At 68.2% G+C, this 86,447-nt stretch carries 73 protein-coding genes and 1 tRNA gene (1 of these 74 only partly in view); 28 read left to right on the top strand and 46 right to left on the bottom strand.

The annotated features are described in order from the left end of the window. Positions 1-297: 297 nt before the first annotated feature. Positions 298-1,266 carry an IS30 family transposase gene (locus ACZK4S_RS12795; protein ID WP_386086559.1) on the top strand — a complete coding sequence of 323 codons (969 nt, stop codon included), beginning with the start codon at positions 298-300 and terminating at the stop codon, positions 1,264-1,266. 118 nt (positions 1,267-1,384) lie between these two features. On the opposite strand, the gene trxA is transcribed toward ACZK4S_RS12795, so the two are convergent. The 4 genes from trxA to ACZK4S_RS12775 form a co-directional block, all read right to left on the bottom strand. Then, positions 1,385-1,741, bottom strand: coding sequence for a thioredoxin (gene trxA, locus ACZK4S_RS12790; protein ID WP_076063888.1), 357 nt, complete (start codon positions 1,739-1,741; stop codon positions 1,385-1,387). Between the two features lie 134 nt (positions 1,742-1,875). After that, on the bottom strand, positions 1,876-2,628 hold the full coding sequence (locus ACZK4S_RS12785) for a class I SAM-dependent methyltransferase (protein WP_076063885.1): 753 nt from the start codon (positions 2,626-2,628) through the stop codon (positions 1,876-1,878). Beyond that, positions 2,625-3,311 carry an iron-dependent transcriptional repressor DtxR gene (locus ACZK4S_RS12780; RefSeq protein WP_076063882.1) on the bottom strand — a complete coding sequence of 229 codons (687 nt, stop codon included), beginning with the start codon at positions 3,309-3,311 and terminating at the stop codon, positions 2,625-2,627. Before ACZK4S_RS12780 ends, ACZK4S_RS12785 begins: the two co-directional genes overlap by 4 nt. 72 nt (positions 3,312-3,383) lie before the next feature. After that, positions 3,384-4,526 carry an N-acetylglucosamine-6-phosphate deacetylase gene (locus ACZK4S_RS12775; RefSeq protein WP_463644516.1) on the bottom strand — a complete coding sequence of 381 codons (1,143 nt, stop codon included), beginning with the start codon at positions 4,524-4,526 and terminating at the stop codon, positions 3,384-3,386. Between the two features lie 85 nt (positions 4,527-4,611). Here ACZK4S_RS12775 and serC point away from each other — a divergent pair, with 85 nt between their 5' ends. Then, a complete protein-coding gene (gene serC / locus ACZK4S_RS12770) occupies positions 4,612-5,709 on the top strand; it encodes a phosphoserine transaminase (RefSeq protein WP_463644515.1) in 1,098 nt (365 codons plus the stop codon). A 1-nt stretch (position 5,710) separates the two neighbouring features. Here serC and ACZK4S_RS12765 read toward each other — a convergent pair whose 3' ends face one another. After that, the gene (locus tag ACZK4S_RS12765; RefSeq protein ID WP_463644514.1) at positions 5,711-6,676 is read right to left on the bottom strand and encodes a hypothetical protein; all 966 of its coding nucleotides are present in this window, start codon (positions 6,674-6,676) and stop codon (positions 5,711-5,713) included. Between the two features lie 161 nt (positions 6,677-6,837). On the opposite strand from ACZK4S_RS12765, the gene ACZK4S_RS12760 reads away from it, so the two are divergent. After that, on the top strand, positions 6,838-7,458 hold the full coding sequence (locus tag ACZK4S_RS12760) for a DUF7691 family protein (RefSeq protein ID WP_463644513.1): 621 nt from the start codon (positions 6,838-6,840) through the stop codon (positions 7,456-7,458). 432 nt (positions 7,459-7,890) lie between these two features. Here ACZK4S_RS12760 and ACZK4S_RS12755 read toward each other — a convergent pair whose 3' ends face one another. The 7 genes from ACZK4S_RS12755 to ACZK4S_RS12725 form a co-directional block, all read right to left on the bottom strand. After that, on the bottom strand, positions 7,891-11,292 hold the full coding sequence (locus tag ACZK4S_RS12755) for a pyruvate carboxylase (protein WP_463644512.1): 3,402 nt from the start codon (positions 11,290-11,292) through the stop codon (positions 7,891-7,893). Between the two features lie 17 nt (positions 11,293-11,309). Continuing rightward, complete coding sequence (locus ACZK4S_RS12750) at positions 11,310-12,656, bottom strand: alpha-L-fucosidase (RefSeq protein WP_463644511.1); 1,347 nt, start codon at positions 12,654-12,656, stop codon at positions 11,310-11,312. Continuing rightward, a complete protein-coding gene (locus ACZK4S_RS12745; protein ID WP_463644510.1) occupies positions 12,656-14,197 on the bottom strand; it encodes a M81 family metallopeptidase in 1,542 nt (513 codons plus the stop codon). Before ACZK4S_RS12745 ends, ACZK4S_RS12750 begins: the two co-directional genes overlap by 1 nt. After that, complete coding sequence (locus ACZK4S_RS12740) at positions 14,178-15,086, bottom strand: ROK family protein (RefSeq protein WP_076063859.1); 909 nt, start codon at positions 15,084-15,086, stop codon at positions 14,178-14,180. The genes ACZK4S_RS12745 and ACZK4S_RS12740 overlap by 20 nt, the downstream gene beginning before the upstream one ends. Continuing rightward, positions 15,086-15,967 carry a carbohydrate ABC transporter permease gene (locus ACZK4S_RS12735; RefSeq protein ID WP_083665681.1) on the bottom strand — a complete coding sequence of 294 codons (882 nt, stop codon included), beginning with the start codon at positions 15,965-15,967 and terminating at the stop codon, positions 15,086-15,088. The genes ACZK4S_RS12740 and ACZK4S_RS12735 overlap by 1 nt, the downstream gene beginning before the upstream one ends. After that, positions 15,957-16,781 carry a carbohydrate ABC transporter permease gene (locus tag ACZK4S_RS12730; RefSeq protein WP_463644509.1) on the bottom strand — a complete coding sequence of 275 codons (825 nt, stop codon included), beginning with the start codon at positions 16,779-16,781 and terminating at the stop codon, positions 15,957-15,959. The genes ACZK4S_RS12735 and ACZK4S_RS12730 overlap by 11 nt, the downstream gene beginning before the upstream one ends. Before the next feature lie 93 nt (positions 16,782-16,874). Beyond that, entirely contained in the window at positions 16,875-18,137 is a 1,263-nt protein-coding gene (locus tag ACZK4S_RS12725) for an ABC transporter substrate-binding protein (protein WP_076063854.1), read from the bottom strand. 165 nt (positions 18,138-18,302) lie between these two features. On the opposite strand from ACZK4S_RS12725, the gene ACZK4S_RS12720 reads away from it, so the two are divergent. After that, a complete protein-coding gene (locus tag ACZK4S_RS12720; RefSeq protein ID WP_076063852.1) occupies positions 18,303-19,424 on the top strand; it encodes an ROK family transcriptional regulator in 1,122 nt (373 codons plus the stop codon). 6 nt (positions 19,425-19,430) lie between these two features. Here ACZK4S_RS12720 and ACZK4S_RS12715 read toward each other — a convergent pair whose 3' ends face one another. Both ACZK4S_RS12715 and ACZK4S_RS12710 read right to left on the bottom strand, forming a co-directional pair. Next, complete coding sequence (locus ACZK4S_RS12715; protein WP_463644508.1) at positions 19,431-22,001, bottom strand: PEP/pyruvate-binding domain-containing protein; 2,571 nt, start codon at positions 21,999-22,001, stop codon at positions 19,431-19,433. A 94-nt stretch (positions 22,002-22,095) separates the two neighbouring features. Beyond that, positions 22,096-23,640 carry an NCS2 family permease gene (locus ACZK4S_RS12710; RefSeq protein WP_463644507.1) on the bottom strand — a complete coding sequence of 515 codons (1,545 nt, stop codon included), beginning with the start codon at positions 23,638-23,640 and terminating at the stop codon, positions 22,096-22,098. Between the two features lie 129 nt (positions 23,641-23,769). Here ACZK4S_RS12710 and ACZK4S_RS12705 point away from each other — a divergent pair, with 129 nt between their 5' ends. Beyond that, the gene (locus ACZK4S_RS12705; RefSeq protein WP_255436361.1) at positions 23,770-24,294 is read left to right on the top strand and encodes a lipoprotein LpqH; all 525 of its coding nucleotides are present in this window, start codon (positions 23,770-23,772) and stop codon (positions 24,292-24,294) included. 65 nt (positions 24,295-24,359) lie between these two features. On the opposite strand, the gene ACZK4S_RS12700 is transcribed toward ACZK4S_RS12705, so the two are convergent. The 3 genes from ACZK4S_RS12700 to nagB form a co-directional block, all read right to left on the bottom strand. Beyond that, the gene (locus ACZK4S_RS12700; RefSeq protein ID WP_463644506.1) at positions 24,360-25,133 is read right to left on the bottom strand and encodes a DUF3027 domain-containing protein; all 774 of its coding nucleotides are present in this window, start codon (positions 25,131-25,133) and stop codon (positions 24,360-24,362) included. Further along, a complete protein-coding gene (locus ACZK4S_RS12695) occupies positions 25,134-25,517 on the bottom strand; it encodes a cold-shock protein (RefSeq protein ID WP_076063845.1) in 384 nt (127 codons plus the stop codon). It abuts the gene before it with no gap. Between the two features lie 88 nt (positions 25,518-25,605). Further along, a complete protein-coding gene (gene nagB, locus ACZK4S_RS12690; RefSeq protein WP_076063843.1) occupies positions 25,606-26,391 on the bottom strand; it encodes a glucosamine-6-phosphate deaminase in 786 nt (261 codons plus the stop codon). Between the two features lie 216 nt (positions 26,392-26,607). On the opposite strand from nagB, the gene ACZK4S_RS12685 reads away from it, so the two are divergent. Further along, positions 26,608-27,366, top strand: a complete 759-nt coding sequence (locus tag ACZK4S_RS12685) for a hypothetical protein (protein WP_459397036.1) — start codon at positions 26,608-26,610, stop codon at positions 27,364-27,366. Positions 27,367-27,371: 5 nt separating this feature from the next. On the opposite strand, the gene ACZK4S_RS12680 is transcribed toward ACZK4S_RS12685, so the two are convergent. Further along, the gene (locus ACZK4S_RS12680) at positions 27,372-27,893 is read right to left on the bottom strand and encodes an NUDIX hydrolase (RefSeq protein ID WP_459397035.1); all 522 of its coding nucleotides are present in this window, start codon (positions 27,891-27,893) and stop codon (positions 27,372-27,374) included. After that, positions 27,874-28,581 (bottom strand): copper homeostasis protein CutC, encoded by a 708-nt coding sequence (locus ACZK4S_RS12675; RefSeq protein ID WP_076063770.1) that lies wholly within the window; start codon positions 28,579-28,581, stop codon positions 27,874-27,876. The genes ACZK4S_RS12680 and ACZK4S_RS12675 overlap by 20 nt, the downstream gene beginning before the upstream one ends. A gap of 48 nt (positions 28,582-28,629) precedes the next feature. Between ACZK4S_RS12675 and ACZK4S_RS12670 the strand changes: the two genes are divergently transcribed. Continuing rightward, entirely contained in the window at positions 28,630-29,160 is a 531-nt protein-coding gene (locus ACZK4S_RS12670) for a GNAT family N-acetyltransferase (protein ID WP_463644505.1), read from the top strand. A gap of 62 nt (positions 29,161-29,222) precedes the next feature. Here the strand turns inward: ACZK4S_RS12670 and pulA are convergent, their stop codons facing one another. The 7 genes from pulA to groL all read right to left on the bottom strand — a co-directional run bounded on the left by pulA (position 29,223) and on the right by groL (position 44,255). Continuing rightward, the gene (pulA, locus tag ACZK4S_RS12665; protein ID WP_463644504.1) at positions 29,223-35,537 is read right to left on the bottom strand and encodes a pullulanase-type alpha-1,6-glucosidase; all 6,315 of its coding nucleotides are present in this window, start codon (positions 35,535-35,537) and stop codon (positions 29,223-29,225) included. A gap of 124 nt (positions 35,538-35,661) precedes the next feature. Next, positions 35,662-36,765, bottom strand: a complete 1,104-nt coding sequence (locus ACZK4S_RS12660) for a Wadjet anti-phage system protein JetD domain-containing protein (RefSeq protein WP_463644503.1) — start codon at positions 36,763-36,765, stop codon at positions 35,662-35,664. Next, positions 36,762-40,097 carry an ATP-binding protein gene (locus ACZK4S_RS12655; RefSeq protein WP_463644502.1) on the bottom strand — a complete coding sequence of 1,112 codons (3,336 nt, stop codon included), beginning with the start codon at positions 40,095-40,097 and terminating at the stop codon, positions 36,762-36,764. The genes ACZK4S_RS12660 and ACZK4S_RS12655 overlap by 4 nt, the downstream gene beginning before the upstream one ends. Then, a complete protein-coding gene (locus ACZK4S_RS12650) occupies positions 40,094-40,735 on the bottom strand; it encodes a DUF4194 domain-containing protein (protein ID WP_463644501.1) in 642 nt (213 codons plus the stop codon). Before ACZK4S_RS12650 ends, ACZK4S_RS12655 begins: the two co-directional genes overlap by 4 nt. Continuing rightward, complete coding sequence (locus ACZK4S_RS12645; protein WP_463644500.1) at positions 40,701-42,191, bottom strand: DUF3375 domain-containing protein; 1,491 nt, start codon at positions 42,189-42,191, stop codon at positions 40,701-40,703. The genes ACZK4S_RS12650 and ACZK4S_RS12645 overlap by 35 nt, the downstream gene beginning before the upstream one ends. A gap of 38 nt (positions 42,192-42,229) precedes the next feature. After that, the gene (locus ACZK4S_RS12640) at positions 42,230-42,385 is read right to left on the bottom strand and encodes a hypothetical protein (RefSeq protein WP_459397029.1); all 156 of its coding nucleotides are present in this window, start codon (positions 42,383-42,385) and stop codon (positions 42,230-42,232) included. A gap of 244 nt (positions 42,386-42,629) precedes the next feature. Next, positions 42,630-44,255 (bottom strand): chaperonin GroEL, encoded by a 1,626-nt coding sequence (gene groL, locus ACZK4S_RS12635; protein ID WP_076063776.1) that lies wholly within the window; start codon positions 44,253-44,255, stop codon positions 42,630-42,632. Between the two features lie 207 nt (positions 44,256-44,462). Between groL and ACZK4S_RS12630 the strand changes: the two genes are divergently transcribed. Continuing rightward, positions 44,463-44,915, top strand: a complete 453-nt coding sequence (locus tag ACZK4S_RS12630) for a hypothetical protein (RefSeq protein ID WP_459397028.1) — start codon at positions 44,463-44,465, stop codon at positions 44,913-44,915. Positions 44,916-44,919: 4 nt separating this feature from the next. On the opposite strand, the gene ACZK4S_RS12625 is transcribed toward ACZK4S_RS12630, so the two are convergent. Beyond that, a complete protein-coding gene (locus ACZK4S_RS12625; protein WP_463644499.1) occupies positions 44,920-45,192 on the bottom strand; it encodes a DUF3263 domain-containing protein in 273 nt (90 codons plus the stop codon). 116 nt (positions 45,193-45,308) lie between these two features. On the opposite strand from ACZK4S_RS12625, the gene manA reads away from it, so the two are divergent. The 3 genes from manA (at position 45,309) to ACZK4S_RS12610 (ending at position 47,226) form a co-directional block, all read left to right on the top strand. After that, the gene (manA, locus tag ACZK4S_RS12620) at positions 45,309-46,487 is read left to right on the top strand and encodes a mannose-6-phosphate isomerase, class I (protein ID WP_463644498.1); all 1,179 of its coding nucleotides are present in this window, start codon (positions 45,309-45,311) and stop codon (positions 46,485-46,487) included. 40 nt (positions 46,488-46,527) lie between these two features. Then, a tRNA-Thr gene (locus ACZK4S_RS12615) sits at positions 46,528-46,600 on the top strand. A gap of 17 nt (positions 46,601-46,617) precedes the next feature. Beyond that, the gene (locus ACZK4S_RS12610) at positions 46,618-47,226 is read left to right on the top strand and encodes a class I SAM-dependent methyltransferase (protein WP_182762404.1); all 609 of its coding nucleotides are present in this window, start codon (positions 46,618-46,620) and stop codon (positions 47,224-47,226) included. Positions 47,227-47,319: 93 nt separating this feature from the next. Here the strand turns inward: ACZK4S_RS12610 and ACZK4S_RS12605 are convergent, their stop codons facing one another. After that, positions 47,320-48,057, bottom strand: a complete 738-nt coding sequence (locus tag ACZK4S_RS12605) for a DedA family protein (protein WP_463644497.1) — start codon at positions 48,055-48,057, stop codon at positions 47,320-47,322. A gap of 229 nt (positions 48,058-48,286) precedes the next feature. Between ACZK4S_RS12605 and ACZK4S_RS12600 the strand changes: the two genes are divergently transcribed. The 4 genes from ACZK4S_RS12600 to ACZK4S_RS12585 all read left to right on the top strand — a co-directional run bounded on the left by ACZK4S_RS12600 (position 48,287) and on the right by ACZK4S_RS12585 (position 52,520). Then, positions 48,287-49,378 carry an ABC transporter ATP-binding protein gene (locus ACZK4S_RS12600; protein ID WP_459397025.1) on the top strand — a complete coding sequence of 364 codons (1,092 nt, stop codon included), beginning with the start codon at positions 48,287-48,289 and terminating at the stop codon, positions 49,376-49,378. A 153-nt stretch (positions 49,379-49,531) separates the two neighbouring features. Next, positions 49,532-50,689, top strand: coding sequence for a cystathionine gamma-synthase (metB, locus tag ACZK4S_RS12595; protein ID WP_463644496.1), 1,158 nt, complete (start codon positions 49,532-49,534; stop codon positions 50,687-50,689). After that, complete coding sequence (locus ACZK4S_RS12590) at positions 50,686-51,072, top strand: pilus assembly protein CpaE (RefSeq protein WP_463644495.1); 387 nt, start codon at positions 50,686-50,688, stop codon at positions 51,070-51,072. The genes metB and ACZK4S_RS12590 overlap by 4 nt, the downstream gene beginning before the upstream one ends. Positions 51,073-51,143: 71 nt before the next feature. Further along, positions 51,144-52,520: a DUF4032 domain-containing protein gene (locus ACZK4S_RS12585; protein ID WP_459397022.1), complete on the top strand. Its 1,377-nt coding sequence runs from the start codon at positions 51,144-51,146 to the stop codon at positions 52,518-52,520. A gap of 38 nt (positions 52,521-52,558) precedes the next feature. Here the strand turns inward: ACZK4S_RS12585 and ACZK4S_RS12580 are convergent, their stop codons facing one another. After that, positions 52,559-53,686 (bottom strand): DUF305 domain-containing protein, encoded by a 1,128-nt coding sequence (locus ACZK4S_RS12580; RefSeq protein ID WP_463644494.1) that lies wholly within the window; start codon positions 53,684-53,686, stop codon positions 52,559-52,561. A gap of 189 nt (positions 53,687-53,875) precedes the next feature. Between ACZK4S_RS12580 and ACZK4S_RS12575 the strand changes: the two genes are divergently transcribed. Both ACZK4S_RS12575 and ACZK4S_RS12570 read left to right on the top strand, forming a co-directional pair. Further along, a complete protein-coding gene (locus tag ACZK4S_RS12575; protein ID WP_463644493.1) occupies positions 53,876-54,751 on the top strand; it encodes a hypothetical protein in 876 nt (291 codons plus the stop codon). Between the two features lie 146 nt (positions 54,752-54,897). Beyond that, positions 54,898-55,776: a hypothetical protein gene (locus tag ACZK4S_RS12570; protein ID WP_463644492.1), complete on the top strand. Its 879-nt coding sequence runs from the start codon at positions 54,898-54,900 to the stop codon at positions 55,774-55,776. Positions 55,777-55,804: 28 nt separating this feature from the next. Here the strand turns inward: ACZK4S_RS12570 and ACZK4S_RS12565 are convergent, their stop codons facing one another. Continuing rightward, entirely contained in the window at positions 55,805-56,425 is a 621-nt protein-coding gene (locus ACZK4S_RS12565; protein WP_463644491.1) for a class I SAM-dependent methyltransferase, read from the bottom strand. Positions 56,426-56,471: 46 nt separating this feature from the next. Next, on the bottom strand, positions 56,472-57,191 hold the full coding sequence (locus tag ACZK4S_RS12560) for a DsbA family oxidoreductase (RefSeq protein ID WP_463644490.1): 720 nt from the start codon (positions 57,189-57,191) through the stop codon (positions 56,472-56,474). Positions 57,192-57,281: 90 nt separating this feature from the next. Here ACZK4S_RS12560 and cysS point away from each other — a divergent pair, with 90 nt between their 5' ends. Continuing rightward, positions 57,282-58,727, top strand: coding sequence for a cysteine--tRNA ligase (gene cysS / locus ACZK4S_RS12555; RefSeq protein WP_463644489.1), 1,446 nt, complete (start codon positions 57,282-57,284; stop codon positions 58,725-58,727). A gap of 12 nt (positions 58,728-58,739) precedes the next feature. Beyond that, positions 58,740-59,702, top strand: coding sequence for a 23S rRNA (guanosine(2251)-2'-O)-methyltransferase RlmB (gene rlmB, locus ACZK4S_RS12550; protein WP_076063807.1), 963 nt, complete (start codon positions 58,740-58,742; stop codon positions 59,700-59,702). Here rlmB and ACZK4S_RS12545 read toward each other — a convergent pair. Beyond that, positions 59,677-60,825 (bottom strand): hypothetical protein, encoded by a 1,149-nt coding sequence (locus tag ACZK4S_RS12545; protein WP_463644488.1) that lies wholly within the window; start codon positions 60,823-60,825, stop codon positions 59,677-59,679. The two genes, rlmB and ACZK4S_RS12545, sit on opposite strands and share 26 nt — an antisense overlap. 87 nt (positions 60,826-60,912) lie before the next feature. Between ACZK4S_RS12545 and ACZK4S_RS12540 the strand changes: the two genes are divergently transcribed. Then, positions 60,913-62,349 (top strand): glycine hydroxymethyltransferase, encoded by a 1,437-nt coding sequence (locus ACZK4S_RS12540; RefSeq protein WP_463644487.1) that lies wholly within the window; start codon positions 60,913-60,915, stop codon positions 62,347-62,349. A gap of 92 nt (positions 62,350-62,441) precedes the next feature. Here ACZK4S_RS12540 and ACZK4S_RS12535 read toward each other — a convergent pair whose 3' ends face one another. Genes ACZK4S_RS12535 through ACZK4S_RS12520 form a run of 4 tightly spaced genes read right to left on the bottom strand, consistent with a single transcriptional unit; the run spans position 62,442 to position 64,718 of the window. After that, positions 62,442-63,011 (bottom strand): hypothetical protein, encoded by a 570-nt coding sequence (locus ACZK4S_RS12535; RefSeq protein ID WP_076063814.1) that lies wholly within the window; start codon positions 63,009-63,011, stop codon positions 62,442-62,444. 47 nt (positions 63,012-63,058) lie between these two features. Then, a complete protein-coding gene (ispF, locus tag ACZK4S_RS12530) occupies positions 63,059-63,520 on the bottom strand; it encodes a 2-C-methyl-D-erythritol 2,4-cyclodiphosphate synthase (RefSeq protein ID WP_076063816.1) in 462 nt (153 codons plus the stop codon). Next, complete coding sequence (ispD, locus tag ACZK4S_RS12525; RefSeq protein WP_463644486.1) at positions 63,520-64,218, bottom strand: 2-C-methyl-D-erythritol 4-phosphate cytidylyltransferase; 699 nt, start codon at positions 64,216-64,218, stop codon at positions 63,520-63,522. Before ispD ends, ispF begins: the two co-directional genes overlap by 1 nt. Positions 64,219-64,232: 14 nt before the next feature. Next, positions 64,233-64,718, bottom strand: coding sequence for a CarD family transcriptional regulator (locus ACZK4S_RS12520; RefSeq protein WP_076063820.1), 486 nt, complete (start codon positions 64,716-64,718; stop codon positions 64,233-64,235). A 159-nt stretch (positions 64,719-64,877) separates the two neighbouring features. Here ACZK4S_RS12520 and ACZK4S_RS12515 point away from each other — a divergent pair, with 159 nt between their 5' ends. After that, positions 64,878-65,366 (top strand): hypothetical protein, encoded by a 489-nt coding sequence (locus ACZK4S_RS12515; RefSeq protein WP_463644485.1) that lies wholly within the window; start codon positions 64,878-64,880, stop codon positions 65,364-65,366. Positions 65,367-65,495: 129 nt separating this feature from the next. On the opposite strand, the gene ACZK4S_RS12510 is transcribed toward ACZK4S_RS12515, so the two are convergent. Then, the gene (locus tag ACZK4S_RS12510; RefSeq protein WP_076063824.1) at positions 65,496-66,173 is read right to left on the bottom strand and encodes a response regulator; all 678 of its coding nucleotides are present in this window, start codon (positions 66,171-66,173) and stop codon (positions 65,496-65,498) included. Continuing rightward, the gene (locus tag ACZK4S_RS12505; RefSeq protein ID WP_463644484.1) at positions 66,170-67,345 is read right to left on the bottom strand and encodes a sensor histidine kinase; all 1,176 of its coding nucleotides are present in this window, start codon (positions 67,343-67,345) and stop codon (positions 66,170-66,172) included. Before ACZK4S_RS12505 ends, ACZK4S_RS12510 begins: the two co-directional genes overlap by 4 nt. A 206-nt stretch (positions 67,346-67,551) precedes the next feature. On the opposite strand from ACZK4S_RS12505, the gene phoU reads away from it, so the two are divergent. Genes phoU through ACZK4S_RS12485 form a run of 4 tightly spaced genes read left to right on the top strand, consistent with a single transcriptional unit; the run spans position 67,552 to position 70,683 of the window. Further along, the gene (phoU, locus tag ACZK4S_RS12500; RefSeq protein ID WP_076063825.1) at positions 67,552-68,217 is read left to right on the top strand and encodes a phosphate signaling complex protein PhoU; all 666 of its coding nucleotides are present in this window, start codon (positions 67,552-67,554) and stop codon (positions 68,215-68,217) included. Between the two features lie 43 nt (positions 68,218-68,260). Further along, positions 68,261-69,010 carry a phosphoglyceromutase gene (locus ACZK4S_RS12495; RefSeq protein ID WP_463644483.1) on the top strand — a complete coding sequence of 250 codons (750 nt, stop codon included), beginning with the start codon at positions 68,261-68,263 and terminating at the stop codon, positions 69,008-69,010. A gap of 50 nt (positions 69,011-69,060) precedes the next feature. Continuing rightward, positions 69,061-69,903: a sunset domain-containing protein gene (locus tag ACZK4S_RS12490; protein WP_463644482.1), complete on the top strand. Its 843-nt coding sequence runs from the start codon at positions 69,061-69,063 to the stop codon at positions 69,901-69,903. A 45-nt stretch (positions 69,904-69,948) separates the two neighbouring features. Further along, complete coding sequence (locus ACZK4S_RS12485; RefSeq protein WP_463644481.1) at positions 69,949-70,683, top strand: SDR family NAD(P)-dependent oxidoreductase; 735 nt, start codon at positions 69,949-69,951, stop codon at positions 70,681-70,683. 349 nt (positions 70,684-71,032) lie between these two features. Here ACZK4S_RS12485 and ACZK4S_RS12480 read toward each other — a convergent pair whose 3' ends face one another. The 7 genes from ACZK4S_RS12480 to ACZK4S_RS12450 all read right to left on the bottom strand — a co-directional run bounded on the left by ACZK4S_RS12480 (position 71,033) and on the right by ACZK4S_RS12450 (position 81,197). Continuing rightward, positions 71,033-75,424, bottom strand: a complete 4,392-nt coding sequence (locus ACZK4S_RS12480; RefSeq protein ID WP_463644480.1) for an NPCBM/NEW2 domain-containing protein — start codon at positions 75,422-75,424, stop codon at positions 71,033-71,035. 107 nt (positions 75,425-75,531) lie between these two features. Further along, a complete protein-coding gene (locus ACZK4S_RS12475) occupies positions 75,532-76,980 on the bottom strand; it encodes an AI-2E family transporter (RefSeq protein WP_463644479.1) in 1,449 nt (482 codons plus the stop codon). Positions 76,981-77,075: 95 nt separating this feature from the next. Further along, positions 77,076-77,435, bottom strand: coding sequence for a biotin/lipoyl-containing protein (locus ACZK4S_RS12470; RefSeq protein WP_076062722.1), 360 nt, complete (start codon positions 77,433-77,435; stop codon positions 77,076-77,078). A gap of 12 nt (positions 77,436-77,447) precedes the next feature. Next, entirely contained in the window at positions 77,448-77,708 is a 261-nt protein-coding gene (locus ACZK4S_RS12465; RefSeq protein ID WP_076062734.1) for a hypothetical protein, read from the bottom strand. An 11-nt stretch (positions 77,709-77,719) separates the two neighbouring features. Continuing rightward, positions 77,720-79,276, bottom strand: a complete 1,557-nt coding sequence (locus tag ACZK4S_RS12460) for an acyl-CoA carboxylase subunit beta (protein WP_076062719.1) — start codon at positions 79,274-79,276, stop codon at positions 77,720-77,722. Between the two features lie 11 nt (positions 79,277-79,287). Continuing rightward, a complete protein-coding gene (locus ACZK4S_RS12455) occupies positions 79,288-80,787 on the bottom strand; it encodes a methylmalonyl-CoA carboxytransferase subunit 5S (RefSeq protein WP_076062717.1) in 1,500 nt (499 codons plus the stop codon). A gap of 182 nt (positions 80,788-80,969) precedes the next feature. Continuing rightward, positions 80,970-81,197 carry a CsbD family protein gene (locus ACZK4S_RS12450; protein ID WP_076062715.1) on the bottom strand — a complete coding sequence of 76 codons (228 nt, stop codon included), beginning with the start codon at positions 81,195-81,197 and terminating at the stop codon, positions 80,970-80,972. 306 nt (positions 81,198-81,503) lie between these two features. Here ACZK4S_RS12450 and ACZK4S_RS12445 point away from each other — a divergent pair, with 306 nt between their 5' ends. Genes ACZK4S_RS12445 through ACZK4S_RS12435 form a run of 3 tightly spaced genes read left to right on the top strand, consistent with a single transcriptional unit; the run spans position 81,504 to position 85,553 of the window. Further along, on the top strand, positions 81,504-83,894 hold the full coding sequence (locus ACZK4S_RS12445; protein ID WP_463644478.1) for a glycoside hydrolase family 3 C-terminal domain-containing protein: 2,391 nt from the start codon (positions 81,504-81,506) through the stop codon (positions 83,892-83,894). A 24-nt stretch (positions 83,895-83,918) separates the two neighbouring features. Then, positions 83,919-84,539 (top strand): hypothetical protein, encoded by a 621-nt coding sequence (locus ACZK4S_RS12440; protein WP_076062710.1) that lies wholly within the window; start codon positions 83,919-83,921, stop codon positions 84,537-84,539. A 9-nt stretch (positions 84,540-84,548) separates the two neighbouring features. Then, entirely contained in the window at positions 84,549-85,553 is a 1,005-nt protein-coding gene (locus ACZK4S_RS12435) for a glycosyltransferase family 2 protein (RefSeq protein ID WP_076062708.1), read from the top strand. Here the strand turns inward: ACZK4S_RS12435 and ACZK4S_RS12430 are convergent. Then, positions 85,546-86,447, bottom strand: the 3' portion of a protein-coding gene (locus ACZK4S_RS12430) for an ATP-binding protein (RefSeq protein ID WP_076062705.1). Its footprint extends 400 nt past the window's final position; the window shows 902 of its 1,302 coding nt (coding positions 401-1,302); the start codon falls outside the window, past its right edge — the gene reads right to left on this strand; its stop codon occupies positions 85,546-85,548. The two genes, ACZK4S_RS12435 and ACZK4S_RS12430, sit on opposite strands and share 8 nt — an antisense overlap.

Genomic DNA, 86,447 nt, shown 5'->3' with positions numbered 1-86,447 from the left:
CGCGAGTTCAGGGGGTGAGTGCAACAGATCTGAAGGGGATGTGTTGTGTCGGTCGCGGAGAAGCGTGGGGTTGCCCTTGCCGGGTTGGCTGAGGGGCTCAGTGCGCGAGAAGTCGCACGGGGGTTGGGTATCTCGCCTGGGATGGTGTGGAGGTGGGCCAAACTCGAGGGTGTGAAGTTGCAGCATGGGCGGCTCGGGGGTGTGCCCGAGCTGCGGCCGCGGGCGGCGCGGGAGCCGCGTCGGGTGCCCGAGGGGGACTGGGTCGATTGCAATGGCAGGCTGACTCAGGCGGGTCGGATGGTGATCGCGATCCGGCTGAGCGAGGGACGTGGTGACACGTGGATCGCTGCCGAGTTGGGGGTGGCCCGTTCGACGGTGTGGCGGGAGCGTCAACGCGGATCCGTTGAGGGTAAGTACCGGTGGCGTCCCGCGCAGACACGTGCCGACCAGGCCCGGAAACGGCCGAAGCCTGGGAAACTGGCCCCTGGTAGCGCGGTGCGTGCTGAGGTGGTCGAGCGGTTGAAGCGGCGTGATTCTCCCGAGCAGATCTCGGGCCGGTTGAAACTCGAATTCCCTGACCGGGAGGACATGTGGGTGAGTCACGAGACGATCTACCAGGCGCTCTACATCCAGACCGCCGGGTCACTGCGTCACGAATTGACGGTTGACAAGGCGTTACGTCAGGGCCGCAGCAAACGTCGACCGAGATCGAAGCTGCCTGCTAAACCCCGGGGCTGGATCGGGGAGGACGCGGTCCTGGCGAAACGTCCCGAGGAGGCTGACGACAAGCGGGTGCCAGGCCACTGGGAAGGTGACCTGATCATCGGGTCGGATCTACGCTCCGCGCTGGTCACCCTCGATGAGCGTCACACGAAGTACACGATGATGCGGCGGGTCTGTGTCCATGACACCTTCACCGTCACCGACATCCTCACGATCATGGCCCGAGAGTTACCCGCTTCGCTGTGGCGCTCGTTGACCTGGGACCAGGGCGTAGAGATGGCCGCCCATCACCGATTCACCGACGAGACCTCCTGCAAGGTGTACTTCTGTGATCCCCACTCCCCGTGGCAGCGTCCCACCAACGAAAACAGCAACGGACTCAAGCGTCAGTACTTCCCCAAGGGCACCGACTTCACCCGTGTCACCGACGCAGAAGTCGCCGCGGCCGAGTACGAACTCAACACCCGCCCCCGGAAGGGCTTGGATTACGAGACCCCTGCTGAGAAACTGGCCAAACTAGTTGGTGTTGCACCCACCGATTGAATCCGCCCGCCGACCAACAGGGTTACAGAACCGGTGACCCCATCCAGGTGCTCACCCACGACGACGGCGGCCCGCCCCCGGAGTGGGGACGGGCCGCCGTTCGTTGGTGGTCTGCGGGTTACTTCTTCTGCTGATCGGCGAGCGCGGCCTCGATGTCGAGGTCGCGGATCTGCTCGATCACCGAGTCGAGCTGCTTGCCGCTGAGCATGCCGGCCTGGCGGAACACCAGCTGGCCGGACTTGAAGCCCATCAACGTGGGGATGGACTGGATCTCCAGCGCAGCCGCAAGGTCGCGAGCGTCTTCGGTGTCGACCTTCGCGAACACGACGTCGTCGTGCCGCACGGAGGCGTCATCGTAGATCGGCGCAAAACGCTTACACGGTCCGCACCAGTCGGCCCAGAAGTCGACCAGCACGATCTCGTTGTCCTTGACCGTGCTCTCGAAATCAACAGCAGTCAGGTCAGTGGTCGCCATGGGTGACACCTTTCGTCGTCGTTTCCACGTAGTGCAACGCGGTGGGATTACGGGATATTCCGCCCGACACTTCGACCATACCCCGGCTCGCTGCCACTTCCTATGGACCGACAGGGTCCCAGCCCGGCAGGAAATTACTTGATCGCGATGATGCGGCGCATCGGCAGCGGCACCTTGACGGGGCCGATCCGGAGCCGCTGGCGGAGGAAATCGAGCGTGGCGGCCGTGCGGCTGGCGTCGACGGGGGCGCGGAGCCCGGCGAGGAAGTGTTCCGCGTCCTCCTCGCTGGCCAGTTCGTAGTAGTACTTCGCCCGCTTGTCCTCGGCCTTCGTGAGGCCCACCTCACCCAGGGCACGCTTGGCCGTGAACTCGGTGACGCCCGGGAGGTGCGGGGTGGTGCGCAGGTAGCCGCCCAGACGGCTGACGATCTTCAGGTCCTCGATGTTCGCGGGACGCAGCGACGGCGTGAGCGCGGCGAACACACCACCCGGCCTCAGCACGCGGGCGGCCTCCGCCAGGAACCGTGGACGGTCCGCCACGACGGAGATGCCGATCGAGCTGACCACCGCGTCGAAGCTGTTGTCGGCGAACGGCAGGTAGGAGGCGTGCGCCTGCACCAGCGGGCCGCGGCCGCGGCGCTGCGCCTCGCGCAGCTCCGCCTCTGAACGGTCGAGGCCGATGACGGTGCGGCCCGGCCGCTGCAGCCGCTCGATCATCGCCCCGGCGCCGCAGGCCAGGTCGAGCACGGTCACGGCCGACGACGACACTGCCCGCGCCAGCCACTCGTAGGGGGTGCGGTCGCCTCCGTAGGAGCGGGACAGCACCTCCTCCATGGCGCCGGGCTTGCGGGTGCCGAACCACCTCAGCACGCCGTCGATGTCGCTCACTCGGGGCTCACGAACAGCAGTTCCGCAGTGTGCACGGGCACGTCGACGGCGGCCTCGCCGACGGTGATGTGCACCATGTTGCCGATCCTCACCGCCTCGAAGGGGGTGTCAGGTCCGAAGCCGGTGCGCGCCAGGAGCCCCAGCGAGTGCGCGTCGGCCTGGAGGTTCTCGCTCATGCGTTGCAGCACGAACCGCTGCGGTTCCTCGGTCACCATGTCGGTGAGCGGGTCCGCGCCTTCGCGGAACGGTTGGTGGTCCACGTCGATGCCGAGTTCGTGCAGCCCGGGAATGGGGTTGCCGTAGGGCGAGTGGGTGGGGGAATCGAGGATCGCGACGAGGCGCTTCTCCACGTCCAGGGAAATGACGTGCTCCCAACGGCAGGCCTCGTCGTGCACCTTCTCCCACTCGAGGCCGATGACCTCCGTGAGCAGGCATTCAGCGAGGCGGTGCTTGCGCATGACGTCGCGCGCCAGCTTGGCGCCGGTGCGCGTCAGCTTGATGGTGCGGTCCTCGTCGACGACGAGGAGTCCGTCTCGTTCCATCCGCCCCACGGTCTGCGAGACGGTGGGACCGGACTGGTGGAGTCTCTCAGCGATGCGGGCCCGAAGCGGCGGTATCCCCTCTTCGAGCAGCTCATACACCGTGCGGAGATACATCTCCGTGGTGTCGATCAGGTCACTCATCGCCACCCCCTTTCCCCGGCCATCCTAGCCCCGGCGTGGTTGCGAGAAGCCTGGAGCCGCGGCTTGGGCCCCTCAACCGGCGTGGGGGGCGACGATCCACTCGCCTCGGCGCAGCACGCCCCTCAGCACGCCGTCGTCGTCCACGAGGCACACGTCCGCGAACTTCCCGGGAACGAGTTCGCCGACGTCCGGCACGCCGTGCCACTTCGCCGGGGTGGTCGACGCCATGAGCGCCGCGTCGGGGATCGAGACGCCGACCTCCTGCACGACGAACTCGAAGGCGCGGGCCATGGTCAGGGTGGAGCCAGCGATGGCGCCCTGGCTGCCATCGGTGGTCACGAGGCGGGCGGTGCCGTCCTTGACCTCCACCTCGAGCTCGCCGAGGAGGTAGTTTCCGTCGCCGATGCCGGTGGCGCTCATGGCGTCGGTCACCAGCGCGACGCGGCCCGGTCCGGCGGCGTCGATGGACATGGCGGCGATCACCGGGGCGTGGTGGATGCCGTCGCAAATCAGCTCCACCATCACGCGCTCGTCGGAGAGCAGCACCGGCACGGGGCCGGGCTCGCGGTGGTGGATAGAGCGCATGGCGGAGAACAGGTGGGTGGCGATGTCGGCGCCCCACTCGATGGATTCCGCAGTGGTCACGTCATCGGCATCCGAGTGGCCGAAGGCCACATGGACCCCGGCCTCGACGAAGCGGCGGGTGGCTTCCTCGCCGTGGTCGCGTTCGACGGCGAGCGTGATCATCTTCAGGGCGTCGCCGCCGGCGGCGATGAGGCGCTCGACGGATTCCGGATCAGGGTCGCGCAACAGCGCGGGGTCGTGGGCGCCCTTCTTGGCCTCGGCCAGGAAAGGACCCTCCAGGTGGATGCCGCCCAGTTCGCCGGCCTCGACCAGTTCCTTCAGGACGGCCAACTGCGCCTCGAGCTTCTCGATGGGTTCGGTCACCGTGGAGGCGAACACCGTGGTGGAGCCCTGCTTGCGGTGGTAGTCGACTGCCCGCAGGTTGGCCTCTCGGTCGGGGTTGCCGAAGGCGACACCGACGGCCCCGTGGCAGTGCGAGTCGACGAATCCCGGGACTGCCCAGAGGGTGCCCTCTCCCCCGCCACCGGATTCGACGGAGACGATACGGTCACCGTCGACGGTGAGGACCGCGTCGTCGACGACGCCTTCGGGAGTGACTGCGTGGGCAACCTTGATCTGCGTAACGGCCATGGTTCCATCCAACACCACTCGTTTCGCGGCCCTGAACATGGATCCCCGAAATGTGCAGGTCGGGTGAGATGAGAAGATTGCCCCCATGATGATCCCCGACGCTCTGCTCCCGCTCGACGGCCGGTTCGGCTCCGGCCCGGCGAAGGTTCGCCCCGAGGCCCTCGACTACCTGGGCCTGCGCTCCGACATCATGGGCACCTCGCATCGTCAGGCCCCGGTCCGCGAACTGGTCGCCACCATTCAGGCGGGCCTGTCCGAGCTGTACCGCCTGCCCGACGGCTACGAGGTGGTGCTCGGCAACGGCGGTTCCACCCTGTTCTGGGACATGGCCGTCTTCTCGCTGATCGAGCAGCGCTCGGCCCACGGCGTCTTCGGCGAGTTCACCCGCAAGTTCGCCCGCGCCGCCTCGCGCGCCCCGCACCTCGACGACCCGGCGATCTTCGAGGCCCCGGCGGGCGGCGTCGCGCTGCCCGATAGCCGCGACTCGGACGTCCACGCCTGGGCGCAGAACGAGACTTCAACCGGCGCGGCGGCCCCCGTCGTGCGCCGTGGCGACCCGGATTCCATCGTGCTGATCGACGCCACCTCTGCCGCCGGCGGCATCGATGCCGACATCTCGGAGACGGACGTCTACTACTTCGCCCCGCAGAAGAACTTCTCCTCCGACGGCGGGCTCTGGCTCGCGTTCGCCTCGCCCGCTGCCGTCGAGCGGGCGGAGCGGATCAAGGCCGGGGGGCGCTACATCCCCGAAATCCTGGATTTCAGCACCGCGGTCAGCAACTCGCGGAAGAACCAGACGCTCAACACCCCCGCGCTGGCCACGCTGCTGCTGCTCGAGGACCAGATCCAATGGATGCTGGACCTCGGCGGGATGGCGGAGGTCGCGGCGCGCTGCCGCCGCTCCAGCCAGACGCTGTATGACTGGGCCGAAGCGCGCAGCTTCGCGTCGCCGTTCGTGACGGACCCGGCGCACCGCTCCCCCGTCGTCGCCACGATCGACCTGGACGAGAGCGTCAACGCGGCCACGGTCATCGCGGCGTTGCGGGACAACGGCATCCGCGACGTGGATCCGTACCGGGCGCTGAACCGCAACCAGTTGCGCGTCGGCTGTTACGCGTCAGTTGATCCCGACGACGTGGAGGCGCTCACCGCGTGCCTCGACTACGTGATCGAGCGGCTGTAAGTCAGTTGCGCCAGAGGTAGGTGACGACGCCGGCGGCGAGCGCCACGGCCGCAGCCAGTGCCAACGCCGTGATGGTGCCGGCCCTTGCCGGGCCTTCTTCGGCGGCAGGTTCGGGGGCGGCGGGTTCCTCGCTCCCCGTGGCTGTCGGTGCCGTCGTGGACGGCTCTGCTGACGGCGACTCCGCCACCTCCGGCGCCACGGTGGTCGTCACGTCCTCGCCGGGCACCTCGCTGACGCGGACGGCGGGGTTGCCGCCGACGAAGAGTTCGTCGTCGGCACCCCTCGCGATGGATTCGCCCTCCGGGGCCCCGACGATGGTGTCGGTGACGAGCGGTTCCCACCGCAGGGCGTCGATGTACTCGATGCCGGCGGTGGTGCGCAGCGCCATGGTGGAGCCGTCGCTGAGGAAGACGCCGTCGGTCACGCCCTCAGGCGCGTCGTAGACCCGCACGAGGGTGTTCATGTCCTCGCGACTGATGTCGCCGCGCACACGGTAGACGCCCGGGGATTCGCCGCCGGTGACGATGTAGATGTTGCCGCGTCCGGAGATGAGCATCGCCTGGGCGTCCTGCGGCTGGTCCTCGTACTGGAAGTCGTAGGCGTGGTACGTGGTGCGCCCGCCGTCGGTGGAGCCGAGGCGGTAGACGACGATGGTGTCGCGGGTGTTTCTGGGGTCACCGATGTCGCCGACCCAGAGCCTGTCGCCGGACCAGGACAGTGCCTGCACCGAGACGAGGTCTGCGGTGAACGTGACTTCCTTCTCGCCCGTGGCGTCCACCAGCGTGCCCTGGTCCGCGTCTGCGCCGGCGAGCCAGAGTTCCTCGTTGCCGGGGTCGTAGGCCATGCCCACCAGCGGCGCTGCACTCTCGGGGATGGGGACGTCCTCTGCGAATGCCGGCAGCACGGCCGTGGCAAGTGCCAGGCCGCCGACCAGCGAGGCTGCTGCGCTACGGACGAGGATGTTCATCAGACCGCCCAGCATAGGGCGTCACCGGTGATCACAGCTGGCCGCCCCACACGGCGCTGGCGACAGCAAGCAACACGAGGGCCACCAGGACCCCCGTGACTATCAGGCGACGACTTCTCGGATTCACTGCGTTGATACTACGCGCGGGATAACGTGGAAGCATGCACCGGCTCGTCGTCTACGCGATCTCGATCGATGAGGTGCGCGACATCTTCCGCGCTCCGGCGCCTCTCGCCGAGCGCCTGCGCGCGGTCGCCGCCGAGCGTTTCGCGGCCCCCCAGCCGTCGCGTCGGCACTGGTTCGGCCCCCTGATGCGGCGTGATCCGGCCAACGAGGTCGACCCGTCGCTGCCGCAGCGCACGGATGTCGACGCGCTGCTCACCGGTGCCTACATTCCGCCGGACCGCATGGCCCCCAGCTGGCACCTGTTCCAGGCCTGGCTCGACGAGTTGTCGGCCGCGCGCCGCGACATCCCGTGGGACGCGGAGACCTTCGACAGGGTCGAATGGGACCTCGCCCGCGGCGGCCTGAACAGCGACTACTCGCTGCGTTCGTTGGCGGACCGCCAGTTGGCCGTGCCGCTGCGGCCGCTCCCCGGCCAGGTGGTGGGCTACGCGAAGCGGGTGCACGCCGTCGAGGCTCTGGAGGACTACCGACGCGTGCTGACCAACCCGGAACTCAGCGACGAGGCGCGCTCCTGGCTGCAGCCCGTCGTCGAGGTGCTCGAGGCTGTGGCCTCGGACGAGCGGCTGGATGTCGCCGTCGTGGGCACCGACTCGTAGCCGCACCCCAAGGGCACCGACTCCTAGCGTCGCCCTAGGCCTCCAGACCGAACTCGGTCCGACCACCGGCAGCCGTCAGCTCACAGCAGGTGATGGGAGGGGCCCCGACGGGTTAGGTGGGCGTTGTCGGAGTCCCGTCGCCCACCCCCCGCAAACAAACAGCCACGCGCGCCGGGACTACGGCATGGGCGGGAGGACCCCTCCCATCACCTGCGGAACCGGCCGCAAGCCCCACCATCGGCAGCCCTCAGCCCACAGCAGGTGACGGGAGGGGCCCGACGGGTTAGGTGGGCGTTGTCGGAGTCCCGTCGCCCACCGCCCGCAAACAAACAGCCACGCGCGCCGGGACTACGGCATGGGCGGGAGGGCCCCTCCCATCACCTGCGGAACCGGCCGCAAGTGACCACCCCCACAGCCAGTCCCCAGCGGCAACTAGCTCGGGTCGATCACCAGGACGAGGTCGCCGCCCTCGAGTTGAGTGGCGCCCGGTAGCACGACGCGACGGACGGTACCGCTCACCGGCGCGTTGATGGAGGCCTCCATCTTCATCGCCTCGATCGTGGCCACCGGCGCCCCCGCCTCAACCACGTCGCCCTCAACCACCGACGGCGTCACGACGCCGCTGAAGGGTGCGGCCACATGGCCCTTGTTCGACGTGTCCGCCTTCTCCGCCGCCGCGACCTCCGACTTGATCGAGAGGTCACGCACCCGCACCGGCCGGATCTGGCCGTTGAGCAGCGTCATGACGGTGCGCTTGCCGCGCTTGTCGGGCTCTGAGATGGCCTCCAGTCCGGCCAGCAGCGTGACGCCCTTCTCCAGCGTGATGGCGTATTCCTTGCCGCGTTCCATGCCGTAGAGGTACGGCACGGTGGGCAGCACGGAGATGTCGCCGAAGTCTTCGCGGGCCTGGATGAAGGCCTTCGTGGGGCCGGGGAACAGCAGCCGGTTGAGCGTCTCCTGACGCTCACGCCCCTCGTTCTCCAGCAGTGCCAGGTCCTCCTCGGACACCTCGGTGACGCGGACGGGGACCTTGCGGCCTCCCAGTGCCTTGGTGCGGAAAGGCTCAGGCCAGCCGCCGGCGGGTTCGCCGAGTTCGCCGCCGAGGAAGCCGATCACGGAATCCGGGATGTCGAAGTTCTGCGGGTCCTCTTCGAACGCCTTCGGGTCTGCACCGACGGCGACGAGGTGCAGCGCGAGGTCGCCCACCACCTTCGACGACGGGGTGACCTTGGTGGGCCGGCCGAGGATCTTGTCTGCGGCCTCGTACATGTTCTCGATCTGCTCGAACTTCTCGCCGAGGCCGAGCGCGATGGCCTGCTGGCGCAGGTTCGACAGCTGGCCGCCGGGGATCTCGTGCGAGTAGACGCGGCCAGTGGGCGCGGGAAGGCCGGACTCGAACGGCTTGTACAGGTTGCGCACGGCTTCCCAGTAGGGCTCGAGGTTCAGCACGGCCTGCGCGTCGAGTTCGGTCTGGCGCTCCGTCTGGTCCAGCGCCATCAGAAGGGCCGACATCGGCGGCTGCGAGGTGGTGGAGCTGAGCGCCGAGTTCGCCACGTCGACGGCGTCGACCCCCGCGTCGATAGCCGCCATGAGCGTGGCCATCTGGCCGCCCGTGGTGTCGTGGGTGTGCAGGTGCACGGGCTGGTCGAAACGCTCCCGGAGCGCGGTGACCAGACGGCGGGCCGCCTCGGGGCGCAGCAGCCCGGCCATGTCCTTGATGGCCAGGATGTGCGCACCCGCGTCGACGATCTTCTCCGCCAGGCGGAGGTAGTAGTCCAGCGTGTAGATCTTCTCGTTGGGGTCCAGCAGGTTCGAGGTGTAACACAGCGCCACCTCGGCCACAGAGTTGGTGGTGTGCACCGCTTCGATCGCGGGGCGCATCTGCTCCACGTCGTTGAGTGCGTCGAAGATGCGGAAGATGTCGATGCCGGTGGCGGCGGCCTCGGCGACGAACGCCTGCGTCACCTCCGTGGGGTACGGGGTGTAGCCGACGGTGTTGCGGCCGCGCAGCAGCATCTGCAGGTTCTGGTTCGGCATCGCTTCGCGCAGCGTGGCGAGCCGCTCCCACGGGTCTTCGCCCAGGAAGCGCAGGGCCACGTCGTAGGTGGCACCACCCCAGCATTCGATGGAGAACATCTCGGGCAGCAGGCGGGCCTGCGTCGGGGCGATGCGCAGCAGGTCGCGCGTGCGGACGCGGGTGGCCAGGAGCGACTGGTGCGCGTCGCGGTAGGTGGTGTCGGTGACCCGCACCGGCACCGCGTCGCGCAGTTCCTTGGCGAACCCGGCGGCGCCGAGCGCCAGCAACCGCTGACGGGAGCCGTCGGGCACTCCCCCGTTGAGGTCCACCTTCGGCAGCTTGTCGCCCGGGTCCAGCGTGGTGGGCGCGTCGCCGTGCGGCTTGTTGACCGTGACCTCGGCGATGTGGCGCAGCAGTTTGGTGGCCCGGTCTGCCGGGGTGCGGGCGTTGAGCAGGTAGGGGCGCTCGTCGATGAAGTTGGTGGTGACCGGCCCCGCGAGGAAGTCGGCGTCCTCCAGCACTGCCCGCAGGAACGGGATGTTGGTGGCCACGCCGCGGACGCGGAACTCGGCCAGCGCGCGCTGGGCGCGGGCGATGGCCATCTTCAGGTCGCGGCCGCGGGCGGTCAGCTTGACCAGCAGCGAGTCGAAGTGGGGGCTGATCTCGACGCCGGTGCCGGTGGTGCCGCCGTCGAGGCGGATGCCCGCGCCGGAGGCCGAGCGGTACGCCGTGATGAGGCCGGTGTCCGGGCGGAAGGAGTTGAGCGGGTCCTCCGTCGTGATGCGGCACTGGAGGGCGGCACCGCGGATCTGCAGCTCGTCCTGACGGATGCCGATCTGCTCGAGCGTTTCACCATTGGCGATGCGCATCTGCGCCTGCACCAGGTCCACGTCGGTGATCTCTTCGGTGACGGTGTGCTCCACCTGGATGCGCGGGTTCATCTCGATGAACACGTGCTCACCGGCGCGGGGGCCGTCGGTCTCGACGAGGAACTCGACGGTGCCGGCGCAGAAGTAGTTGATGGATTCGGCGAACTTCACGGCGTCGCTGCACAGCGCCTGGCGCAGTTCCTCTGAGATGAACGGCGCCGGGGCCATCTCGATGACCTTCTGGTGGCGGCGCTGGATGGAGCAGTCCCGCTCGAAGAGGTGGACGATGTTGCCCTCGCCGTCGGCGAGGATCTGCACCTCGATGTGACGCGGGGCGGCGACCGCCTGCTCGATGTAGACGGTGGGGTCACCGAACGCGGCCTCGGCCTCGCGCATGGCGGCGGCCACCTCGTCGGCGATCTTGCTGGGGTCGTCGACGCGGCGCATGCCGCGGCCACCGCCGCCGGCGACAGCCTTCACGAACACCGGGAAGCCGATCTCGTCTGCCGCCTTCTTCAGCACCTCGACGTCTGTGGAGGGAGGGCAGGAGTTGAGGACCGGCACGCCGGCCTTCTTGGCGGCCTCGATGGCGCGCACCTTGTTGCCGGCCATGGCGAGCACGTCGGACGAGGGCCCGATGAAGGTGATCCCGTTCTCCTCGCAGGCCTTGGCGAAGTCAGGGCTCTCCGACATGAAGCCGTAGCCGGGGTAGATCGCGTCCGAGCCGGATTCCTTGGCCGCCCGGATGATCTCGTCGATGCTCAGGTAGGCGCGGACCGGGTGGCCCTCCTCCCCGATGAGGTACGACTCCGACGCCTTCACGCGGTGATCGGCGTTGCGGTCCTCGTAGGGGAACACTGCGACGGTGCGGTAGCCGAGTTCGTAGGCTGCACGGAATGCGCGCACTGCGATCTCGCCGCGGTTGGCGACCAATACCTTTTGGAACATGGGCGTCAGCCTAACGGCTAGCCCGCCCGCACCGGAATGCCTTCCATGGCCGCGACCACCACCGGCTCGTCCCTGATCACGTGGGGAACCGACACCCAGTCGCCCGCTGAGACGGTGACTTCACCGTCGGCGCCGAGCCACCTGAGTCGCGATCCGGCGAGCTCGTGGGGGATGTGGAGTTCGCCGGGCGACGGGTCCAGCAGCGCGTAGACCGTGTCCGCTTTTTGCGTGTAGCGAACATCCCCGTCGCCGAAACGCACCCAGGGGCGGGTGCCGTAGATGGCGTCGCCGTAGCTCCGCAGCCAGCCGCCGAGGGCCGCCATCGACGCCGCCTGCAGCTCAGGGATGGTGCCGTCCGCGCGGGGCCCGACGTTGATCAGGAGGTTGCCGTTCTTGGCCACCACGTCGACGAGCAGCCTGATGAGGTCGGCACCGCTGAGCGTGTGCTCCGAGCCCTCGGCCTGGTTGTAGCCGAACGAGAACCCGAGGCCGCGGGTGGCTTCCCAGGGGACCTCGACGGTGTGGTTGATCTCCATGTATTCGCGGGTGATGAAGCCGTGATAGGGCACCCCCCAGCGGTCGTTGACAACGCCGTCGGGCACCTGGTCCAGGTACCGCTTGAGGAGCGTGGCGACGGCGTATTCCTCATGCCCCTTGCCCCCGTCGGGCCATTCGATGTCGTTCCAGAGCACGTCCGGGGCGAACCGCTCCACGAGCTCGTCCACCTGGGCGGCGGCGTAGCGGCAGAACAGTTCGTCGTGGCGGCGGAAGCGGAACAGGTCGGTGTCGGATTCGATGGGTGGGAAGTCTGAGACGTGCCAGTCCAGCGCCCCGGAGTAGTAGAGCCCGAAACGGGCGCCGGCGCGGCGGGTGGCGTCGTGCAGTTCGGCGATCAGGTCGCGGCGGGGGCCCCGCTGCACGGCGTTGAAACCGGTCGTGCCCGTGCCCCAGAGGCAGAAGCCCTCGTGATGCTTGGAGGTGGGGATGATGTAGCGGGCGCCGGCGTCGACGAGGCGGCCGACGAAGTCGTCGGCGTCGAACTGGTCGGCGCGCCAGTGGTCCGCCAGGTCCTCGTAGCTGGTGCCAGTGCCGTAGACCGCCTGGTGGTGGAGCCAGGTGGGGCTGCCGGCGATGCGCACCGTGTTGCCGTACCACTCCGCGTACTGGTGGTGGGTGTAGGCGTCCTCGACGGGCACTCCCCCGGGCCCGTGCGCGGTCGCCCAGGCCGGCACCGAGTAGAGGCCCCAGTGGATGAAGAAGCCCAGCTTCGCGTCGCGGTACCAGTCCGGCACGCGGCCGGTCTCGGGATATGCGGGCGGGTTGTCGCCGAACTCCGGCCCGGTGCGGATCTCAAAACGAAGCATCAGTTCCTCCTGGTGACGGTGGCGGTCAGTTCCGGTTCGACGCCCTGCTCGAAGGGGAACACCCCTGGAGCCAATCGGTGATGGCCCAGGCGCAGGAGGTCCTGATCCACACCCCCGGGCGTCAGCGACAGGATCCAGCCGGCGGCCAACCCGAAGAGCTCGGGCTCCAGGTAACCGATCTTAACGACGACCACGTCGGCGCGGGACGGATCGAGGCCGAGCTGCGTGAAGTCGGCTAGGTGGTGGAAAGGCTTGCGGCGTTCGGTGATGATGGCGAACACAGATCCGGCTCGCACCACCGCCTGTCGACCGGCCACGGGATCACCATCCGTCAGGGAGAACACCTCGCCGCGCAGCTGGGCCGGCGGCGCGGTGCGGGAGTCCACCTTCCCGCCGACGGAGAGGTCAACGACGGCGCCAACCCCGGCCTCCCAGGCCTGCGCCACCGCGACCTCGTCGAAGATTGAGGCGTGGATGATTGTGCGCCCGGGCGTGGTCAGCTCTGGCCTCTCCAGCAGTTGCGCCAGGGACCAGGCGACGTCTCCGGCTCCGCCGGCCGTGGGGTTGTCGCCCGAGTCGGACACCACGAAGGGACGCGGCGCGTCCTCCTGCACCGCAGTGTCCATCGCCTGGGTGAAGTCGGCCGTCGGGCCCACGAAGATGAAATCTCCACGTGCGTCCCAGTAGCTGCGGGCCAATTCGTGGGCCGCGGACGCGATGGCATCAGGGTCGTCACCCGTCACGACGACGGCTGCCTGGCACCGCGGCTCGTCGGCCCAGGCGTACCCCACCCAGATCGACGCGTCGAGCACGCCGTCGCGCGCCTCGATCTGAGGAAGGCGGTCATACAGCGCCTTCGCCGGGTCCAACCGGGTGCTGGTCTTCTCCCCCGGCAGCAGAACCGGCACCTGCAGCCAGGCCTTCAGCGGGCGGCGTTCCACCACATCGGTGGTGCCCCTCAGGCGGACCAGCAGGTTGTGGACGGCTCGCTGCTTCGTGTTCCACGCATCCTCATGCGGGGCCATCCGGTAGCAGGTCAGCAGGTCGACCTGGTCGAGGAGCGTCCGCGACACGTTGCCGTGGAGGTCCATGGAGGTCGACACCAGCGTGTCTGGGCCAAGTGCCTCCCGAACAGCGGTGGCCAGGTCGGCCTCGGCGTCCTCCATGCCGACGACGCTCATCGCGCCGTGGATGTCGAAGAAGAAGCCGTCGAACGGGCCCTGCTCCCTGATGCCGGCGACGATAGCCTGCTTCATCCGTTCATAGGTGTCGGGTGCGACGGCGCCACCGGGCAGTGACCGACCGTGGTAGATCGGCACCCAGTCGGCGGCCCGGCGAAGATCCTCGCCTTCCGCCAGGAAGGGATAGTAGGCAAGGAGGTCGGCACCGGCGCGGATCCGGAAGGCATCATCGCCGCTGATGTGCGGCGAAAAGGTGCTCGACTCGATCGAGATCCCACCGATCCCGATCCGTGGTCTGGTCAGCCCACCACCGAGGGGCGGTAGCGGCCCCTTCCACACCTCAGAGGCCAACGGGTTCACGGGACTCCTCTTCCATCGCTGCTGCGGCGGCGCCCAACGCGACACCGTGCTTACCCAAGCTCGACGGCGACACCCGCACCGTCACTCCCGACACGGAGGGCAGCCGTGCCAGCCATTGTTCCAGCGGCCTGCTCAAGACATCCCATGCCTGTCGGACACCCCCACCCACGACGACGTGCAGCAGGTCGAAGAGATTGGCTGCTGTCACCGCCGCCTGGGCCACGGCCTGCGCTGCTCCGTCGTACACGGCGAGCGCCGACGGATCTCCCACTCGGGCGCGGTCTGCAATCTCCGTGCCTGGCGTTGCCCGGCCTGTCAGGGCGAGGAACGCCGCCTCAATCGCTCGCCCCGAGGCGCGGGTCTCAAGGTGTCCGCTCTGGCCGCAGGTGCACAGGAGGTCTCCGTACCCGGGGGTGTGCCCGATCTCCCCGGCCATTCCACCGCGGCCCACCCAGACGCGTCCATTGAGCGCGACTGCGCCCCCCACCCCGGTGCCCAGAGTGAGACCAAACAGGTCGGACTCCCCCCGCCCAACGCCCCAGGTCAACTCCCCGGCGAGGAAGGCGTTGACGTCGTTGAGGGCATACACCGGGACGCGGAACCGGTCTCGGAGTCGTCGGTCGATTGCGACGCCCACCCAGTCGACGAACGTGTCTGAGGCTGCCACCACGGTTCCACCTGAGATGACGCCCGCGGCACCGACGCCGATGGCCGCGATCGGTTCGTCACCAAGGCTCTCAATCCCGTGCTTGACGGCAGCGATCATCGCATCGCCTCCGGCTTGAGCCGGCGCCGGTACGGTCGTCGACGACAGCACCTCCCCGTCGGCGTTGCAGCGCACGACTGCGATCTTGGTGCCGCCAATGTCGACACCGATGTAGTCCTTCATCAACGGCCACCCAGCCCCGCCATGGCGATGCCCTTGATGAGGTGCTTCTGAAGAATGATGACCAGCAAGGTCGTCGGAATCATGGAGATGATGGTGGCCGCCATCTGGAGGTCCCAACGGGTTCCGTGCTGTGTGGAGAAGGTGGCCAGGCCGACGGGCAGTGTGCCGTGCGCGTTGTAGTCAACCGTCACGATGAGCGGCCAGAGGTAGCTGTTCCAAAAGCCGAGGAAGGTGAACACGGCGAGGACAGCGAGTGCGGACTTCGCCAACGGCAGGATGATCGTGGCAAAGATCCTCACCGTCCCGGCACCGTCCACTCTCGCCGCCTCTTCCAACTCGAAGGGGATCCCACGGAAGAACTGACGCATCAGGAAGGTACCGAAGGCGCCGAACGCGAACGGGAAGATCAGGGACCGGAAGGTATCGACCCATCCGAACCACTGCATCATCTGGAACATGGGGATGACCAACACCTCGGCAGGCACCATGAGCGTCGCGAGGAACGCAATGAACACCACGTCCCGGCCCGGCCACCGCATGCGACCGAACGCATAGCCAGCCGTCGCGGAGACAAACAGCACCACGAGTGTGCCTACCACCGCGACGAAGAACGAGTTGCCGATGTAGGTGAGGAAGGGGCCGAACCGGAACACTTCCGCGAAGTTGGACCACTTCAGCTGGGAGCCGATCAGCCTCGGCGGCATCGCAAACATCTCGGTGTTGGGCTTCAGAGCCGAGAAGAATGCGTAGATCAGGGGAAGGACAAAGATGGCGGCGGCCAGGTAGATCGTCACGTGCCGCAGGATGAGCCCGCCTCGTGACTTCTTCTCAGGGCCGGCCTGGGTCTCAGCCTTCTCGGGTGTCAGGGTCTCAGTGCTCATAATGCACCCATCGCTTCTGTGCTTTGAACTGCAGTGCGGTGATGCCGATGATCACTGCGAACAGAATCCAGGCAGCCGCGGCGGCCAGTCCGAGGTTCTGAAACTTGAAGCCCTGGTTGTAGATGAACTGGACGAGTGGCTGCGTTGCGTTGCCGGGGCCTCCACCCGTGAGCAGCTGCGGCTGCGCGAAGACCTGCAGCGCGGTGATCATCGTCATGACGGTGGCGAAGAACAGGGCGGGAGAGATCATCGGCAGGATCACGTTCCACGTCATCTTGAATCCCTGCGCGCCATCGATCAGCGCCGCTTCAACGACGGACTCGGGCAGCTGTTCCAGTGCAGCCGAGAAGATCAGCATGTTGTAGCCCAGCCCCTGCCACACGCTCATGACGACCACCATGATCATTGCCCATTGGGGGTCGGCCAGGAAGTTGGGCAGCTCGTAACCGAACAGGGACACTGAAACGCCATTGAAGAGTCCCTGCGGCTGAAGCATCATCTTCCACACCAGGACATTGGCGACGATCGGTGTGACCACGGGAATGAAGAAGAGCACCCGGAGCGCCCCGCGCCCACGGATACGCGGCCCCAGGCCCATGGCCAGAGCCAGCGCCAACACCACATTCGCAGGTACGTACAGAAGGGCGTAGACGAACGAGTTCCGCAACGCCGGCCAGAAGTCCGGGCTGTTGGTGAACAAGCGGATGTAATTGTCGACCCCGTTGAAGTACCGGTCACCGAACGTCGGCCAATGGAAGAAGCTCATCACGATGGAGAGGCACACCGGCACGATGGTGAAGGCAGCGAGGCCCACCAGGGCTGGGGATGCGAAGCCCAGCGCCTGGCGCGCCTCCTTCCGGGTGAGTGCCCCACGTCGGGGGGCGGTGTGAGGGGAACGGAACATGATCTAGCTGAACTGCCCCTGGGCAGTGGCGAGGATGTCAGACAGTTCGGCACGCCCGGAATAGGCGTTGACCAGTTCCGGAGTCAGGTACGCAGAAACCTGGGCCCACTCGTCGCTGACCCGCTGACCCTGCACGTTGGCGAAACCAGCCTCAAAGGCTTCCTTCACCTCGTCGCGGTAGGCCTCGTCAAGGGAGTCGAAGTACTTCGGCTGGGATGAGGTGCGCGCAGGGTAGCTGCGACCGGACGAGGCGACGTAGTCCTGCGCCTCTTCGCTCAGGAGTGCACCCATCACCTTCAGGGCCGCCTCCTTGTTCTCGCAGTTCTTTGCGATACCGAAGCCCGAGCCGAGGACGAGGCCGAGCGGTTCACGGCCATCCGCGGAGGGCAGCGGCGCAAGGCCGACGTTGAAGCCCGATTCGTTGGTCAGGTAGCTGACCGCGTTCCAGGTTCCATCCACCGCCATCGCAGCGTTGCCGTTCGAGAACTGGTCCTCTCCCCACCCAAGTTCGGACGCGGACGCCACCTCGGCAGCAACCTGCTGCTCGGACACCAGGCCGGCGTACCAGTCGGCGGCTGCGGCAAATTTCTCATTGGTCAGATCGAGGGTGCCGTCCTCCGTCACGGGCTGGAGACCCGCCTTGGAGATGGGCAGAGCCATCCACTGAAAGTCACCCATACCTACCGCGAAGCCGTCCTTGCCGTTGGCCGTGGCGGACTTGGCGGTCGCTTCAAAATCGTCGAAGTTCCATCCGGCCTCAGGGAGAGGGGCACCTGCAGCTTCGAGTTGGTCCTCGTTGTAATAGACCAACATCGTCGCCACGTCGAAGGGGATGCCGTAGAGCTTGCCCTTGTTCATGAGCACTTCCTCGGCGCCGGGAGCCAGGTCGCCCCTGCTGAGCCCTGCAGTCTCGAGGTCGGCGTCGGTCAACTCATGGAACCCATCGACGTAGCTCGAGAGCCGTCCTGAGTTCATGCCGGTGACGCAGGCCATGTTCCCTGACGCCATGTTGGTGGTGAGCTTCGTGAAGAAGTCTCCCCAGGGGGCGGTGCGTAGTTCGATGTTGTACTCCGGCAGCATCTTCTTCGCGATGTCGACTTGGGCCTCGATGGCCTCTTGGTCGCTTTCGCCCCCGGCCCACATCTCGATGACGATGTCCTTGCTGTCGGAGGAACCGGATGCGGAGCCCCCCGCGTCGGTGCCGCAGGCGGTCAACGCAAGGGGAATCAACGCTGCAGTAGCGATGGCTCGACGGATGTTCTTCATGGTCGCCTTTCGTGAGACTTAGTTCGTCATCGAACTAACTTTCTTCAACCTTGGTGAGATGAGCATGCCACAGCGCAGACTGAGATGTGAAGAGGTCTGTGAGATACATCTTCGGAGATCATAGAGACAGTGGTATCTTCTTTCGACATCGAAGGAAGAGGCGCCATGGGACTGCCCGAACAGATCACCGAACTTGTCGCCCGCGGCCACGCTGTCTCCCGCAGCGACTTGGCCAGGGCGCTCGGCGTCTCCCCTTCCACCGTGACGGTGCACGTGCAGGCGATGCTCGCCGACGGCACGCTTGAGGAGGCAGGTTCGGGAGTCTCACAAGGTGGCCGTCGGCCGCGAGTGCTTAAGCTCGCTGGGGGTGACGCTGGCGTCGTGTTGGCCGCAGACCTCGGCGGCACGCACGCACGGGTCGGAGCTGTCGGTCTGACGGGGGAATTGCTGACGGCCACCAACCTGCTGCTCCAGATCACCGACGGTCCCGAAGACACGCTGGCCCGCGTCGCTGCTGCCCTTCAGCGCGTGGCGCCTGAGGGTCGTGAGGTGAAGGCGGTCTCCGTCGCATTGCCTGGCCCAGTCAACTTCGAGGCCGGCAGGGTGGAACTACCCTCGCGGATGCCAGGGTGGTCTGGGTTCCCGGTGCGCGATTGGCTGGCAGACCACATGGGGGTTCCCGCGGTGGTGGAGAACGACGCAAACGTCATGGCTCTGGGCGAACACCATGCCCGGATGGGCGCATCGGGTCACAGCATCACCGTCAAGATCGGCACAGCGATCGGCAGCGGCATCATCGTCGACGGCAGGCTGCACCGAGGTGCGACCTGGGCCGCCGGCGACATCACCCACACGAGGATTGAAGAGGCTGGCGACACCCCATGCACCTGCGGCAATCTGGGCTGCCTCGAAACGGTCGCCAGCGGCGCCGGGCTGGCGCGGTTGCTTCGGGAGAAGGGGTACCTGACCCACACCACGGCTGACGTGCTGCGGCTGACCCGCGAAGCGGATCCCATCGCCACCTCGCTCGTTCGCCGCGCCGGTGGTTATCTCGGACGTGCTCTGTCGATGGTGGTCAACTTCTTCAACCCCCACGCGGTCTTCCTCACCGGTGGCGCCTCGTCGAGCGAGCCGTTCGTTGCGGCCGTGCGCTCCACGATCTATGAGAGCTGCCACCCACTGGTGACACAGAGCCTCACGATCACCCCGGCGGAAACCGCAGAGAACGCGGGACTGCTCGGCGCCGGCCGCTTGGCCCTGGAGACCAGCGTCTTCACTAGGAGCTAGAACCACCTAACAGCAGAAGACCCGCTGGTTCACGACGTCGGAGTACAGCACGAGGGACTCCGTGCACACCACGTGCACCACCTCGGCGATGGCCGGGTCCGCGTTGGGCACGACGGTGAGGATCTCGTTGGGTCTGGACGTCAGCTGCTCGTGGTTGAACACGTAGCCGGGCCGCCCGTCGAAGATGGCCGCGTAGAACGTCTCCCCCTCGACGATGTCCTGGAAGAAGTGGCTGCCGTAGCTGAGGTCGGGATGGAAGTCTGCGTCCGGGTAGGTGTACTCGATGAGCGCGTCGGCTGCGGCGATCTCCGAGAAGGACACCGGCACCCCCAGCGACGGCGTGGTGGTCCCCCACCGCCCGGGGCCGATGGCCATCACCCCCTTCCCCTTCAGCGCCCGGGTTGCCTCACCGACCAACCGTGCCACCGCGTAGCGGTCCTGGTGTCCCAGGCTGAGGTAACGCTTGGGCCGGACGTAGACCACGGCACCGATCGGGAGCCGCACATTGCCGCCCATGAACGTGCCGTTCGAGCTGAACAGGCAGTCCCCGCTGTTGGCCAGCTCCGGCATCCGCACCGCCTTGCCCAGCCCACGGGTCTGGAGCGGCCGGCACTGCACGAGGTTGAAGCGGTAGTCGCCGTCCGGGCCGAAGTTGAGGGTGAACTCGATGTCCACCGGGTAGTCGTAGGCCTCCGCCAGGGTGGCGAGCGCCTCCCGCATCAACGCGCCGAAGTCCGTGGTGGTGAGGAGCCCCTGCAGGTCACAGATCATCTGTGGTTGGGCGGCGGAACGCCCCAGCTCCTGCAGGCGCCTGAGCGCCCCCCGGTCCGGCGTGAGGAACAGCGACCAGTCGGCCCCGATCCGCCCGTCGGGGTCCCCGGCTGCGCCGCTCATCACGTTGAGCAGCGGCTCTGTCACCAGCTCGTTGGCGCTCAGCGAGAGCACGTCGACGTACCGCTGGGAGTAGCGTCGCTCCATCCCCTCCTCGACGATGGGCCTGCGGCTGGGCACGTCGAGCGTGACGATCCGGGCGTAGTCCTCGTGGGTGCGGTCCACGGCCCGGGTGCCCAGGCCGAACACGACGCGCAACATCCCGGCCTCCACGTCGATCCCCGGTTCCCAGACGTAGAGGTTCGACGAGTTGCCCACACCGCCGGCGTGGGGGAAGAACAGGTCGCCGTGGTGGTCGCCGGAGACCCGCTGCACCAGGACGGCCATCTGCTCATCGAGGTGCGAGAGGCCCCGGTCGCGCCGGTACTCGAGCGCTTCGGCGCTCATGACGCTGGCATACACCGAGCGCACGGCGTCCTCGAAGCGCTGGTAACGGTCCTCCGGCGAGCCCTGGCCCGCGCAGAAGACCGACTCGTACTTTCCGGCGAAGGCGTTGCCGAAGTTGTCCTCCAGCAGCGAGGAACTGCGCACGATGATCGGCGACTGACCGAAATACTCCAGCATCCGCATGAAGTGGTCCCGCACCGACGGCGGGAAGCGGCCGGTGGCGAGCTTCTGGTGAAGTTCCGCACCGGCGCTGAAGTAGCCCTCGGGGGTCTTCTGCTCCATCCACAGCCGCCACCACCCGTTGGCGACCACGTAGGTGTACCAGAGGTCCGCGCCCAGGAAGAAGGAGTCGTGGGCCTCCATCTTCGCCCGGAACTGCGGTTGCCGCGCCAGGATCGCCCTGGCCACGAGCATGCCCAGCGCCTTGCCGCCGATGGCGCCGGTACCGATCTCCCGGGAGGCGGTGGCCACCAGGTCGTCGAGCGTGAGGTAGCTCTCGGCCAACTCGACCATCCGCCCCTCACCACCGACGAGCATCTGGAGCAGCAGGCCTTTCGCGCCTGCGACCTCGCCCTCGTCCCCGGAGCGCAACGCGTTGCGGCCGGTCTGCACCAGCGACTGCCAGTGGTCCGGCGGGTCGAAGGTGTCGCTCATCCGGGCGAAGAGCCTGGCGGAGGCTTCCGACGACGTGATGGGCCGCGCGTCGTCGCCCTGCAGCGCGTGGGGGAAGAACATCGTGGGTGAGTGCCGCCCGAAGACCTTGAGGGGGTGCACGTACAGCTCCTCGTCGACGCCATAGAGGTCCAGCAGGAGCTGGGTGGTGGAGCGGATGGCGGCGACCGTCGCGTACGTGTGCTCGCCGCGCACCAACGGGAAGTAGGCGACGGTGTCCAACTCGTAGAGGAAGGGGCAGGTGACCTGGAAGAAGTTGGCCACGGCGAGGTCCGAGTGCCACCCGCTCAGGAGATCCGTGAGGCAGTCGAACACGTAGAAGGCGAGCCTTCCGCGCTCAGCGGCTATGGTGTGCACGGCCGTGGCGAACGCCTCGAACCCGCCTCCGGGCTCGATCTCCACCACCTCGACGGCGGGATCGTCCACCACGGGCGCGTGCGTGCCGTAGCGCACATAGGTGATGTGGCGGCCGTCGGCGAGGGCCCGCCGCACGAAGGGCTCCACGACGCGGCGGTAGTCGTCGAGGGAATCGACCTGCCACACCACGTTGTCGCCGAGGCGCAACGAATCCACGATCCGGTCCAGCCCCGCCGTCCCCGTACTGACCAGGTTGAAGTTCTCCGCCATCGTCCCTCCTCGTCGCTCTCCTCCAGAGTGCCTCATCGGCCGGGACGACGACGGGCCGGGCGGAATACCGCCCGGCCCGTTGTGGTCCAGCAGATCAGCCGATGAGCCAGCCGATCAGCGCGCCCTGGATGAAGTAGATGACGAACAGCGCCGCCACCACGTACATCAGGGGGTGGATCTTCCTGGCCTCACCCTTGACCAGCTTGATGAACACGTGCGCCACCATGCCGGCGCCGATGCCCACCGTGATGGAGTAGGCGAACGGCATGAGGATGATCGTCAGGAAGGCGGGGATGCCCACCTCGGGGCGCGTCCAGTCGACGTCCACGACCTGCGAGATCATCAGGAAGCCGACGAACACCAACACGGGGGCGGCGGCCTCCGACGGCACCAGGTTGATCAGCGGGGCGAGGAAGATCGCCGCGATGAACGCGAGGCCGGTGACGACCGACGCGAGGCCCGTGCGGGCACCTTCGCCCACGCCTGCGGTGGACTCGACGTAACAGGTGTTCGAGGACACCGAGCCAAGGCCACCGGCCATGGCGCCGACGGAGTCGACGAGCAGGATCTCGGTGGTGCGCGGCGGCATGCCGTCCTTGTCGAGCAGGCCACCCTCAGAACCCACGGCCACGACGGTGCCCATGGTGTCGAAGAAGTCGGCCAGGAGCAGCGAGAACACCAGCACCAGGAGTGCGACGAAGTTGGCCAGCGAGAACTCGCCGTCCGGGAAGAACGCGCCGAACATGTCGATACGGCCGATGAGTCCCAGATCGGGCAGCGTGAAGTTCTGCAGCGCCGGGACGTTGAGCGCCCAACCGTAGGCGTTGCTGCCGTCGGGCGACTGGGCGCCGACCTTCGTGACGGCCTCGATGATGATGCCCAGCACGGTGGCGCTGACGATCGAGATGAGCATGGCGCCCTTGACCTTCAGCACGTACAGGGCGATCAGGATCAGCATTCCGAAGAAGAACACGCCGATCGGCCAGCCCTGCAGGGTGCCGCCGACACCGAGCTCGACGGGAGTGCCCGCTCCGCGGCGGACCACGCCGGCGTTGACGAGGCCGACGAAGGCGATGAACAGACCGATACCCACCGAGATGGCGGTGCGCAGCGTCTTCGGGATGGCCCTGAACACGGCCGTCCGGAACCCGGTCAGCACCAGGACGAAGATGAGGATGCCCTCCCACACCACGAGGCCCATGGCCTGGGGCCAGGTCATCTGCGGCGCGAGCACGTAGGCCACCAGGGCGTTGAGGCCGAGGCCGGCGGCGAGACCCATCGGGAAGCGGCCGATCAGGCCCATCGCCAGGGTCAACAGGCCCGCGATCAGCGCGGTGGCGGCCGCCACCATGCCGATCGACGCGCCGACGGCGGCCTCATCGACGATGGTGCGGGCGGCGTCGCTGTACATGGGCGCGCCTGAGATCAGGTTGCCGTTCTTGTCTGCCGCGGTACCGATGATGAGGGGGTTCAGCGCGATGATGTAGGCCATTGCGAAGAACGTGACGAGGCCACCGCGGATCTCTCGCCCGACGGACGAGCGGCGCTTGGTGATCTCGAAGAAACGGTCGAGTCCGGACGCGGTGCCGCGCGAGGTCTCTGGATGCAGCTTGGCTGCCTTGGGGGAGTTCGTAACCACGGACGACCATCTTATTGCCTCCGCACCGGCGACTCTCACCAGGTGCGCGTCCGCGATGCGCGACCGGCGTCAGGCCTGGGTCCATTTCGCATCCTGGCCTAAGCTGGCCCAAGTCAGAAAGGGCGATTTATGAACCGTGTGAAGGCATCCCTCCTCGCAGGACCCGCCGTGCTGGCGCTGCTGCTCTCCGGATGCACCGGCGGCGCCGGTGGCGCCCCCTCTCCCGTGGGGCAGGGCACCGGAGAAGCGAACGCCGACGTCCCTGCCGGCCAGGCCCTTCCCACCGAGATCACCACCGAAGCCCCACAGGGCGGCGCCGCCGTGCGCCTCGGCGACACCGAGGAGGCCATCACCAAGGTGGGCTGCACCCAGGTCAACGACAACTGGTCCATGAGCGGGAGCAATGAGGGTGGCGCGAAGGTCGCCGTCACCACCACCGGCGACAAGCAGACGGTGGTGAGCGCCAGCGTCGTGTTCGACGACGGCAAGCTTGTCGACATGGACACCGCACGGGACCTGGGCAGCGCCACCATCACCTGGGACGGCGACTGGTTCACCGTCGTGGGCAGCGGCCCGTTCTACGACCTGATGGACCCGGCCGTCACCGGCCAGGACCCGGTCAACTTCGTCGTCAAGGCCAGCTGCCCGGCCTGAGCCCCACCGGCAGGCAGCACAAAGCCCGCGGGCCGACCATCGTCGGACCCGCGGGCTTTCCAGTCTCAGTCGAAGAGGCTCTCGTCGACACTCACCGTGTCGAACGCGGGAGCCGGCAGTTCCTTGGGGCGCTGTTCGGCCACGACGTCGGAGTGCCCGCCACAGCCGTGGTCCAGCGACACGACGTGCCCGTCGGACGGCGAATACTCGTTGGTGCAGGCGCCGAAGATGACGCCCAGCGAGCCGCGGAGGGGCACGAAGTAGGCGCACGTGGCGCAGTTGGCGGGGGCCTCGCGCGACATCTCGTTGTGCGGGCCGGCCTCCCCGCGGCACCAGCGCTCGACCGCCTCGTCGCGACCGACACGGCTCAGCACCCGCTGCCGACCGAGGCCCAGTTCGGCGACGGTGGTGCGCAGCTGCACCCATTCCGACGGGTCCGCGTCGGCCGGCAGGTCCGTGGCGGCGAAGCCGGGCTCCAGGCGCGGGTCGTTGTCCGGCGTGGCCATGAGCATGCCCGGAGCGATGTCTCCGGCGCCGATCCGCTCCTCCCACGGCACCCAATCAGGCGCGAGAAGTGCGGCGGGCTGCGGCAGCAGGACCACCTCGTTGACGGTGACCACCTTGGAACGCGAGGCGCGCACCAGCGTCACGGCCCAACGCCAGTCGGCGTAGCCCGTCAGGAGGCACTCGAAGGAGTGGGTGACGATGCGGTCGCCCTCTTCGGCGACGACCCCCAGGTGGGCGCCGACGGCCTCGTCACCGCCCTCTTCGACGGCGGCTTCGCGGGCGAGGTCGACGGCCTCGGCGGTGACGGCATCCAGCTTGAAGGGTTTTGCCATTTACAGCTCCAGTTCGTCGGCGACGCGGCGCAGCAGCGAAGCGACCTTGGAGGCATGCTTGCTGTCTGGGTGGCGTTGATGGCGGTAGTCGTTGCCGATGGTGTCGAGCATCTTGATCAGGTCCTCGACGATGATCGTCAACTGTTCGGGGTTCTTGCGCTGGGCCTTGGACAGCGACGGCGGGGTCTCCAGGACGTGGAGGCTGAGCGCCTGCTCGCCCCGGCGGCCCTCGATCACGCCGAACTCGACGCGCTGCCCGGGCTTGAGGGAGGTGACCCCGTCAGGGAGCGCGTTGGAGCGCACGTAGACATCGCCACCGCCGTCTTTGGTGATGAACCCAAAGCCCTTCTCAGCGTCGAAGAATCGCACTTTACCGGTTGGCACGTCGCCCCCACTTCTCAGAGAAAATCCAGTGACGGCACAGTCTAGTCGCTTGGGCAGCTGGCTGCCCAAGCGACGTGGGCCGGGCGGGTCAGGCCTTGCCCGTGAGTTGCTGCTTCAGCGCGTGCTGGGCCTTGAACTGCGCAGCGTATTCGAGTTTCGAGGCGGCGGCCTCGTCGACGATCACGATGCAGTTGGGGTGGAACTGCAGGATGGAGGCCGGCATCACGTTGGCGACGGGCCCCTCGACCATGGCTGCGATGGCGTCCGCCTTGTGCTCACCGGTGGCCACCAGGACGGCCACGCGGGAGTCCATGATGGTGCCGAGACCCTGCGTCATGCAGTGCGTGGGGACCTCGTCGATGGAGTTGAAGAAGCGCGCGTTGTCCTCGCGGGTCTGCGCGGTGAGGATCTCGACGTGGGTGCGCGAGGAGAAGGACGAGAACGGCTCGTTGAACCCGATGTGGCCGTTGGAGCCGATGCCCAGGATCTGCACGTCGACGCCACCGGCGGTCTCGATGGCCTCGTCGTACTCGTCAGCGGCGGCCTCCAGGTCGTCGGCGAAGCCGTTGGGCACGCGCACGCGGTCAGGATCCATCCCGAGCGGCTCTACGACGGTGCGGTGGATCACGTTGCGGTAGCTCTCGGGGTGCGCCGGGTCGATGCCCACGTACTCGTCGAGAGCGAAGCCGAGGCCGTGTGAGAAGTCGATGATGCCCTCGGTGGAACGGCGCGACAACTCCGCGTACAGCGACAGCGGGGAGCTGCCCGTGGCGAGGCCCAGGACCGGAGTTGCGATGCCCTCCAGGTTCTCGATCACCTTGTCTGCGGCGACCTGACCCACCTGGTCAGCGTTCTCAACGATGATAACTTCCATGGTTTTTCCCGAATCTTCACGAATCTGATTGCCGAAATGTCCGGCTTTGCATCCCGCCACCCTATTGTGCGCAACGTGACCTGAGCATATCCTGCTCATTTACCCCGTGAAGTGAACAGGAAATGTGCGCACCGAGGTACAGGGGAGAGGTTTGTCCGTACGTTTGCCCAACCTGACGTTCCGACCCCGTTGCCGCAGGGCCATTACGATGAATCCATGGCGACATGGAAGGACGGCGCGGCCTACGCGCCCGTGGAGAGACCGGACGGGTTCGCGACCCCTGTGGTGGGCCCCCTGTCGTCCGGCGAGCCGTACCGGGCGGAAACCCCCGGCCCCATCGGCCACCCCACCGGCTTCGACCCGCTCCCCCCGCAGCAGCCGCTCAACCTCATCGGCGACCGCCCCTCGAGCATGCGCGACCCGAGGGATGCCTTCACGGTGTACACGTCGCTCCTGACGGCAGATCCGGGCGGCGCCCCGGCAGGCCCGCGCAACCCGCTCACGCCCTTCCCGACGACTCAGTCCCCGCTCGACACGGCACCCCCGCCTCCCACCGGGCAGCCGCTCGACCCGCCTGGGCCGGCGTCCGCCTACCCGCCGCCCACAGTCCCCTCTGTACCCACCGGTCCGTGGGCTCCCCCGCCGTCGGTGGTGCTCCCGCAGACGGTTGGTACCCCCGTGCCGGTCACTGACAGCCACCGGGCGCTGGCCAGGGTCGCCTCCGTGCTCTGCTTCGTCGGGTTCCTCGTCAGCAACACCTCCGCGTTCATGCTGCTGGCCGCCGGAGTCATCGGGCTGCGCACCAAGCCGCTCACGAAGGCGCTGGGCTACGTCGCCACCAGCGTCGGTGCATCCGGGCTGCTGGTGCAGTGGTACCTCGCCGGGCAGCCGTCGCCCCTGTTCACCACGCTGTGGGGCTTCATCGCGCTGGGGTGCAGCATCGGCTTCATGCTGTATTCGCTCAGGGGGCGTTGAGCCCTTCAGCTTCGGGCCGGCACCGTGGATTCCTCGATCTCGCCGAGGTCGAGCGCCTCGCCGTCGTGGGCCGCAAGCAGAGGCAGTTCCGCGGGCCAGACGTCGGCGGGCAGCGCGTCGAGCGGGAACCACCGCGTTTCGACGCGCCGCTTCGCCTCGGCCTCGCTCAGGGCCGCGTGCACCGGATCGAACCGTGGCACGTGCAGCCGGTAGTAGGTCTCGTGCTGGATGAGGACGCGGTCTGAATAGCCATGGGTGACGGTGCGGGTGGCGACTGGCCGTCCCAATTCCTCTGGGTCGACGGTGAGCCCGGTCTCCTCGTACAACTCGCGCGCGGCCGCCTGGGGGGGCGACTCACCGTCGTCGATGCCGCCGCCCGGGGTCTGCCAGAAACGGGAACCCGGAATGCCCGGATCCGTGTCGCCCTGGAGGAGCACCTGCGGCTGCGCCCCTTCCGGAGACGACAGCACGATCACCCGGGCGCCACGGCGGCGCTTGACGCGGCGCTCAGTGGGGCCTGCGGACATGCGCCACCTCGGTGTCGATGAGGTCGCGCCAGCTCTCCACCAGTTCGGTGTCGATGTAGGCCTTGAAGGAGCCGCCCGGGCGCGCCGGTGACCCGATGTGGAAGGCGCGCACGCCCGCCCGGACCAGCCACGGCACGTGTTCCGGCTTGAGGCCGCCGCCGGCCATGATGAGGCGGGCCACCTCCTCGTCCGCCTTCGCGCGGCGGATGAGGTCGTCCAGTCCCTGCTCGACGCCGCGCACGGAACCGGCCGTCAGCACGTGCGTGAGCCCCGGCAGCGTGCGCACGTCCTGCCAGGCCTTGGCCGCGTCGAGGCAGTGGTCGATGGCGCGGTGGAAGGTCCAGGGCAGTGAGCCGTCGCCGACGAGCTCCGAGACCACCTCGCGGTCCACCCGGTTCGCGCCGTTCAGGAAGCCGAGCACCACCCCGTCGGCGCCGGCGTCGCGGTAGGCGGAGATGAGCCCCTTGAGCCGGGTGACCTCGCCCCCGTCTGTGCCGAAGCCCGGCCTCAGGCGCACCATCGGGCGGAGATGGATGGTGGTGGCGCGGCGCACCTTGTCGACCATGCGGGGCTCTGGGGAGAGTCCGTCGTCGTCCATGGTGCCGACCAGTTCCACGCGGTCTGCGCCGCCGGCTTCGGCGCGCTCGGCGTCGGCGGCGTGCAGTGCGATGACCTCCAGCAGGCTCATGTTCACAGCTTGCCAGGTTTGCGCCCGTGTTAGCGATAACATGAGCACGTGCCCGTACCCGTGTTGACCACGCCCACACCCGACGACGCTGAGGGCTGGTTCGATTTCCTCGTCGCGCAGCAGGAGGCGACCTACGCCGGGACCGTGCCCGCCGATTTCGCCGAGCGCCAGCGCGCCTACCGCGACGAGTGGGTGCCCGGCCTGGAGGCGCGTTTCGCCAACCCCGGTTCCGCTCGCGCCCTCGTCGCCAGGGTGGACGGTCAGATCGTCGGCATCGCGTCGATCACGGATGCGCCGGCCAGCTGGGAGGTGGAGAACGACCTCCTGCCCTCCCCCGCCACCCGCCTGCTCGACAGGTTGTACGTCTCCGCTGATTTCCACGGCACGGGGCTGGCCGACGCCCTGTTCAGCAACGTGGACGACGGCCGCCCCATGTACCTGTGGCTCATCAACGGCAACGAGCGCGCCAGGCGCTTCTACGCACGGCGGGGCTTCTCAGACCTGGACGAGCAGTTCATGGCCGGCCCCAGCTGGGGCGGGGTCGCGATGCACCGCATGCTGCGCAGCATGTCGCGCTGAACCCCACAATGCAGTGACGCCGGCCGAGCAGTGCTCGACCGGCGTCAGCGCTTATCCGGGGATCAGCGGAACATCACGATGTTGTTGAACACCCATTCGTTGTTCTGGCTGAAGACCCAACCGCCGCCCTTCTCGGCCTCGACCGCCGTGTAGACGGTCACCTCGGCGTAGGACCGGCAGCCGTTCCCGCCCGTCTGGGCGGTGTCGCACTCGGTGCGCCACCTGCGGCCGTCCGTCGCCGTCCACCCGTTGGTGACCGCCAGCGGGTTGCCCTGCCACTGCTGCCGGGTCATGTACGGCAGGTAGGTCAGGTTGTTGAACGCCCATCCGGTCTTCCGCACGAACTTCCCGTCCTGGATCACCACGACGGTGGCCCAGATCTCCGTGCGGCACCGTTCTGTCTGCGAGTACTTCTCGCAGGTGGTGTTCCAGTCGCGCCCGTTGAGGCCCTTGTGCAGCCCCGGCAGGGTGTACGGAGCGCTGCGCACGAAGGCCGGCGGGCCGGGAGGCGTCGTCGGGGGCTTCGTGGTGGGCGGCGCCGACACCGGCGGGGTGGGCTTCGTCGGCGGGGTGGTGGGTGCCTGCTCCTGGTCCTGCACGAGGACGACGACGGACCGGGCCGGGATCGTCAGCGTGCCGGTGGAGGAGGTCCAGGCGGTGGTGCCCAGCGTGGCGTCGGCGTCGGGCCCGTCGGTGAGGACGGGCGAGAGCGCCAGTTCCAGGCCGGCCATGCCGTCGACCTGTTCCGTGATGGCCTCCGGGGTGGCGTTGAACGCCACGAGGAGGCCGTCCACCGCACCGTCGACGTCCGTGCCGACGGTGTCGTCGATGCGCATGAGGATGAGGCCCGGCGTCTGGTCGGCGCCCGCGTTGGGGAACGTGACCTTCCGCGCGATGTCCTCAGCCGTGCCCAGCGTGAGCAGCGGGTAGGTGGAGCGCAACTTCAGCAGCTCGAGCGCACGGGCGCGCGAGGTGGCGATGTCCTCAGGAGACGGCGTGTTGGCCGGGTCCTCCAGGAGCGGGCGCATCGCGTTCCACTTCGCACCGTTCTTCTCCTCTGGAGGCAGGCCCACGCCGAAGTTGTTCGACTGCATGGACCAGTCGAGCGCGTTGAAGTGGTCGCCGGAGTTGTAGGAGTCGCGGTCCATGGACTTCGAGCGCAGCAGATCGGTGCCGGCGTGCCAGAACGACGGCGACTGCCCGAGCGCGACGGTGGCCAACGAGAGCGTGTTCATCCGCACCCGCGTGTCCATCGTCGAATCGGTGGGCAACTTCCACACGCCCAGGTCGAACAGCGTCTCGTTGTCGTGCGCGTCGACGTAGTTGACCGACTCGGACGGCTGCGTGGCGTAGCCGGCCGGCTGGCCGTTGTAATCCAGTTCGCTGCCCTTCTGGACGGTGCCCGCCGACGTCTCGAACGAGAAGTCGGCCAGGTTGCCGGCCATGCCGAGGCGGATGAGGTCCTGGCGGTGCCGCAGGTCCGCCTGCTGCTCGTCGGCGCTCCGGGAACTCACACCGTTCGGGTCTGTGAAGAGGCCGGTGCCGAAGCCCTGGAACTCGGACTTGTTCTCGTCGAAGGGCCCGCCGCCGTGGACGGCGTCGCGCAGCCGGTCGTTGAACGCCCCGATGCCGGTGCCGTCCAACTGGCCCTGCGTGGCCTGGTGGAAGCGGGCGTTGCCCGCCACCTCGCCGAAGTCCCAGCCCTCGCCGTAGAGGTACATGCTGCTGCCGTCGACACCGTCGGCTTGGACGGTGAGTTCATCGAGAGCCGCGCGGACGGCCTCCATGTTGGCGCGGGAGTGGTGGCCCATGAGGTCGAAGCGGAAACCGTCGACGTGGTAGTCGCGGGCCCACGTGACCACGGAGTCGACCATCAACTGCTCGGCCATGGCGTGTTCGGTTGCCACGTTCTCACAGCAGGTGGACTTCTCGACGCTGCCGGTCAGGCTGAGGCGGTGGTAATACCCCGGCACGACCTGGTCGAGCACCGACTTGTCGGCCTGCCCGGATTGCGCGGTGTGGTTGTAGACCTCGTCCAGCACGACCTGGAGGCCCATGCCGTGCAGGCCCCCCACCATCTCGCGGAAGGCGGAGGTCCGCTTCCCGCCGATCTGGTTCGCGTCGGAGGCGTAGGAGCCCTCCGGCGTCGAGTAGTGGAACGGGTCGTAGCCCCAGTTGAACGCGTCCTGGTCTGCCACGGCGGTCACCGCGGCCTGCTGCTCCGTCGAGGCCGGGCCGGCGTCGGGGACGACCGGCTCCACCTGCTGGGTGCGGTCCTCCTCGATCGTGGCGATGTCGAAGCTGGGCAGGAGGTGGACGGTGTTCATGCCGGCCTCGGCCAGTTCGGTGAGGGCGGCCACGCCGTCGCTGTCCTCCAGCGCGAACGCCTCGTAGGTGCCGCGCAGTTCCTCGGGGACGGTTTCGTCCGTGATGGAGAAGTCGCGGATGTGCAGCTCGTAGATGGTGCGGTCGACGAACTGGTCGATCACCGGCGCCTCGTTGCCCGTCCAGATCTCCGGCGCCCAGGCCGGGTCGTCGAGGTCGACGAGCACCGAGTGGGTGGAGTTGAGGGTGAGGCCGATGGAGTACGGATCCGTGACCACGTTGCGCTCGATGCGGTCCAGTGACGGGACGAAGACGCCCACGTCGAACTGGTACGCACGGTTCTTCCAGCCGGCCTCGCCGGTGAGCGTCCAGGTGCCGTCGGCCTGCTCGACCATCGGCACGCGGGTGGGCTCGCCCGAGCCGGTGGAGTCGGCGAAGAGGAGCAGGTCGACTTCGGTGGCCGTCGGCGCCCAGAGGCTGAGCGACGGCACCCCTGCGGCGAAGGTCACGCCGAGCTCGCCGGCGCGCGCATCCGACGCATACAGGTCGTCGAGCACGCCCGGGATCTGCAGCCCGGTGAACGCCTCGGGCAGCCCGTCGGCGTTGCGCTGGATGACGGCGAGGTCGCCCTTCAGGGCTTCCTCGACGGCGGCGCGGTCGGCGTCGAGCTTCAGCGCGAGGAAGCCGCGCAGGTGGCCGCGGACCTCGAGCTGGGCCGCGGTGAGACCGGTGGCGTCGTAGGTGAGGTCGCCGAGCTTTGCCGCGGGCGCCCCGGTGCTGCTGGTGACGACACCGTCGACGAGCGCGAGCCCGCCGTCCGCGTCGGCCCAGAGTTCCCAGGTGCGGGTGGCCGGGTCATCAGCGGCGACAGTCGCCGGCCAGGCCACGGTCTGCTGGTCGATCCAGTGGCCGAGCAGTTGATCGGTGCCGGCCAGCGGCGGATCCTGGACGGTGATCTCGAGCAGGTGGCTGTCGATGTTGTAGGCGAACGACACGAGCTTGTTCGCCGCCGTGGTGAACGAGTAGTTCCCTCCACCGGGCACGCCGCCGACACCGTAGTTCTCGGCCCACGACTGACCGTGGGCGACCTTCACCTCGTAGGTGGCGGCCGGAAGGGAGGTGGTGGACCAGGTGTAGTTGCCGTCGCCCGTCGGGAACATGAGCGTGGCGAGGCACTCAGGCTGCCAGTCACCCGGGCACCCCGCTGCGGCGTTGAAGCTGCCGGGGAGGGTGATGACGGGGCTCTGGGCCGTGTTGAAGAACAGGTGCGTCACGGGGTCGTAGAAGAACGTCACCTCGGTGGCTTCGGTCAGCGTGTACAGCGAGTTGCCCCCGCCGGGCACGCCACCCACGCCGTAGTTGACGTCCCAGGAGCCGCCCACCGCCACCTTGTACTCGTAGCTGCCGGCGGGCAGCGAGAACGTGCCCGTGTAGAGCCCGCTCACCGGATCCAGCGTGAGGAGCGCCTCCGCGCAGTCCGGCTTCCAGTCTCCGGAGCAGCCCATCGCTGCGTTGTGGTTGCCGGGGACGGTCACGGCGGTGGACCAGTCGATCTCACCGGCGTCGGGGGCGGCCGCACCCAGGTCGGTCCCGACGACGACGGTGGTCGAGGCGGCGACCCGCACGCCGCTGGCGTCGGTGCTCACCGCCCGCACCTCGAGGACGGTGCCGGGAAGATGCGCACCGAAGTCGCCGAAGACGCGCGGCTGGTCGGTCTCAGCGGTGCCCAGCGGGGTGTAGCTGCTGGAGCCGGCCACGCGGTAGGCGAAGGAGGTCTCCGCCCAGCGGTCGTCGGCGATGTCCGCCATGAGCGGCACCAGGCCGTCGGTGGGGGCGCCGGAGGTGACGGCGATCTGCTGGGCGTCGCCAGCAGGCGCGACCGGGGCACCGGCCTTGTAGACGACGGCGCTCAGCGCGGGAACGGTCAGGGTGACCGAGCCGTCGACGTTGGTCACGCCCGTGGTGGCGCCGTAGAGCGGCGCGTAGGTGGCGCCGGGCGTCAGGGTGGCGAAGTCGACGGTCTGGGGCGTCGTGGCGTTGTTGACGGCCACGAGGTACTCGACCTTCTCGGTGCGGTCGACGCGGGCGGCGGCGTAGACGCCGGCGCCGGATTCGGCGTAGAGCTCCGTCTGCGCACCGGTGGAGAGCGCCGGGTGCGCACTGCGCAGGCCGGCCAGGCCGGCGATGTCGTCGTAGAGCACACCGTCGGTACCGAAGTGGGCCCCACTGCCGGCGGGCGAACCGTCGATCAGGGAGTTGTCGAGGTAGCTGGGCACCTGCGAGGCGAACATCGACTCGCGGGCGTCCTTGTCGCCTCCGTCGCCGACGAAGCCCTGCTCGTCGCCGTAATAGACCACCGGCTGGCCGCGCGTCAGGAACATCAGTTCGTGGGCCAGCTCGGCGCGCTGCTGGCGGTCCGCGGAGTCGCCCAGGAGGAAGCCGACGCGGCCCATGTCGTGGTTGCCGAGGAAGGTGGGCAGGCTCGACGACGACGAGGTCGCCGTCGTGTAGTAGTCGTCGGCCGCGAAGAGGCCGGACAGGCCCTGTGCCGTGAAGCCCTTCGCGTAGCCCAGGGCGCTGGATTGGTAGGCGAAATCCAGCACCGAGTTCATGTCGGAGTTGCGGACGTACGGCGACAGCAGGCGCGCGTCGGCGTCATAGACCTCGCCGAACATGAAGAAGTCGTCCTTGGCGTGGTCCTTGATGGACTGGGTGAACTCCTGCCAGAAGACGAAGTCGACGTGCTTGGCGGTGTCGATGCGGAAGCCGTCGATGCCGAGGTCGGTCCAGGCCTTGTAGATGGCCGTCATGCCGTCGACGACGATCTGGTTCTCGGTCATGAGGTCGTCGAGGTCGCCGAAGTCCATGTAGCGGGCGGGTTCGCCGGCCGGCCAGGCGGGATCGAACCCGCGGTTGTGGTACAGCGTCGGGTCGTTGAGCCACGCCGGGAACTTCGCGTCCTCCATGCCCGCCGGGATCTCCGGGTCGTAGGGGAACGAGCGCTCGTCGGGGTGCATCAGCGGCATGGCCGCGGTCCCCGGTGCGTAGGCGGCGGGGTCGAACTCCGCCCCGTTGATGTCCTTGTACGGGCTGGCCGCCTTGGTGACGTAGGGCGGGTTGGTGCCCTCGTGGCCGGCGTAGTGGATCACGTCGGCGGTGTGGTTGGCGATGATGTCGAAGTAGACCTTGATGCCCCGGGCGTGCGCTTCGTCGATGAAGGCGTCCAGTTCGGCGTTGGTGCCGTAGTGCGGGTCGATCTGCGTGAAGTCGGTGATCCAATACCCGTGGTAGCCGGCCGACGCATCAGCGCCGGCGCCCTGCACGGGACGGTTCACGAACGACGGCGTGAGCCAGATGGCGCTCATCCCGAGGCCGTCGATGTAGTCCAGCCTGTCGCGGAGGCCCTGGATGTCGCCGCCGTTGAAGAACGCCTTGTCGGTGGGGTCGAAGCCTGTGACCAGGCGGTCGGTACCGCTGCAGTCGACGGGGAGCACCCCGTCGACGGCGGGACCGGTGGCGATGCAGGCGTCGTTGGTGGTGTCGCCGTTCTCGAAGCGGTCCGTCATGACGAAGTAGAAGTTGTTGCCGGCGCCCGGGTCACGGAAGGGCGCAGCGACGAGCGCCGCGTCGGACTCCTGGTAGCCGGCCGGCAGGTCGGCGATGCCGAGGGAGACCTTGTTGGAGCCGTCCTCGAAGCTCACCGTGACCGCCGTGTCCGCGGCGAGGCGCAGGGGGTAGTTGCCCCCATCGAGGCCGTAGGCCTCATCCCACGCGTTGTTGATCGCGATCTTGAATTCGTAATTGCCTGCGGGGACGGTGAAATCGCCCGTCCAGAGGCCGTCGCCGTCGGCATCGGTGAGGGCCGTGGCGTTGCATGTGGCCTGCCAGTCCTCCGTGCAACCGAGTTCGGTCTGGAAGTCACCCACCAGGGTGACGGACTCGGTTGCGGCGGCGGCCGGCGCTGGGGGTGAGATCGCTGTGACCACTCCTGAGGTGGCCAGCAACGCTGTGATGGCGATGCCCGAGAACAATCGGGAGCGTAAACGCGACATCAAGGTGACTCCTTCGTCATGACGATTTTAACGTTCAAGGCTCATATCTTCTCATGCGCCGGGCCGAAGCTCAACACCCGTACGGACATTCCTCCGACCCAGCGGCCGGACCGGGCCAGGGTCCCTAGACGGACATGAGGGCTTGGCGGATGGCGTCGGCCGGCAGCCGCTCCTGCTCCAATCGCAGGTCCCCGGTGCGCAGCATCGCCAAGGCGCGGTGTTCCTCAGCGGTCAGGTATCCGATCGCTCCGCGGAACGGCACGGGCTCGGTCACGGCGAGACCGCGATACGCGGTCAACGTCGCCACGTCCATCAGGACTGAGCGGACATCCGGGAGCGCGGCTCGAAGGCGGCCGAGGATCTGGAACCCGTAGGTGTCCAGGTCTCCCCAGTACAGCTGCTCCGCCGCGGCCACCCACGCCACCCTCGCCAGGGTGGGGGCGGCGAAGCCCATACCGTGGATGGCCACGGTTCCCGACAGATCGGGCAACGACAGCAACGAGACCACGTTCTCGACGATGAGCACCCGCTGCGGCCGGAGGCCAAGCCCACGCAACCCCTCCAGGTCGACGGAGAACTGCCGCACGCCGTCGGCCTCCGGCGGCAGGTGCACGGTGAAGCGCGCCCCGATCCGGCGGAGCCCAGGCAAGCTCCCGGTGATGGCGTGGGCCAACTCCCCTACCAGGGTGCGGTGCCGCTCGACCCACTTGGTGTCGACGCCGGGCACCGGCAGTTCCCGCTCCCATCGGACCGTCTCCGGGTTCGCCTCCAACCATCCCAGCACGGCCATGAGCCGCACCAGATCCTCCTCCGGCAGAGTGGCCAGCGCCTTCACCACCCGCGTCGCCGCCGGGTGCTGCTCCAGCACCGGCCACGCGTGGCGCAGGTGCGCCAACGCAGCCGTCGCCCGCTCCCATGCCGCAGACTCCCCCAGGAGCCGCGCGACGGCGGGGCTGCTGAGGTGCGCACGGCTGGGAAGGCGTTGCCTCCCGAACGACGGGAGCGTCCGTTCCACCCACTCGAGGGTGACGCCGTCTTCTTCCTCCAACTGGCGCCACTGCCCGACTGCCAACGCCACCGCGTTCGGATCGGCGGCAAGCTCGCGTTGTGTGGGCGGGTGCAGCGGCCAGGACGGCGGCCCGGCCGACTCCGGCGTGGCCACCCACTCCCGCCAGTTCCTGGCCCATTGGCGAGCGGCCCAGGCGCGGAGGTCCGCCACCGTCCTCACAGCAGCACCCCCTGCTCCGCCTCCGGCCCCTCGTCGATGGTGGGCCGGCTCGTGTCGAACGGCAACTCCTGCAGCGTCGAGCCACGCCCCGGTTGGTTCGCGACCATCACGACGCCGCCCACATGGTCTTCGATGGTCTGCAGCATCTTCATGGGCGTGGCCAGGAGCAGCTGGAACCCGAAGGTGCGAAACACCTCCAGGCCCGCCTGCGTGAACGTGTGGTCGGCCTTGTCGAAGGCCTCGTCGATGACGACCAGCGCATAGGTGGGGCGCAGCTCGCCGGGTGGGGCCAGCTGGAAGCGCAGGGCTGCGGCCAGGCAGAACGTCACGAGCTTCTGCCGCTCGCCGCCGGAACGTCCGCCGGAGCCGGTGAAGACGTCCACCTGCACGCCGTCGGGGTCCTGCACCTTGGCGCGGAACGCGACGTGCTGGCGCGTGTCCAGGCATCGCTGCCGCCACGTCTTGTCCGCCGGGTCATCGGAGCTGAGCCGCGCGAGGAGCGCCTGCATCTGCCCGAAGCGCACCTCCGCCGCGGCCCGCTCCGCCGCGCTGGCCATGGACACGGCGTCCATCACCGAGCCGGAAGTGATGTCGTTGAGCGTGGCCAGGAAGGCCGCCACGTCGGGCAGCGAGCGGTTCGTGACCTCAATCTGCAGGTACTCGTTGGGCGCGAACTCCGTCATGAGCAGGGACTTGTTGACCTCGTCCACCCGGCTACGGATCTCCCGGTACGCACCACGGATCTGCATGTGCAGCTGGCTGATGTTGTTGCGGGCCTGGTTCTGCAGGAGCGTGAAGAACCGATCCTCGAAGGCAGGCAGGCCGTCCGACTCGAGCGAGTCGAGGCGCGCCAGGAACTCCGGCAGGTAATCCACGGCCTCACCCCAATCTGCCGCCGCCCCCGGCCATTCGCGCCGATAGGTGCCCATGGCCCGCACCGCCCGGCTCTCCGCCTTGTTGGTGTGCTTGAGGTTCTCGTCAGAGCGTTCCCGGAAGCGCCGCCGCAGTTCCACCTCGAGCCTGTCGTCGGGCGCGCCCAGCTCCGCCGCCACACCGGCGAGCGCCTCCTCTGCCTCCGGTGGCATGGGGGCAGCGGCTTCGATGTCGGCCACCAAACGTTCGATCCGCTGCGCCACGGCCGCGAGCGCGTCAGCTGCCTTGCCGTGCTCGACGGCGAGGTCGTCGCGCCGTCGCCCCGCCGAGGTGAGTGCCACCTTGGCCCGCTCCAGCGCCGCCTCCAACTGGCGAAGATCGTGGTGTTGACTGCGCAACTCGTCGAGCTGTCGGTCTACATCGCCCAGTTGAGCGAGCACCTGCTGCAGGTCCGCCGAGGCCCAGTCGAAATCATCAAGGCGCTCAAGGAGGCGGCGGCGCAGCTGCAGCCGATCCCCCTCACCGTCGAGCTCGGCCAGCCGCGCCTGCGTCTGCTCCTGGAGCTCGCGCTGCACGGCCAGCAGCCGCTCCAGTTCGGCTTCCTTGGCCTCGGTGGTGAAGCCCAGCACCCAGCGCGAACGGTCATCGACGCGCCGCCTGTCGTCCTTCTCGTGCAGGGCCGCCGAGTGCTTGACCTGGCCACGCCGCGTCACCGCCTTCGCGTGCCGGGCGAACCCCTCCGTCGACTCGACGCAGGCGTAATCGAAGCGCGCCGCCAACCGCTCCCCCAGCCATCCCTGATAGGGCCCATCGGCCAACTCCAGCTTGGCCAGCAGCGATTCCCCACCGGCGCGCAACTGAGCGGCCGCGTCTCCCTCGTCCACCTTCTCGTAAACGAGGCGGGCGCCGAGGAAGTCTTCATCGATGAACTCGGCGGCCGCGCGGTAATGCCGCTCCGGCACCACCAGAGTGCGGGCGAAGGAGCCCAGCACCCGCTCGATCGCGCCCGTCCAGGGCGTCTCCTCCTCGCGCACCTGCACCAACTCGCCAACGAAGGGGAGCCGCTCCTCGGCGATACCCAACTGCTCGGCCAGCCTGCTGCGCACCCGCAGCAGCCGGGCATCCAGGTTGGAGCGGTGCGTCCGCAACGCACTGAGGTCACGTTCGAGGACGCTGATCTGATCCGTGATCCGGCCACGCTCCGCCATCGCCTCGTACTGCCGCTCCCCGAACCGGGCGCGGCTCTCCTCATCTGATACCCGGATACCCTGCAATTCGCTCAGGAACCCCTCGGCCGTCGCGGCATCCGCCGGGAACGACAGCCCCAACTCGGTGGCGGCCTCCCGCCATGCGGCCGCCCGCGCCTCCTGCTGGGCGCGCTCCCGCTGCAGCAGACCCCGCACCTGCTCCAGCGTGGCCAGTTGGGCGCCACCCGACTGGTCGACAGCCCGCTGCGCCTGTTGCCGTGCCGCTTCCGCAGTGGTGGCCTCACGCTCGGCCGCAGACAACTCCTCTGCCAGCCGGGCGACGGCGGGCCGCTGCCGCTCCTCCTGCACCCGCGCGGCGGTCAGCTCCCGGCCGAGCAGCCAAGTGCCCAGATGCTGTTCCTCAAGCTCCAACTGACGCCTGGCCTTGGCCAGCGCCGACAACTGCTGGGCGGCACTGCGCAGCGGGCTCAACGCCTCCACCTGCCGTCGGGCGTCGACGACGGTGGCGTGTGCCTGGCTGAGCTCGCCGAACTGCTCGACCGTCTCGTCGGCCAACCGGAACGTCTCCGGCAGGTCGAGCATGAACTCCCGGAACAGGGTGTCGAGGTTGGTGAGGTTCTTGGCCGATTGCGTCTTGTGGAGCAGCACCTGCGCCTGTTCGCTGCCCATGCCGAGGTGCCGCCGGAAGCGCGCGGCGAAACCGGTGTAGGCGTCCGAGCTGTAGACGTCCCAGGCGGGGAAGGCGGCCTTGACACGGCGGTTCTCGATACCCGTTTCGACGTACGGCTTGAGGGCCATGACGTCGACCGGCTCCGACGCGAAGACGTACATCGACTTCAGATCTGCCGCGTCCGTGGAACCGGAGCGGATGTGGAAGAGGCGCAGCAGCGTGGCCTCGCTGCCGCGCTCGTCGGTGTAGGTCAGCGCGATTCCGCTCCAGGTGGCGCCGCGGCGCAGGTACGCGGTGCCCACCTCGCCCGTGGTCTCATCCGTCTCGCGCTTGTGGGCCCCGCGCACGTAGGTGAGGGTGCTGCGTTCCCGGTCCCCCGTATCCGTGCCCTGGGCAGCAGCGTTGAACCGCAGCTTCGCGGGACGTACCAGGATGGCCGCCATCGCGTCGAGCAGGGAGGACTTGCCGGCTCCCGAGGGGCCGGTCATGAGGAGCCCCTTCCACGGCACCGTGAAGCTCCACGCGCCGTCGAAGGTGCCCCAGTTGACCACCTGCACCCGGCTCAGCCTGTGTTGCGTCATGGGGCGGCCAGCCTCTTGAGATCTGCGGTGACGGCGGCCACCTCGTCGGCCCCGAAGACAAGGGCCAGCACGGGCGAGATCTCCCAGCGGTCGTCGCTGCCGGTGACGTTGAGCAGCACTGAGTTGGCCTTCATCTTGTTGATCGAAGCGGTGATGCGGTCGTCGAAGCCCTTGCGGTTGGTGGTGTCCAGGGATTGGAAGCCACGCAACTGATCCTCGATGTCATCGCGGCCCACGAAGGTGCGGGTGGCCTGCCCCTGACCGGCGAGCAGCGTGCGGCGCAGGAACAGCACGAGCACGGTGTCGAGCACCGTCAGCGGGTGGGCGCGCACCACCTTGGGCGCATCCTCCAGGTCCAGGTTGCGCACGAACGCCACCCCGGCGTCGAGATCCACGACCAGTTCGAGGTAGAGATCCGCGAGCCGTGAGCGCACCAGCGGCTCGTTGCGGACGAGCGCGTGCCAGAGGTGGGAGTGCTCCTCTGCGCGGAGGTATGGCCCGCGCAACAGCCGCAGCAGGACGCGCCTGGTCCCGGGGTCCAGTTCTCCCGGGTCGGCTAGGGGCTCGGTGAGGTCGTCGTCGAACTCGTCGAGGTCGTCGACCTCATCGGCCCGTTTGGGCGCGGGTTGCAGCGACATGGGCACTCCACTCGGAAGGGACGGTGAGGAAAACATATCGGGGCGCACTGACAGTGCGGTCCGTGCCTGTGGCGGAGGTCCATCGCCAGAGTTCCTGCCCACTGGCCGGTACCCCGTGCTGGGTGGCCAGCAGGAGAAGCCCCACGACAGAGGCCAGGCCCTGCGTGGCGGGGAACCGGCCCAGCACGTCCCCGACGGTGGCGCCCGGCACCTCTGCGACGGTTTCAGCGACGTTGCCCTGCAACTCCGCGAAATCGATCTCGGTCAGGCGGACGAGTTGGCGCAGGACGGCGAGGTCCAGCTCCCCGGTGAGGTGCTCCGTGACGTCCGATTCCGGGCGCATGTCGGCGGGGTTGTGCAGCCGCCAGGCGCCGATGGAAGAGATCTGCATCGACGTGAGGTCGAGGTCGCGACCGATCTCCGTGGTGGGGTGCACCGTGCGCAACGCTGCCAGCGCTGCCTGGTCCGCGCGGCTCAGGGCCTCGGCTAGACGCTTGTGCTCCCGGTACTCCTGCGTCTCGACGAACCGTCGAAGGCTGCGCGAGAAATCGGTGAGGCGCTGGCGCACCTGCGCACTCTCGCGCTGCAACACGATCAGGAACTGGCGCAGGAAGACCGCATCGGTGGCGGGCAGCTCGGTGGTGAAGCCCCGCTCGAGCACCGCGTCCACCGCGGTGTTGAAGCGATCCGCCAGGACGGGGTCGAGTAGCAGTTCGTGGAAGGCACCGAACGTGCGGCCCGCCTCCGAGTTCTCAATCACGTCCACGCCGTCGAAGATCTGGCCCAGCACGCCCGAGCGGGCACCGTCGTGGCTGACGATCTGCTCGCGGAGGTCCCGGTTGAGGGCCTCGAGGTCGTCGGCAACCTGGGCGAAGTCGCCCGGCACCTCGCTGGCCAGCCGCAGGATTTCGAGCAGGCGCTCACGTGCGGCAGCATCGGACATCGGCTCGTACTGCCCGGCCTCGGCGCGGCGGATCTGTTCGTCGAGCTCGGCACGTTGGGCCCGGAGCAGTTCGAGATGCCGCTCAGGGTTGGGGTCGGAGTCGCGAGCCAGGTCTCCGAGGAGCCCGGTGACGTTGCTCAACCGGGATGAGGTCACCGTCGATTGGGGCTGTTCGATGCTGAGGACGAAGCGCACCGCGTCTGCCGCCGAGCGGGACAGCTCCACCGTCTCCTCGCGCGCCGCTGTGGGACGCCGGACCAGGTAGCCGTCGCGCACCCAATCAGCGATGTACTCCTGCGCGGTACGCGGCGCGCTGATCCCGGTTCCGCGCAACTCGTCGAGGTCGTCCGCCACCATCAGCACGAACTCGGCGTATGGGATGGTGCGACGTTCCTCGAAACGGGCGCCGAGGATGGCCACGAGCACGGGCATCAGGTCCGCGCGTAGCAACCGGAGACCAGCAGTCTCGCTCGCGCGCCTGGCGACGGCACCGCCGCCCACGGCACTCACCATGACACCTCCGTTCGGCGCCCAGCGTAATCGCCCCTACCTCACAGCATCCACAACGCACTCACCGGCAAGGCGTAGAGATTGTCCTGCAGCCGTCGCCCCACCTTGTCCATCGTCAGGACGACCCCTGCCACCAGCTGATCCCCCAGCTTCTCCCGCAACCACGCCAGGTGCCGGTAGTCGTGACGCGATACCAACTGCGCAGCCTTCACATACTCCGAATGCTATGGCGCATTTGAAAACGGTGGCGGTTGCAGACTTAAAACGGTGGCAGCTCCCGCTTGCAAACGGTGGCAAGCCATAGCGGGAAACGGTGGCGGCACGACGAAGGGCGGCCCCTTGCGGGACCGCCCTTCTCGATTCAGGCGTTGAGAATCCTTCAACGGTTTCGACGCGTCCGCGCTCCTCCTTCGTCGGAGGCGGCCGGCTCAACCAGCGGGGTCAGAAGCCGCCCATGCCGCCCATCTCGTCCATGCCGGGAGCGCCCGCGGGGGCCTTCTCCGGCTTGTCGGCGATGACTGCCTCGGTGGTGAGGAACAGCGCGGCAATCGACGCGGCGTTCTGCAGCGCCGAGCGGGTGACCTTGGCCGGGTCGATGATGCCGGCCTCGACCATGTTCTGGTACTCGCCGGTGGCGGCGTTGAGGCCCTCGCCCGCGGGGAGCGAGCCAACCTTCTCCGCCACGACGCCGCCCTCGAGGCCGGCGTTGAAGGCGATCTGCTTCAGCGGAGCCGAAGCGGAGGCGAACACGATCTGGGCGCCGATGGCCTCGTCGCCCGTCAGGCCCTCAACCGAAGCGAGCTTCGAGGCCTGCAGCAGCGCGACGCCACCGCCGGGAACGATGCCCTCTTCGACCGCAGCCTTCGCGTTGCGGACAGCGTCCTCAATGCGGTGCTTGCGCTCCTTCAACTCGACCTCGGTGGCCGCGCCGACCTTGATGACGGCGACGCCGCCGGCCAGCTTGGCGAGACGCTCCTGGAGCTTCTCACGGTCGTATTCGGAATCCGAGTTCTCGATCTCGCGACGGATCTGGGCCACACGGCCTTCGATCTGCTCGGAGTCGCCGGCGCCTTCGATGATGGTGCACTCGTCCTTGGTGACGAGCACGGAGCGCGCCTGGCCGAGGAGGTCCAGGGAGACGGTGTCGAGCGACAGGCCGACCTCCTCGGAGACGACCTGGGCACCGGTCAGGATGGCGATGTCGGTGAGCATGGCCTTGCGGCGGTCACCGAAGCCGGGCGCCTTGACGGCGATCGACTTGAACGTGCCGCGGATCTTGTTGACGATGAGGCCGGCCAGGGCCTCACCCTCGACGTCCTCGGCGATGACGAGCAGCGGCTTGCCGGACTGCATGACCTTCTCCAGCACGGGCAGGAGGTCCTTCAGCGACGAGATCTTGGAGTTGGCGAGCAGGATGTACGGGTCATCCAGCGTCGCTTCCATGCGCTCGGCGTCCGTGACGAAGTAGGGCGAGATGTAGCCCTTGTCGAAGCGCATGCCCTCGGTCATCTCGAGGTCGAGGCCGAACGTGTTCGACTCCTCGACGGTGATGACGCCTTCCTTGCCGACCTTGTCCATCGCCTCGGCGATGATCTCGCCGACCGTGGGGTCAGCAGCGGAGATCGACGCGGTGGCGGCGATCTGCTCCTTGGTCTCAACGTCGATGGCGAGTTCGCCGAGCTTCTCGACGATCGCCGCGACGGCGGTCTCGATGCCCTTCTTCAGGCCAACGGGGTTCGCGCCGGCCGACACGTTGCGCAGGCCCTCACGGACCATCGCCTGTGCCAGCACGGTGGCGGTGGTGGTGCCGTCGCCGGCGACGTCGTCGGTCTTCTTGGCGACCTCCTTGACGAGTTCGGCGCCGATACGCTCGAAGGGATCCTCGAGCTCGATCTCCTTGGCGATGGACACGCCATCGTTGGTGATCGTGGGGGCGCCCCACTTCTTCTCCAGGACGACGTTGCGGCCCTTAGGGCCGAGGGTGACCTTGACGGCGTCCGCAAGCGTGTTCATGCCGCGCTCAAGGCCGCGTCGTGCGGCCTCATTGAATTCAATCAGCTTTGCCATGGTGTTCGGGAGTCCTCCCGTCGATGGGGCGGCTAGCCCCGGGTGTCTTCAGATGTCAGGTTGAACTGCTGGTGCCCGCGACGGACGGCCCTTCCGGGCCTCACCGCAATTCGGTAGCACTCAAACGTGAGAGTGCTAACCCCATTATTAGCACTCTCCCCGAGGGAGTGCAAAGCTTCTGGGGCATCGGTTCACTAGAGTGATCCCATGGACACGCCGCGAACCCTCCGGAATGTCGCCAACGCGCTCAATCTCTCCACCCCACTGGGGCTGGCACTGGGCCTTGTCGGCCGTGGCCGGCCCCGCCGTCAGGGCCACCTCATCGTGTTCGAGCAGGTGAAGCTGCCATTGGTCAACGCCAGCGCGATGACGGTGGGCGACGTCGTGCTGGTTCCCGGCCAGACGGTGGGCGAGGTCGAGGGGCGGATCCCTGACCTGCTCGCCCATGAGGAGGCGCATGCGTGGCAGTACGCCTACTGCCTGGGGTTGCCGTTCATCCCGCTCTACGTGATTGCGGTGGCCTGGTCCATGCTCCGCTCCGGGGACAGGGCCACGGCCAATCACTTCGAGGTACAGGCGGACCTGCTCAAGGGCGGCTACCGCGTGGGCACAAAACGCCCCCTGCGTGAGGGCTTGGCGGCGCTGAGGTTCCGTCGGTGACTGATCAGGCGTGGAGGCGGCGCGCCGAGCGCGCAGCCTGGCGTTGGCTCCGCATGCGGCGCAGACGCTTCACGAGCAGCGGCCGGTACGCCAGCGCGCGCGGGGTGTCGATCAGGGCGTTGAGTTGCTGGTAGTAGCGTGCCGACGACAGGGAGAAGCTCTCCATGATCGCCTGCTCCTTCGGCACCGCGGACGTGAACCAGCTGTCCTCGAAGTCGAGGATCGCGGCTTCGCGTTCGGTCAGGGCGACCGGCGTGTGCATAAGGGCCTCGGACATGACGGTCAGTTTAGCTGCAAACGACACCTGTGTCATTCAACTGCGGCAACACTGGTACCAGTCCGAAGGTAGAGTCGCCTCTGCCCGCACACCACGTCCCTAGGAGCCGATCCCCGATGCGCCGACTCACCGGCCATGTCCAGCACTTCGCCTGGGGCAGCCACACGGCCATCCCGGGGATCCTTCGCCGAGAGCCAGACGACCGGCCATGGGCCGAGTACTGGCTGGGCACTCATCCGGGGGGCCACGCCTTCCTCGACGACGGGATGGCGTTGGCCACCCACGTCCAGGAGAACCCGGAGGTGGTGGGCGCCGCCGCCCGCGCCGAGTTCGGCGACAGGCTCCCCTATCTCATGAAGATCCTGGCCGCCTCCACCCCGCTGAGTCTGCAGGCGCATCCCTCGCGGCAGCAGGCCGAAGTCGGCTACGCCCGCGAATCGCTGTTGGGACTCCACCCGTCGGAGCCCACCCGGTCCTTCAAGGACGACTGGCCCAAGCCCGAGGCGATCGTCGCACTCACCCCGTTCGAGGGCCTCCTCGGCTTCCGCGACCCGCTGGAGACGGCCGGCCTGTTCGAGGCCCTCGGTGTCGCCGACGAACTGGCCTCCGTCATCGGCCCGCTGCGCGACCGCGCCGCCGCCCCTGCCCTGCAGGAGGTCTTCCTGGACGTCCTCTCGCTCGACGAGCGGCGGCACCTGGTCGATGTGGTGCTCGCGGCAGCCGTGAACCTCCTCGAGGCCCCGGGCGCGCTGGGCGAGTTCGCCCGCACCGCCGTCGAACTCGACGAGCACTTCCCCGGTGACCCCGGCATCCTCGCCGCGCTCCTGATGAACCGCTTCACACTGCAACCCGGCGAGGCCGTGGCGCTGGAGCCCGGCATCATGCACGCGTACCTCCGCGGCGTGGGCGTGGAGATCATGGCCAGTTCGGACAACGTGATGCGCGGCGGCCTCACCCCGAAGCACATCGACGTGGACGGCCTGCTGCAGGTGGTCCGCTTCGAGCCCCTGCAGCCCACCGTCCTCGTCGCCGAGGGCTCGGACGGCGTCTACGTCTACCCCACGTCGTTCCCGGAGTTCGAGCTGTGGCTGGTGTCCCCCGTCGACGGTTCCCACCTCCCGGTACCGCGCTCAGACTGCGGTCGCATCGCGCTGGTCACGGCGGGCCGGTTCGTGCTCCAGGGCGACGATGGCGACATGCACCTGGAATCGGGCGACAGCGCCTTCCTCGCCGCAGACGAGGAAGTCACGGTGCACGGTGAGGGCCAGATGTTCGTGGCCGCATCGGGCGCCTGATTCGGAATTCCGCGCCCCGGCTTGGCACAATAGGGCCCACGCCTCCTTAGCTCAGCGGCCAGAGCGCTCGCCTTGTAAGCGAGTGGTCGAGGGTTCGACTCCCTCAGGAGGCTCTGATTCAATTGCGCGCATGACCCCTGAGCCCAGCAAGTGGACCCGCATGATCCAAGCGGATCCCGATCACTCCCGCCGTTACATCCAGCGCTTCCGGACCATGGCGGCGCAGGGCAACGACCTCGACGGCGAGGCCCGCACCGTCGACGCCATGGCGCAGCGAGGCTCCCGCATCCTCGACGCGGGCTGCGGCCCCGGCCGGGTGGGCGGCAGGCTTCACGAGCTCGGCCACACCGTCGTAGGGATCGACGTCGACCCGGCACTGATCGAGGCCGCCGGGCAGGACCACCCCGGCCCGACGTGGGTCGTCGGGGACCTGGCGGAGATGGACCTCCCGGCGCAGGGCATCGAAGCCAACTTCGACGTGATCGTCTCGGCCGGCAACGTGATGGGCTTCCTGGCCCCCTCCACCCGGGTTGACGTGCTGCACCGCTTCGCGACCCACCTGGCAGAAGATGGACGCGCCGTCATCGGCTTCGGCGCCGGCCGCGGCTACGACTTCCGCGACTTCCTCGCCGACTGCGCGCAGGCCGGGCTCGAACTCCAGATCCCGCTCTCGACGTGGGACCTCCGCCCCTTCACGGAGGACTCCACGTTCATCGTCGCCATCTGCGGCAAGGCGTGAGAAAGGGGCCGACCGTGGGGTCGGCCCCTTCCAGGGATCTCAATCAGCCGAGCGGGGCATCACAGTGCCCGGGTTCCACTCCTTAGCCGGTTCTCAAGCGCCTTCACCCGAATTGGGCTTGGCACGACGCCGCTGGGCGAGCACACTCGTGAAAATCACAAAGACGATGAGCCCGAGCGCCACCCACATCGCTATCCGGGCGTAGAGCTCCAGGACGTCGACGATGGGAGCGCCGAAGCGCCACCCCAGCCAGAAGTACAGGACCAGCCACAGCGTGGAGGCGATGTAGTCGTAGACGAGGAACCGCCGCAGGCTCATGTTGGTGGCGCCGGACAGGACGAACACCACCTGCATCAGTGGCAGGGGGATCGGGAAATAGGCCACCAGGAAACCGAGGGGGCCTAACTTCTCCGCCCAGCGCTCCGCGCGCTCGTAATTCCTCCGCGCACGCTTGGACTGGCCGGCCCACACCTCGATGATGCCCCGCCCCCAGAGCTTGCCCGCCCACCAGTAGACCCAGTCGAATTTGAGGCTGAAGATCGAGGCGACCAGGAGCACGACGGGCCAGTGCGGCATGTCGCCCTGCGAACCCAAGGCACCGCTGACGGCGACGGCGGTCCGACCGCCGGTCAGCATGGCCAGCCAGTCCGGGGCGGCGGTGATCAGCCACGCCCTAGTTGGCAGCAGGACGAGCGAGAACAGGCCGATGAAGCCGAACCAGCCCAGGCACCAGTAGTCGGCCCGCCCCGGCTCCTTGCGCCAAGGCATGCCCTGGTCCTGCCACCACTGCTCGGTTCGGGGCTCTTCCGAGGACTTCGGCTCGTCGATCACGGGGTGAAGCCTACGTGAAACGCCCCCACCGTGCCCCGCCGTGGACGCCGCTGCGTTTGATCGATCCAGCGGCCGATCGTGACCAGTTTGTTACGACCAACAAGCGAACCCCGCTGTTGGCGATCAGTCCGGAAGGTGTAAAGTCCGGCTCAGGAAAACCTAAATACTTAGGGTTCCAATCCACAACGGATCGTCGGGCACGTACCTGCCCGTGGAAAGGACAAGTGGCATGGCCACCGTTAGTTACCGGGATGCCTCCCGTGTTTACCCCGGCTCGGACCGCGCAGCGGTCAACAAGCTGAACCTCGAGATCGAGGACGGCGAATTCATGGTCCTCGTCGGCCCCTCGGGCTGTGGCAAGTCGACCTCACTGCGTATGCTCGCCGGCCTCGAAGAGGTCAACTCGGGCTCCATCTTCATCGGCGACCGTGACGTCACGGATCTCCCGCCGAAGGATCGCGACATCGCGATGGTCTTCCAGAACTACGCCCTGTACCCCCACATGACTGTGGCGGACAACATGGGCTTCGCTCTGAAGATGCAGAACGTCCCCAAGGAAGAGCGCCAGAAGCGCGTCCAGGAAGCCGCTCACCTGCTGGGCCTCGAAGACTTCCTCTCCCGCAAGCCGAAGGCCCTCTCGGGTGGCCAGCGTCAGCGCGTCGCCATGGGCCGCGCCATCGTGCGTAACCCGCAGGTCTTCCTCATGGACGAGCCGCTGTCGAACCTCGACGCCAAGCTGCGCGTGCAGACCCGCACCCAGATCGCCGCTCTCCAGCAGCGCCTGGGCGTCACCACCGTCTACGTCACCCACGACCAGATCGAGGCCATGACGATGGGTGACCGCGTTGCGGTCATGAAGGACGGCATCCTGCAGCAGGTCGATTCCCCGCTGGCGCTGTACGACAACCCGAAGAACCTCTTCGTGGCAGGCTTCATCGGCTCCCCCGCCATGAACCTGATCTCCGGCAGGCGCGTCGAAGACGGCGTCCAGGTCGGCGACTACATCGTGCGCGTCCCCCGTGAGGTCCTGGCCCGCGCTGAGGGCGAAGAAACCCTCACCGTCGGCATCCGCCCGGAGGCCTTCAGCGTCGCCCAGGAGGGCATCGGTCTCGACGTCGCGGTGGTCGAGGAACTCGGCGCCGACTCCTACCTGTACGGCACCCTGGCCGGGCTCTCCGACGACGAGATCGTCAACGCCCAGCAGTTCGTCGCCCGCGTCGGTGCCCGCACCGCCCCGGAGAAGGGCCAGACCGTGCGCCTCACCGCACCGGCTGACCAGCTCCACGTGTTCAGCGACCGCACCGAAGAGCGCATCTCCTGATCGCTCGATCACTCGTGGAAGGGCCCCGGCGTCGCCGGGGCCCTTTCCCGTTCCCTGGGGTCCTCACCTGACAGCGAACTACCGCGGGCAGCGAGCAGCGCAGCGGCCCCGTCGGGATATCTTGGGGGACAGTTTGCAGAAAGGCCGAGTGGAATGACCAACTTCTCCCGCTGGACCGAGGCGGTGCGCACCGGCCTGGGCGTCGACCCCACCTACGGCGCCGTCGTCCCACCGCTCTACCTGTCGTCGAACTACGCGTTCGAGGAGTTGGGCCGGGCCCGCGAATACGACTACTCCCGCTCCGGCAACCCCACCAGGGACCTGCTCAACGACGCCATCAACACGCTCGAGGGCGGCGCAGGTGCCACGACGGTGGCCACCGGGCTGGCCGGCGTCACGTTGATCGCCGAGGCGTTCGTACCGACGGGGGGCAGGGTCGTCGTCCAGCATGACGCGTACGGCGGCACCTGGCGCCTGTTCACCTTCCTCGCCTCGCAGGGCCGGCTGGACGTGACCTTCGTCGACTTCAACGACGACGACGCGTTCGCCGCCGCGCTCGACGGCGGTGCGGCCATGGTCTGGATCGAGACCCCGTCCAACCCGCTGCTGCGCATCACCGACATCCGCCGCACCGCGGACCTCGCGCACGCCGCCGGCGCCCTGGTGGCCGTGGACAATACGTTCCTCTCCCCCCTCCTGCAGCGCCCGCTCGAGCACGGCGCGGATCTGGTGCTGCACTCCACCACCAAGTTCATCAACGGCCATTCCGACGTGGTGGGCGGCGCCGTCGTCGCGGCCACCCCGGAGCACCACGAGAAGCTGCGCCAGTGGGCCAACGCGCTGGGCCTCACCTCCAGCGCGTTCGACGCCTTCCTCACCCTCCGCGGGCTCCGCACCCTCGACGCCCGCCTCCGGATCCACGGCGAGAACGCAGCGGCCCTTGTCGACGCCATCCAGGACCACCCGGCCGTCGGCACCCTCTACTGGCCTGGACTGCCGTCGCACCCGGGCCACGAGGTGGCCAAGGCGCAGCAATCCGGCTTCGGTTCGCTCATCAGCGTCGAGCTGGCGGGCGGCCGGGCCGCCGTCGAACGGTTCCTCGACGGGCTGGAGATCTTCCACCTTGCGGAGTCGCTGGGCGGCGTGGAGTCACTCATCTGCCACCCGGCGTCCATGACCCACGCCGGCATGACCGAGGAGGCGCGGGAAACGGCAGGCATCTCCGACGGGCTGCTGCGGATCAGCGTGGGCGTGGAGGGGCGCGACGACCTGGTGGCCGTCGCCACCCGCGCGCTCGACAGGGCGACATGATCAGCCTCACGCTGGCGCTGGCCCTCCGCGACGCGGGGCTGGCCTGGGTGCCCAGCCCCGGGGACCGGTTCGCCGTGACGCGCACGGAGATGATCGACGACGTCTTCTACCTGGCGGACATGGTCATCGAGGCCCGCCCCCTGGAGACCGGCACTCTGTTCGCGTTCAACGGCACCACCGAGTGGGCCCTGGATTCGGTGCCCCAGTCGGCGACGGTGTGGCTGCCGGACGAGAACCAGTTGCGGATGGCGCTGGACGACACGTTCGTCACCCTGCGCAGGGAGGGCCGTGAGTTCGTCGTCGAGTTGGCCGATGGCAGCACCCACCGCGACCCGGACGCCGAGAACGCGTACGCGGCCGCGGTGCTCGCAACCCTGGCGTAGACCCTCCACGTCGGAGGTCCCGCGAGGATCAGGCGAGCTGCATCGAGGGACCGACCCAGTAGGCTGGGCGTGTGCCCAGATTCCTCGCTGCCAGGCCCGACGCCGACCTGCTGCGGCTCCCGTGGCAGGTGCCGCTGACCGATTGGCCGGCCCAACACCTCGTCGCGCTGCCGCGCGGTATCTCCCGGCACGTGGTGCGGTTCCTCCAGGTGGGCGACGAGATCTTCGCCGCGAAGGAGATCCTCGAAGAGGTGGCGGTGCAGGAGTACCGCCTGCTCACCGAGCTGAAGCGGCTGAAGGTGCCGTCGGTGGACCCGGTGGGCGTGGTCCTCGGCCGGGTGGACCCCAACGGCGACCCTCTGGACCCCATCCTCCTGACGCGCCACCTCCCGTTCTCCCTGCCGTACCGTTCGCTCTTCTACCACGGCGTCAAGCACGAGACCGTCAACCGGCTGCTCGATGCGATGGTCGTCCTGTTCGCCCGCCTGCACCTCACCGGCTTCTACTGGGGCGACGTGTCGCTGTCGAACATCCTCTTCCGGCGCGACGCGGGCGAGTTCGCCGCCTACCTGGTGGACGCCGAGACGGGCGAGCTGCACGACCAGCTCACGGACGGCCAGCGCGCCCACGACCTGCAGATCGCGCGCACCAACCTCTTCGGCGAGTTCCTCGACCTGGAAGCGGGCGGCATCCTCGACCCCTCGCTGGACCCGGAGTGGCTCGTGAAGACCATCGAGGACCGCTACCACCAGCTCTGGGTGGAGCTCACGGGCGTCGAGGAGTTCGACGAGTCCGAGCTGTACCGCCTCGAGGGGCGCGTCCGCCGCCTGAACGCCCTGGGGTTCGATGTGGCGGAGATCGACGTCGACGCCTCCGCGGACGGCGGCACCATCCGGATGCGGCCGAAGGTGGTGGAGGCGGGCCACCACACCCGTCGGCTGATGCGCCTCACAGGCCTCGACGCCGAGGAGCACCAGGCGCGCCGGCTCCTCAACGACATGGACACCTTCCGCGCCAAGAAGGCCCCGAACATGGCCGAGTCCGTGGCCGCGCACAAGTGGCTCGTCGAGGTGTTCGAGCCGGCCATCAACCGGATCCCTGCAGATCTCCGGAGCAAGCGCGACGCCGCCCAGTTCTTCCACGAGGTGCTCGACTACCGCTGGTACCAGTCGCAGCGGGAGAACCGCGAGGTGCCGACGGCGGATGCAGCTTCCGGATACATCCACGAGATCCTCACCACCCTGCCCGACGAGCAGCTCGGTGACCTTCAGATGGTGGGCGGTGAACTGGCCAACAAGTACGACCCGTCCCACGGCTTCGTCGACGACAACGAGGAGAAGCCGTACGACCCGTGGGAGGACAGCGCGAACGCTCCAGACCTGGAGTTGGCCGCCACGTTCGACATCAACGCCCTGCGGGCGAAGGCTGCCAAGAAGAAGCAGAAGTAACCGCTGGCGCCGTTCAGGCTTCCGCTCCCAGCGACTGCCTATCGCGCCTCGGTGCGCAGCATCTTCAGCCTGGAGGTGACGCGGTCGCCGGCCGAGACCATGCTGGACAGCCGGACGCGGTCGAGTTGCTTCCCCGGGACGCGCTCGCCGGAGTCGAGCTCCGCCTCGTCGGCCGCTCCGCGGTCAGGCTGCGTCGCCGCGTCCTTTGACAGCACCGCATTACGACGGGTGACCGCCTTGTCCCACATCTCCTGAATCTGATCTGCGGCGGCGTCGCGGTCGGTGACGGTGAGGTTCGGTTCGAAGAGGACGGTGCTCATGGCCACTTGGATTGCGCTGCCGGCAGCCTCAACGTCCTCGGGTGAGGTCGCCTTCGCCAGTTGGGAGAGGGCCGTTTCGGCGAGGCCGGCAATCGCCGTCAGCTCGCGCCAGCGCTTGGGTCGCGACGGGGTCACCTGCACGTCAAGCACCAGATAGTTGAAGCCCCGGGCCGGAACCCAGTCATCGCCATCATGCATCATGAGCCGTGAACCATCGATCGCGAGACGGTCGAGCGAGCCTTCATCGGTCGGCCAATCCGTCACCACCACGTAGCCTTCACGCAGCGCGTCGGCCTGGATCGACATCTGCAGGGCGATGAGCCCGATCGTCTCATCGGTGCCGAGAAGCTTGTCGACACCGTTCGCGATCTTGGTGGCGATCGGCGCAGCGGCCGTGAGTTGAGGGACCTGGGTCAGGGACGCCAGGTCGCCGAGAAATTCGGTGGCAAGGTCGAGCAGTCCTTCCCCCGGGGCCGCCATCAGACCGACGACGATGCTGATCGCGTCGGAGTTCATGGGGAGGTCACCCGTGAGCGCCACGTTCTCGTGGATGAGGTGCGCGAAGTCGCCGTTGTTGAGGGAGGTGAAGCTGGAAGGCCCGAGGGTGGTGGATACGGGGATGCGTTCGTCCTGGCTTGGCCAGGTCACCATCGACTGCAACACGGGGCGGCGCTCACCCAGTCGCTGGCGGTCGAATCGGAGCCCCAGGTCTGCGCAGCTGACGGACAGGTAATAGCGCCCCTCGTCTTCGGGTCCGTAAGTGCTGTCGTCCTGCGCGATCCATCCGTGCACGACGGTGCGTGACTCGCGCTGCCACAGGTCGCCGAGCTTGTCCAGGAATCCCATATCGTCCCCCACCGAAAAACAGCAATGTACCTTTCCTGTTTCCCGTTTGGCGATGGTTCGTCGGCATTGATCGGATCGGGGCTTTGCCGCTGGGTTCATTACCCAGCCCCGAGGCGCGGTCCCACCGCCGGGCGGTATCGTTCGGCGCACACCCCGGCGTCGGGGTCACGATCTTGGGAGGACCCAACTATGTTCAAGACCGTCCGTGTGGCCCTGGCGGCGCTCCTCGCCGTCACCGGCGCCGTGGTGCTGGCCCCGAACGCTTCGGCCGAGCCCGTCGACGTCTACTCGACGCCCGGCGAGCACACCGTCAACGGCCGCCAGTGGAGGACCACCTGCGAGCCGTACTCGGTCACCAAGCGCTGTCGCACCGAGATCATGGCCACCGTCGTGTCCTGGGACGGCGCCAAGTTCGTGCAGAAGAACGGCTGGGTGTTCAACAACCTGACCTACCTGCCAGCGCCGGTGGCGACGTGGAAGGGCAACCCTCTCGCCACGCACAACATGAACGGGTTCGTCAGCGGCGGCCGCAACTGGCGCACCGAATGCAACACGGCCACCACCGGCCAGGGCGGGTGCCGCTCCTACATCCAGGCTGACGTGATCGCCAAGACCGCGAGCGGCTTCACGTGGCAGACGCAGTGGGTCTTCAACTCGATGGTCCGCTTCAGCACCACCGCCCCGGCGCCCACCGACCCCCAGGAGATCCCGATCTCGGCGAGCGATGCGCCCGCGATCGCCGGCTGGGAGAAGACGGCGGTCGACGGCATGATCTTCTACGACAAGGAATCCGGCACGCGCTACGCGCTGGTCATGGCTGTGGCCGTCGGAGAGGTCGAAGGCGGCGAGGCCTACTTCATCGGCGACATGACCAACCTCGAGAAGGTCGGTGGCGCCACGTGCGGCACGATCTCTGATATCGACGAGGACAGTGGCGAGCCGTTCACGATGGAGGCGTGCGTGCTGACCACGCAGAAGTACGGCGTCGTGCTGGTGATCGCGGAGAGCGCCACGCAGGCCGAACTCCATGAGGTCACCGCGGCGGTCGACGCCCAACTGCCCTGACCCTTCCTCTATCGATGACGGCCCCGAGCTTCCCGCTCGGGGCCGTCATCCGTTCGGGGAATCACCACCCCGTCGTCTCCGGCCTGATCGTGGCCCGATAGTGTCCTCATAAGCCTCAACGACGAGGCCAGAAGGAAGGATCACACATGAAAAAGGTCATCCGTGTCGCGCTCGCTGCGCTGCTGGGCACGGCGGGGGCAATGACCGTCGCGCCCACAGCCTCGGCGGACGTCGACATCTACTCGACGGAGGGTTACCACTATGTCAACGGCCGCGAATGGCGCACGCAGTGCGAGCCGTACTCGATCACGCATCGCTGTCGCACCGAGATCAAGGCGACGGTGGTCACCTACTCGGCTGGGAGGTTCGTCCAGAACACCGGCTGGGCCTTCAACAACCTGACATACCTGCAATCGCCCAGGGAGACGTGGGCGGGCAACCCCCTCGCCAGCCACAACATGAACGGCTTCGTCAGCGGCGGACGGAACTGGCGCACGGAGTGCGACACCGCCACCACAGGCCGGGGCGGTTGCCGCTCCTACATCGAGGCCGACGTCATCGCGAAGACCCCCGGGGGCTTTGCGTGGCAGAAGCAGTGGATCTTCAACTCGATGGTGCGCTTCGGCCCCGTCCAGCCGCTCCCCCAGCCCGTCACGCCCGTCTCGCCCGACCTCGAGAACTTCACCCCGACACCCATCGACCTGGCCGACGTCCCCGCCAGGATCGGCACGATGACGGCCTACGAAGCGGACGGCGCCATCATCTACTCCCGCAATCTCGCCGCCGAGACGGGCGTGGGAGTGGTGGCTTTCGGCAACCTGGACATGGGCGTCGAGATGTGGCGCCTCGGGCTCCAGGACTCGACGACGCTGGGCGCAGCCGTGTGCGGCACCATTCCGGACTCCGGCGAATACGTCTGCGTCTTCAAGTCGGCCAAATACGGGCACACGATGGTGATGGGGTTCAACACTCCGGTCGCCGATGTGCACCAGGTGACGACCACCCTCGTCTCCTCGATGAGCTGACCCGATGAGCTGAGGCCCGCGCCGCCCGTCAGGACCTGCGGGCGTGCAGGTGCTCGATCATGCCCACGTGACTGCGACCGCTGTCGACGATCTGGACCCCGCTCATGCGCTCCAGCTTCGGCAGCGGCCGCCGCGTCCAGTACTCGCCGTTGGTGCGTTTGGTCACCGCCTCCAGAGCCAACTGGAGCGCGTGCAGAACCGGGTTGGTGGAGACGATGTGGTCTGCCAGCAGGATCCGGCCGTTCGGGCGGACCACCCGGACCAACTCCGCGAGGGCACGGTCGTCGTCGCCCACCCCGCACATGGCGAACGTGGACACGACGGTGTCGAAGGTGCCGTCGGCGAACGGGAGGTCCTGCGCGTCGCCCTCCACGAGCGTGACTTCGCGGCCGGTGCGTGCTGCACGGGCGCGGGCCTCGTCGAGCATGGGGGCGCTGATGTCGAGGCCGGTGACGGTGATGTCGTCGGGGTAGTGCGGGAGGTTGAGCCCGGTGCCGATGGCGACCTCGAGGGTCTCGCCCACGGCACGCTCACCCACCCAGCGGCGGCTGGCGGCCATGAAACGACCCTCCAGCGGCGCGACCATCTGGTCGTAGCGCGCGGCCGTGGTGTCCCAGAGTCGCCGTTGGCGGTCTTCAGGCGTGGTCATGGACCCCAGTGTTCCACGCGACCGGAACCCGGCGGGGTATCGGCCGTCAGCAGCCGTCGGGGCCGCAGGCGTCGCCCGCCTCGCCTTCGATGGTGATGAGGCTGGGGGTCTGTTCCGACGCCACGGTCTGCAGCACCTGGGCGAACACCTCTGCCGGCTGCGCACCGGAGACGCCGTACTTGTTCTCGAAGACGAAGAACGGCACGCCCTGCACCCCGATCTGACGCGCCGCCATGATGTCGTCCTCGACGGCGCGATCCAGCTCGGCGGAGTCGACGGCGGCGCGGGCCTCCGACTGGTCCAGGCCCGCTTCGGCCCCGAGCCGCGTCAGCACCTCGACATCGCTGATGTCCTCGCCGTCGATGAAGTGCGCCGCCAGGAGGGCTTCCTTGAGGGTGTCGGTGCGGTGGTCGCCGTCGGCCCGGTCCGCGGCCTTGGCGGCCTGCAGCAGGCGGTGCGCCTTACGCGAGTTGGCCACGACGAGGCCGTCAAAGTCGTAGTCGAGGCCCTCCCCCGCGGCGTTGCCCTTGACGTGCTGGAGCATCTGCTCCACCTGGGGACGGGCGATGCCCTTCATCTCGACGAGGTAGTCGACCTCGGAGCGGTGGTCGTGCTCGGGCAGGCCGGGATCGAGCTGGTAGGAGCGCCAGGTCACGTTGACCAGGTCCTGCTGCGGGAACTCCGCAAGGGCCTTCTCGAAGCGGCGCTTGCCGATGTAGCACCACGGGCAGGCGATGTCGGACCAGATCTGAACGTCGATACTCACATTTTCAACCATACAGGAAGCGGGGCTGGCCGCCGCGCGTGCCCGTCGACAGTGCATCGACGGGGGCTCTGACCGGTAAACTGCCCTCTTGTGACGCTGAAGCTGTATGACACCGCCTCACGAACCGTGCGCGAGTTCGTGCCCCTCGTCGACGGCAAAGTGTCGATCTACCACTGCGGCCTGACCGTCCAGGCCTCACCCCACCTGGGCCACATCCGCAAGGAGGTCAACTTCGACGTCCTGCGCCGCTGGCTGGAGCACACGGGCTACCAGGTGACCGTGGTGGCCAACGTCACCGACATCGACGACAAGATCCTCACCAAGTCCGCCGAGGAGGGCGTCGAGTGGTGGGCGCACGCGTACCACTTCGAGCGCGAACTGCACGACGCGTACGCCTCGCTCGGCTGCAAGCCCCCCACCTACGAGCCGCGCGCCACGGGCCACATCCCGGAGATGGTCGAGCTCATCGCCGAACTCATCGGCAAGGGCCACGCCTACCCCGCGGCTGACAGCTCCGGTGACGTCTACTTCGACGTCAAGAGCTGGCCCCGCTACGGCGAGCTCTCCGGCCAGAAGGTCGACCAGATGGAGGCCGCCGCCGACGCGGACCCGCGCGGCAAGCGCGACCCGCGAGACTTCGCACTCTGGAAGGGCCACAAGGCCGACGAGCCGCTCACCGCGAGTTGGCCGTCACCGTGGGGCCGTGGCCGCCCCGGCTGGCACATCGAGTGCTCGGCCATGGCGGGCAAGTACCTGGGCGACACCTTCGACATCCACGGCGGCGGCATCGACCTGCGCTTCCCGCACCACGAGAACGAACTGGCCCAGTCGGCCGCCGCGGGGCGCGGCTTCGCGCGCTTCTGGCTGCACAACGCCTGGGTCTCCATGGCCGGCGAGAAGATGAGTAAGTCGCTGGGCAACACCGCGCTGGTCTCCGAGGTCACGAAGGCCTACGACCCGCGCGCCGTGCGCTACTTCCTGCTCTCGCCGCACTACCGCTCCACCATCGAATTCTCCCCGGCCGACGACGAGACCCGCGGCTCCCTGGCCGAGGCAGAGAAGGCCATCGAACGCATCGACTCCTTCGTCGAACGCTCCCGCGCCTTCCTGCCCGAGGAGGGGTTCGTCGCCTACGCGCCGATGAACGCCGCCGGGTACGAGGCCTTCACGGAGGCGATGGACGACGATCTGGGCACCCCCGCCGCCACCGCCGCGCTCTTCGACTCCATCCGCGCCGGCAACCAGGCCATCGCCGCTGGCGACACGGAGAACGCCAGGCTCTACGCCCTCGTCGTGGATAGCATGCTGAACGTCTTCGGCATCCACCCCGACGCCCCGGAGTGGGCCAGCCAGGGCACCGACGCAGACCTCACCCCGGTCATCGACGGCCTGGTGGCCGCTCTCCTCGAACAGCGGGCCAAGGCCCGGGCCGAGAAGGACTGGGCAACCGCCGACAGCATCCGCGACACGCTGAGCAACGTCGGCCTCACCATCGAAGACACCCCGTCCGGGCCCACGTGGCACCTCGACAACTGACGAAAGAAGCTCATGGCAGGCAACTCCTCGCGCCGCGGCGCGACCAGCAAAGGCAAGAACAAGGCCGCCGGCTCCGGTGGCCGCATCCGCCGATCCCTCGAAGGCCGCGGCCCCACGCCGAAGGCCGAGGAACGCACGTACCACAAGGCGTACAAGGCCAAGCAGTCCGCGCAGCGACGCACCCCGTCGAAAACCACGCGCCAGAAGCCGGCGGGCGCCGATTGGGTGGTGGGACGCAACCCCGTCTATGAGGCGCTGCTCGCCGGCATGCCCGTGAAGCAGGCCTTCGTGGCTGAGGGATCGGAGCGCGACGACCGCCTCCGCGACATCCTGAAGTTCGCGGCGGACCGCGGCCTGCCCATGCTGCAGGTCACCCGCGCAGAGCTGGACCGGGTCACCGGCGGTGGCCTCGTGCACCAGGGCGTCGCCCTGCAGCTGCCGGCTTACGAGTACGCGGACCCGCAGGACCTCATCGCCGATGCGTTCGAGGCGGACGGCATCATCGTGGCCCTCGACGGCATCACGGATCCCCGCAACCTGGGCGCGATCGTGCGTTCGGCGGCGGCGTTCGGCGCAGTCGGGGTGGTCATCCCGTCGCGGCGTTCCGCGTCGATGACCGCCGCCGCGTGGAAGACGTCCGCGGGTGCCGCGGCACGCCTGCCCATCGCGATGGCCACCAATCTCAACCGCACGCTCGAGCAGGCGACGAAGGCCGGGTTCACCATCCTCGGCCTCGCGGGCGAGGGCGAGGTGCCGATCAGCGGCGCCGCCGGCCTCGACGGGCCGCTGGTGATCGTGGTGGGCTCCGAGGACGAGGGGCTTGCGCGCCTGGTGCGCGACCACTGCGACCAGTTGGTGTCGATCCCGATCGCCAGCGAGGTGGAGTCGCTCAACGCGTCCGTGGCCGCGTCCGTCGCGCTCTACGAGGTCTCGCAGCAGCGCGCGGGCATCACTGAGGCTGTTCCCGGGCAGTGAACTGCACCCCGAACTGCAGCGGGGACGGGGTCGCGGTGAACTGCGCCGCGACCGTCACTCCCCCGGTGTAGAGGGCCTGCAGGGTCCCCTTCGGCTGGAACCGCATGGTGCCGCCGGTGTACGGTCCGGCCAACTGCCAGATGAGGTCCACCGTCGTGGACATCTCGATGTCGTCTGCCGCCACGGTCTCCGGCGCGACCACCTTGTGGTTGACGCCCTCGCTGTCCTCCAACGTGAAGGACTCCGGGCCGCTGAAGCTGTAGGTGAAGCGGGTGTCGGTGAGGCTGGGTTCGAACGTGAGCCGCAGCCTGAGCCACTGCATGCCGGCTGTTGCCCACCCGAGGCCGGGCAGCCACGGCGTCAGGACGCTCGCTGTCGGGTTCGGCGCCAGCGCCACCGCCAACTGCGCCTCGTCCTGCTCGATCTGCTGTGACGGGTCCGGCAGGCTGACGATGTCGTGCACGAAGATCTGCCGCTCCGGCTCCACCGCGATGAGATGCCGCTCCCGGAAACCCGTGGTGTCGGCCCACGCCTCGTCCTCGACGGGGGCGCCGGTGAGCAGGTCGAGCGACACGGTGCGCGTCTGGTCCGTCACGTCGAGGAACACCGGCGCCCCCTCGGGGATGCACAGCATGATGAGCGTCCAGTCGATGTCGTATTCGCCGTCGTCGTTGATGGTGTGGCGCACGAACGGCGCCCCGAGGTCGAACGCGACGTCGCCCACCCGTAGCCGGTGCGCGAGGTCCGCCCCTGGGTCGGGTTGGAACGACGGGACCCCCGCCGCCAGCGTGAACGCCAGGATCTGGTGGCCCTCCGGCGCGCGCAGCGGAGTGCGGCGCCGCACCTGCATGGCGGTCTGCTGGCCGAGCTCGGTGCCCAGGAACACCTGCTCGAGCCGCGCGTCGAAGTGCGGCGTCGAGATGCGCTGGCCCACGGTGCGGGCCTCCTCGATGGACTTCACGCCGTTGTCGCTGGTCTGGATGAAGAAGTCCGGCCGAAGTTCGACGGTGGGATCAACGGACTCCACTGCCTCCGGCGTGCCCTCCACCCACTCGATGGGCTCGAACGAACAGCCGCTCAACCCCAGCAGCGCAAAAAGCCCCAGCGCACCACGCCTGTTCACCGACACAGGGTGAAGGGTAACGGATGGGCCGTTCAGGACCTCGGGCACTAGAGTGGGCAGCACGCACCCCTGAATCCAAGGAGAACTGTGAGCGATCTCGAATCGATCTCGTCGGCCTACCGGACCCTGTTGGGCATGATCGAGGAGGTGGAGCCCCGCATCGCTCAGGCGACGCGCCAGGAGCTCACCGACCAGCGCGCGTCGCTGAAGCTCATCGCGTCCGAGAACTACGCCAGCCTTCCCGTGCTCGCCACCATGGGTACCTGGATGAGCGACAAGTACGCAGAGGGCACCGTCGGTCACCGCTTCTACGCCGGTTGCCAGAACGTCGACACCGTTGAATCGGTCGCCGCCGAGCACGCCCGTGAGCTCTTCGGGGCCGAGTACGCCTACGTGCAGCCCCACTCCGGCATCGACGCCAACCTCACCGCCTACTGGGCCATCCTCGCGCACAAGATCGAGTCCCCCGCGCTGGAGGAGTTCGGCGTGAAGGGCGTCGCGGAGCTGAGCGAGGCGGACTGGGAGACCCTGCGCCGTCGCTTCGGTGACCAGCGCCTCCTGGGCATGTCGCTCGACGCCGGCGGCCACCTCACCCACGGCTTCCGCCCGAACGTGTCCGGCAAGATGTTCCACCAGCGTTCCTACGGCACCGACGCCGAGACCGGCCTGCTCGACTACGAGGCCCTGCGCGCGCAGGCCAAGGAGTTCAAGCCGCTCGTGCTCGTGGCCGGTTACTCCGCCTACCCGCGTCGCATCAACTTCGCGAAGATGCGCGACATCGCCGACGAGGTGGGCGCCGTCCTCATGGTCGACATGGCCCACTTCGCCGGCCTGGTGGCCGGCAAGGTGTTCACCGGCGAGGAGGACCCGGTCCCCTACGCCGACGTCGTGACCACCACCACGCACAAGTCGCTGCGCGGCCCGCGCGGCGGCATGGTGCTGGCGACGGCGGAGTACGCCCCGTCGGTGGACCGTGGCTGCCCGCTGGTGCTCGGCGGCCCGCTGTCGCACGTCATGGCCGCGAAGGCCGTGGCGCTCGCCGAGGCCCGCACCGCTGAATTCCAGACCTACGCGCAGGCCGTGGCGGACAACGCCAAGGCGCTGGCCGAAGGCCTCATGAAGCGCGGCGGCAAGCTGGTCACGGACGGCACGGACAACCACATCGTGCTGCTCGACACCACCGCCTTCGGCCTCACCGGCCGCCAGGGCGAGGCCGCGCTGCTCGACGCGGGCATCGTCACCAACCGCAACTCTGTGCCCAACGACCCGAACGGCGCCTGGTACACCTCGGGCGTGCGCCTCGGCACCCCGGCCCTCACCTCGCGCGGCTTCACCGCCTCGGACATGGACGCCGTCGCCGACATGATCACGGGCGTGCTGAAGGCCACCAAGCCGACGACCACCTCGGCCGGTGCTGCCAGCAAGGCGAAGTACGCACTCGACGACGCGGCGCGCGACAACTCGCTCGCCGAAGCCGAGCGGCTGCTCAACCTGCACCCGCTCTACCCGGGCTTCGAGCTCTGATTCTTCAGTCTCTGACCTGAACAGAGAGAGGGGCCGCGATGCAGCAGCATCGCGGCCCCTCTTCCGTTTCGGGAGTTCACTGTGCCCTTTCCTCAGAGGAGGGGGCGGACCGCCTCCATGATGGGCTCGAGGTCTGCCGGCGCGGCGTCCAGGCTGGTGACGTGGACGGTGCCGTGGTTGGCGCTGTCGAAGACGCAGGCCGACATGCCGGACTGCACGCCGCAGTAGGCCTTGCCCGCCTCCAACTCCTTGACGTCCTCCATGATCGACGCGTAATCCGCCGCATTCTGGTGCGGGGCCGTGGCGTTGACCGTGACGCTCTCGAAGGTGTCCTCGGCCAAGGCGCCCCGGCTGTAGATGGCCTGGTCGAAGGAGAGTTCCGTGTCGAGGACGAACTCGCCGATCTCCACGGGGAGGAGCGCCTTGTCGATGGGGAGTTCCTCGAAGAGGTCGTCCGGGACGTCCTCGACGGAATCCGACGCGGTGGGCGACGCCGCGGGAGCGTCAGAGGTCTGTGGCGCGGGCTCCGAGGTGGCGACAGCCGGCGTGGACGCCGGGGTCTCGGTGGGGGTGACGCTCCCGGCGCCGGTGCAGGCCGCACCCAGCCCCACCATCACCAGCGCGCTCACCGTCAGCGCGAGGCGTCTGCCTGCATACGTCATTGCCTTCTCCTTCGTCGGACCGTCGGCAAGATTACCTATCGCGGGGCTCACGCGAGGAGGGCCACCGCGACGGCCGCGACCCCTTCGCCGCGACCCGTCAGCCCCAACCCGTCGGTGGTGGTGGCGGTCACGGTCACAGCGGCACCCAGCGCCTCCGTCAGCACGGCTTGGGACTCGGCGCGCCGAGCGGCGAAACGGGGCCGGTTGCCGATGATCTGTACGGAGACGTTGCCGATCTCGAACCCTGCTGCGCGCACCCTGCGTGCGGTCTCCGCCAGGAAGGCGACACCGCTGGCCCCGGCCCACTCCGGCTCGGACGTGCCGAAATTGGAGCCCATGTCGCCCAGCCCTGCGGCGCCGAACAGCGCGTCACACGCGGCGTGCGCGGCGACGTCACCGTCGGAGTGCCCGGCCAGCCCGGCCGGCTCATCCGGGAAGTGGAGGCCGCCCACCCACAGCGGCACCCCCTCCTCGAGCCGATGCACATCAGTACCAATGCCGACGCGCATCAGTGGTCCTTCCGGTTCTGCAGAATGGCCGCGGCCACGATGAGGTCTGTGGGTTCGGTGATCTTGAGCGCGTCGCGGTGGCCCGCCACGAGGGAGACGTGCATGCCGGCGAACTCGCACACCGTCGCGTCGTCCGTCACTTCAACGCCCTCGGCGGCGACGGCGGCGTGCGCGTGACGCAGGGCGCCCAGGCGCGCACCCTGGGGAGTCTGGACGGCGCGGAGCCTGGCCCGGTTCACGACGACAGAGGTGTCCTCGTCCACGCGACGCACCGAATCGACGACGGGCACCACCGGGATGACCGCCTCGGCGCCGCCGGCCACGGCGTCTGCCACGGACCGCACAACAGCGGGCGGCACCAGCGCGCGGGCCGCATCGTGCACCAGGACGACGGCGTCAGCGGGCGCTTCCAGGGCGGCGAGGCCGTGGGCCACCGACTCCTGCCGCGAAGCGCCCCCCGGCACGCAGCGCACCGGGACGGGCACGCCGTCGAGCTGCTGGTCGAACTCCGCTTCGAAGCCGGCCGGGATGGTGACGACGACGGCGGTGACCCCACCGTCGATCAACGCATCCACGGCGCGGCGCGCGAGGGAGACACCCTCGAGTTCAACGAGGGCCTTCGGCACGGGCGCATCCAGCCGGGAACCACTACCGGCCGCCACCACAACGGCGACGACCGGTACTTGAGTGTTTGACACGAAGGTTGTCTGAATCAGGAAGCGAGCACTTCGTCGAGAAGCGTCTCGGCCTTCTCCTCATCACAATCTTCTGCGAGCGCGAGCTCAGCGAGCAGGATGGAGCGGGCCTTCGCCAGCATCCTCTTCTCGCCTGCGGAGAGCCCCTTGTCGCGGTCACGACGCCACAGGTCGCGGACGACCTCAGACACCTTGATCACGTTGCCGGAGTGCAGCTTCTCCATGTTCGCCTTGAAGCGACGCGACCAGTTGGCCGGTTCCTCGGTGTGTTCTGCGCGGAGCACATCGAACACCCGCTCAAGGCCTTCCTGATCGACCACGTCGCGCACGCCGACGAGATCGAGGTTGTCGGACGGGACACGAATCACGAGATCGTTTTGGCCGAGCACACGAAGAACGAGGAACAGTTTGTCCTCGCCCTTGATCGTCCGGTTTTCGATGTCCTCGATGACAGCCGTTCCATGGTTTGGGTAGACGACCGTCTCACCGATCGAAAAAGTCATATCTTGAAGACCACCTTTCCACAGGCAATTCTAGCAGGCTCCCTATACACCCGGGGCGCCTGCCCGTAACGGCGGGGGTCCGCGAACACGGCGAGAGTGTCGCACCTGGTGCGGAGACTGGTTACTATGTGCTCACGCATGCCCCTGACCGGAGGACCCATGACCAAGCCCGTGCGCCGTTTCGCGGCCATCACCGTCGCCGCAGCACTCGCCTTTTCGATGAGCGCCTGCACCCGCGCTGGCTGGGTCCCGGATTCCCCGCCGGCCGCAGGCGTGCAGGCGGAGGACAACGGCTACAAGATCCGCAACATCGTCATCGTGGCGGACGACGCGGGTGAGGCGGTGCTGCTCGGCGGCATCCACTCCCGCGACGAGGCCGCGGAGGTGACCGGCATCACGGTGGCCGCCGAGGAGGGCTTCGAGCAGTACGGCGAGCCGGTCGACATCGGTTTCACCGCGTCGATCCCCCGTGGCAACTCCGTCTACCTCGATGGTTCGGAGACGTCCTTCTCCAACCCGGATCTGGAACTGGGTCGGCTGGCAGAGGTCACGGTCACCTTCGACGGCGGCAGCAGCCTGAAGGTCCACACGCCGGTCATGAGCTCCGAGCACGAGGACTTCTCCGAGGCGTTCTCCAACGCCGGCTGACCTCCCCTCGGACCGCGGTACTGCTGGATTTGATGCCGTACTTGGCATCAAAGTCAGCAGTGAGCGAGCGCCTCTGGGTGTGCGGTGCTGGACGGGGGTCCACTGGCGGCTACAAACCCAGCACCCGCGTCAGCCCTCGTACTTGTAGCCCAACCCGCGCACGGTGATCAGACGCCGCGGCTCGGACGGGTCCTTCTCGATCTTCGAACGCAACCGCTTGATGTGCACGTCGAGGGTCTTGGTGTCGCCTACGTAGTCGCTGCCCCAGATCCGGTCGATCAGCTGGCCGCGGGTCATCACCCGGCCCGCGTTGCGCACCAGCAGTTCGAGGAGCTCGAACTCACGCAACGCGAACCGCACGTCCTCGCCGTCGACGGTGACCTGGTGGCGCTCGACGTCGATGCGGACGCCCTCCACCTCCACCACCTCCGGCAGCAGCACCTGGTCCATGCCGCGGCGCAGCACCGCCCGGATACGTGCCACCAGCTCGCGGTGGCTGAACGGCTTGGTGACGTAGTCGTCGGCACCCAGTTCGAGGCCCACCACCTTGTCCACCTCGGAGTCGCGGGCCGTGACCATGACGATCCCGACGTTACCGCGGGCCCGCAGCTGACGGCAGACCTCGACGCCCGGGATGCCCGGCATCATGAGGTCGAGCAGCACGAGGTCGGCCCCGTTCTTGTCGTACTCAGCCAGTCCTTCCGCGCCATCGGCCGCAGTCGCGACATCGAAGCCTTCCTTGCTGAGCATGAAGCTGGTGGCGTCGCGGTAAGAGTCCTCGTCCTCGATGATCAGGATGCGGGTCACAGCGCAAATTCCTCCTCCGCCAGGGCGGTGTCTAGTGGATCAGGCCCGAGATAGGCCGGAAGTCTCAAGGTGAAGGTGGATCCCTGCCCGGGCCTGGACCACACGCGGATGGATCCCCCGTGGGCGAGGGCGATATGGCGAACGATACTGAGGCCCAGCCCGGTGCCGCCAGCGTCCCGCGACCGGCCGTAGTCCACGCGGTAGAAGCGCTCGAAGATACGCTCCTGCTCCTCCGCGCTGATGCCGATGCCGTTGTCGGAGACCTTGATGTCGACGAACCGGTCCCCCTCCGCGGTGACCTGCAGGATGCTCAGCGTCACCCGGGCCTGCTCGTCCGAGTAGTTGATGGCGTTCTGCACCAGGTTGCTGACGGCGTCCGCCAGTTGCCACCTGTCACCGATGACGTAGGTGTGCGCCGTGCGGGCGACGATGAGGCTGACGCCGCGCTTCTCCGCGCGGGCGCGGGAGCGGCTCACCGCCTCCGTGACCACCTCGTGCACGTCGACGATCTCGCGGCTGAGCATGGGGTCTTCTGACTGGAGGCGTGACAGGTCGATGATCTGGTTGACCAGCTGCGCCAGCCGCGACGACTCATGCTGCAGGCGACCGGCGAACCGCTGCACGGCGTCGGGGTCGTCGCTGGCCGCTTCCACGGCCTCCGCAAGCACGCTGAGCGCACCGATGGGTGTCTTGAGTTCGTGCGAGATGTTGGCCACGAAGTCGCGGCGCACGGCCTCGACGCGGCGCTGCGTCGACTCGTCGTCGGCGATCACGAGCACCAGGTCGTCGCCCATGGGCGCGACGCGCGCCTCCAGTTCGAGGGCCTCGGCGCCGGGGTGCATCTCCCGCCGGATGGGGCCGCGGTACAGGGTGCCGCTGGCGCGGACCTCCCGGATCTTCTCCAGCAGGGCGGCGAACCCCACGCGGCTCCCCCGCGCGAGGTTGAGCACGACGCCAGGCTCGTTGACATGCAGGATCTCGTCGTGGGGCCCCACCAGCATGGCGCCGGAGTGGAGCAGGTCCATCGAGATGCGCAGCTCCTCGCTGGCCTCGACGCGACCCTGGGACTCCAGCAGCCGGCGACGCGCAAGGCCCCGCCGGATCAGCAGGACGAACGTCACCACCACGAGGGCCAGGAAGGCCCCGATGAGGCCTGCGACGGCGGGATGCATGTGCCACATCATATGGTGCCGAGCGCGGTTGGCTAAGTCATCGGACAACTCGGAACGGGCCCCTGCGGGACGTGGAACCAATCCTTCACCTGCTGTTCACGGTTCGTTCACAGAGATGACACGTCCAGCTAGGTAGATGCCCTAGCCTCGGTCAGGAAGGGTGTCCAGCTAGACTCGGGGCAACCGTGACAAAGGAGTACCGCAGAATGCGTACCAGCTACCATGAGGAACTTGATTCCGTCCTGGACAGCCTCGTTCATATGGCAGATCTCGTCGAGGTCGCCATCATCGAGAGTTCCGAGGCGCTGCTCACGGCAGACCTGGGCCGCGCGGAAGCCGTCATCACCAATGACGCACAGCTGGACAAGATGCACGAGGAGCTCGAGTTCCAGTGCCTGAGCCTGCTCGCGCTCCAGGCGCCCGTCGCCGGCGAGCTTCGCACCATCGTGTCGGCCATCCGCGTCGTGTTCGAACTCGCCCGCATGGGGGATCTGGCCGCGCACATCGCCAAGATCGCCCGCCTGCGTTACCCGGCCCACGCCGTCCCGGAGCGCTTCGAGCCGAACTTCCGCGAGATGGCGAAGATCGCCGAAGAGGTCATCGACGTGGCCCGCCTGTCGCTGGCGGAGCGCGACGCCAAGGGCGCCAAGTCGCTGGCCACCATCGACTCCCGCATGGACGACCTGCGTCGCGACCACTTCACCGAGATCTTCAAGGAGGGCTCGGAGATCAGCGTCGAGGGTGCCGTGGACGTTGCATTGCTGGGCCGCTACTTCGAGCGCTTCTCGGACCACGCCGTCGCCGTGGGTCGCCGCGTGATCTACATCATCACCGGGGAGATCCCCGAGGGTGAAGAGTGGCCCAACGCCTGACCCGGCTGAGCAGGGCAGGGGTGTCGCCGCTAATGTTGGGCGCATGACTGCGAAGCTGATCCTGCTCCGTCACGGCGAGAGCGAATGGAACGCGAAGAACCTGTTCACCGGTTGGGTGGACGTCGACATCAATGAAAAGGGCATTGCGGAGGGCAAGAAGGCCGCCGAACTGCTCAAGCAGGAGGGGCTCCTCCCGGATATTCTGCACACCTCCCTGTTGCGCCGCGCCATCCACACCGCCTACCTGGCGCTGGATGGTTGCGACCGCCACTGGATCCCGGTCAAGCGCAACTGGCGCCTGAACGAGCGCCACTACGGCGCCCTGCAGGGCAAGGACAAGGCGCAGACGCTGGAGCAGTACGGCGAGGAGCAGTTCATGCTGTGGCGCCGCAGCTACGACACGCCTCCGCCGCCCATCGACGTCGACGACGAGTTCAGCCAGCACCACGACGCGCGCTACTCGGACATCCCGGAGGCTGACCGTCCCCGCACCGAGTGCCTCAAGGACGTCGTGGCCCGCCTGCTGCCCTACTGGGAAGCGCACATCGTGCCTGACCTGGCCGAGGGCAAGACGGTGCTGATCACCGCGCACGGCAACTCGCTGCGCGCGCTGGTCAAGCACCTCGACGGCATCTCCGACGAGGACATCGCCGGCCTGAACATCCCCACCGGTATCCCGCTCTACTACGAACTGGACGAGGACTTCAAGCCTGTCACCCCCGGGGGCCGCTACCTCGACCCCGAGGCCGCCAAGGCGTCCATCGAGGCCGTCAAGAACCAGGGCAAGAAGTAATCACCACTCCGCATTCCACTCGCAGGCCCCACGTGTTCGTGGGGCCTGCATTGCTCTGCCTGCTTCTGCTGAGCGGCTGCTTCCCCGGCCCGCCCATCGAGTCGCCGGAAGTGGAGACCGCGCAGGTGACGACGGCGGAGGTGACGACGCCCCCCGCGTCCCAGCCCGGCACCCCAGCGGTCACTGAGGAAGCGGAGGCCCCGGAGCCCGACACCATCAGCGCCAGCCCGACGGACGGGCCTGCGGCGGCCGCCGTCGTCGGGGACCTCGTGCCGGTGGCGGGCGTCATCGACGGCGACACTATCGACGTGCTGATCGACGGCGAGCGGACCCGCATCCGCGTCATCGGGATCGACACCCCGGAACGCGGCGACTGCGGCTACCAGGAGGCGGCCAGCGCCATGCAGTCGCTGGTGCAGTCGCGCGATGTGCGCATCGAATTCGATCCCACCCAGGGCGACACCGACCGCTACGACCGGTTGCTGCGGCACGTCTTCACCGCCGAGGGCGTCAATGTCGCCGAAGAGATCATCGCCCGCGGCCTGGGCCGCGAGTACACCTATGCCGACCCGTACGCCTACGTCGCCGACCACCTGGCCGCTCAGGCCGGCGCCCAAGAACAGGGCCTCGGGATGTGGGGTGAGACCTGCGACGCAGGGCGACCCCCCGTCGACACCCCCGCCGCCCCCGCCGCGCCGGGGCAGCCGCCCGTGGGCGTCTCCTCGCAGGACTGCCTGATCAAGGGCAACATCAACCGCGAGGGCGAACACATCTACCACCAGCCGGGGCAACAGCACTACGACGAGACGAAGATCAACGAGTCCTACGGCGAGCGCTGGTTCTGCACCCCCGAAGACGCTGAGGCCGCCGGTTGGCGCGCCGCGAAACGCTGACCCCCTCGTCGTACCTCCCCCGCCACTGGGAATACAGTGACAGGCATGAAGACTGCCCTCGTCACCGGTGCCAGCTCGGGCATCGGAGCCGCCACCGCCCGCCAACTCGCCGCCGCGGGCTACCGCGTCATCTGCGCCGCACGCCGTGAAGACCGCATCGTCGCGCTGGCCCAGGAGATCGGCGGTGCCGCCGTGGTGTGCGACATCACCTCCGACGACGACGTGACCCGCCTCGCTGCGGCCGTTGGCGACCGGCTCGACGTGCTGGTCAACAACGCGGGCGGCGCCCTGGGACTGGAACCCGTCGCCGAAGCCGACCTGGACAGGTGGGCGACGATGATCGCGACCAACACCATCGGCACCGCCCGCGTCACCAAGGCCCTGCTGCCTGCGCTGGTGGCCGCCGAAGGCGTGATCGTGTTCGTGACGTCCCTGGCTGCAGACGCCGGCTACGAGGGAGGCGCGGGCTACTGCGCCGCGAAGGCCGGCGAGCGCGCCGTCGTCGAGTCGCTGCGGCTGGAACTGTTTGACCAGCCCGTGCGAATCACCGAGATCGCCCCCGGCATGGTGCAGACCGATGAGTTCGCGCTCACCCGCTTCGACGGCGACCGTGAGCGGGCGGATAAGGTGTACGCCGGCGTCGAGGAGCCGTTGACGGCCGACGATGTGGCGGACGTGATCGTGTTCATGGCCACCAGGCCGTCGCACGTGAACATTGACCGCCTGGCGATCCGCCCGCGGGCCCAGGCCGCGTCGCACAAGGTGCACCGCACCGCCTGAGCGGTTCGTTCAAGTTTCAGGCCCAGTGCTGGATTTGGCGCCGTACTTGGCCTCAAAGCCAGCATTGAACACGGCCGCCCGATTTCAGTGCTGGATGTGGCGCCGTCCTCGGGCACAAACCCAGCAGTGGAGCGAAGCTCAAGCCGCCGGACGACGCTGGGAACCACCCACCTGACGCGTTGGCTGCCTTCGCCCACGGTCGGCACCAGCGGCCGAGACCCGACGCGCTGACGCGCTGACGCGAAGAACCCCCGGGCTTCCAAGCACGTTTGCTTGGAGCCCGGGGGTTCCGTTTCAGCTACTCGGCTGACCGCCTGAGCCGGACGGGGAAGCCCGGCCCAGGTCAGGATCAGGCTCGCTTCTCGGGTCCTCCGAACATCACGATGTTGTTGAAGACCCACTCGTTGCTCTGCGAGAAGGCGTAGCCACCCGCAGGCTTCGCCGTGGCCGCGTACACCGTCGTCCAGGTGTAGGAGCGGCACGCGCCCCGACCGGTGGCGGCGGTGTCGCATTCGGTCTTCCACCGCCGACCGGCCGACGTGAACACGCCGTTCGTGGTGGAGCCCAGGTCACCGAGCGGGTTGCCCTTCCAGGCCTGCCGGGTCATGTAGGGCAGGTAGGTCAGGTTGTTGAACGCCCACCCCGACTCGCGGACGAACGTGCCGTTCTCTACCTTGACCACGGTCGCCCAGATCTCGGTGCGGCACCGCTCCGTCTGCGAGTAGGACTCACATTCCGTGAACCACTGACGACCATTGAACTCATGCTTGCCCGGCAGGGTGTAGGGCACCGTCGGGACGTACTTGTCCGAGGCCGGCGTGACCGTCGGCTTCACCGACGGCTTCACCGAGGGCTTCACCGACGGGGTCACCGATGGGCTGGCCGACGGCGATGCGGACGGCTGCACCGAAGGCGACGGCGACGGGCTCGGCGACGGCGACGGGCTCGGCGACGGCGACGGGCTCGGCGACTGCGTCACCTCTCCGCACGTGAACTTCGCGTCGCCCCAGATGCCGTGGGCGGCGCCGATGCCGGTGACGCCCTTGATGCCCAGTTCGATGAAGTCCACACCCGTCACGTCCACGTCCACGACGTCGGGCTCGGTGAGCGCCTCCACGAAGCTGCGGGAGCTGAACACCTCCTCGCCGTCCGAATTGACGGTGAACACAACGGGACCGTAGTAGCCCTCCTCATGGCCGACCTCTGCGGTGAAGCGCGTGCACTCCCCGCCAAGGTAGTAGAGGATCGAGCCGTCGGCGTGCACGCCGAGGCCCTTCTCGTAGACCACGTTGGCACCCTCCGAATCGAGGTAGTGACTCGTCAGGGGGCCGGACGTGGCCTGGCCGGGATCCAGGTTGACCATGTCGCGGCCGATCGTTCCGTAGCCGTTGGTGGCGGTGACCCATTCCCAATCGGAGGCGAACACCGTCTCGGTCGGCGCGTCAGGCAGGGCCTTGGACACCAACTCCCAGGCGAACACCTTCAACGTCGACGCCGGCGGAAGCGTCACAGACTGTACCGTCTTCGCCGGGTTGACCGGCACGAAGTTCTGGTAGATCTGGTAGCTGTAGTCGCCGTATTCGTAAGCGCCGCCGGCGTTGTTGCGGCCCTTGGTCACGATGCCCACCGTGGAGCCGAGCATCCCGTGGCTCGATTGGTACAGCCAGTTCGGGAACCCGGCGCTGCCGGTGGAGCTGCTGCCGTCGGTGTAGTTGATCCGGAACTCGCCGGTCACTCCCTGGCCGGTGGCCGCCGACGCCAGGATGGCGAGGTGCGTGCCGCGGCCGTTCAGGGTGATGGTCTGACCGCCCATGACAACCGAGTTGGGCTCGTCGGGCACGGGTGCCCAGTCGTAGGTCACGGGGATGTCCCCCGTCGACACGGTCACCTCGGAGCCGGGCGTGATGCCCTTGGCCACGAGCTGTTCCGCGGAGAACGACGCACCCCCGCCGTCGAAGTTGCCCTCGGCGGCGTTGGCCAGCGTGGTGATCGACACGTGGTTGAAGGCGTCCGCCAGGGAGGCGTAGGTCACCTCGGTCTCCGCCGATGCGACGGCGGAGTTCTGGTTGCCCGCCGAGTCACGGTACGTGGCCGTGGCCGAGAACTCCGTGCCTCCCGGAGCGGCACCCTCACCGGCGCGCACCACGAACGTCTGCGACGCGGACGCGCCGCCGGCAACCGTGCCGGGGGCGGTGCCCGCCGACACCTGGGTCCAGCCGTCGGGCAGATTCAGCGACACGGCGACGTCGGTCTTGGCCACCGTCGCGGTGTTGGTGAAGGTGGCGGTGACGGTCGTGTCCGCGCCGCGGGCCGTGACGGCCGGCAGGTCGAACGCGAGCTGCGCCATCGTGGCGTCCGGGGCGTCGCCGCCCACGGCGGAGGCCCCCTTCAGGACGACGGTGGTGCTGGCGGTGGCCGCCAGCGTGCCCGCCTTCACGGTGACGGCGCCTGCGGCGGCGTCATAGAACCAGCCGGTGGTGGCCGTCTCGAGCACCGCTGCAGAGGCTGCCTCCGCGACGACGGACCCGCCCACGGTGACCGAATCCGGCCGGCCCGCGGTGTGGGCCACCACGCGGTAGGGCCGCGACTCGGCCTTCCCGAGGTAGCTGCCTTCGCGCTTGCCGATGGTCACCGTCACGTCGCCGGCCCCGGATTCGGGGGCGGTGACCGCGAGGGTCTGCAGGCTGCGCTGGCCGTCCTGGTAGCCGCGGGTGACCTTGTCGTCCTCGTAGAGCGTGTAGCTCGACGACCCGCTGGGGTAGACCTGCACCGTGAGCTCGGAGTTCTCCGGCGTCAGGTTCGAGTTGCGCGCCGCGATGCCGTGCGGCACGAGCGCGCCGGCCCGCACGAAGACGGGCAGCGTGTCCAGGGGTGCGGGGTGGTTGTTGAGCACCTGGCCCCCCGGGTAGAGGCGCCCGGTCCAGTAGTCGACCCAGGTCTCCCCGGCCGGCAGATAGATCCCGCTGCGCGAGCGCGCGGCCGTGTAGACGGGGGCCACGAGGTAGTCAGTGCCCAGCATGAACTGGTTGTTGGCCTCGGCCGAGTAGGCGCCGAGGTCGTCCGGGAATTCGATGGCCATGTGCCGCATCACCGGAGTGCCGGTGGCGTGCGCCTCCTGGGACAGCGAGTAGATGTAGGGCATCAGCCGCTGGCGCAGTTGGAGGTAGGAGCGGTTGATCTCGGTGGCCTCGTCGCCGTACAGCCACGGCCGCTTGTCCGTGGCGGCCCAGCCCGACATCGAGTACAGCGCGGGCGCGAACGCCTTCCACTGGAGGTCACGCACGTAGCTCTCGGGGGAGCCGCCGAAGATGCCGTCGACGTCGCCGGTGGCGAACGGCTGGCCGGAGTTGCCGGAGCCGGTGAGGGCGGAGACCTGCCAGCGCACCGCGTCGAGGTTGCCGGAATGGTCACCCGCCCAGGTCATGCCGCAGCGCTGGGCGCCTGCCCAGCCCTCCACCATGAGCGCGGTGCCGCGTGCGTCGGAGTTGTCCTCGATCCCGCTGTGGGCGGACTCGCAGGCGGTGAGTGCCATGCGGTATCCGGAGCCGACCCAGGCGACGTCGAGCTTGCGCAGGCGCACGCCCGCCTCGCCCACTTCGTAGGGCTGGTTAGTCAACGAACGCTGCGTCCACAGGCCGGTCTTGAGGCCGGTCTGGTCCTCGATGGCCTGGACGGTCTCAGGAAGCTGGACGTACTCGCAGCCGTAGCCGTCGTTGACGAGCATCCACCCGCCGGGCATGTCGTTCTCGACGAAGCCCTTGGCGATCTCGAGCGCGTCAGGAGTGGTCAACTTCCCGGGCGTCTTCTCACCGTTGTAGGTGGTGCTGCTGCGGTTGTAGCAGTCGGCGTCGCCGTACTCGAGCGCGTAGACGGGCGGGAGGTGGGGGCGGCCGGTCAGCTGGGTGTAGCTGTCCAGCGCCTGCTTGTAGTCACCGGCGAAGTAGTAGGCGTCGAAGCGCTGCTCCTCGTGGGCGGTGGTGCCGTTGGCGAAGTCATAGGTGCCGCGCGCAAACGTGTTGCGCAGGACGCCGTAGCCGGCGGAGCTGAGGTAGAACGGCACCGCGTTGGGGTAGCCGTTGTCGTCCCAGTCGAAGTTGCGGGCCACGTTGATGACGGAACCGGTGTGGATGGAGCGGCCGTTCTGCATGCCGCCGCCGAGGAACTGCTCGTCCGGGTCCACCTGGAGGCGCTGGGCAGTGTTGCCCGCACGGAACTCCAAGGGCGAGGTCTCCTGCCAGAGGACGCTGCCGTCGGCGCCCTTGGCGGTCATGACGCCGGTGGCCTTCTCGATCTCCACGCTGACGCCGCCCGCGGCCTTGACCACGATGGTGGCCCCGTCGGTCACGGAGGCGGTGGCACCGGCGAACTCGGACAGGCCGACGATGATGTTGGCGGTCCGCGTGGCGTCGCCCTGGGGTGTGTTGGCCGGGTCGGCGAACTCGGTCCGGGTGGCCTCGAGGCGGAAGGTGTCGCCGTCGAGGAACGTGATGCGCACCTTGCCGCGCTGCGCGGTCAGGGTGGCCTGGTTGCCGGCGGACGTGACGGCGGTGATGCTGCCCAGTGTGGTGGGCGCACCCGTGAGCGGCACCTCGGGGGTGGCGGGCTTCGGGGTGACGGGGGTGCTGCCGTGGGTCTCGGTGCCCACCTCGACCGCGCCGGCGGGCGAGGTGATGAGGCCGGTGGTCGCGATGAGCGCTGGCACGAGCAATACCGTGGCCAGCAGATGTCTGGTGCTCCGCATGGATACCTTTCGCCTTTGAAGGGGGTTGTGGTCACCCTCCAAGCGGCGACTGGGTCCGGTCAAGGCGTTTTGCCCAAACGCTCAACCGGCCTGCGGCTTTCTGCGGTCTACCGGTCTTGGGGCTCCTCCGGGCCCAGTTGCTCCTTCGGATCCGGAGTGCCCTCGAGTGGGCGGCGGCGCATGAGCTTGCCGAGCCAGCCGGTGCCGTCGACGCGGGCCACTTCGCCGTCGGGAAGCTCCACGGTGGCACGATCCGTGCCCTCCTCCACCTCGCGGCGGGCGGTGCGGCGGCGCACCAGCGCGCGGAAGAACGCGGCGTGCTGCTCGCCCTCGAAGGCGACGGTGTGCCCGTCGTCGGTGGCCCAGCGGATGTCCTCAGCACCCCGGTCTCCGGTGCGCAGGTCGATCAGGTCTCCCAGGTAGCGCATCACGACGGCGATGGAAGCCGCCACCGGAACTGCGAGGAAGGCGCCGATGATGCCGCCCCAGACGCCTCCCAGCAGCACGGCGAGGAGCACGATGACCGGGTGGAGCTGCATGACCCGGGACTGGAGCATTGGCTGGAGGACGTTGCCCTCCAACTGCTGCACCGCGAGGATCAGGATGAGGGTGAACAGGGCGGTGTAGATGCCGCCGGACACGAGCGCGACGAGTACTGCGAGCACGCCGGCCGTGATGGCGCCGACCATCGGGATGAAGCCCGCCATGAACGTGATCACGGCCAGGGGGAAGGCCAGCGGCACGCCCAGCACCAACAGACCGAAGCCGATGAACACCGCATCGACGAAGCTGACGATGGCCTGGGTGCGGACGTAGCCGGACAGGGTGGTCCACAGCCTGGTGAGCAGTTCAGTGGCGTGGAACCCGGCCTCGCGGCCCACGACGCGACGGGTGAAGGCCAGGAACCCGTGGCCGTCCTTGAGGAAGAAGAACGTGAGCACGAGTGTCAGCAGGAGCGTGACGATGGCGCTGCCGATGGAACCGCCCACGTTGAGGGCCTGCCCCACCAACTCGCCGCTCCTGCCCTGGATCCAGTTGAGGCCCTGGTCGATCCAGCTGTCGAGCTGCTCGTCGCGGATGTTGAGGGGCGGGCCGGCGGCCCAGTCCTGCAGCTGCCGGACGCCCTTGATGGCCTGGCCGGACAACGTGGACCACTGCGACGCGATGCTGGGGGCGATCAACCAGATGAGCCCGGCGAGGGCGCCGAAGCCGCCGAGCAGTGAGATGGCAGCGCCGGCGACGTACGGTACCCCGCGGGCCTTGAGCCAGGCGGTCACGGGCCAGAGGACCGAGGCGAACAGGAGCGCGAGCACGACGGGGAGGATGCCGTCCCAGAACTTGGCGGCCAGCCAGCCGATGACGAACAGTGCGGCGGCCATGAGGATCAGGCGGCCGGCCCAGCCCGCGACCCAGCGGCCACCCTCACCGATGACGTCGGCCCGGTCGACGGGCGCGGATGGGTCAGGCGATGGCAGCGCGACGAGGGTCTCCTCGTCGAACGGCAACCCCTCAACCGGCCTGGGGTCCGTCGGTTCGCCAGTTCTGTCGTCGCTCACGCGATCTCCTCATCTCGATCTGGGGCAACCTTATCCAAGCCCACAATGAACGACGGGCGCCCCACCCAAAGGTGGGGCGCCCGTCGCTGCGCGGCTCAGAACTCGATGAGGGCCTGGCCGCCCTGCACCGCGTCGCCGGGGGCGACAAGGATGCTGGCGACCTTGCCGGCCGTGGGGGCCGTGATCTCGGTCTCCATCTTCATGGCCTCGAGCACCAGCAGCACCTGCCCGGACTCGATCTCTTCGCCTTCAGCGACGAGGATCCGTGCGACGGACCCTGCCAGGGGCGCGACGACAGCGTTGGAGCTGACAGCGCTGACCGAGGCCTTCGTCGGGATGGGATTGGAGCCTGCGTTGACGCCGATCACGATCGGCCCCAGCCCGGGACGCTCCTCCTCCTCGATCTCGACATCGATTTCGTACTCCGTCTGGTTGACGGTCACCTTGAGCTTCATTGTGGTGTCTCCTTAACGGACGTGCGGGACGGAGCGGTCATGGACGCGGGTTCGGGTGGCGGCGGCCCAACGGGTCTGCGAGCCGTACCGGATGGCGCGCACCCGGGCGCGGTGCCCGAAGTACGCCGCCACCGCGGCACCGATGGCGATGAGGTCCGCCTCTGGGATCTCCTTGGCGGACTGCAGCTCGGAGACCTGCGCCTCCAGCCCCGCGATTCTGTCCGTGAGTTGCGCGACGAGGTCGCGCAGCTCCTGCATCTGGGTGTCTTCCATGTCGACTCCGATCACGCAGGGCCGAGGCCGTGCTTCTTGGCCGGGCGGATCTCGCGCTTGCCGATGAGCAGTTCGAGCGCCATGGCGATCTCGCGGCGGGTGTCGGCGGGATCGATGATGTCGTCGACGAGGCCACGGCTGGCCGCCATGTACGGCGTCGAGAACGTCTCCCGGTACTCCTCCACCAGCTCGGCGCGGCGCGCGTCCTGGTCTTCGGCTGCGGCGATCTCACGACGGAACACGACGTTGGCCGCGCCCTCCGCACCCATCACCGCGATCTCTGCGGTGGGCCAGGCGAACACCTTGTCGGCCCCGAGGTCCTTGGAACACATGGCCAGGTACGCGCCGCCGTACGCCTTGCGCAGCACCACGGTGATCTTCGGAACGGTGGCCGCGGAGTAGGCGTAGAGCATCTTCGCGCCGTGGCGGATGATGCCGTTGTGCTCCTGGGCGACACCGGGGAGGAAGCCCGGCACGTCGACCAGGTTCACCACGGGGATGTTGAAGGCGTTGCAGAAGCGGACGAACTTGCTGGCCTTGTCCGAGGAGTCGATGTCGAGGACACCGGACATGACGCTGGGCTGGTTGGCGATGATGCCGATGGTGCGGCCCACGATGCGGCCGAAGCCCACCACGATGTTCCGCGCCCAGCCGGCCTGCACCTCGAGGAAGTCCGAGTGGTCGACGATCTCGTGGATGATCTCGCGCACGTCGTAGCCCTTGTTGGACTCGACGGGGATGATGCCCCGCAGCTTCTCGTTGGGCTCCACCACGTCGTCGGGATTGACGACGGGGGCGTCTTCGGTGTTGTTCTGCGGCAGGAAGCTCAGCAGCTTCTGGGCGATCAGGATGGCCTGCTCGTCGTCGTCCGCGACGAAGTGCACGACGCCGGAGCGACCCATGTGGGCGTCAGCGCCGCCCAGGTCGTCCTGCGTGACCTCTTCGCCGGTGACCTGCTTGATCACGCCCGGGCCCGTGATGAACATGTGGGCCTTGCGGGTCTGGATGATGAAGTCCGTCAACGCCGGGGAGTAGGCGGCGCCACCGGCGCAGGGGCCGGCGATGATCGAGATCTGCGGCACCGCGCCCGAGAGGAGCACGTTGGCGTAGAAGACCTTGCCGTAGCCGGAGAGCGAATCGATGCCCTCCTGCACGCGCGCGCCACCCGAGTCGTTGATGAAGACGAACGGGGTGCCGGTGCGCAGCGAGGCGTTGAGGGCCTCGGTCACCTTGATCGAGTGGGCCTCACCCGCGGAGCCGCCCATGACGGTGAAGTCCTGCGAGGCGATGTGGACCGGGCGGCCCATGACGTAGCCGGAGCCGGTGACGACGCCCTCGGCGGGCATGTCCGCCTTGTCCATGCCGAAGGTGGTGGTGCGGTTCTTGCGGAACGCGCCCGTCTCCTGGAAGGAGCCCTCGTCGAGCATGGCGGCGACGCGCTCACGGGCGGTCAGCTTGCCCTTGTCGCGCTGCTTCTGGAGTTTGTCCTCGCCGCCGCCCGTCTGCACGTGCGCGCGGCGTTCGGCGAGCTGCGCGAGGCGCTCCTCCATCGTGTGCTGCTTTGCCATGAATGTTCTCCTTAGGCCGGCTCGACGGCAACGCTGTGCGAGCGGCCGGCAATGGTGACGTTGTACTTAACGGGGCCGCTGATACCGGGGCGGTCAGCGCCGGCCTTCTGGGCGGTCGCTTCGGACTTGAGCTGGGCGTGGGTCTTGCCGACGCTCTTGGGGCCCTCGTCGCGCGACTTGAGGAACTTCGGCGCCACACCCGGGAACATCGCGTTGGTGAGCACGTCCTCCTCGGAGCCGTCGTAGCCGTCGAGGTTCGAGGCGGCCTTGACCAGTGCGTCCCATTCGGGCTTCAGGTGGTCTGCCGGACGGTCGGTGATGACCTCCTTCTTGGCCTGAGCCTGCGCCAGGGCGACGACATCGGGGTTGCGCTCGCCCAGGCATTCGCCGTAGTAGCCGAGCATCAGGTCCGCGAATTCACCGGTGAGCACCTTGTAGCGGCCCATCAGAACGTTGAACACGGCCTGCGTGCCCACGATCTGCGACGACGGGGTGACCAGCGGCGGCTGGCCCGCGTCGGCCTTGACCCGGGGCACTTCCTCCATGACCTCGCGGATGCGGTCGCCCGCGCCCTGCGCCTTGAGCTGCGACTCCATGTTGGAGAGCATGCCGCCGGGGATCTGGGAGGAGAAGATGTCGGTGTCGACCAGGGTGGCCGACTCGAACTCCTTGTACTTGGGGCGCACCGTGGCGAAGTGGTCACGGATGCGCAGGAGGCGCTCCATGTCGAGGCCGGTTTCGTAGCCGGTGCCCTCGAGCATCGCGACGAGCGACTCCGTGGGGTTGTGTCCGGGGCCCAGCGACATCGACGAGATCGCGGTGTCCACGACGTCGGCGCCGGCCTCGATGGCCTTCATCAGCGACACGAGCGTCACGCCGGTGGTGGAGTGGCAGTGCACGTTGATCTGAACGTCGCCGTAGGTGTCCTTGATGCCCTTGACGATGTCGTAGGCCTGCTGCGGCTGCAGGAGCGCGGCCATGTCCTTCAGGGCGATGGACTCGGCGCCCATGTCCAGGAGCTGGCCGGCCAGCCGGATGTAGCCCTCAACCGTGTGGACGGGAGAGACGGTGTAGCAGATGGTGCCCTGCGCGTGCTTGCCGACGTTCTTGACGGCCTGCATCGCCTTGGCCATGTTGCGGGGGTCGTTGAGGGCGTCGAACACGCGGAACACATCCATGCCGTTCTCGGCGGACTTCTCCACGAACTTGTCGACGACCATGTCCTCGTAGTGGCGGTACCCCAGGAGGTTCTGGCCGCGCAGCAGCATCTGCAGCTGCGAGTTCGGCATCAGCTCGCGGAAGGTCCGCAGCCGCTTCCAGGGGTCCTCGTTCAGGAAGCGGATGCACGCGTCGAACGTCGCGCCGCCCCAGCATTCAACCGACCAGTAGCCTGCCTGATCAATGTCTTCGCACGCATCCACCATGTCTTCCATGGCCATGCGAGTCGCCATCAAACTCTGATGTGCGTCGCGGAGCACGAGCTCCGTCACGCCGATCTTTCGCGCTGTCATGGCAACTATCCAATCATGGCCACTGCTCGCTCCATGGGGCACCCCCGAGAAAGCCGGGCGTCAGGGGAAAGTAGTCTGTTGTGTTGTCCGTTCGCGGACGCTCCGGGTACGCGGAGACAGCAAACGGGACCACCCGCGAGGGATGGTCCCGTTTGGTTCAGGGCCGTGTGGCCGGACCGTTGTCAGTGACGACGGTCGTCGGTGACGGAATCCTTGAAGTCCTCAACCTTGTCGGCGACTGAGCCAGAGGCATCGCCAACCTTCTCATCGACCTCGTGACCCACTTCCGAGACATTTGCCTCGATGCGATCACGCTGGCCGCTTCGACGGAGTTCTTCGTTGTCGGTTGCGTCGCCGATGCCTTCTTTGGCCTTACCGACGGTTTCCTTCATCTTGTCTCCGAGTCCCATAGGCTGCCTCCTAGCGGTCGGTGGATAGGACTTCCCAATGTACCCGCGGGGCTCGGGTCAACCAAGGGTTTCGGGAAATCCCCGCCATAGGGGTGGGATCTGGGCCGCTCCGCCTCGGCCGAGGACGGCCCCGCACGCCGCCCACAGCGCGGGGCCACCAGGCACCCGACGACGGATCGTGCTGCGGATCGTGCCGACTGTGCATCGGCCCCGACGCCCCGCCCCGCCCCTGTGGTCGACTTTCGGACGACCCCTTCCCGGGCCGCCCGCACCGGCTCCGGGGGACGCGAATCAATGGAGATACCCATGACCCAGGAACTCACGACGCTTGAGAAAGCCGCCTTGCTGAGCGGCAAGAACGTCTGGCAGTCACGCGACCTGCCCAGGCACGGCGTCCCGTCGTTCTTCATGGCGGACGGCCCGCACGGCGTCCGCAAGCAGGTGGGCTCCGGCGACCACCTCGGCCTCAACGCCTCCGAACCGGCCACCTGCTTCCCCACCTCGGCGACGGTGGCCTGCAGCTGGGACGTCGAACTGGCCGAGGAGGTGGGGCACGCGCTCGGGCGCGAGGCCGCCGCGCTGGGCGTCAACGTGCTGCTGGGCCCCGGCCTCAACCTGAAGCGCAGCCCCCTGGGCGGGCGCAACTTCGAGTACTTCTCCGAGGACCCCTACCTGAGCGGCAAGCTGGCCGCCGGCTACGTGCGGGGCATCCAGGCCGAAGGTGTCGCGGCCACTCCCAAGCACTTCGCGGTCAACAGCCAGGAACTGCGCCGGATGGCGTCAGATTCCGTCGTCGACGAGCGCACGCTGCGCGAGGTGTACCTCACCGCCTTCGAGATCGTGGTCCGCGAGGCCGAGCCCCGTGCACTGATGAGCTCCTACAACCTCGTCAACGGCACGTATGCCCATGAGAACCGCCACCTGCTCACGGACATCCTGCGCGGTGAATGGGGCTTCGACGGCGTGGTGATCAGCGACTGGGGCGGCAGCAACGACCCCGTCGCCGCCGTCGCCGCCGGCGCCAACCTGGAGATGCCGGCCCCAGGGCTGGATTCAGTGCGCCAACTGGTCGAGGCCGTCCGCGACGGGCGCCTGGCCGAGGCCGACCTCACAGCCCGCGCCGCCGAAGTCGTCAGGCTCGCCCTCGCCGGCGCCGACGCCGAGCGCCCCACCGTCGACCACGACGCCCACCATGCACTCGCCCGCCGCGCCGCCGAGGAGTCGATGGTGCTGGTGCGCAACGAGGACGCCATCCTCCCCCTCTCCCCCGGCACCCGCGTGGCGCTCATCGGCGACATGGCCGACACGCCGCGCTACCAGGGGGCTGGCTCGTCCCAGGTCAACCCCACCCGGCTGAGCTCCGCCCGCGAGGCCATCGCCGACAGCGGCCTCGAGCTCACCGCGTTCGCGCAGGGCTACCGTCGCCACTCCGGCATCGACGGCGACCTCGAGGCGCAGGCGGTATCCGCCGCGCGCGCCGCCGACGTGGCGCTGGTCTACCTGGGCCTCGACGAGATCAGCGAATCCGAGGGCGTCGATCGCCGCCACATCGACCTCCCCGACGCCCAGCTTTCCCTGCTGCGCGCCGTCGCCGCCGTCAACCGCAACGTGGTCGTCGTGCTCAGCGCGGGCTCCGTCGTCGACCTGGCATGGGCGGAACAGACCCGGGCGGTGCTGCACGGCTACCTGTCCGGCCAGGCCGGCGCCGAGGCGGCCCTGCGCGTGCTGACCGGCGGGGTCTCCCCGTCGGGCAAGCTCGCCGAGACCTACCCCGTCTCGCTGGCGGAGACGCCCACGTTCGGGCGCTTCCCCGCCGAGGGCCGGCCAAGCGTCTACCGCGAGGGCGTGTTCGTCGGGTACCGCCACGCGGAGGCCGCGGGCCGCGCGGTCCGCTACCCGTTCGGCCACGGCCTGAGCTACACGAATTTCACCTACTCCGACCTGCACCTCAGCGAGGCGGGCGCGCAGTTCATCATCACGAACACCGGCCCCGTCGCGGGCGCGGAGATCGCCCAGCTCTATGTGTCGACGCCGGGCAGCGCCGTCGTCAGGCCGGTCAAGGAACTCAAGGGCTTCGCGAAGGTGCACCTCGCCGCGGGCGAATCCGCCAGCGTGACCATCCCCTTCGACCGATACACCTGGCGCCACTTCGACGCCACCTCCGGCGGCTGGGAGATCGAAGGCGGGCTCCGCCGCGTCCTGGTGGGCGCCAGCTCCGCCGACCTGCGGCTGAGCGGCGAGCTGCAGCTCCCTGGCGTCGCCGTCGACGCGACCGTCGCGCCTGAGACCGTGCGCCGGGCGATGCTGCGCGGCCTCGCCGACGACGAGTTCAGCGACCTGTTCGGCATCACCGTGCCCAGGGACGCCACCTCCGGCGCGCTGGACCGCAACGACCCGCTCGGCGACCTCAGCCGCGCCCGCAGCCCCCTGGGCCGGTTGGCGCACTGGATCCTCGTCACCCTGCGCCGTCGAAGCGAGGCCAAGGGCGAGCCGGACCTCAACATCCAGTTCCTGTACAACATGCCGTTCCGGGCCATCGCGAAGATGTCCAACGGCGTGGTCAGCGACGAGATGGTCGACGGCATCGTCGCGTTCGTGAACGGCCACCACTTCCGTGGGCTGCGCACCATCGTCGGCGGCTTCCTCCGCAACCGGCGCCTGGGCAGGGACCTGTCCCGCCAGCTCAACGCACACTGAAATCACCAAGGAGCAGACCCGCCCATGTTCACCAAGATCCGCACCGCGTGGGGCCGTTACAGCGAGCGCCACCCGGAACTGTCGAAGTTCCTGATGTTCTTCCTCCTCAGCAACGGGGTCACCGTGCTGCAGATCATCGTCATGCCGTTGTTCCGCGCCATCTTCGCGCGCACCTCGCTGATCGACACCAACTTCCAGGTGTGGCCGGTGGGCGCCAACGTCGACGGCTCGCAGTACTTCATCTTCGACTACGCAGCCGGCGCCCTGCCCGACGGCGGGGGCGGCCTGGCCTACTTCCTCGCCGTCCAGCTCGCCATCGGCATCGCGCAGATCATCAACTTCTTCGCCCAGCGCAACATCACGTTCAAGTCGAACACCAGCATCTGGCGGGCCGCCTTTTGGTACCTGGTGGCCTACGTCGTCATCACGGTGGTGGCGGCGGCCGCACAGGGCTTCTACAAGGCGCCGATCTACACCTTCCTGATCGACACCCTCGGCTGGGGACAGACCGGCGAGACCGTCGCGGATGTCGTCACGATGATCATCAACGCGGCCATCTCGTTCTGGGTGTTCTACCCCATCTTCAAGCTCATCTTCCGTCAGGAGCCCGTGCCCGCCGAAGACGTCGCTGAGCAGACGGTCTGAGGACCGGACATGACGACCCTGACCCTGGCCGTGCCGAGCTACAACTCGGCCGCCTACCTCCACCGCTGCCTCGACTCCCTGATGCCGCTCGACGACGACCTCGAGGTCATCGTCGTCAACGACGGCTCCAGCGACGACACCTCGGCCATCGCGCACCGCTACGCGGAGGCGCACCCCGGGCAGGTGCGCGTGGTGGACAAGGCCAATGGCGGCCACGGGTCGGCGGTCAACGCCGGCCTGGACGCCGCCACGGGACGCTACTTCCGGGTGGTGGACAGCGACGACTGGCTCGACCGCGAGGCGCTCACGGCGCTGCTCGGCGTGCTGCGCGGCCAGGACCGGCTGGACCTCGTCGTGACGAACTTCGTCTACGAGAAGGAGGGCCGCACGCACCGGCACGCCATGCGCTACCGCTCCACCCTCCCCATCGGGCGCGAGTTCGGCTGGGACGAGGTGGGCCGCTTCCGCGCCGACCAGGGGATGCTGATGCACGCGCTGACCTACCGCACGGCGGTGCTGCGCAACTCCGGCATGCGCCTGCCGGAGCACACCTTCTACGTCGACAACCTCTACGCCTTCGTGCCCCTGCCCTATGTGCAGCGGCTGTTCTACCTGGACGTGGACCTGTACAGGTACCACATCGGCCGGGCCGACCAGTCGGTCAACGAGGCCGTCATGCTGAAGCGCCTGGACCAGCAGCTGCGGGTCAACCGCCTGATGATCGGCGCGCTGCCGTCGCCCGGTTCGACGCCGAAGGCCCTGCACCGCTACCAGGTGCACTACCTGGGGCTGGTGTGCGCCGTCTCCTCGATCATGCTGATCCGCGCCGGCGGGCCGGAGCAGCTGCAGCAGAAGCGCGAGCTGTGGCGCGACCTTCGCGCCGCCCACGCGCCGGCGCACCGACAGCTACGACGCAGCGGCATGGGCCAGTTGGTCAACCTGCCCGGCCGCACCGGGCGCAGCGTCTCGGTGCTTGCCTACCGTGTGGCCCAGTCGGTCGTCGGGTTCAACTGAGCGGGAGTAGCACCGTCAGGGTGAACCAGTTGTCGCGGCCGACGAAGGTGGCCTCGCCGCCGTACTTCTCGGCCGCCTGCTTGATGCTCTTCACGCCCAGGCCGTGCGTGCCCCCCACCTTCCGGGTGGCGAGTTCGCCCTCCTCGTAGCGCAGCTCGCCGTCGAAGTAGTTCTCGAACTTCAGCACGACGAAGCGGGCCTGGTTGAACACGGCCACCCGGATCAGTCGCTGCTCCGGGTCCGGCAGGCGCAACACCGACTCGATGGCGTTGTCCAGCGCGTTGCCGCAGATGCTGGCCAGGTCCATCACGTCGACGAAACCCAGGGCGCCGCCGTCAGCCACGGCCGTGAAGTTGATGCCCCTGGATCGGCAGTAGCGGGCCTTGGAGGTCAGCACCGTGTCCAGCACCGGGTTGCCGGTGTCGAACGCGGCGCCGAACTCGTTGAGCGACTCCTCCAGGGCATCGAGGTGCTTGCCCCGCTGCTCCGGATCCCGCTCGGACCGGATCACGGCCAGGTGGTGCTTGAGGTCGTGGGAGGCGCGGCTGACCTGTTCGATGTCTCGCTTGGCCGCCAGGTACTGGTCGTGTTGGGTGCGCAGGATGGCGTCCATGGCAGCCACCTCCAGGTCTGCCCGCTGCTTGCGTAGCTGCTCGTGCTGGGCGTACAGCGCGATGTAGCCGGCCAGGTCCACCAGCGTGCGGATGTAGAAGACCTCCAGGGAGATCTCGCCGCTGAACGGCGTGTTGGGGGTCACGAAGCTGAGGTTGCTCAAGCCGAACGTGCCCACCGCCATGGCGATGGCGATCGCCAGCATCCGCGGCTCGACGGCCGGCGCCATCCCGTCGAAATGCCGCCGCTCCAGCACGTGCGCGACCCCGAAGGCGGCCGCAT

Source organism: Tessaracoccus zhenghani, from assembly GCF_055326325.1.
This window is presented reverse-complemented; position numbering and strand designations above follow the sequence as displayed.

Excerpts from the sequence above, each read along its gene's own strand:
- ACZK4S_RS12775 (WP_463644516.1), bottom strand. The coding sequence starts at position 4,526 with ATGGCCGTTACGCAGATCAAGGTTGCCCACGCAGTCACTCCCGAAGGC.
- ACZK4S_RS12740 (WP_076063859.1), bottom strand. The coding sequence starts at position 15,086 with ATGAAGGACTACATCGGTGTCGACATTGGCGGCACCAAGATCGCAGTC.
- ACZK4S_RS12590 (WP_463644495.1), top strand. The coding sequence starts at position 50,686 with ATGATCAGCCTCACGCTGGCGCTGGCCCTCCGCGACGCGGGGCTGGCC.
- ACZK4S_RS12565 (WP_463644491.1), bottom strand. The coding sequence starts at position 56,425 with ATGACCACGCCTGAAGACCGCCAACGGCGACTCTGGGACACCACGGCC.
- ACZK4S_RS12600 (WP_459397025.1), top strand. The coding sequence starts at position 48,287 with ATGGCCACCGTTAGTTACCGGGATGCCTCCCGTGTTTACCCCGGCTCG.
- manA (WP_463644498.1), top strand. The coding sequence starts at position 45,309 with ATGCGCCGACTCACCGGCCATGTCCAGCACTTCGCCTGGGGCAGCCAC.
- metB (WP_463644496.1), top strand. The coding sequence starts at position 49,532 with ATGACCAACTTCTCCCGCTGGACCGAGGCGGTGCGCACCGGCCTGGGC.
- phoU (WP_076063825.1), top strand. The coding sequence starts at position 67,552 with ATGCGTACCAGCTACCATGAGGAACTTGATTCCGTCCTGGACAGCCTC.
- ACZK4S_RS12655 (WP_463644502.1), bottom strand. The coding sequence starts at position 40,097 with ATGACGCAACACAGGCTGAGCCGGGTGCAGGTGGTCAACTGGGGCACC.
- ACZK4S_RS12480 (WP_463644480.1), bottom strand. The coding sequence starts at position 75,424 with ATGCGGAGCACCAGACATCTGCTGGCCACGGTATTGCTCGTGCCAGCG.
- ACZK4S_RS12675 (WP_076063770.1), bottom strand. The coding sequence starts at position 28,581 with ATGAGCCTGCTGGAGGTCATCGCACTGCACGCCGCCGACGCCGAGCGC.
- ACZK4S_RS12625 (WP_463644499.1), bottom strand. The coding sequence starts at position 45,192 with ATGTCCGAGGCCCTTATGCACACGCCGGTCGCCCTGACCGAACGCGAA.
- ACZK4S_RS12630 (WP_459397028.1), top strand. The coding sequence starts at position 44,463 with ATGGACACGCCGCGAACCCTCCGGAATGTCGCCAACGCGCTCAATCTC.
- ACZK4S_RS12575 (WP_463644493.1), top strand. The coding sequence starts at position 53,876 with ATGTTCAAGACCGTCCGTGTGGCCCTGGCGGCGCTCCTCGCCGTCACC.
- ACZK4S_RS12720 (WP_076063852.1), top strand. The coding sequence starts at position 18,303 with ATGGGACTGCCCGAACAGATCACCGAACTTGTCGCCCGCGGCCACGCT.
- ACZK4S_RS12570 (WP_463644492.1), top strand. The coding sequence starts at position 54,898 with ATGAAAAAGGTCATCCGTGTCGCGCTCGCTGCGCTGCTGGGCACGGCG.
- ACZK4S_RS12485 (WP_463644481.1), top strand. The coding sequence starts at position 69,949 with ATGAAGACTGCCCTCGTCACCGGTGCCAGCTCGGGCATCGGAGCCGCC.
- ACZK4S_RS12435 (WP_076062708.1), top strand. The coding sequence starts at position 84,549 with ATGACGACCCTGACCCTGGCCGTGCCGAGCTACAACTCGGCCGCCTAC.
- groL (WP_076063776.1), bottom strand. The coding sequence starts at position 44,255 with ATGGCAAAGCTGATTGAATTCAATGAGGCCGCACGACGCGGCCTTGAG.
- ACZK4S_RS12725 (WP_076063854.1), bottom strand. The coding sequence starts at position 18,137 with ATGAAGAACATCCGTCGAGCCATCGCTACTGCAGCGTTGATTCCCCTT.
- ACZK4S_RS12470 (WP_076062722.1), bottom strand. The coding sequence starts at position 77,435 with ATGAAGCTCAAGGTGACCGTCAACCAGACGGAGTACGAAATCGATGTC.
- nagB (WP_076063843.1), bottom strand. The coding sequence starts at position 26,391 with ATGGAAGTTATCATCGTTGAGAACGCTGACCAGGTGGGTCAGGTCGCC.
- ACZK4S_RS12535 (WP_076063814.1), bottom strand. The coding sequence starts at position 63,011 with ATGACGTATGCAGGCAGACGCCTCGCGCTGACGGTGAGCGCGCTGGTG.
- ACZK4S_RS12455 (WP_076062717.1), bottom strand. The coding sequence starts at position 80,787 with ATGACAGCGCGAAAGATCGGCGTGACGGAGCTCGTGCTCCGCGACGCA.
- ACZK4S_RS12515 (WP_463644485.1), top strand. The coding sequence starts at position 64,878 with ATGACCAAGCCCGTGCGCCGTTTCGCGGCCATCACCGTCGCCGCAGCA.
- ACZK4S_RS12650 (WP_463644501.1), bottom strand. The coding sequence starts at position 40,735 with ATGTCGCTGCAACCCGCGCCCAAACGGGCCGATGAGGTCGACGACCTC.
- ACZK4S_RS12580 (WP_463644494.1), bottom strand. The coding sequence starts at position 53,686 with ATGGGATTCCTGGACAAGCTCGGCGACCTGTGGCAGCGCGAGTCACGC.
- rlmB (WP_076063807.1), top strand. The coding sequence starts at position 58,740 with ATGGCAGGCAACTCCTCGCGCCGCGGCGCGACCAGCAAAGGCAAGAAC.
- ACZK4S_RS12760 (WP_463644513.1), top strand. The coding sequence starts at position 6,838 with ATGCACCGGCTCGTCGTCTACGCGATCTCGATCGATGAGGTGCGCGAC.
- ACZK4S_RS12505 (WP_463644484.1), bottom strand. The coding sequence starts at position 67,345 with ATGCATCCCGCCGTCGCAGGCCTCATCGGGGCCTTCCTGGCCCTCGTG.
- ACZK4S_RS12705 (WP_255436361.1), top strand. The coding sequence starts at position 23,770 with ATGAACCGTGTGAAGGCATCCCTCCTCGCAGGACCCGCCGTGCTGGCG.
- ACZK4S_RS12610 (WP_182762404.1), top strand. The coding sequence starts at position 46,618 with ATGACCCCTGAGCCCAGCAAGTGGACCCGCATGATCCAAGCGGATCCC.
- ACZK4S_RS12465 (WP_076062734.1), bottom strand. The coding sequence starts at position 77,708 with ATGGAAGACACCCAGATGCAGGAGCTGCGCGACCTCGTCGCGCAACTC.
- ACZK4S_RS12780 (WP_076063882.1), bottom strand. The coding sequence starts at position 3,311 with ATGAGTGACCTGATCGACACCACGGAGATGTATCTCCGCACGGTGTAT.
- pulA (WP_463644504.1), bottom strand. The coding sequence starts at position 35,537 with ATGTCGCGTTTACGCTCCCGATTGTTCTCGGGCATCGCCATCACAGCG.
- ACZK4S_RS12440 (WP_076062710.1), top strand. The coding sequence starts at position 83,919 with ATGTTCACCAAGATCCGCACCGCGTGGGGCCGTTACAGCGAGCGCCAC.
- serC (WP_463644515.1), top strand. The coding sequence starts at position 4,612 with ATGATGATCCCCGACGCTCTGCTCCCGCTCGACGGCCGGTTCGGCTCC.
- ACZK4S_RS12520 (WP_076063820.1), bottom strand. The coding sequence starts at position 64,718 with ATGACTTTTTCGATCGGTGAGACGGTCGTCTACCCAAACCATGGAACG.
- ACZK4S_RS12700 (WP_463644506.1), bottom strand. The coding sequence starts at position 25,133 with ATGGCAAAACCCTTCAAGCTGGATGCCGTCACCGCCGAGGCCGTCGAC.
- ACZK4S_RS12645 (WP_463644500.1), bottom strand. The coding sequence starts at position 42,191 with ATGGTGAGTGCCGTGGGCGGCGGTGCCGTCGCCAGGCGCGCGAGCGAG.
- ACZK4S_RS12735 (WP_083665681.1), bottom strand. The coding sequence starts at position 15,967 with ATGAGCACTGAGACCCTGACACCCGAGAAGGCTGAGACCCAGGCCGGC.
- ACZK4S_RS12685 (WP_459397036.1), top strand. The coding sequence starts at position 26,608 with ATGGCGACATGGAAGGACGGCGCGGCCTACGCGCCCGTGGAGAGACCG.
- ACZK4S_RS12795 (WP_386086559.1), top strand. The coding sequence starts at position 298 with ATGGTGATCGCGATCCGGCTGAGCGAGGGACGTGGTGACACGTGGATC.
- ACZK4S_RS12765 (WP_463644514.1), bottom strand. The coding sequence starts at position 6,676 with ATGAACATCCTCGTCCGTAGCGCAGCAGCCTCGCTGGTCGGCGGCCTG.
- ACZK4S_RS12715 (WP_463644508.1), bottom strand. The coding sequence starts at position 22,001 with ATGGCGGAGAACTTCAACCTGGTCAGTACGGGGACGGCGGGGCTGGAC.
- ispF (WP_076063816.1), bottom strand. The coding sequence starts at position 63,520 with ATGCGCGTCGGCATTGGTACTGATGTGCATCGGCTCGAGGAGGGGGTG.
- ACZK4S_RS12445 (WP_463644478.1), top strand. The coding sequence starts at position 81,504 with ATGACCCAGGAACTCACGACGCTTGAGAAAGCCGCCTTGCTGAGCGGC.
- ACZK4S_RS12450 (WP_076062715.1), bottom strand. The coding sequence starts at position 81,197 with ATGGGACTCGGAGACAAGATGAAGGAAACCGTCGGTAAGGCCAAAGAA.
- ACZK4S_RS12680 (WP_459397035.1), bottom strand. The coding sequence starts at position 27,893 with ATGTCCGCAGGCCCCACTGAGCGCCGCGTCAAGCGCCGCCGTGGCGCC.
- trxA (WP_076063888.1), bottom strand. The coding sequence starts at position 1,741 with ATGGCGACCACTGACCTGACTGCTGTTGATTTCGAGAGCACGGTCAAG.
- ACZK4S_RS12460 (WP_076062719.1), bottom strand. The coding sequence starts at position 79,276 with ATGGCAAAGCAGCACACGATGGAGGAGCGCCTCGCGCAGCTCGCCGAA.
- ACZK4S_RS12495 (WP_463644483.1), top strand. The coding sequence starts at position 68,261 with ATGACTGCGAAGCTGATCCTGCTCCGTCACGGCGAGAGCGAATGGAAC.
- ACZK4S_RS12755 (WP_463644512.1), bottom strand. The coding sequence starts at position 11,292 with ATGTTCCAAAAGGTATTGGTCGCCAACCGCGGCGAGATCGCAGTGCGC.
- ACZK4S_RS12750 (WP_463644511.1), bottom strand. The coding sequence starts at position 12,656 with ATGCTTCGTTTTGAGATCCGCACCGGGCCGGAGTTCGGCGACAACCCG.